This window comes from Aeromonas sp. 3P (genome assembly GCF_051919745.1).
Lineage (GTDB): Bacteria > Pseudomonadota > Gammaproteobacteria > Enterobacterales > Aeromonadaceae > Aeromonas > Aeromonas veronii.
Genome location: NZ_JBQBED010000001.1, coordinates 748,760 through 864,102 on the forward strand (window position 1 = coordinate 748,760; position 115,343 = coordinate 864,102).

General features: G+C 56.8%; 101 protein-coding genes, 2 tRNA genes, 9 pseudogenes and 1 riboswitch (2 of these 113 running past the window's edge). Of the genes and pseudogenes, 46 read left to right on the top strand and 66 right to left on the bottom strand.

The window, feature by feature from the left end:
• On the bottom strand, positions 1–832 hold the 5' portion of the coding sequence (locus tag ACTG19_RS03315) for a glycoside hydrolase family 1 protein (protein ID WP_439988734.1). It extends 602 nt beyond the left edge of the window; the window shows 832 of its 1,434 coding nt (coding positions 1–832); its start codon is at positions 830–832; its stop codon lies off the left edge, out of view.
• A 166-nt stretch (positions 833–998) separates the two neighbouring features.
• Between ACTG19_RS03315 and ACTG19_RS03320 the strand changes: the two genes are divergently transcribed.
• Entirely contained in the window at positions 999–1,862 is an 864-nt protein-coding gene (locus ACTG19_RS03320; protein WP_021231364.1) for a LysR family transcriptional regulator, read from the top strand.
• 36 nt (positions 1,863–1,898) lie between these two features.
• Here ACTG19_RS03320 and ACTG19_RS03325 read toward each other — a convergent pair whose 3' ends face one another.
• Both ACTG19_RS03325 and metE read right to left on the bottom strand, forming a co-directional pair.
• Positions 1,899–2,648, bottom strand: coding sequence for a substrate-binding periplasmic protein (locus ACTG19_RS03325; RefSeq protein ID WP_151286826.1), 750 nt, complete (start codon positions 2,646–2,648; stop codon positions 1,899–1,901).
• Positions 2,649–2,831: 183 nt separating this feature from the next.
• Positions 2,832–5,096 (bottom strand): 5-methyltetrahydropteroyltriglutamate--homocysteine S-methyltransferase, encoded by a 2,265-nt coding sequence (gene metE / locus ACTG19_RS03330; protein WP_439988735.1) that lies wholly within the window; start codon positions 5,094–5,096, stop codon positions 2,832–2,834.
• A gap of 292 nt (positions 5,097–5,388) precedes the next feature.
• On the opposite strand from metE, the gene ACTG19_RS03335 reads away from it, so the two are divergent.
• Positions 5,389–6,297, top strand: a complete 909-nt coding sequence (locus tag ACTG19_RS03335; RefSeq protein ID WP_113739934.1) for a LysR substrate-binding domain-containing protein — start codon at positions 5,389–5,391, stop codon at positions 6,295–6,297.
• Between the two features lie 6 nt (positions 6,298–6,303).
• Here ACTG19_RS03335 and ACTG19_RS03340 read toward each other — a convergent pair whose 3' ends face one another.
• Positions 6,304–7,239: a LysR substrate-binding domain-containing protein gene (locus tag ACTG19_RS03340; RefSeq protein WP_113739933.1), complete on the bottom strand. Its 936-nt coding sequence runs from the start codon at positions 7,237–7,239 to the stop codon at positions 6,304–6,306.
• Between the two features lie 192 nt (positions 7,240–7,431).
• Between ACTG19_RS03340 and ACTG19_RS03345 the strand changes: the two genes are divergently transcribed.
• The 4 genes and pseudogenes from ACTG19_RS03345 (at position 7,432) to ACTG19_RS03360 (ending at position 10,350) form a co-directional block, all read left to right on the top strand.
• Complete coding sequence (locus tag ACTG19_RS03345; RefSeq protein ID WP_041210334.1) at positions 7,432–8,169, top strand: isochorismatase family protein; 738 nt, start codon at positions 7,432–7,434, stop codon at positions 8,167–8,169.
• A gap of 253 nt (positions 8,170–8,422) precedes the next feature.
• Positions 8,423–8,527: pseudogene (locus ACTG19_RS03350) on the top strand (pirin family protein); the annotation flags it as partial.
• An 81-nt stretch (positions 8,528–8,608) separates the two neighbouring features.
• Positions 8,609–9,127, top strand: a complete 519-nt coding sequence (locus ACTG19_RS03355) for a pirin-like C-terminal cupin domain-containing protein (RefSeq protein ID WP_439988736.1) — start codon at positions 8,609–8,611, stop codon at positions 9,125–9,127.
• The gene (locus ACTG19_RS03360) at positions 9,124–10,350 is read left to right on the top strand and encodes an MFS transporter (RefSeq protein WP_439988737.1); all 1,227 of its coding nucleotides are present in this window, start codon (positions 9,124–9,126) and stop codon (positions 10,348–10,350) included. Before ACTG19_RS03355 ends, ACTG19_RS03360 begins: the two co-directional genes overlap by 4 nt.
• A 28-nt stretch (positions 10,351–10,378) precedes the next feature.
• On the opposite strand, the gene ACTG19_RS03365 is transcribed toward ACTG19_RS03360, so the two are convergent.
• Positions 10,379–11,263: a LysR family transcriptional regulator gene (locus tag ACTG19_RS03365; protein ID WP_113739931.1), complete on the bottom strand. Its 885-nt coding sequence runs from the start codon at positions 11,261–11,263 to the stop codon at positions 10,379–10,381.
• Between the two features lie 101 nt (positions 11,264–11,364).
• On the opposite strand from ACTG19_RS03365, the pseudogene ACTG19_RS03370 reads away from it, so the two are divergent.
• The 3 genes and pseudogenes from ACTG19_RS03370 (at position 11,365) to ACTG19_RS03380 (ending at position 14,705) form a co-directional block, all read left to right on the top strand.
• A pseudogene (locus ACTG19_RS03370) lies at positions 11,365–12,002 on the top strand (NAD(P)-dependent oxidoreductase).
• Between the two features lie 354 nt (positions 12,003–12,356).
• Positions 12,357–13,400: an isopenicillin N synthase family dioxygenase gene (locus tag ACTG19_RS03375; RefSeq protein WP_069528370.1), complete on the top strand. Its 1,044-nt coding sequence runs from the start codon at positions 12,357–12,359 to the stop codon at positions 13,398–13,400.
• 141 nt (positions 13,401–13,541) lie between these two features.
• A complete protein-coding gene (locus ACTG19_RS03380; RefSeq protein WP_439988738.1) occupies positions 13,542–14,705 on the top strand; it encodes a trans-sulfuration enzyme family protein in 1,164 nt (387 codons plus the stop codon).
• A gap of 110 nt (positions 14,706–14,815) precedes the next feature.
• On the opposite strand, the gene ACTG19_RS03385 is transcribed toward ACTG19_RS03380, so the two are convergent.
• The 3 genes from ACTG19_RS03385 to ACTG19_RS03395 form a co-directional block, all read right to left on the bottom strand.
• Positions 14,816–16,477: an AMP-binding protein gene (locus ACTG19_RS03385; protein WP_439988739.1), complete on the bottom strand. Its 1,662-nt coding sequence runs from the start codon at positions 16,475–16,477 to the stop codon at positions 14,816–14,818.
• A gap of 98 nt (positions 16,478–16,575) precedes the next feature.
• A complete protein-coding gene (locus tag ACTG19_RS03390) occupies positions 16,576–16,854 on the bottom strand; it encodes a YfcL family protein (RefSeq protein ID WP_005333639.1) in 279 nt (92 codons plus the stop codon).
• Between the two features lie 99 nt (positions 16,855–16,953).
• Complete coding sequence (locus ACTG19_RS03395; protein WP_257687624.1) at positions 16,954–18,069, bottom strand: ATP-NAD kinase family protein; 1,116 nt, start codon at positions 18,067–18,069, stop codon at positions 16,954–16,956.
• Between the two features lie 120 nt (positions 18,070–18,189).
• Between ACTG19_RS03395 and ACTG19_RS03400 the strand changes: the two genes are divergently transcribed.
• On the top strand, positions 18,190–18,927 hold the full coding sequence (locus ACTG19_RS03400) for a TerC family protein (protein ID WP_005333641.1): 738 nt from the start codon (positions 18,190–18,192) through the stop codon (positions 18,925–18,927).
• A 95-nt stretch (positions 18,928–19,022) separates the two neighbouring features.
• On the opposite strand, the gene ACTG19_RS03405 is transcribed toward ACTG19_RS03400, so the two are convergent.
• From ACTG19_RS03405 to pspA, 18 genes and pseudogenes are all read right to left on the bottom strand, one after another.
• Positions 19,023–19,511, bottom strand: coding sequence for an OmpA family protein (locus ACTG19_RS03405; RefSeq protein ID WP_113739925.1), 489 nt, complete (start codon positions 19,509–19,511; stop codon positions 19,023–19,025).
• 35 nt (positions 19,512–19,546) lie between these two features.
• Positions 19,547–20,776 (bottom strand): diguanylate cyclase domain-containing protein, encoded by a 1,230-nt coding sequence (locus ACTG19_RS03410; RefSeq protein WP_058056947.1) that lies wholly within the window; start codon positions 20,774–20,776, stop codon positions 19,547–19,549.
• A pseudogene (locus tag ACTG19_RS03415) lies at positions 20,773–21,329 on the bottom strand (YfiR family protein). The gene ACTG19_RS03410 and the pseudogene ACTG19_RS03415 overlap by 4 nt, the downstream one beginning before the upstream one ends.
• A 189-nt stretch (positions 21,330–21,518) precedes the next feature.
• Complete coding sequence (tyrR, locus tag ACTG19_RS03420; protein WP_005333656.1) at positions 21,519–23,066, bottom strand: transcriptional regulator TyrR; 1,548 nt, start codon at positions 23,064–23,066, stop codon at positions 21,519–21,521.
• Between the two features lie 148 nt (positions 23,067–23,214).
• Positions 23,215–23,358: pseudogene (locus tag ACTG19_RS03425) on the bottom strand (4a-hydroxytetrahydrobiopterin dehydratase); the annotation flags it as partial.
• 5 nt (positions 23,359–23,363) lie between these two features.
• On the bottom strand, positions 23,364–23,702 hold the full coding sequence (locus ACTG19_RS03430; protein WP_216978931.1) for a 4a-hydroxytetrahydrobiopterin dehydratase: 339 nt from the start codon (positions 23,700–23,702) through the stop codon (positions 23,364–23,366).
• Positions 23,703–23,765: 63 nt separating this feature from the next.
• A complete protein-coding gene (phhA, locus tag ACTG19_RS03435) occupies positions 23,766–24,560 on the bottom strand; it encodes a phenylalanine 4-monooxygenase (RefSeq protein WP_439988740.1) in 795 nt (264 codons plus the stop codon).
• Between the two features lie 153 nt (positions 24,561–24,713).
• Positions 24,714–26,144 (bottom strand): gamma-aminobutyraldehyde dehydrogenase, encoded by a 1,431-nt coding sequence (locus ACTG19_RS03440; RefSeq protein ID WP_439988741.1) that lies wholly within the window; start codon positions 26,142–26,144, stop codon positions 24,714–24,716.
• Between the two features lie 29 nt (positions 26,145–26,173).
• Entirely contained in the window at positions 26,174–27,001 is an 828-nt protein-coding gene (locus ACTG19_RS03445) for an ABC transporter permease (protein WP_047436690.1), read from the bottom strand.
• 35 nt (positions 27,002–27,036) lie between these two features.
• Positions 27,037–28,004, bottom strand: a pseudogene (locus tag ACTG19_RS03450) (ABC transporter permease).
• Entirely contained in the window at positions 28,001–29,014 is a 1,014-nt protein-coding gene (locus tag ACTG19_RS03455) for an ABC transporter ATP-binding protein (RefSeq protein WP_047436685.1), read from the bottom strand. The pseudogene ACTG19_RS03450 and the gene ACTG19_RS03455 overlap by 4 nt, the downstream one beginning before the upstream one ends.
• Before the next feature lie 143 nt (positions 29,015–29,157).
• A complete protein-coding gene (locus ACTG19_RS03460) occupies positions 29,158–30,303 on the bottom strand; it encodes an ABC transporter substrate-binding protein (protein ID WP_227342656.1) in 1,146 nt (381 codons plus the stop codon).
• A gap of 197 nt (positions 30,304–30,500) precedes the next feature.
• A complete protein-coding gene (locus ACTG19_RS03465) occupies positions 30,501–31,424 on the bottom strand; it encodes a LysR family transcriptional regulator (RefSeq protein ID WP_005346246.1) in 924 nt (307 codons plus the stop codon).
• Positions 31,425–31,616: 192 nt separating this feature from the next.
• Positions 31,617–32,648: a YcjF family protein gene (locus ACTG19_RS03470; protein ID WP_201990194.1), complete on the bottom strand. Its 1,032-nt coding sequence runs from the start codon at positions 32,646–32,648 to the stop codon at positions 31,617–31,619.
• 53 nt (positions 32,649–32,701) lie between these two features.
• Positions 32,702–34,108: a YcjX family protein gene (locus ACTG19_RS03475; protein WP_439988742.1), complete on the bottom strand. Its 1,407-nt coding sequence runs from the start codon at positions 34,106–34,108 to the stop codon at positions 32,702–32,704.
• A gap of 101 nt (positions 34,109–34,209) precedes the next feature.
• A complete protein-coding gene (gene pspC / locus ACTG19_RS03480; RefSeq protein ID WP_005333670.1) occupies positions 34,210–34,614 on the bottom strand; it encodes an envelope stress response membrane protein PspC in 405 nt (134 codons plus the stop codon).
• Complete coding sequence (pspB, locus tag ACTG19_RS03485; protein ID WP_005333672.1) at positions 34,611–34,847, bottom strand: envelope stress response membrane protein PspB; 237 nt, start codon at positions 34,845–34,847, stop codon at positions 34,611–34,613. Before pspB ends, pspC begins: the two co-directional genes overlap by 4 nt.
• A 3-nt stretch (positions 34,848–34,850) precedes the next feature.
• On the bottom strand, positions 34,851–35,537 hold the full coding sequence (pspA, locus tag ACTG19_RS03490) for a phage shock protein PspA (RefSeq protein ID WP_201990198.1): 687 nt from the start codon (positions 35,535–35,537) through the stop codon (positions 34,851–34,853).
• 196 nt (positions 35,538–35,733) lie between these two features.
• On the opposite strand from pspA, the gene pspF reads away from it, so the two are divergent.
• The 6 genes from pspF to ACTG19_RS03520 all read left to right on the top strand — a co-directional run bounded on the left by pspF (position 35,734) and on the right by ACTG19_RS03520 (position 42,175).
• A complete protein-coding gene (gene pspF / locus ACTG19_RS03495; RefSeq protein ID WP_201990200.1) occupies positions 35,734–36,762 on the top strand; it encodes a phage shock protein operon transcriptional activator in 1,029 nt (342 codons plus the stop codon).
• Positions 36,763–36,870: 108 nt separating this feature from the next.
• Positions 36,871–38,466: an ABC transporter substrate-binding protein SapA gene (gene sapA / locus ACTG19_RS03500; RefSeq protein WP_162628426.1), complete on the top strand. Its 1,596-nt coding sequence runs from the start codon at positions 36,871–36,873 to the stop codon at positions 38,464–38,466.
• A gap of 2 nt (positions 38,467–38,468) precedes the next feature.
• On the top strand, positions 38,469–39,428 hold the full coding sequence (locus ACTG19_RS03505) for an ABC transporter permease (protein ID WP_005333676.1): 960 nt from the start codon (positions 38,469–38,471) through the stop codon (positions 39,426–39,428).
• A 35-nt stretch (positions 39,429–39,463) separates the two neighbouring features.
• Entirely contained in the window at positions 39,464–40,357 is an 894-nt protein-coding gene (locus ACTG19_RS03510; RefSeq protein ID WP_005333677.1) for an ABC transporter permease subunit, read from the top strand.
• Positions 40,357–41,355, top strand: a complete 999-nt coding sequence (locus ACTG19_RS03515) for a peptide ABC transporter ATP-binding protein (protein ID WP_005346272.1) — start codon at positions 40,357–40,359, stop codon at positions 41,353–41,355. The genes ACTG19_RS03510 and ACTG19_RS03515 overlap by 1 nt, the downstream gene beginning before the upstream one ends.
• A 34-nt stretch (positions 41,356–41,389) precedes the next feature.
• A complete protein-coding gene (locus tag ACTG19_RS03520; protein WP_005333681.1) occupies positions 41,390–42,175 on the top strand; it encodes a peptide ABC transporter ATP-binding protein in 786 nt (261 codons plus the stop codon).
• A 104-nt stretch (positions 42,176–42,279) separates the two neighbouring features.
• Here the strand turns inward: ACTG19_RS03520 and htpG are convergent, their stop codons facing one another.
• The 4 genes from htpG to ACTG19_RS03540 all read right to left on the bottom strand — a co-directional run bounded on the left by htpG (position 42,280) and on the right by ACTG19_RS03540 (position 45,834).
• Entirely contained in the window at positions 42,280–44,193 is a 1,914-nt protein-coding gene (htpG, locus tag ACTG19_RS03525; protein WP_113739918.1) for a molecular chaperone HtpG, read from the bottom strand.
• A gap of 176 nt (positions 44,194–44,369) precedes the next feature.
• Positions 44,370–44,972: a recombination mediator RecR gene (recR, locus tag ACTG19_RS03530; RefSeq protein WP_113739917.1), complete on the bottom strand. Its 603-nt coding sequence runs from the start codon at positions 44,970–44,972 to the stop codon at positions 44,370–44,372.
• Positions 44,973–45,156: 184 nt separating this feature from the next.
• A tRNA-Ser gene (locus ACTG19_RS03535) sits at positions 45,157–45,244 on the bottom strand.
• Positions 45,245–45,378: 134 nt separating this feature from the next.
• On the bottom strand, positions 45,379–45,834 hold the full coding sequence (locus ACTG19_RS03540; protein ID WP_005337119.1) for a YbjN domain-containing protein: 456 nt from the start codon (positions 45,832–45,834) through the stop codon (positions 45,379–45,381).
• A 158-nt stretch (positions 45,835–45,992) separates the two neighbouring features.
• Between ACTG19_RS03540 and ACTG19_RS03545 the strand changes: the two genes are divergently transcribed.
• Entirely contained in the window at positions 45,993–47,330 is a 1,338-nt protein-coding gene (locus ACTG19_RS03545) for a flavohemoglobin expression-modulating QEGLA motif protein (protein ID WP_158110736.1), read from the top strand.
• Positions 47,331–47,410: 80 nt separating this feature from the next.
• On the opposite strand, the gene ACTG19_RS03550 is transcribed toward ACTG19_RS03545, so the two are convergent.
• Together ACTG19_RS03550 and ACTG19_RS03555 are read right to left on the bottom strand one after the other, a co-directional pair.
• Positions 47,411–47,992: a thymidine kinase gene (locus tag ACTG19_RS03550; RefSeq protein ID WP_005337121.1), complete on the bottom strand. Its 582-nt coding sequence runs from the start codon at positions 47,990–47,992 to the stop codon at positions 47,411–47,413.
• A gap of 91 nt (positions 47,993–48,083) precedes the next feature.
• A pseudogene (locus tag ACTG19_RS03555) lies at positions 48,084–49,662 on the bottom strand (Na+/H+ antiporter NhaC family protein).
• Between the two features lie 88 nt (positions 49,663–49,750).
• A riboswitch (Lysine riboswitch) is annotated at positions 49,751–49,922 on the bottom strand.
• A gap of 302 nt (positions 49,923–50,224) precedes the next feature.
• Between ACTG19_RS03555 and ACTG19_RS03560 the strand changes: the two are divergent.
• Positions 50,225–50,629, top strand: coding sequence for an H-NS family histone-like protein (locus tag ACTG19_RS03560; protein ID WP_075115902.1), 405 nt, complete (start codon positions 50,225–50,227; stop codon positions 50,627–50,629).
• 69 nt (positions 50,630–50,698) lie between these two features.
• Here the strand turns inward: ACTG19_RS03560 and ACTG19_RS03565 are convergent, their stop codons facing one another.
• The 5 genes from ACTG19_RS03565 to ACTG19_RS03585 form a co-directional block, all read right to left on the bottom strand.
• Positions 50,699–51,274, bottom strand: a complete 576-nt coding sequence (locus ACTG19_RS03565; RefSeq protein WP_100646101.1) for a cob(I)yrinic acid a,c-diamide adenosyltransferase — start codon at positions 51,272–51,274, stop codon at positions 50,699–50,701.
• Positions 51,271–51,501: a DUF3820 family protein gene (locus tag ACTG19_RS03570; RefSeq protein WP_005337126.1), complete on the bottom strand. Its 231-nt coding sequence runs from the start codon at positions 51,499–51,501 to the stop codon at positions 51,271–51,273. Before ACTG19_RS03570 ends, ACTG19_RS03565 begins: the two co-directional genes overlap by 4 nt.
• Before the next feature lies 1 nt (position 51,502).
• Positions 51,503–52,174, bottom strand: coding sequence for a 7-carboxy-7-deazaguanine synthase QueE (gene queE / locus ACTG19_RS03575; RefSeq protein ID WP_162628475.1), 672 nt, complete (start codon positions 52,172–52,174; stop codon positions 51,503–51,505).
• Between the two features lie 61 nt (positions 52,175–52,235).
• A complete protein-coding gene (gene queC, locus ACTG19_RS03580) occupies positions 52,236–52,943 on the bottom strand; it encodes a 7-cyano-7-deazaguanine synthase QueC (protein WP_113740692.1) in 708 nt (235 codons plus the stop codon).
• A gap of 20 nt (positions 52,944–52,963) precedes the next feature.
• Entirely contained in the window at positions 52,964–53,587 is a 624-nt protein-coding gene (locus ACTG19_RS03585) for a tRNA-uridine aminocarboxypropyltransferase (RefSeq protein WP_259587375.1), read from the bottom strand.
• Here ACTG19_RS03585 and rrtA point away from each other — a divergent pair.
• Positions 53,586–54,179: a rhombosortase gene (gene rrtA / locus ACTG19_RS03590; RefSeq protein ID WP_074042643.1), complete on the top strand. Its 594-nt coding sequence runs from the start codon at positions 53,586–53,588 to the stop codon at positions 54,177–54,179. The two genes, ACTG19_RS03585 and rrtA, sit on opposite strands and share 2 nt — an antisense overlap.
• Here rrtA and pyrF read toward each other — a convergent pair.
• From pyrF to cmk, 6 genes are all read right to left on the bottom strand, one after another.
• Positions 54,154–54,855: an orotidine-5'-phosphate decarboxylase gene (gene pyrF / locus ACTG19_RS03595; RefSeq protein WP_429034815.1), complete on the bottom strand. Its 702-nt coding sequence runs from the start codon at positions 54,853–54,855 to the stop codon at positions 54,154–54,156. The two genes, rrtA and pyrF, sit on opposite strands and share 26 nt — an antisense overlap.
• Positions 54,856–54,873: 18 nt before the next feature.
• Positions 54,874–56,040 carry a lipopolysaccharide assembly protein LapB gene (gene lapB / locus ACTG19_RS03600; RefSeq protein ID WP_005337141.1) on the bottom strand — a complete coding sequence of 389 codons (1,167 nt, stop codon included), beginning with the start codon at positions 56,038–56,040 and terminating at the stop codon, positions 54,874–54,876.
• 9 nt (positions 56,041–56,049) lie between these two features.
• Entirely contained in the window at positions 56,050–56,334 is a 285-nt protein-coding gene (locus ACTG19_RS03605; protein ID WP_005337143.1) for a LapA family protein, read from the bottom strand.
• A 158-nt stretch (positions 56,335–56,492) separates the two neighbouring features.
• A complete protein-coding gene (ihfB, locus tag ACTG19_RS03610) occupies positions 56,493–56,777 on the bottom strand; it encodes an integration host factor subunit beta (protein ID WP_005299934.1) in 285 nt (94 codons plus the stop codon).
• A gap of 92 nt (positions 56,778–56,869) precedes the next feature.
• Positions 56,870–58,540 carry a 30S ribosomal protein S1 gene (rpsA, locus tag ACTG19_RS03615; protein ID WP_005337148.1) on the bottom strand — a complete coding sequence of 557 codons (1,671 nt, stop codon included), beginning with the start codon at positions 58,538–58,540 and terminating at the stop codon, positions 56,870–56,872.
• 94 nt (positions 58,541–58,634) lie between these two features.
• Positions 58,635–59,327 carry a (d)CMP kinase gene (cmk, locus tag ACTG19_RS03620; protein WP_439988743.1) on the bottom strand — a complete coding sequence of 231 codons (693 nt, stop codon included), beginning with the start codon at positions 59,325–59,327 and terminating at the stop codon, positions 58,635–58,637.
• A 248-nt stretch (positions 59,328–59,575) separates the two neighbouring features.
• Between cmk and ribA the strand changes: the two genes are divergently transcribed.
• Positions 59,576–60,169, top strand: a complete 594-nt coding sequence (ribA, locus tag ACTG19_RS03625; RefSeq protein ID WP_005337152.1) for a GTP cyclohydrolase II — start codon at positions 59,576–59,578, stop codon at positions 60,167–60,169.
• An 81-nt stretch (positions 60,170–60,250) separates the two neighbouring features.
• Here the strand turns inward: ribA and ACTG19_RS03630 are convergent, their stop codons facing one another.
• Complete coding sequence (locus tag ACTG19_RS03630) at positions 60,251–61,207, bottom strand: LysR substrate-binding domain-containing protein (RefSeq protein WP_439988744.1); 957 nt, start codon at positions 61,205–61,207, stop codon at positions 60,251–60,253.
• Between the two features lie 63 nt (positions 61,208–61,270).
• Positions 61,271–62,145: pseudogene (locus ACTG19_RS03635) on the bottom strand (LysR family transcriptional regulator).
• Between the two features lie 95 nt (positions 62,146–62,240).
• Here ACTG19_RS03635 and ACTG19_RS03640 point away from each other — a divergent pair.
• Positions 62,241–63,464 carry an MFS transporter gene (locus tag ACTG19_RS03640; RefSeq protein WP_113740689.1) on the top strand — a complete coding sequence of 408 codons (1,224 nt, stop codon included), beginning with the start codon at positions 62,241–62,243 and terminating at the stop codon, positions 63,462–63,464.
• Positions 63,465–63,609: 145 nt separating this feature from the next.
• Here ACTG19_RS03640 and ACTG19_RS03645 read toward each other — a convergent pair whose 3' ends face one another.
• From ACTG19_RS03645 to ACTG19_RS03665, 5 genes are all read right to left on the bottom strand, one after another.
• Positions 63,610–64,164 carry a VOC family protein gene (locus ACTG19_RS03645; protein WP_162628474.1) on the bottom strand — a complete coding sequence of 185 codons (555 nt, stop codon included), beginning with the start codon at positions 64,162–64,164 and terminating at the stop codon, positions 63,610–63,612.
• Positions 64,158–64,922 (bottom strand): hypothetical protein, encoded by a 765-nt coding sequence (locus tag ACTG19_RS03650; protein ID WP_005337161.1) that lies wholly within the window; start codon positions 64,920–64,922, stop codon positions 64,158–64,160. Before ACTG19_RS03650 ends, ACTG19_RS03645 begins: the two co-directional genes overlap by 7 nt.
• 191 nt (positions 64,923–65,113) lie before the next feature.
• Positions 65,114–65,839: an oxygen-insensitive NADPH nitroreductase gene (gene nfsA, locus ACTG19_RS03655; RefSeq protein WP_043823586.1), complete on the bottom strand. Its 726-nt coding sequence runs from the start codon at positions 65,837–65,839 to the stop codon at positions 65,114–65,116.
• Between the two features lie 70 nt (positions 65,840–65,909).
• The gene (locus ACTG19_RS03660) at positions 65,910–67,475 is read right to left on the bottom strand and encodes an AbgT family transporter (protein ID WP_005351146.1); all 1,566 of its coding nucleotides are present in this window, start codon (positions 67,473–67,475) and stop codon (positions 65,910–65,912) included.
• A gap of 143 nt (positions 67,476–67,618) precedes the next feature.
• Positions 67,619–69,571, bottom strand: a complete 1,953-nt coding sequence (locus ACTG19_RS03665) for a putative bifunctional diguanylate cyclase/phosphodiesterase (RefSeq protein WP_439989589.1) — start codon at positions 69,569–69,571, stop codon at positions 67,619–67,621.
• A gap of 861 nt (positions 69,572–70,432) precedes the next feature.
• On the opposite strand from ACTG19_RS03665, the gene ACTG19_RS03670 reads away from it, so the two are divergent.
• The 3 genes from ACTG19_RS03670 to ACTG19_RS03680 are packed head-to-tail and all read left to right on the top strand — an operon-like array spanning position 70,433 to position 72,888.
• Positions 70,433–71,371, top strand: coding sequence for a LysR family transcriptional regulator (locus ACTG19_RS03670; RefSeq protein ID WP_005337171.1), 939 nt, complete (start codon positions 70,433–70,435; stop codon positions 71,369–71,371).
• A 54-nt stretch (positions 71,372–71,425) separates the two neighbouring features.
• On the top strand, positions 71,426–72,448 hold the full coding sequence (locus tag ACTG19_RS03675; RefSeq protein ID WP_439988745.1) for a response regulator: 1,023 nt from the start codon (positions 71,426–71,428) through the stop codon (positions 72,446–72,448).
• A gap of 8 nt (positions 72,449–72,456) precedes the next feature.
• Complete coding sequence (locus ACTG19_RS03680) at positions 72,457–72,888, top strand: PAS domain-containing protein (protein ID WP_005337175.1); 432 nt, start codon at positions 72,457–72,459, stop codon at positions 72,886–72,888.
• Positions 72,889–72,977: 89 nt separating this feature from the next.
• Here ACTG19_RS03680 and ltaE read toward each other — a convergent pair whose 3' ends face one another.
• The 3 genes from ltaE to ACTG19_RS03695 all read right to left on the bottom strand — a co-directional run bounded on the left by ltaE (position 72,978) and on the right by ACTG19_RS03695 (position 75,306).
• Complete coding sequence (gene ltaE, locus ACTG19_RS03685) at positions 72,978–73,997, bottom strand: low-specificity L-threonine aldolase (RefSeq protein WP_439988746.1); 1,020 nt, start codon at positions 73,995–73,997, stop codon at positions 72,978–72,980.
• A 112-nt stretch (positions 73,998–74,109) separates the two neighbouring features.
• On the bottom strand, positions 74,110–74,811 hold the full coding sequence (locus tag ACTG19_RS03690; RefSeq protein ID WP_439988747.1) for a short-chain dehydrogenase: 702 nt from the start codon (positions 74,809–74,811) through the stop codon (positions 74,110–74,112).
• An 87-nt stretch (positions 74,812–74,898) separates the two neighbouring features.
• Positions 74,899–75,306: a helix-turn-helix domain-containing protein gene (locus tag ACTG19_RS03695; protein ID WP_439988748.1), complete on the bottom strand. Its 408-nt coding sequence runs from the start codon at positions 75,304–75,306 to the stop codon at positions 74,899–74,901.
• A gap of 147 nt (positions 75,307–75,453) precedes the next feature.
• On the opposite strand from ACTG19_RS03695, the gene ACTG19_RS03700 reads away from it, so the two are divergent.
• The gene (locus ACTG19_RS03700; protein ID WP_421341531.1) at positions 75,454–76,353 is read left to right on the top strand and encodes an aldo/keto reductase; all 900 of its coding nucleotides are present in this window, start codon (positions 75,454–75,456) and stop codon (positions 76,351–76,353) included.
• A 71-nt stretch (positions 76,354–76,424) separates the two neighbouring features.
• Here the strand turns inward: ACTG19_RS03700 and ACTG19_RS03705 are convergent, their stop codons facing one another.
• Together ACTG19_RS03705 and ACTG19_RS03710 are read right to left on the bottom strand one after the other, a co-directional pair.
• Positions 76,425–76,706, bottom strand: a complete 282-nt coding sequence (locus ACTG19_RS03705) for an RNA recognition motif domain-containing protein (RefSeq protein WP_005337180.1) — start codon at positions 76,704–76,706, stop codon at positions 76,425–76,427.
• 216 nt (positions 76,707–76,922) lie between these two features.
• Positions 76,923–77,465, bottom strand: a complete 543-nt coding sequence (locus ACTG19_RS03710) for a hypothetical protein (RefSeq protein WP_058057416.1) — start codon at positions 77,463–77,465, stop codon at positions 76,923–76,925.
• 106 nt (positions 77,466–77,571) lie between these two features.
• Here ACTG19_RS03710 and ACTG19_RS03715 point away from each other — a divergent pair, with 106 nt between their 5' ends.
• From ACTG19_RS03715 to ACTG19_RS03760, 10 genes are all read left to right on the top strand, one after another.
• Complete coding sequence (locus tag ACTG19_RS03715; protein ID WP_421322759.1) at positions 77,572–78,342, top strand: amino acid ABC transporter ATP-binding protein; 771 nt, start codon at positions 77,572–77,574, stop codon at positions 78,340–78,342.
• Positions 78,335–79,132: an amino acid ABC transporter permease gene (locus tag ACTG19_RS03720; protein ID WP_323929972.1), complete on the top strand. Its 798-nt coding sequence runs from the start codon at positions 78,335–78,337 to the stop codon at positions 79,130–79,132. The genes ACTG19_RS03715 and ACTG19_RS03720 overlap by 8 nt, the downstream gene beginning before the upstream one ends.
• A gap of 2 nt (positions 79,133–79,134) precedes the next feature.
• Complete coding sequence (locus ACTG19_RS03725; protein WP_439988749.1) at positions 79,135–79,956, top strand: transporter substrate-binding domain-containing protein; 822 nt, start codon at positions 79,135–79,137, stop codon at positions 79,954–79,956.
• On the top strand, positions 79,956–80,861 hold the full coding sequence (locus tag ACTG19_RS03730) for an amino acid ABC transporter permease (protein WP_107685015.1): 906 nt from the start codon (positions 79,956–79,958) through the stop codon (positions 80,859–80,861). Before ACTG19_RS03725 ends, ACTG19_RS03730 begins: the two co-directional genes overlap by 1 nt.
• Entirely contained in the window at positions 80,855–81,592 is a 738-nt protein-coding gene (gene mepA / locus ACTG19_RS03735; protein WP_005359850.1) for a penicillin-insensitive murein endopeptidase, read from the top strand. Before ACTG19_RS03730 ends, mepA begins: the two co-directional genes overlap by 7 nt.
• A gap of 85 nt (positions 81,593–81,677) precedes the next feature.
• Positions 81,678–82,268, top strand: coding sequence for a LemA family protein (locus ACTG19_RS03740; RefSeq protein WP_113740678.1), 591 nt, complete (start codon positions 81,678–81,680; stop codon positions 82,266–82,268).
• Complete coding sequence (locus ACTG19_RS03745) at positions 82,265–82,990, top strand: TPM domain-containing protein (protein ID WP_058058421.1); 726 nt, start codon at positions 82,265–82,267, stop codon at positions 82,988–82,990. Before ACTG19_RS03740 ends, ACTG19_RS03745 begins: the two co-directional genes overlap by 4 nt.
• A gap of 20 nt (positions 82,991–83,010) precedes the next feature.
• A complete protein-coding gene (locus ACTG19_RS03750; protein ID WP_005337196.1) occupies positions 83,011–83,628 on the top strand; it encodes a TPM domain-containing protein in 618 nt (205 codons plus the stop codon).
• 145 nt (positions 83,629–83,773) lie between these two features.
• Positions 83,774–83,861: transfer RNA gene (locus ACTG19_RS03755), tRNA-Ser, on the top strand.
• Positions 83,862–83,944: 83 nt separating this feature from the next.
• Positions 83,945–85,225, top strand: a complete 1,281-nt coding sequence (locus ACTG19_RS03760) for a tyrosine-type recombinase/integrase (RefSeq protein WP_231563062.1) — start codon at positions 83,945–83,947, stop codon at positions 85,223–85,225.
• Between the two features lie 57 nt (positions 85,226–85,282).
• Here ACTG19_RS03760 and ACTG19_RS03765 read toward each other — a convergent pair whose 3' ends face one another.
• Together ACTG19_RS03765 and ACTG19_RS03770 are read right to left on the bottom strand one after the other, a co-directional pair.
• A complete protein-coding gene (locus ACTG19_RS03765; protein ID WP_081999275.1) occupies positions 85,283–86,596 on the bottom strand; it encodes an McrC family protein in 1,314 nt (437 codons plus the stop codon).
• Between the two features lie 11 nt (positions 86,597–86,607).
• Positions 86,608–89,118 carry an McrB family protein gene (locus ACTG19_RS03770; RefSeq protein ID WP_042877945.1) on the bottom strand — a complete coding sequence of 837 codons (2,511 nt, stop codon included), beginning with the start codon at positions 89,116–89,118 and terminating at the stop codon, positions 86,608–86,610.
• A gap of 357 nt (positions 89,119–89,475) precedes the next feature.
• On the opposite strand from ACTG19_RS03770, the gene ACTG19_RS03775 reads away from it, so the two are divergent.
• The 7 genes from ACTG19_RS03775 (at position 89,476) to ACTG19_RS03805 (ending at position 97,640) form a co-directional block, all read left to right on the top strand.
• Positions 89,476–90,894 (top strand): IS66-like element ISAs21 family transposase, encoded by a 1,419-nt coding sequence (locus ACTG19_RS03775; protein WP_004576012.1) that lies wholly within the window; start codon positions 89,476–89,478, stop codon positions 90,892–90,894.
• Positions 90,895–91,229: 335 nt separating this feature from the next.
• Positions 91,230–92,366 carry a tyrosine-type recombinase/integrase gene (locus ACTG19_RS03780; RefSeq protein WP_042877944.1) on the top strand — a complete coding sequence of 379 codons (1,137 nt, stop codon included), beginning with the start codon at positions 91,230–91,232 and terminating at the stop codon, positions 92,364–92,366.
• A gap of 282 nt (positions 92,367–92,648) precedes the next feature.
• On the top strand, positions 92,649–93,347 hold the full coding sequence (locus ACTG19_RS03785) for a plasmid mobilization protein (protein WP_231563061.1): 699 nt from the start codon (positions 92,649–92,651) through the stop codon (positions 93,345–93,347).
• Complete coding sequence (locus ACTG19_RS03790; RefSeq protein ID WP_081999273.1) at positions 93,338–95,047, top strand: relaxase/mobilization nuclease domain-containing protein; 1,710 nt, start codon at positions 93,338–93,340, stop codon at positions 95,045–95,047. Before ACTG19_RS03785 ends, ACTG19_RS03790 begins: the two co-directional genes overlap by 10 nt.
• A gap of 160 nt (positions 95,048–95,207) precedes the next feature.
• A complete protein-coding gene (locus ACTG19_RS03795; protein ID WP_042877937.1) occupies positions 95,208–96,200 on the top strand; it encodes an AAA family ATPase in 993 nt (330 codons plus the stop codon).
• A gap of 202 nt (positions 96,201–96,402) precedes the next feature.
• Positions 96,403–96,825, top strand: a complete 423-nt coding sequence (locus ACTG19_RS03800) for a hypothetical protein (RefSeq protein WP_139739411.1) — start codon at positions 96,403–96,405, stop codon at positions 96,823–96,825.
• A 176-nt stretch (positions 96,826–97,001) separates the two neighbouring features.
• Positions 97,002–97,640, top strand: a complete 639-nt coding sequence (locus tag ACTG19_RS03805; protein WP_042877935.1) for a hypothetical protein — start codon at positions 97,002–97,004, stop codon at positions 97,638–97,640.
• Positions 97,641–97,780: 140 nt separating this feature from the next.
• On the opposite strand, the pseudogene ACTG19_RS03810 reads toward ACTG19_RS03805, so the two are convergent.
• A pseudogene (locus tag ACTG19_RS03810) lies at positions 97,781–98,329 on the bottom strand (IS5 family transposase); the annotation flags it as partial.
• A gap of 532 nt (positions 98,330–98,861) precedes the next feature.
• On the opposite strand from ACTG19_RS03810, the gene ACTG19_RS03815 reads away from it, so the two are divergent.
• Positions 98,862–99,338 carry a hypothetical protein gene (locus tag ACTG19_RS03815; RefSeq protein ID WP_139739412.1) on the top strand — a complete coding sequence of 159 codons (477 nt, stop codon included), beginning with the start codon at positions 98,862–98,864 and terminating at the stop codon, positions 99,336–99,338.
• 404 nt (positions 99,339–99,742) lie between these two features.
• On the opposite strand, the gene ACTG19_RS03820 is transcribed toward ACTG19_RS03815, so the two are convergent.
• The 8 genes from ACTG19_RS03820 to ACTG19_RS03855 all read right to left on the bottom strand — a co-directional run bounded on the left by ACTG19_RS03820 (position 99,743) and on the right by ACTG19_RS03855 (position 111,013).
• Complete coding sequence (locus ACTG19_RS03820) at positions 99,743–102,166, bottom strand: hypothetical protein (RefSeq protein WP_042877930.1); 2,424 nt, start codon at positions 102,164–102,166, stop codon at positions 99,743–99,745.
• Positions 102,166–105,651, bottom strand: a complete 3,486-nt coding sequence (locus ACTG19_RS03825; protein ID WP_439988750.1) for a hypothetical protein — start codon at positions 105,649–105,651, stop codon at positions 102,166–102,168. Before ACTG19_RS03825 ends, ACTG19_RS03820 begins: the two co-directional genes overlap by 1 nt.
• A gap of 142 nt (positions 105,652–105,793) precedes the next feature.
• A complete protein-coding gene (locus tag ACTG19_RS03830; RefSeq protein WP_439988751.1) occupies positions 105,794–106,045 on the bottom strand; it encodes a hypothetical protein in 252 nt (83 codons plus the stop codon).
• Positions 106,046–106,117: 72 nt separating this feature from the next.
• Positions 106,118–107,536 (bottom strand): IS66-like element ISAs21 family transposase, encoded by a 1,419-nt coding sequence (locus ACTG19_RS03835; protein ID WP_004576012.1) that lies wholly within the window; start codon positions 107,534–107,536, stop codon positions 106,118–106,120.
• Positions 107,537–107,613: 77 nt separating this feature from the next.
• Positions 107,614–108,330 carry a site-specific DNA-methyltransferase gene (locus tag ACTG19_RS03840; protein WP_439988752.1) on the bottom strand — a complete coding sequence of 239 codons (717 nt, stop codon included), beginning with the start codon at positions 108,328–108,330 and terminating at the stop codon, positions 107,614–107,616.
• The gene (locus ACTG19_RS03845; protein WP_439988606.1) at positions 108,299–109,396 is read right to left on the bottom strand and encodes an ISAs1 family transposase; all 1,098 of its coding nucleotides are present in this window, start codon (positions 109,394–109,396) and stop codon (positions 108,299–108,301) included. The genes ACTG19_RS03840 and ACTG19_RS03845 overlap by 32 nt, the downstream gene beginning before the upstream one ends.
• A 535-nt stretch (positions 109,397–109,931) precedes the next feature.
• Positions 109,932–110,231, bottom strand: a complete 300-nt coding sequence (locus tag ACTG19_RS03850; RefSeq protein ID WP_113740631.1) for a cyclic-phosphate processing receiver domain-containing protein — start codon at positions 110,229–110,231, stop codon at positions 109,932–109,934.
• A complete protein-coding gene (locus ACTG19_RS03855; RefSeq protein ID WP_113740630.1) occupies positions 110,228–111,013 on the bottom strand; it encodes an SIR2 family NAD-dependent protein deacylase in 786 nt (261 codons plus the stop codon). Before ACTG19_RS03855 ends, ACTG19_RS03850 begins: the two co-directional genes overlap by 4 nt.
• A 937-nt stretch (positions 111,014–111,950) precedes the next feature.
• Between ACTG19_RS03855 and ACTG19_RS03860 the strand changes: the two genes are divergently transcribed.
• From ACTG19_RS03860 to ACTG19_RS03870, 3 genes and pseudogenes are all read left to right on the top strand, one after another.
• Entirely contained in the window at positions 111,951–112,709 is a 759-nt protein-coding gene (locus ACTG19_RS03860) for a flagellar motor protein (RefSeq protein WP_042056089.1), read from the top strand.
• A pseudogene (locus ACTG19_RS03865) lies at positions 112,687–113,561 on the top strand (flagellar motor protein MotB). The gene ACTG19_RS03860 and the pseudogene ACTG19_RS03865 overlap by 23 nt, the downstream one beginning before the upstream one ends.
• 162 nt (positions 113,562–113,723) lie before the next feature.
• A protein-coding gene (locus ACTG19_RS03870; protein WP_439988753.1) for a TonB-dependent hemoglobin/transferrin/lactoferrin family receptor crosses the window boundary here: on the top strand, positions 113,724–115,343 show its 5' portion. It continues 519 nt past the right edge of the window; 1,620 of the gene's 2,139 nt are visible here — the first part of the coding sequence; the start codon lies at positions 113,724–113,726; its stop codon lies beyond the right edge, outside the window.

Sequence of the window (115,343 nt, forward strand, 5' to 3'; positions counted from 1 at the left end):
GCGCCTCGCCGTTTTCTCGCAAGTAAGCGAGCGCCGCCTGCGGATAGCGGCCAAAGCAGTAGGCATCCAGCCACCAGAGGTTGTTGAACTCCTCGGCGTTCTCGTAGGCCAGCATATCTTTCGGATCGCACGACGCCGGATAGGCAGGGGAGTAGGCAAAGCTCGGGCCGATGAGGCCATTTGGCACATGCTGGCGAAACGCCTTGATCACCCGGGCGTTGGCCAGAAACGCGATATGGTTGGCGGCAAAGAAGCGCTTGCGATCCTGCACGGCCGGCGGATGGGTGCCGAGCTGATAGGCGTTGGTCAGGTTGTAGTTCTGCTCGTTAAGCGACACCCAGTACTTCACCTTGCCGGCAAAACGCTGATAGAGGGTCACGCAGTAGCGCTCGAAATCCTCGATAATGCGTCGATCTTCCCAGCCGCCGTACTCATCCTGCAGCGCCTGCGGCAGATCCCAGTGATAAAGGGTCAGTACCGGTTCGATCTTGTGGGCCAAGAGGGTGTCGATCAGCTTCTCGTAGAAGGCCAGCCCCGCCTCGTTCACCTCCCCCCGACCGGTGGGATAGATGCGTGGCCAGCTCACCGAGAAGCGGTAAGCCTTGAGCCCCATCTCGGCCATCAGCGCCACGTCCTCTTCCATGCGGTGGTAGTGATCCACCGCCACATCGCCGTTGCTCCCCTCAAAGGTCTTGCCCGGCAGCTTGGTGAAGAGATCCCACACCGAGGGCCCCTTGCCATCGGCATTCCAGCCCCCCTCCACCTGATAGGCAGCGGAGGCGGCGCCCCACAGAAAATCGCTCGGGAAGTCGTTGAACTTGTGGTGATGCATCTGGTATTGCTCCTTCTGCGCTGATGGTGTCAGCCATCTCTGATAACTCGGCGCCCCCTGTCTGGGCACCCGAAATGAATTGGCATAAGCATCTATCACTTCTAAAATTCCGTCCAATGACAAATATGACCACTCAACATTCCCAACAGGAATGAAAGGAGCTCTGATGGAGCTACGGGATCTGAAAGCCTTCGTCACTCTGGGGGAGGTGCTGCACTTCGGCCAGGCGGCGGTACGTCAGCATGTTACCCAGTCTGCCCTGAGCAAACAGATAAGGCGGTTAGAGGAGGAGCTGGGCGGTGAACTGTTCGAGCGCAACGCCAGCACCACTCGCCTCACCGGACTGGGCAGGGCGCTGTATGAGGATGCCCGCGCTGTGGTCATCCAGAGCGAGCAGCTCTCGCGCACCGCCCGCGACGTGCTGGCGGGCAATGTCGGCACCCTGCGCATCGGCTTTGGTGTCGCCACCAAGATCCTGGTGCCCGCCGCCATCGCCCGTTTTCGCGCCGAGCGGCCGCAGGTGACCATCGAGCTCAACGATCTCTCCACCCACCACCAGCTACTGGCGCTCAGTGAAGGCAAGCTGGATCTCGGTTTTTGCCGCCTGCCCGCCCCCAAGGGGTGGCACGCCCTGCCAGTGGTCGAAGCCCACTTTGTCGCCGTGCTGCCCGCCAGCTACCGCGATGTGAGGGAGTTGGCGGATCTGGTGGACAAGCCGCTGGCGATCCTGCGTCGGGACAAGGCGCCGTCGTTTTACGATCACCTGATGAACTATCTGGCCCAGAGCGGGCTGCGTTTTCGCGATATCCAGTATGTCAACGACTTTGCAGCGGGCGTAGCCACCGCCGCAGCCGAGATCGCCTGGACTCTGGTTCCCTCCTCCACCACCATAGAGCACCCGGATGTGCTCACCCTCCCCCTCAGAGATGGGGAAGCCTGCTGGACCATTGGCCTTATCCGTCCGCCCCACAGCAAGGGGCCCTTGATCGATGCCTTCTGGGCAACCATCGCCGATATGACGCCAAGATAGACACGCCGTTGGCAAACCGCAGATGGCGGCCGCGCATCAACGATATCGTTCGACGATACGCGCCAACTCGCCGCTTTGTCGCAGCTGTTGCAGGGCACTGTTGAACTCGGTTATCCGGGTATTGAAGCGGGAGTGCTTGCCGATGCAGAGATTGAACGGGGTAGCGTCAAGCTGCAGCGGCACCTCGACCACCAACCCGGAGAGACCCAGCTGGTTGAGTTTGAAGCGTGCCACCAGTGGGTCGGTCACCATCAGGTCCCCCCGACCCGCCGCCAGCATTTTGAAAACGTTATCAACATTGATGGTGTGATGAACGGTGAAGCCCGCCAGGTTCTCCTTGCCCCAGCCGTTACCGAAATAGTCGAGAAAGGTAAGCGATTTGAAGTCGCTCAAGCGGCTGGCACGCTGAAATTCCGCCATGCGGGGATGGGCACGCTGGGTAAAAATGGTTAGCACAGTGGTAGTGACCGGCTCTTCCACAACCAGGGTATAGCTGCGCCGCTCCCGGGTTGCGATGGTGACAAAACCATCGGCCTGCGCCATCCGCACCAGTTTTTGCGCCCGTTGCCACGGATAGCCTTCGTGGCGCACCCGCAGCCCCATCTGCGCAACCACCCGATCCATCACGTCGATCATCAGCCCGCGCATCTTGCCCTGTTCGTCACGCCACGAATATGGGGCAAAGTCGTCAAAGTAGACCATCTTCAACTCGGCCGCTGGCGCTGCCCATGCACTCTGCCACATCAGCAATCCCCACAGGATTGCGCTCCCCAGACTGACTCTCATGGCCGCGACTCCATCCACTTCTGCCAACTCTGAGCCTAGTGCAAAGCGGGCTGCGGCAAGGTTCAGGATCAAGTGGAAAAGTGGAAAAGTGGCCAACGAAAAAAGAGAGAGGAAGCAATGGCTTCCCCTCTCTCGTTCGTTTGTCAGCACGCCACCTTACCGATGGCAGTCACGGCTTGCCGGTTACGCCAGCTCGGCCCGCAGCGCCCTGGTGGCATCGACCATCACCTTGAGGGCGGCCTCTGTCTCTTCCCAGCCGCGGGTCTTGAGGCCGCAATCCGGGTTGACCCAGAGCCGCTCGGCCGGGATCTGTTTGGCGGCCTTGCGCAGCAGGCCTTCAATCCAGCTCTGGCTTGGCACGTTCGGCGAGTGGATGTCGTAGACACCCGGGCCAATCTCGTTGGGGTAGTTGAAGCGCTCGAACGCTTCGAGCAGCTGCATCTGGCTGCGGCTGGTCTCGATGGTGATCACGTCCGCATCCAGCGCCGCCACCGCCTCGATGATGAGGTTGAAATCGCTGTAACACATGTGAGTGTGGATCTGGGTGCGGTCCGCCACCGGGCTTGCGCTCAGACGGAAGGCCCGCACTGCCCAATCGAGATAAGCCTGATGATCCTGCTTGCGCAGGGGCAAGCCTTCGCGGATCGCCGGTTCGTCGATCTGGATGATCTTGATGCCAGCGGCTTCCAAATCTGCCACCTCGTCGCGGATGGCCAGCCCGATTTGCAGGGCGGATTGCTCGCGGCTCACATCTTCTCGCGGGAAGGACCAGCAGAGGATGGTCACAGGGCCAGTCAGCATCCCCTTCACCGGCTTGTCGGTCAGGCTCTGGGCAAACTTTGTCCACGCCAGGGTCATGGGGGTCGGGCGGTCGATGTCACGGGTGATCACCGGCGGCTTGACGCAGCGGGAGCCATAGCTCTGTACCCAGCCGAAGCGGGTGATGGCAAAGCCATCCAGCAGTTCACCGAAATACTCCACCATGTCGTTGCGCTCGGCCTCACCATGAACCAGCACGTCCAACCCGATCGCCTCCTGACGCGCGATGGCATCGCGGATCTCGGCCTTTATGCCCGCCTCGTAGGCGCTGTCATCGATGCGACCAGCGCGCCAATCCTGCCGCAATACCCGGATCTGCGAGGTCTGCGGGAAGGAGCCGATGGTGGTGGTGGGCAGCAGCGGCAGTTTGAGATCCGAGCGCTGCAGCTCGGCCCTGACCGGATAGGGGCTGTGGCGATCAAAATCACTGTTGGTGAGGCTGGCGAGCCGTGACTGCACCGCTTTTTTGTGCACTCGGCTGTCGGACTCCCGATCGACGATGGGCTGGCTGTAGGCGTTGATTTTGTCGAGCGCCCCCCCATCCAGATACTCTCTGAGCAGCCCCAACTCGAAGCATTTTTGCAGGGCGAAGGCGAACCAGCTGCGGGTCTGGGGATCCAGCTCCTGCTCCAGGGTCAAATCCACCGGGCTGTGCAGCAATGAGCAGGATGAAGCCACCCAGAGCCGCTCGCCGAGTCTGGCTTTCAGTGCCTTCAGGGTCGGCGCCAGCTTGGCCAGATTGGCACGCCAGACGTTGCGACCGTTGATCACCCCGGCGGAGATGACCCACTGGGCGGGCAGATGCGGCACCAGGGTCTCCAGCTGCTCGGGGGCGGCTACCAGATCCAGATGCAGGCCATCCACCTTCAGGCTGGTGATGATGTCGCGCTGATGAGCGACCGAACCGAAATAGGTGGTGAGCAGCAGCTTGCAGGGGCCACTCAGGCGCTCGTAAGCGTTGAGGTAGGCCAGACGCCACTCGTCTGGCAGGTCCAGCGTCAGCGCCGGTTCGTCGATCTGTACCCACTCCACCCCTTGCGCGGCCAACTTGGCCAGGATCTCCTGATAGACAATCAGCAGGCGATCGAGCAGTTCAAGGCGGGAGAAGCCGCTCTCTTTCTCCTTGCCGAGCCACAGATAAGAGATCGGCCCCAGCAGCACCGCCTTGACCGGCAGCCCCAGCGCCTTGGCCTCTTCCACCTCGTCAAACAGCTGGCTCCAGCCCAGCTTGAAGCGCTGGTCACGGCTGAATTCGGGTACCAGATAGTGGTAGTTGGTGTTGAACCATTTGGTCATCTCGGCTGCGGCCGCCGCCGGGCCGGTCGGCGCACGGCCACGGGCCACCCGGAACAGGGTGTCGAGGTCGGTCTCGCCATGACGGTGACGGGCAGGCACCGCATCCACCAGCAAGCTGGTGCCGAGCACTTGGTCGTACCAGGCAAAATCTCCCACCGGCAGCAGATTGACTCCGGCGGCATGTTGGGCCTGCCAGTGGCGCTCACGCAGCGCCTTGCCAACGGCCACGAGTTCAGCCTGAGTGGTCTCGCCACGCCAGTAGGATTCGAGGGCAAATTTCAGCTCGCGCTTGGCGCCGATGCGGGGGAAACCCAGGGTGTGTGCTCGTGTCATAGGTTCATTTCCTTATGCTCATTCATCTGATGGGAAACTGGATGATTTAGCCATCCAGATGTTTACACATCCAAAATGACAAGATAAGGTGACTCTGGCTATTGAATCCTCTTCAACTGGCTCTCAAATAATCCTCAACTGACCGCCGAACAGGTTCACCGCGAGGATACAGAGGCCCGTTCTTGCATGTGTTAAGAAGCGCAGCAGCAAGACGGCAGGAGGCCGAGGCTAAAGGTCAGGCCGCGCCGACAGCATTATCAGTGCCATACGCAATCTCACAAGGAGCCATCTTATGGCAGTGCCAAGCAATGCAGGGATAGAGATCAAACACTTGAAAACATTGACCGCGCTGGCTGAGCAGGGCTCGCTGGCCGGTGCGGCGCTGACCCTCAACCTCACCCAGTCCGCCCTCTCCCACCAGCTCAAAGAGCTGGAGACCCGCCTCAATCTGGAGCTCTACCTGCGCAAAAGCCGCCCGCTGGTGCTGACCGCGGCAGGCGGCCAGCTGCTCGCCCTCGCCCGTCAGGTACTGCCCGCTCTGGCCCAGACCGAGAAACAGTTGCAAGCCCTGCAGAGCGGCGATGCGGGCAGGCTGCATCTGGCGCTCGATTGCCACAGCTGCATCCAGTGGCTGCTGCCGCTGTTGCCCGATTTTCGCCGCCAGTGGCCTGGGGTGGATCTGGAGGTGGAGTCAGTGCCGGGCTTTGATGCCATCAATGCCCTGCTAGGCGGCCAGCTCGACCTGCTGCTCACCTCGGACGTGCAGGCCCGGGGCGATCTCCACTTCGAGCCGCTGTTTGCCTTCGATCTCACTCTGGTGATGGCGCCGGATCACCCCCTCTGCCACCAGAGCCGCATCGAGCCGGGCGATCTGGTGCCGGAGGTGCTGCTGGTCTACCCGGTGGAGCGGGCACGGATGGACGTGTTCAGCCGCTTCCTGCAACCAGCCAGCATCGAGCCCGCCCGCTGCAAACCGGTGGACAACACCTCGGTAATGCTGCAGATGGCCGCCGCCGGACTTGGCGTCGCCGCCCTGCCGCGCTGGGCCTGCGAGGATTTTGTCAGACAGGGGATGCTCTGCGCCCGCCCCCTCGGTAGCGGTATCCGTCGCCATATGTACGGCGCGGTGCGGGCCGCCGATCGGGATCAAGCCTGCCTGCAGAGCCTGTTCGAGCGCATTCGCACCAAGATGGAGGGATAGCCCTCCTCAGCGTGGCTGACCGACCTCTGCCAGCAGTGCAGGCAACTGCACCTTGATAAAGTCGATGAGGGCCCTGACCGCCGGTGACAGACCGCGCCGCGCGGGATAGAGCATCACCAGCTTGCCATCTTTGGGGCGCCACTCGGGCAGCAGTTGTTGCAGCCGCCCATCCGCCAGCTCATTCACGCAGGCGTAAAGTGGCAAGCCCACCATTCCTAGCCCCGCCAGCGCCGCCTGTTTGAGGGTTTGCACATTGTCGCTGCGCAGCAGCACATTGACCGCCACCTCCTCACTCTCCCCACTGTCGTGTCGCAGCCGCAACAGATCGGCCTGACGCTCCAGCGAGCTGAAGAGCAGGGCATCCTCTCCTTCCAGCTGGCGTGGATGCGCCAGCGCATTGTGGCGCGAGAGCCACGCCGGGGTCGCCAGCACGCCCCACTGCACCGTACAGAGCGACACCTGCACCAAGCTGGAGGGGGGCTGCTCAAAGGCCACCCCGCGGATCACCACATCCAGCCCCTCCTCCAACAGATCCACCTGCCGATTGTTGGCTTGCACGGCGAGTCTCACCTTGGGGTATTGCGCCATAAACACGGGCAGCAAGCGGGCGAGCAGAGCATCGGCCATGGTAATGGGCACGCTGATCCGCACCAGACCGCTCGGCTCCTGCTGCCGTTGCCGCACTGCCGCCTCTCCGGCCTGCGCCTCGGCTAGCATCGCCTGACAGTGGCGATAGAGCACCTCACCGGCATCGGTCAGGCTGAGCTGGCGTGAGGTACGTTGCAGCAGCCGGGTATCCAACCGCTCCTCCAGCAGCCGGATCCGGCGCGAGATCCGCGACTTGGGCACGCCAAGCGCCCGCGCGGCGGCAGTGAATCCCTGTCGCTGCACCACATGGGTGAAGAGATAGAGATCATTCAAATCAAGTTCCAGTGGTGTCATCGGGCAGCCTTGGTCAGGGTGAGGTGCATTCACATCGTTCCATTGATGGAACGATAAGAACCTATTTCACCAGATTGTCGCCATTTTTGCAGCCATCATAATGGCCCTGTCCCCATCAGACGGTTGCTGCGCGGGCAATCCGCCCCACCAGCAAGGGCCGTTTGACTGTTCCGATATCACAAGGAGTTCACCATGAAACTGCGACAAATCTGCTCTGCCACCCTGCTCGGTCTGGCGACCCTGACCGCCACGCTGGCCACCACAGCGACACCGGCCATGGCCGCCGAGGCTGCCAGCCATCCGACCGTATCACCCAACCGCTATCTGGAGATGCTCTCCCGAGACAATGCGGTACTACTGCTGGTCGACCATCAGGTCGGCTTGTTGAGCGGCGTGCGCGACACCACGGTGGGCGAGCTCAAGCACAACGTGGTGGCGCTGGCCAACGCCGCCCGCGCCCTCGGCGTGCCGGTGATCGTGACCGCTACCATGCCCGATGGCATGTGGGGCCCCACCATGCCCGAACTGACCAGTGCCCTGCCGGATGTGAAAGTGATCAACCGCACCGTCATCAACGCCTGGGACGATCCCGCCGTGCGCGCCGCCATTGAGAAGACCGGCCGCAAACAGCTGATCATCGCCGGGGTATCCCTCGAGATCTGCGCCAGCTTCCCGGCCCTCTCTGCCAAGGCTGCCGGCTATGATGCCCGGGTGGTGCTCGATGCCTCCGGCACCTTCAACGAAGCCAAGCGCACCACTGGGCTGCAACGCTTGCTGGGGGCCGGTATCCCGGTCACCGACTACGCCTCCGCTGCGGTCGAGATGCTGCGCAGCAACGTCGACCCCAAGGCGCACGATGTCTACAGCGCCCTCGACATGCCTTTCGCCACCCTGGTGTGGCAGATGCAAGAGGGTGCCAAGAAGTCGTAACTCGCCCCGCCTTCGGTCAGATGACCGAAGGCATCTTTTGTCTTCAAGAGGTTATATCGATGACCAGACGCCTGACTCTCTCCACCCCCGTCAAGGGCCAACCGCTGCGCATTGGCAGCGGCTTTGAAGCCAGCCATTTTGGCGAACACTTTTTCAACGGTCTGATAGACCCCGTGGTGATGGTGGATCACTTCCAGATGACCGCCCCACCTTCGAGCCCCATCCCCACGCCGGGATCTCTGCCGTCACCTATCTGTTCGAGGATTCGACGAGCCCCCACGTCAACTACGACTCTCTCGGCAATCAGGGCCCCATCGAACCGGGCGCGCTCCACTGGCTGGCGGCCGGGCGCGGGGCCGTACATACCGAGCAGCCGGAAGGGGCATCCCCCTATGTCCACGCCCTGCAGATCTTCGTCAACCTGCCTGCCCGTCAAAAGATGATGTCGCCTTTTGCCGTCCACGCAGCCGCTGCCACCATCCCCGAGTTTCATGGCGAAGGGGTGCGAGTACGGGTGGTCGCAGGCCACAGCAACGGGATAACGGCACCACACTCGGGAGCACTGCCCCAACCCTTTACCCTGCTCGATGGCCATTGCGCGCCCGGCAGCCGCTTCACCCATCTGCTGACGGCAGGCTGGAATGCGATGATCTATCCCCTGACCGGATCGCTGACCCTGCAGGCGGAGGGAGAGCGGCACCTCATCCCGGCAGGTCACGGGATGGGTGTCTGCCTCCCTGCCGATGGCGGCGAGGCGGAGGCTCTGCAGCTTGAGGCCACCGAGCCCTGCCACTTCGTGCTGCTCTCAGGCCAGGCGCTCAATGAACCCCTGGTCAAACATGGCCCCTTCGTCATGAACAGCCACGACGCCATTGCGGATCGGCTGCATGCCTATCAGCGCGGCGAATTTGGTCAGCTCAACGATGAGTGGCTGCGCAACGGCCAATATCGGCCATGAGCACGCTCATTAGCCACCAGCCACAAAGCACGCGCTGGCCTCTGGTCTTCCTCGCCATTTTTGCCGGTGCCAGCGGCGCCCTCTGCCTTGGCAAAGTGCCCGCCGTACTCGGCATACTGCGCAGCGAGCTGGGGTTGACTCTGGTCGAAGCCAGCTATCTCGCCTCAGCTTTCAATACGCTGGCGATCCTCTGCAGCCTCTTTCTCGGCCTGTTGCTGACCCGCTGGAGTGGGCGGCAAACCGGGGTTGTCGGGCTGCTGGTTATCGTCACAGGCGGGGCGTTGGCACTACCCGCCACCGGGCTGGCCATGATGCTGCTGTCGCGCATTGTCGAGGGGATTGGCTTTTTGCTGGTCTCGGTGGCTATGCCCGCCTTTATCGTGGCGGTGAGCCGGGAGGAGGATAAGCGACTGGCCTTGAGCCTGTGGGCGGTCAACCTGCCTCTCGGGGCGGCGGCGGGTATGCTGCTCACCCCCTGGCTCACGGCGCAAGGTGGCTGGCGACTGGCCTGGCTGATCCTGATGTTCCCGCAACTCTCTGCCCTGCTGCTTCTGCTCGCCAGTCGCTCGGCAGATAAACTGCGGGTCTGGGCACCCCAAAACTCGATCAACTCGGGCCACCCGCTGCGCCAGCTCACGGTGCTCCGGCAGAAGGCACTCTGGCGCTACGGGTTGGCGTTCACGCTCTACAGCCTGATGCTCTGGGCGCTCTTTGTCTGGCTGCCAACCATGTTGCAAGGCAGCCCCGGGATTGGCCAAAGCCAGATCGCCCTGCTTTCGGCGCTGGCGGTGGTCGCCAATATTCCCGGCAACCTGATGGGGGCATGGCTGCTGCGCCGGGGCGTAGCGCGAGACCGGCTCATCAGCTGGGCACTGGGTCTGATGGCGCTGTGCGGCATGCTCGCCTTCTGGCCCGGCCTGTCGCCGTGGTGGGCCTATGGATTGTGCCTCGTCCTCTCCCTTTCGGGTGGCATGGCGCCGCCAGCGATCCTCTCGTCTGCGCAGGGAGTGAGTCAGGGGCCGGTGCAACTGGCCATCGTGCAGGGCTTTTTTGTCCAGCTCGCCAACCTCGGTCAGCTGCTGGGGCCCTTGCTGCTGGCGGCCCTGATGACGGACAGCGGCCATTGGGGAAGCGCTCGCTGGCTCTTTCTGGGCGGCTTGCTGCTGACAATCGGGCTCTATCTGTGGCGCCGCCCGCTCGTTGGCGGGCAAGAGCCCAGCTGACAGCTAGGCCAAGCCGTATTGATATATGTCAGGAGGTGCCAGCAAAGTAGCTGCGCAGCGCCTCCACCACCCGCCGCACCTTCTCCGGGATCTCCCGCTGCGGCGTGATGGCGTGGATCTCCATCGGTGCCACCCGAAAACCGGGCAGCAGTTCGAGCAGACGCCCCTGCGCCAGATCCTCGCCAATTTCTCCCTCCGGTTGCAGCGAGATCCCCTGCCCCGCCAGCGCAAACTGGCGCAAGGGCAACACGTTATTGCAGAGCACCTTGGCCTTGAACCTCACCCTGTGTTCGCCCCCCTTTTCATCCTGCAGCAGCAAACCGTTGCCCAGCATGTCGCCACAGAGCCAGTCGTGGGTGGCCAGATCGGCGGGCATGCGCGGCGTCCCCTTGCGCGCCAGATAGGCGGGGGCGGCGCAGAGCAGCATCCGGGTTTGCCCCAGTTTGCGGGCCACCAGAGTCGAGTCGGGCAAGGTGCCGACCCGCAATGCCACGTCGATCCGCTCGGCAATCAGATCCCGTTTCTCGTCGTCGGCGATGATCTGGATGGTGAGGCCGGGGTGGGCCTGCAGCAGCGGCGAGAGGGCCAGTGCCAACGGCTGGCCCGCCATCCCCACCGGGGCGGTGATCCGCACTTCACCGAGCAGGGCGTCGCGCACCTCCGAGAGGCGCAACTCGGTCTCGCTCAGGGTCTGCTGCAACGCCCGGCACCCTTGCCACACCACCTCTCCCGCCTCGGTCAGACTGAGGCGACGGGTGGAGCGATGGAGCAGGGGCAGCCCGAGCAGGCTCTCCAGCTGGCTGATATGCTGACTGACGGCGGAGGGGGTCATGCCAAGGGATTTGGCCGCCCCTGTCATGCTGCCCGCTTCCACCACTGCGGCGAAGATGGCGTAACGTCTGAGCTGTTCCATTATTAAACCCAACTTATAAGTGAATGCATTTTTGAGGTGATTATTAAATCATAAATGGCGGCGTAGGATAGCCCCATTCCAACAGTGAAGGAGAGTTCCCCATGAAGATTGCCCTGATCGGTGCCAGCGGTTTTGTCGGTTCAGCCATCCTGAACGAGGCCATCAGCCGCGGCCATCACGTCACCGCCATCGTCCGCGATGTCAGCAAGGTGGCCGCCCATCCGCAGGTCACCGCCGTGGCGGTGGATGCCCAAAACCCGCAGGCATTGGCCGAAGTGCTCAAGGGGCACGATCGGGTGATCAGCGCCTACAACCCGGGCTGGACCACACCGGATATCTACGACCAGTACCTCAAGGGCGCCAACGCGATCGTCGCAGCAGCCAAAGCGGCCAACAGCTGGCTGCTGGTAGTAGGTGGCGCCGGCAGTCTGGAGGTTGCCCCCGGCGTGCAACTGGTGGATACCCCGGAGTTCCCGGCCGAGTGGAAACAGGGGGCACTGGCGGCCCGCGACGGTCTCACCGCCCTGCGCCGTGAAACCACCTCGACTGGCGCTTTGTCTCTCCCCCGGTGTTCCTCGAACCGGGCGAGAAGCGCGGCGGCTATCGGATTGGTGGCGATCAGGTGCTGTTCAGCGGCGAACAGCCTGCCGGGATCACCGCCGGAGATCTGGCCGATGGCGTGCTGAACGAGGTGGAAAAACCAGCTCACCAGCGCCAGCGCTTTACTCTGGGTTACTGAGAGCCAGCAGGCGGTTAAGGCCAGAATACGCGGTCACTCGCCTGTGCTTTCGGTCAGGTGAAAAACCGCTCAACCAGAAGGGAGGCATCCGCCTCCCTTCTGTTTTGGCCATTTTCTGTTTTGGTCATTTTTGCCACTGGCAGCTTGCCTCTGGTTATCACTCTCCCCCTCACCATTGCCCCTTTACCCCACAATGGCTGCGCAAAAAACCTTCAGCCCATCAGTTGCCGAATTCCATTTCGAATTTTGTATATAACTAAGAATAATTTGTTGTTTCCGTCTTCTAACACCGAACAGTAGCATCCCCCTTATTCCAGATGGCGCCAGAGATAACGAAAGAGTGAGGAGGTGCACATGGAACATTCACCACTGCCGATCATCAATCTGGCTGCCCTCAACGGGGCGCCCGAGGTGCGTCGCCCTATGCTGGCTAGGCTGGCCGCGACCGCCCGCGATGTGGGCTTTTTCTATCTGGTCGGCCACGGCTTGAGCAAGGTTGAGATGCTAGAGACCCTGGCGCTGGCAGAGCGATTCTTTGCTCTGCCGGAGCAGGAGAAGTTGGCAGTGCAGATGGTCAACAGCCCCCACTTTCGCGGCTACAACCGGGTCGGTGCCGAGCTGACCCGCCAGCGGCCGGATCTGCGAGAGCAGTTCGATATCATGAATGAGGCGCAAGCCCTGCCTGCGGTCTTGATCCGTGAACCCTGGCAGCGGCTGATCGGCCCCAACCAGTGGCCGACCGCCCTGCCCGAGATGAAAGGCCATCTGCTGGCATGGCAGGAGCGGCTGAGCGATATCACCCTCACCCTGCTCGCGGCCTTCGCCGAGGTGCTGGAGCAACCGGCCAACGTGTTTGACGACAGTATTCGCGGCGCCCCCTACCAGCACATGAAGCTGATTCACTACCCGGGGCAAGAGGCGGGTGGCAGCAGTCAGGGGGTCGGCGCCCACAAGGATCCCGGCTACCTGACGCTGGTGATGCAGGACAATCACTCTGGGCTTGAGGTCGAGACGGCCGACGGCTGGATCTCCGCGCCACCCCTGCCGGGAGCGCTGGTGGTCAATATCGGCGAGCTGCTGGAGCTGGCCTCCAACGGCTATCTCAAGGCGACCCTGCATCGGGTGGTGAGCCCGCCGCCCGGCGTCTCGCGCCTCTCCTGCGCCTTCTTTATGGCGGCGCGGCTCGATGCCACCGTGCCACTGCTCAGCCTCTCCCCCAAGCTGGCAGCGCAGGCGCAAGGGCCAGAGAGTGACCCGACCAACCCGCTCTTTAATCAGGTGGGGGAGAACGTGCTGAAAGGGCGGCTGCGCTCCCACCCGGATGTGGCGGCCCGTCACTATGGGCCGTTGGAGCCCGCTCGCCTCCCGCGCACTGAAAGCGAAGCGATACCGGCCTGAGCAGCGCAGAGATCCGCCGGCGGGTATATGCATAAGCCACAAGCAGCATGGATATACCCGCCCTGACAACGAACAACAAGCAACAAGCAACAAGCAACAAAACAAGTCATGGCCAGAGCCTGGCCATCACGGAGCAACACGATGAAATTCAAGACCATGAGCGTACACAGTGGCCAGCGGATCGACCCCCAGACCGGAGCCCTCACCACCCCGCTCTACCAGAGCAGCACCTTCAGCTACTTCAACGCTCAAGCGGGCAAGGAGCGCTTTGCAGGTCAAGCCCCCGGCTTTATCTACAGCCGCTTTGGCAACCCCACCACCGCCGAGCTGGAGCAGAAACTGGCGGCGCTGGAAGGGGCTGACGAAGCGCTGGTGGTGGCGAGCGGCATGGCGGCGGTGAGCGCCATCATGTATGCCCTGGCCGACAGCGGCGATGAGGTGGCCTATATCGGCCCGCTCTACGGCGGCACCGATGCCTTCTTGAAGCAGACCTTCAGCCGCGCCGGTATCAAGGTCACCGCCTACGAGAGTGACCGGGATCTGCTGGCCAACATCCGCCCCGCCACCAAGGTGGTACTGTTCGAAACCCTGACCAACCCCACCCTCAAGGTGGTGGATCCGCGACTGGTGGTGGAAGCGGCCCGCAAGGTGGGCGCCATCACGGTGTGTGACAACACCTTCCTTACCCCCTACCTGCTGCGCCCGCTGGAGCTCGGGGTCGATGTAGTGATGCACAGCGGCACCAAATATCTGGGCGGCCACGGCGACATCATCGCCGGGGTGGTGGCAGGCTCCCACGCCCTGATGAAGTCGATCCGCACCGTGGCCCTCAAGCATATCGGCTCCCCCATCGGCCCGCAGGAGGCCTACCTGCTGCAGCGCGGGGTCAAGACCCTGCCGCTGCGGATGGATGCCCACCTGCACAATGCCCAGAAAGTGGCCGAGTTTCTGGCGGCACATCCGGCGGTGAAGAAGGTGATCTACCCGGGGCTTGCCAATCATCCGGGCCACGATGCTCTCAGCGCCTTCGCCAGCGGCTTTGGCGGCATGGTGAGTATTGAACTTGAAGGCGGGTTTGAGCGCTGCGCCACCCTGCTCGATAACCTGCAACTGTTCGTGCAGGCGGTGAGTCTGGGGGATCTCGAGAGTCTCGCTTGCCATCCGGCCAGTACCACCCACGCCGCCATGGACGAGGGGAGCCGCCTCGCCGCCGGGGTCAACGACGACCTCATCCGCTTCAGCATCGGGGTGGAAGATGCGGACGATCTGATCGCCGATCTGGCTGCCGCGCTGGCGCAGATCTAACCGGGCGCGCTTTTACTCGCCGACAAAACAGCGGCGAGTGAAATGCCTCAAACACAACAACGGCCCATCAAGGGCCGTTGTTGTTTGTCGCGATGTGGAAAATGCGGGATTTACTCCTCCCACACCACCACTTGCGATGAGGGCCAGCGCTCCCCGACATGGGCGTACTTTTGCTCCAGCAGGTGACGCTTGATCTTCATGGTGGGGGTCAGCACGCCGTTCTCGATATTCCAGGGAGTCTTCACCACCAGAATGCCGCGAATTTTGGCATGAGATTCCAGCTGATCGTTGACCCGTACCCGCGCCGCTTCCAGTCTGGCGTTGACCTCCTCCCGATTGCCCTTCATGGCACTCTCGGCCAGTTGCACCAGCGCAATGGGCTGGGGCATACCGTAACCAATCACGCAGAGCTGTTCGATGATGGGCTCCTGCCCCAGCAGTCCCTCGATGGGCACCGGCGCCACATACTTGCCCTTGGCGGTCTTGAACACATCCTTCATCCGGCCGGTGATGGTGAGATAACCCTCCTTGTCCAGCTTGCCCATGTCGCCGGTGTGGAGCCACCCCTCGGCATCGATGGCCTCGGCGCTGTGCTCGGGATCCTTGTAGTAACCCAGCATCATCCCTTCGCAGCGGCAGAGGATCTCCCCCTCGTCGGAGATCTTGATGGTCACTCCGATCCCCGCCTTGCCGACGGTGCCGATCTTGTCGGCGCGGAACGGGTAGTTGATGGTGGAGTAGGCGTGGTTCTCGGTCATACCCCAGGCTTCAGTCACCTTGAGGCCGATGCTCAGATACCACTCAAGCAGCGCAGGGGAGACAGGCGCAGAACCGCAGCCCAACACCCGGGCCTGATCCAGTCCCAACCCCTTTTGCAGCTTGCGTTTGATAAGGCCGGAGATAAGCGGGATCTTGAGCAGCAGTTCGAGTTTCTTCTGGGGCAGCTTCTCGTGGATCTTGATGCGGAACATGGCCCACAGCCGTGGTACCGAGATAAAGACGGTGGGACGGCAGCGTTTGACATCTTCGATAAAGGTATCGAGGGATTCGGGGAAGGCGATGGTTGCGCCGCCATAGAGACTGCCGCCGTAGATGTAGACCCGCTCGGTAATGTGGGCCAGCGGCAGGTAGGAGAAGCCCCGATCGGCCTGGCTCAGGCTCACCGTCTCCACCAGCTTCTCGCACGACCAGGCGTAACGCTCGACGCTCAGCATCGCCCCTTTCGGCTTGCCGGTGCTGCCGGAGGTGTAGACCAGACTCAGCAGGGAGTCAGGGGCCTGCACCGGGCTGTCAGGGATCGGCTCATGCGCCTCCAGCAGATCGTCCCACTGGTGGCTGGCCGGCATGGTGTCATAGGGGAAGGCGATGCGCAGCAGATCGGCGGGTACGCCCGCCTCCTGACTCTTCCAGTCATCCAGCTTGCCGACGAAGATCGCCTTGGCTTCGCTGTGGCGCAGCACATATTCGATGGTGTCGACGTTGGCTGTCGGGTAGATGGGCACGCTCACATACTGCCCCATCTGCATCGCCAGATCGGCGATAAACCACTGGGCGCAATTCTTGGAGAGCAGCGCCACCTTGTCACCCGCCACCAGACCAAGGTGACGCAAGGCCGTCACCATCCGCCGCGCTTCATCGGCCACTTCACCCCAGGTGAAATCGACATATTCGCGGTTGATGGTTTGACGCAGGTAGGTTCGATCAGGACACTGCCGCTCCCAGTGATAGAGCATCTCGAGCGGCAGTTTATTGGCAATACTTGAGGAGGCCATAGTTTAATCCCTGAAACAAAAGGCGAAACTTATTATTAACCTTTCACTAACTTCAGGGGAAGGATAAACTCAAACTTCAGTTTGAATTGTGTATCCGATCAAGCTTCTGCGTCTTGTTGCAAACGACTCCACATCGCCTGCACCAGTTTTTCATCCTCTTCAGAAAGCTCACCTTGCAAGATCGCCTCGTTGAGGCTGCGCAGCACATAGCTCTTGACGTCCCGCACCAGGGTCTTGCCTTCCAGCTCTGCCCGGGCAACGGCCAATGAGATATGACCTCGCAGGTAACCCCCCGCAAACAGCTCATCGTCGGTCGCGGTAGCAACCATGCTGTCGATCAGTCCCAACAACTTGTGCTCAAAATCGTGAATCGTCATGTAACGCAGCCTCATTTGCGGCAAAAAATTCGGGGGTATGGAACCGCAATCCGGTTGATTGCAGCTCTCTGGCGCCAGGCCAGCAGCGTCCTTGGCGTCCTATTCCGGGTTGGCCACCGGGTAGATGACCTGATCCTTGTATCCCGTGGTTATTCGCAGATAACCACGCAACGCCCGGTTTAATTCGGGATCATCGGTGTCCACCAGCAGCGGCCTGCCCGCAAGGGCGGCAAGCTTGGCTTTGGTTGCCAGCACCTGGATATTGTCCAGCCCGACACACCGAATCACCTCAGGACTCAATTGCTGATTTCCGCGCCCGAACAGATGTCCCTGTCCGCCTATCAGGGTAATGATCAGTCGGCAGCGACGGCCGCGGATCCGGGTCAGGATCTCGTCGGCGCTGAGATCCTGCCCGATAAGTCGGCCATTTTCCACCAGATCCACACCGAGCAAAGTATTTTCCAGACCGAGCTCAGCCATACAGGCTGCCACCGTGCTGCCGGAGCCCATCAGATAGAGGGTATCGGGCTCCATCTGCTCCACCACACCGGCGGCGAGATCCGCCAGCACCAGCTCTTCGGACTCCTTGCCCCCCTGCTTGACCGCCTGCACATAACGCAGATCACCGGGCACCTTCAGCTGGCCGTAGTGGCGGGCCCGCACCTTGCCCGCGCGAAACGCCTCCTCGTCGATGTCGCGCACCTCGGCATCGATCAGGCTGAGCAGTTCCCCTGCGATCATCCGCGCCACCACCCGCCCGCTGGCAGCGGGCGTCACCCCGTAGACGCCGGAGTGGATCTTGCACCCCGCGGGAATGCCGAGCACATGGCAGGACTCCCCCACCGCGGCGCAGATATCCCGCGCCGTGCCATCACCACCGGCAAACAGCAGCAGATCGACCCCGGCTTCGCGCATCAACTCGGCGGCGTGGCGGGTATCATCGGCCGAGGTGCTCTCCCCGGCCGGTTGATAGATGACCCGACAGGGCAACCCCAGCTCGCGGGCTACCGTCTCCCCCATCTCTCCCGCCACCGTCAGCAGTTCGAACGGGACATTCAGCTCGCACAGTGGCAACAGAGCTTGCAGCGCCCGCTCCTGCGCTTTGGGCACAGCGCCTCGGGCCAGCGCCTCGGCAACTACACCGTCACTGCCCTTGAGCCCCACTGCACCGCCAATCCCGGCGACCGGATTAATAATGAACCCTAATCGAAACATGCCTGCCTCCCTTGCGATGGCCACCATTTTTATCTTTTCCCCCCTCTGGGACAAGCAGTGGCGCCCCTGCTAGAATGCGCTGCTTCAATTTTCCAACCAATTTTCAACCAAGGTTCAATCATGCTGGAATGGGTTCTTGATCCCTCTGCCTGGGTCGCACTCGCCACCCTTACCCTGCTCGAGATCGTGCTGGGCATCGACAACATCATCTTTATCTCCATCCTGGTCGGTCGCCTGCCGGAGGCGCAGCGTCAAAAAGCGCGCATTCTGGGTCTGGGGCTCGCCATGGGTACCCGGATCCTGCTGCTGCTCTCGCTGGCCTGGGTGATGCGTCTCACCGACCCGCTCTTCACCGTGCTGGGTGAAGCCATCTCCGGCCGCGATCTGATCCTGCTGCTGGGGGGCCTGTTCCTCATCGGCAAGAGTGCCCACGAGATCCACGTCACCCTGGAAGGGGCGGCCGAGCCGGAAAGCGTCAGCAAAGCGGCCTCGGGCTTTATCAGCACCCTGATCCAGATCGCCATCCTCGATATCGTGTTCAGCCTCGACTCGGTGATCACCGCGGTCGGCATGGCCGATCACGTGCCGGTGATGGTGCTGGCCATCATGATTGCCGTCTTCATCATGATGTTTGCCGCCAAATCCATCGGTGATTTCGTCGACAGCCACCCCACCATCAAGATGCTGGCCCTCTCCTTCCTCACCCTGGTGGGTTTCGCCCTGATGGCCGAGGGGATGGATCTGCATATTCCGAAGGGCTACATCTACTTCGCCATGGCCTTCTCGCTGGTGGTGGAGATGATCAACATCCGCCTGCGCAGCCATCACGACAATAACGGGCAAAATAGCGCGCAGTAATCCTGCCCCACATGCCCCCGCGACCCCAGCTGTCGCGATCAAAAAGAGCGCCGATCGGGCGCTCTTTTTTTATGGGTAACGAAACGATGAAAGGGTTATTGATCGCTGATGACGATGGCAACCCGGCGGTTGGCGGCCCGGCCCTCTCTGGTCTTGTTATCTGCCAGCGGCATGGTCTCGCCACGGCCATGGATCTCCAGATTGGCCGGCTTCATGCCGACCGAGACCAGCACATCGGCCACTGACTGGGCCCGCTTCAGGGAGAGCTGCTGGTTGTAGCTGCTCTCGCCGGTATTATCGGTGTGGCCATCCACCCGCGCCTTGTCCAACCCTACGCCAAGCAGTGTTTTACCCAGTTTTTCAACGGATTGGCGAGTCTGGGGATTGAGCGCCCCCACGTTGTTGGCAAACAGCACCCGGTTGGCCAGATCCAGCGTCCACCCCTCATCGGTCAGATAAAAGCCCTGCTCCTTGAGCACGGCGATCTGCTCCGGGGTCAACCCCTTGGGGGCACTCTGGCAACCGGCCAGCAGTGACAACACCAACCCCAGCAGGGTCACTTTCAACAGGTGGGTGATCTTCATGGTTTGCTCCTTGTTTATGTTGTTATTCTTGCCCGTCAGGCGATGGTTTGCTGTTCGCTGCGGCGCGCCCGTTTCGCCAGATACATGGCTGCATCGGCCTGATCACACAGCACGCTGGCACTCATGCCCGCCTGATAGACGGCGAAGCCGACACTCACCTCTGCCACCAGCTGACGACCGTCACGCAGCGCCACCGGTTCGCTCATCGCCTGCTGGATGCGGCCAATCACCTCTTCCACCTCATGCTGTCGCTGGAGTGGGCCAACCAGCACCGCAAACTCGTCACCACCGAGGCGAAACACCAGATCATCCGGACGCAGCTGATGCTGCACCCGTCTTGAGAGCGCGATCAGCACATCGTCACCGGCGTTGTGCCCCAGCGTGTCATTAATTTGCTTGAAGCGATCGCAGTCGAGATAGAGCAGCGCAAACCCCTCTTGCTCGCCGAGGGAGATGGCCTGCGCGAGCCGCGCTTCAAACAGGGCGCGATTGGGCAGTCCGGTGAGGGCATCGTGAGTCGCCTGATGGAGCAGGCTGGCATTTTCGCGGGCCTGCTGGGCCTGCCAGGCTTGCAGCTCGTCCAGCAGGGAGTTGAAGTCATCCCCCAGCTCGTTAATCTCGACGATATCGGCCGGTGGTGCCCGCATCCCCAGGGTGCGCTGTCGGCGTACCGAGTGGGCGACAAGTGCCAGTTTGCGCAGCGGTGCGGTGATGGAGACCTGCATCCGGTCAGCCACATAGAGTGCCACCATGGCGCTCAGCATCAGGCAAACCACCATCACCAGCAGCGCCGAGAGCAAAAACAGCAGCAGGTATTCACCGTGGCCGCGCAGTTCGATGGTGGCGATCTGCTCACCACCCCGCAGCATGGGGAGTTTGACTGGCCCCGGCATCAGCAGTTGGGCCAGATAGTCTTCGAGCGTCACCAGCGGGTTGCTTCTGGGGCGCTCCCAACTGGCAAGCAGCTGACCATTGGTCAGCACGATAGTGGCTTCGGCCACCTCTTCCTTGGCAACGATGCCACTGAGCGCCTCGCTCGCCGCCTCCTCATCGTGGAACACCACCGCCGCCTCGGCGCTGTAGCTGATGGCGCGGGCTACCAGCTCCAGATTGTGGTCGGCGTAAAAACGCACTACCAGCAGGGCCACCAGAGTAAAAAAGAGTCCTGCCACGCTGACGGCTGTAATGGCGGCCACCAGATGGGTTCGCCCCAGGCTCTGACGCAGGGTCAGACGGCGGGGAGCCGCGCTCACCTGTCGTCTCATGGGACCCCCTTGTCGGCATGGGCCAGTTGAGCACGGCGGGATGCACCCGCACGCCGCTCAGGGCCAAGGCATCGAGGTTCACTTTAAACCGCACTCGCACGCTGTCCGGCGAGGTCTGCAGGCAGAACACCGAGCTGGTGGAACAGTCGTGGTTGTATTCGCTGATGCTGAGCACTGGGTGTCCCTGCAGGCGGGCAAACAGCGCAATCCGGGTCGGCTCGTCGAGCACTCCCAGATAGAGCACATCGCAGTGATCGCTGATGGCCGGATCGCTCGCCTCGTAACGATGGACCTGCACGGTACGGCCATTGGCCTGACGATCGATGGTAAAGAGGGCACCGGCATATTCGGTCGGTGCCGCCACGCACATACGCAGCACCGCAGGCTCGGTGGGCCAGCGGGTGTAACTCATGATATCGAGCACCAGCTCCCTGACCGCCGTCGCCCGGCTCTCTGCGGCCGTTTCCGCCAGCGCGCGGGGCAACAGCAGGCCAAACGCAACCAACAGGATCGCCAGACGGGCAGTTAAACGAGGGGAAAAGAGTAACAGCATGATCGGGAGGTGGTCGCCTTGACAATACCGCTGCTATGGCATTGCGGTTCGGGTAGATGAACCCAGATAGTAAGTTGGCTGACACAGGCCTGACAAGTCTCACCCCGCCATCATCTACCGAGTTCGTGTAAAGAAAACGGAGAGCCCGTCTGGTAACGGGCTCTCTGGTAGCAGGCAGCAAGGTGGAAATCACTTCTTGCTGATGCCGTATTCCCGCAGCTTGTTGGCGATGGCGGTATGCGACACGCCCAGGCGTTTGGCCAGCTGGCGCGTCGACGGGAAGGCGGGATAGAGCCGGGCCAGCAGCTGGCTCTCGAAGCGCTTCACCGCATCGTCGAGGTTTCCCTCAAACCACTCGTCGATCAGCGGCATGGTATCGGCCGCCACCGGCAGGTCGATCTGCTCGGGCCCCAGTTCATCACCTTCCAGCAGGGTCATGGCACGGTAGAGACAGTTGCGCAGCTGACGCACGTTGCCCGGCCAGCGATAGGCGGTCAGGTAGTCTGCCATGTTGCGGGTAAAGCGCGGACGGGGTCGCTGCAACTCGCTGGCAAAGCGGGAGACAAACTGCTGGGCCAGCACCATGATGTCCGCCTTGCGCTCGCGCAGGGGGGGCAGCGCCAGACTGAGCACGTTGAGGCGATAGTAGAGATCCTCGCGGAAGGTTCCTTCGTGCACCAGATCCAGCAACTGCTTCTGGGTAGTGCAGATGAAACGCACGTTGACCTTCACCTCCTGCTCGTCACCGACCCGGCGGAACACCCCATCCTGCAGCACCCGTAAAAACTTGGTCTGCAGATGGGGAGACATGTCGCCGATCTCGTCCAGCATCAGGGTGCCGCCGCTCGCCAGCTCCAGCACGCCGCGCTTGCCCTCGGTGTTGTTGCCAAATGCGCCGGGGGCATAACCAAACAGCTCGCTCTCGGCCACGTTATCGGGCATGGCGGCGCAGTTGAGGGCCATAAAGGGGTGGCTGGAGCGCAGGCTGGCCCCGTGACAGGCACGGGCCAGCAGCTCCTTGCCGGTGCCGGTCTCGCCGACGATCAGCAGCGGCGCGTCCTGCATCGCCAGTTTGCGCGCTTGCGACAGCACCTCTTTCATCTTGGGACTCTCGGCCTGCAGATGCTCGAAGCCCCCCACTTCCACCGCATGAAGCGCGCTGAAGTGCAGACCGACCCGACGGGCAGATTTGAGCACCACCACGGCCCCGGCCAGCGCCTGCTTGCCGCGGGCTTCTGCCACGAACAGCGGCATCAGATCTGCCAGATACTCTTCGCCATTGAAACTGAGCTTGCAGGTCTGCGGCTTGATCTCGCTCGCCTCCAGCCAGCGGGTGAAGGAGAAACCCTTGACCAGCGAACCGAGCGCCACCCCGCGCACCTCCTCCACCGGCAAGCCGAGGGTGGTGAGGGCAGACTGGTTGGCCTGGGTCACCTTGCCCTTGCTGTCGAGGGAGAAGACCAGATCCGGCAGCGCCTTGAGCAGCGCCTCGATCTCGTGATGCTCTCGCTCGGAAGGCATGTAGGGGATGGTCTTGACGTCGTAGACGCCGGGAATGCGGCGGATCTCCGGCATCAGGTGCTGAAAATCACTGAACTCCAGCTCGGGAAAGTTGAGATAGATGATGCCTGAGGTATCGATTTCGATGCCGCGCAGATCGATATTGTGCTCCACCAGGCGGTCGAGCAGTTCCCGGGTCAGGCCCAGGCGGTCTTCACAGCTGACTTCAAGACGCATTCGGGACACACTTCCTAGCTAACTCTATGAATGAGCGGATAATACAGTCTCGATCCCCCCAGTGCGAGCGCCAGCCCATAAAAATGCGGGCCCGCCCCGCTTTCGCAGGCAGGCCCGGGTCAACCGATGACGCTGGTGTGGGGTGCGATTACCGGAGCAACTGATCGGTGCGCGCCGCCATGATGAAGTCGTTGCGATGCAAGCCGCCGATCTTATGCATCCACCAGCTGACGGTCACCTCCCCCATTCGGTCAGAAATGCAGGAAGGGGGATACTCCGCCTCAACCTGTTCTCAGATTATCTGGGCAATTGGTCTGTACGCGCAGCCATGATGAAGTCGTTGCGATGCAAACCGCCGATCTTGTGGGTCCACCAGCTGACGGTCACCTTGCCCCACTCGGTCAGGATGGCCGGATGATGGAACTCTGCCTCCGCCAGCTCGCCCAGGCGGTTGGTAAACGCCAGCGCCTCCTTGAAGTTGCGAAACGTAAATTCCCGCCGCAGTTGCAGCGCCCCCCCCTCCACCAGCGGCTGCCAGTCGGGAATAAGCTGCATCAGCTCACGCAGCTCCTCATCGCTCACCTTGGGGGCATCGGCGCGACACGCTTCACACTGTTGGCTGGCCAGTTCGGACATGGGTTACTCCTGCTTGAATTAATGAAAAATTAATGAAAATGAAATAGGGTTGTTTGCTTTTGGTCAGCTCGCCTGTTTGCCAGCGGGAACCTCAAAACGTGGCGGATAGAGGCCAAGCCGACTGGCCTCGGCCAGAGCAGCCATGATCTCCTCCCCAGTTAGTTGGTAGAGATGCTCGAGACTCGGCAGCACAAAATAGGTGGGCTGCATGATGTCGATGCGATACGGGGTGCGCAGCACGGTCAACAGATCGAAAGGTTGCAGCAGCGGCTGGCCGGAGAGGGCATAGGCGGTCTCACCGATGGAGGAGAGAATGCCGCCACCGTAGATACGCAGCCCGTCGGGCGTTGCCAAGAGGCCAAACTCCACGGTGAACCAGTAGAGCCGCGCCAGAAAAACCCGCTGCTCCTTGCTCGCCTGCTGCCCCAACTGACCGTATAGGTGGGTGAAGTGGGCAAAGGCCGGATTAGTCAGCATGGCGCAGTGGCCAAAGATCTCGTGAAAGATATCGGGCTCTTGCAGGTAGTCGAGCTCGTCCCGGCGCCGGATAAAGGTCGCTACCGGAAACTGGCGGTTGGCCAGCAGGGCGAAGAAGCGATCGAACGAGATAAGCGCAGGCACCGCCGCCACCGACCAGCCGGTAGCGGGCTGCAAGACAGCGTTGATCTCGGCCAGCTGGGGGATGCGATCACGGGGCAGCCCAAGCCTGTCGAGACCGGCCAGATACTCATCACACCCCTTGCCATCGAGAGCGGCGAACTGACGTTCGATCAGGATCTGCCAGGTGCCGTGCTCTTCGGCCGAGTAGTGGATCACCCCGTCAGCATCCGGCTGGTGGGCGGTGTAGAAGGTTGCCATAGCGGTTCCATCCTCTGGCGCCACATCAAGGCGCCTTGCCGTTTCATCACGATTTCACTGTAACGAAATGGCAACAAAAAAAGCAGCCGACCCATGAGTCGGCTGCCTGAAACAGTTGTAAATAAATTGTGACAACCCGCTAACCAATCCCCACTACAGCTTGACCATGATATGGCGCGGCACCGTGTAATCCTCCAGCGCATAGAGGGAGAGATCCTTGCCGTAGCCCGACATCTTCATGCCGCCGTGGGGCATCTCGGAGGTGAGCATGAAGTGGGTGTTGATCCAGGTGCAGCCATATTGCAGGTGGCTGGCCACCTTGCTGGCGAGGCTCAGATCCTTGGTCCAGACCGACGAGGCGAGGCCATAGTCCGAGTCGTTGGCCCACTGCACCACCTGCTCGGCATCGTTGAAACGGGTCACCGACACCACGGGGCCAAACACCTCGCGGCGCACGATCTCATCCTCCTGCCGGGCCCCGACAATCAGGGTCGGCTCGAAGAAGAAGCCGTTGCCTGGGCGGATCTTGCCCCCCGCCGTCACCTCCACATGACCGCTGCTCTGGGCCCGCTCGACAAAGCTGGCAACCCGGTTGCGCTGTCTGTCCGAGATAAGCGGCCCCATCTCCACCCCCTCCTCGTACTGGCTTCCCACCTTGATGGAGGCCACCGCATCGGTCATGGCGGCGACGAACTTGTCGTAGATCTTGCCCTGGGCATAGATACGGCAGGCGGCGGTGCAATCTTGCCCTGCATTGTAAAAACCGAAGGTGCGAATGCCTGCCACCACCGCCTCCAGATCCGCATCGTCGAAGATGATCACCGGCGCCTTGCCCCCCAGCTCAAGGTGGGTGCGCTTCATGGTGCGGGCGGCACTCTGCAGGATCTTCTGGCCGGTGGCGATATCGCCGGTGAGCGATACCATCCGCACCAGCGGGTGCTCCACCAGCGGCGCCCCCACACTCTCGCCCCGCCCGCAGATGACGTTGATAACGCCGCGGGGAAAGATCTCGCTGGCCAGCTCCGCCAAACGCAGCGCGGTGAGCGGGGTCTGTTCGGAGGGTTTGAGCACCACCGTATTGCCCGCCGCCAGCACCGGCGCCATCTTCCAGGCCGCCATCATCAGCGGGTAGTTCCAGGGGGCGATACTGCCCACAACACCTATGGGGTCGCGGCGGATCATGCTGGTGTGCCCCTCGAGATACTCCCCCGCCAGCGGCCCTTGCAGGCAGCGGGCCGCCCCGGCAAAGAAGCGGAAGCAGTCCACCACCGCGGGCAGCTCGTCGTTGAGCACTGCCAGATAGGGTTTGCCGCAGTTGAGGGATTCGAGCGCCGCAAACTCCTCGGCGTGGCGCTCGACGAGATCCGCCAGACGCAGCAGCATGTTGCTGCGGCTTGCCGGGGTGGTGCGGCTCCACTGGGCGAAGGCGCGCTGGGCACCGTTCACCGCCCGGTTCACCTGTTCGAACGAGGCTTCGGGTACGGCGGCGATCTGCTCGCCGTTGGCCGGGTTGAGAATGGGTTCGGCCTGCCCATCGCCGGTCACAAACTGGCCATCAATCAAGAGTTGGGTAGAGAGTTTCATGGTTGCATCCTTGCGCACGCGTTGAGTCATCATTTGCCACTGCCAGCGACATCATGGGTGTCGCGAGTGAGGTAGTAGGCAAGCAAAATAGGGATAGTGGTGAAGGCCACTATGATGAGGGCCACCACGTTGGTGACCGGCCTGTCTCGGGGACGGATCAGCTCCTGATACATCCAGATGGGCAGCGTGGTCTGCTGGCCCGCCGTGAAGGTAGTGACAATCACTTCGTCAAAGCTCAGGGCAAAGGCCAGCATGCCCCCCGCCAGCAGCGCCGTGGCCAGATTGGGCAGGATCACGTAGCGCAGGGTCTGGAAGCCGTCGGCCCCGAGATCCATCGACGCCTCGATGAGGCTCTGGTTGGTGCGGCGAAAACGGGCCAGCGCATTGTTGTAGACCACCACCACACAGAAGGTGGCGTGGCCGATAACGATGGTCCAGAAGCTGAACGGGATCTCCATCAGGCCGTAGGCCGAGCGCAGCGCGATACCGGTGACGATACCGGGCAGCGCGATGGGCAGCACCAGCAAGAGCGACACCACCTCCTGACCGAAGAAGCGGCTGCGGGCAATGGCCCCTGCTGCCAAGGTGCCGAGGATCATGGCCGCCAGTGTCGCCAGCCCTGCGACCTCCAGTGACAGCTGGATGGCACGCCACACATCGGGGCGATTGAGGGTTACCTCGAACCATTTGAGAGTGAGTCCGGGGGGCGGAAACTGGTAACTCTTGCTCTCGCTGGTGAAGGCGTAGAGGAAGATAAACAGAATGGGAAAGTGCAGGAACAAGAGCCCGCCGATGGCGGCGTACTTGAGCAGGCCCGAAGGGCGCTGTCCCTGACTGCTCACTGAGCTAGCTGACATGACGGCCTCCTTGCTGCCGGTTCAGAGCGAGATGGTCAAAGCGCATCAAAAGCCCCCAGTCGTTTCGCAATCGCCAGATAGATGGCGATGATAAGGATCGGCACCAGCGAGAAGGCGGCGGCAAAGGGCAAGTTGCCCGCCGTCCCCTGCTGCATGTAGACCACCTGACCGATATACATGGTCGAGTTGCCAATGATGCCGGGGATGATGTAATCACCGAGGGTCAGCGAGAAGGTGAAGATGGAGCCCGCCACCACACCGGGCAACGCCAGCGGCAGGATCAGGTTGCGAAAGGTCTGGCGGGTGTCGCCCCCAGATCGCTGCTCGCCTCCAAGAGGGATCGCGGTATACGCTCCACCGCCGCCTGAATGGGCAGGATCATGAAGGGCAGCCAGACATAGACGAACACGATAAAGGTGCCGAGCCGCGAGAAGGAGAGCGACGGGCCACCGATCACCGGCAGGGAGAGGATGGCATCGAGCAGCCACTCCAACCCCATGCTGTCCGCCAGCCAGCTCACTACCCCCTCCTTGGCCAAGATCAGCTTCCAGGCGTAGACCCGCACCAGATAGCTGGACCAGAGCGGCAGCATGATCCCCACATAGAACAGCGCCCGGGTCTTGCCACTGGTGTAGCGTGCCATGTAGTAGGCAACCGGAAAACCGAGCAGGGCGCAGGCCAGAGTCACCAGCAGCGACATGCCGACGGTGCGGCCGATCACATCCAGATTCTCCGGTCGCAGCAGGGCGACGAAGTTTTGCAGCCCCAGCTCGTGGCGCACCTGACCGCTGAACTCGTCCAGCCCGAACAGGGAGTTGGAAAGCAGCATCAGCAAGGAGCCGACATAGATGATGCCGAGCCACAGCAGCGGCGGCCCCAGCAGGATCGCCAGCAGCAGGCCGGGCCGACCATAGAGCAGGGTCGAGAGGCGCCGCAGCGGCCTGAAACGGGCAGGTTCGGGCTGATGGTTCATGGCAAGACTCGCACTGTGAGGGGCACTCATGGCTGCGCCCCCTGATGGGCGCCGCTCAGGCGATGGATGGCCTGCTCCGGCCAGCTGAGGCTGACCCTGCTGCCACGGGCCAGACGGGCCTGCCCCTCATTGGGGTGGTTGACGATGATCTCGAGCTGCTCCCCGAGATCAACCCGATAACGGACGAAGGGACCCAGATACTCCACCTCGCGGATCTCTCCCGACCAGCCCGGCACACCCGCCTCAGCGAGCCGGATCCGCTCCGGGCGCACCATCATCTGGCTGCCGTCGCCGCACAGCCGTCTGGCCTGCTCCCCTTCGAACAGATTGACGGTGCCAACGAAGCGGGCCACAAACGGCGTCGCCGGAGCGTCGTAGATGGTATCGGGGGCGGCAATCTGCTCGATCTTGCCCTGACTGAAGATGCAGATCCGGTCGCTCATTGAGAGCGCCTCCTGCTGATCGTGGGTGACGAAGATAAAGGTGATGCCCAACTGGCGTTGCAACGCCTTGAGCTCAAGCTGCATCTGCTCGCGCAACTTGAGATCGAGGGCCCCCAGCGGCTCGTCCAGCAGCAGGATGCGTGGCTGGTTGATAAGCGCCCGGGCGATGGCGATGCGCTGGCGCTGGCCGCCGGAGAGCTGGCTTGGGCGGCGCTTGCCGACCCCAGGCAGTCGCACCAGCTCCAGCATCTCGTCCACCTTGCGGTAACGCTGTGCCTTGGCGACCCCCTTGAGCATCAGGCCATAGCCGATGTTGTCGCGCACATCCATGTTGGGAAACAGGGCATAGTCCTGAAACACGGTGTTGAGGTTGCGATCATAGGGGGGCACGGTGGAGCAGGGTTCGCCAAACAGGCGGATCTCCCCATCGCTCGGGTACTCGAAGCCCGCGATCATCCGCAGGCAAGTGGTCTTGCCGGAACCGCTCGGCCCCAGCAGGGTAAAGAATTCCCCGGAGGGGATCTGGAAAGAGATGTCATCGACCGCCTTCACCTCGCCATAATGGCGACTGACCCGGTCAAATTGTACGGCGTTCATGGGGCGTCCTTGTCTGTACTGGGATGGGCCGGACTCCTGTCCGGCCCGCTTGATTATCCGGTTTTGGCAGTCATGCAGAGGAGGCGCAGCTCCCCTGCCGTTGGCAAGGTGGCAGTGGTTCCGACCACCTTGCTCACGCCGCCTCAGCGACCGCCCAGAATGGCGATATAGTCGGAAACCCAGCGGTAATAGGGCACGCAAGTTCCCTGGCTCTTGCACTGGGAGACCGGAGTGCGCCAGAAGCGAACCCGATCGAAGTTGTCGATACCGTTGGTTTTGCACCCGGTCGGGCCCAGCAGGGCATTGCCCTCACAGGCGGCAGGCACCACAGGCACCGAGCCAAACCAGGCGGCGAGATCCCCCTGCAGCTTGTTGCTCAGGGAGTGTTCCAGCCACTTGTAAGCGCAGGTGAGGTTCCTGGCATCGCTGTGCACCATGCTGGTATCGGCCCAACCGGTGACGCCCTCCTTAGGCACAGTGGTGGCGATGGGTTGCTTGTCGGCAATCAGGGCATTGGCCTGGAACGGCCAGGAGCCTGACGCGACCACCCCTTCGTTCTTGAAGTCATCGATTTGAACGAAAGCATCATGCCAGTAGCGTCCCACCAGCTGGCGCTGCTTGCGCAGCAGATCGAGGGAGGCCTTGTACTGATCCTCGTTCAGCTCGTAAGGATCCTTGATGCCCAGGGCAGGCTGATGGGTCATTAGATAGAGGGCGGCATCGGCGATGTGGATCGGGCCGTCAAAGGCCTGCACTCGCCCCTTGTTGGACTTGCCATCCGCCAGGGTCTGTTCCTCGAATACCACGTTCCAGGAGTCCGGTGCCTTGGGGAACACCTTGGTGTTGTACATCAGGATATTGCCGCCCCACTGGTAGGGCACGCCGTAGTGCTTGCCATCCACAGTGTGCCAGGGGGCATTTTGCAGCCGGGGATCAATCTTGCTGTAGCTCGGGATGAGTGCCAGATTGAGCGCCTGCACCTTGCCACCGGCAATCAGACGCAGACTGGCATCGCCGGAGGCGGTCACCAGATCGAATCCCCCCTCGTTCATCAAGGCCACCATCTCGTCCGAGGTGGCCGCCGTCTTGACGCTCACCTTGCAGCCGGTCTCTTTCTCGAATCCGGTCACCCAGTCGTAGTTCTTGTCGGTCTCGCCACGTTCGACGTAGCCAGCCCAGGCCACGATATTGAGCTGGCCTTCACCCTTGCCGAGCTCGGTCGGGGCAGCCTGGGTCTGGCCTGCCAGCAGCGCCGGCACAAGAGCCAGCATCAGAGGGGTCAATTTCATCATGCACTCCTTGCATTGTGTTGACTTGCATCAGGTGAAGGAACGCCACCATCGGCGTTAACATCCTGTTAACCAGCAATGAGCTTAGGGGAGTGGCAATACGATGAATATTTCAATTTTTGGTGGCTCAGGTATCAGCTAAATCGATATCGAGTGCAGATGAATCTGATTTTTGGTGGCTCCCCCGCAAGAGATGGCTAGCGAGGGAGCGCCTGACGGGCACGCAACCGGCTCTGATCCCGCGCAATATCGATAAATTCCCGCGCCGTCCAATCCAGCCGAGAACCACGGCGCCACACTAGCCCGATATCGATGGCGGGAATGGGCTCCTTGATGGGGCGCGCCTCGACCCGCTCCTGCTCCAGCGACCAGGGGCGATAGGCAAAATCGGGCAACAGGGCGACCCCGAGCTGGCTCGCCACCAGACTGCGCACCGCCTCCACCGATGCGGTGCGCAGCACGATACGGGGGGAGATGCCGTAGCGACGCAGGCCGCCACCGATGATCTGATCGAGCTGATCGGCGGTCAGCGAGATCATCGGCTCCTCCCCCAGTGCGGTGAGCGAGAGGGTCGACTCGGCGCAGAGCGGGTGGTTGGCGGCCAGCCAGAGCCGCAGCGGCGAACGGGTCAGCAACTCGGTATCAAACGCCTCTTGCCGAATGGTGCGGTTGGTCATCAGGATCCCCACATCCACCTCGCCGTTGACGATCTGGTGCTCCAGAAAAGGCTGTTCATCCTCCTTCACCTCGATCTGTACCGCCGGAAAGGCGCGGCGAAAACGGCCGAGCGCCTCTGAGAGGTAGTAACCCGCCACCAAGGTAGTCACACCGATAGTGAGCCGTCCCTGATCCTGCTGGGCTACTGCTTTGAGGGAGTGGCTCGCCTCGGTCATGGCGCCGAGAATACGGCGGGCGTGGAGCAAAAACTGGTGGCCCTGAGTGGTGAGGGTGACGCCGCGCGGATTGCGCTCGAATAGCGGGGCGCCGAGCTCGGTCTCCAGCTCGCGAATGGCGCTGGTGACCGCCGACTGGGAGATATGAAGCTCGGCGGCGGCACGACTCACTGAGAAGCTGTCGGCCACGGCCACAAAATAACGGATCTGGCGAAAGGTAAAGTTCATCGGGCATCCTTGCCGATTGGTACGATGGATGTGATTGGTAAGATTGACTGCCAGCTTAACCGTAAACGGGCGCCTCGCCAAAGCCGGGCACCAGGCAGCCAACTCAATGATCTGCCGATTAAAACCATGCCCCTGTGGCTTGGCGAGCACGACAGGGGCAAGGGTCATATCAGCAAGGTGCAGATAGGGCTATCAGGATTTGTTGAGATACCCCGCCAGCTGGCCGATCAGCCGCTTGCGCAGCTCGCCGAGTTTCGGTTTCTCGTCCGCACACCAAGGCAGCGGGCGGCACGCTTCGATGGTGCGCAGGCCAAGGCGAGCGGTGAGCAGCCCGGCCCCCACCCCTTGTGCGGCGCGGGCAGAGAGCTTGGCGGCAAACTCGGCGCCCAGCAAGTCCATCCCCACCTCGGTCACCAGCTCGGTGGCACCGGCGTAGAGCATGTTGCGAAACACCTGACGGATGAGGCGTATGCGGCTCCAGTAGCCAAGCTCGATGGCGTAGACATCGGCGATATCCTCGATCATCCGCAGGTTGCGCCACAGCATCAGCATCATGTCGATGGTGGCAAGCGGGCTTAGCGCCACCAGCACAGCGGCCTCCCCCGACCATTTTGCCACCCGCGCCTGCGCCAGTTTGTCGCGTTCGCTCAATACCAGCTGACTGTAAAGGGTCAGCACCTCCCGATCGCTGTGGCTCTCGTCGAGCTGGGCCAGCCAGGTTTGATACCCCTCGCGCCCCTTGTCGCCACTTTTGACCGCCAACCCTTCGCAAAAGGCCTGCCCCTGCCCGACACCCTGATGGGCCAGCAGATCTTCTGCTCGCGAGCGCACATCCTGACGCCGCTTGAGAGTGTGCAGCCGCAGCCACTCGCGCCCCACCACGCTGGCGGTGCCCGCCGCCACCAGCGCCGAGGCCGCCAGCCAGGCGCTGCCCCAGAGCGGGGTGGTGAGGAATTGATCGTAAAGAAAGGCGCCATACTGGCCCAACGAGAGCAGACCGACTGCCCCCAGCCCCCACGCCAGCAGCCGATGGCGGCGGCGCGGTTTGCTGACGAGGGCGCTCTCCACCTCGGTGAACTCGTCCAGCTCGTCGAGGCGCTCGAAACTTGCCTCCTCCAGCCGCTGAGCCGGTGCGGGCGGTCGCTCGTCACTGGCCACCGTCAAGGCAGGCTCAAGGATCACCTTGCCCTGCAACGGTGGCCGCTCTTTTATCTGATCGTTCATCGCATTGTTCTCCTGTGCGCAGCCTTCGGCTCAGGTGCCAAGACCGCACACCGTTATTCGAGGTGATCCCCGAGCAGAAATTCCAGCGCTGCATCGAGCCGGATATGGGGCAGCGCCTGATGGGCGCTCATGGGCATGGGACGAAACGCCTGAAAATCAAAGCCTTGACTGTTCCACCACTGCGCTGGCGGAATATGGGGCGGCACCTCCCCGGGGAACAGCAGCAGCGGCTCACCGCTCAGGCTGGTGCCGCGGATGGCGGGGAACTCGCGGCCATTGGCCATCCCCTTGCCCACCTCGGTCGCCTTGATGGCGGCGAGCGCCAGACACTCGGTGGTGATCCCCTCAAAACGGGCCTGACCGCGACCGCTGCGTACCAGATGCTGGAGCAGGGAGACCATGGGCGCATGCTGTTCGGGGGTGACGTGATCGGCCTTGCTCGCCACAAACAGCAGCTTGTCGATACGGGGCGAGAAGAGTCGCCGCCACCAGTTGCTCTTGCCGTAGGCAAAGCTCTCCATGATGCGGGCGATGGCCTGCTGCATGTCGCCAAAGCTGGCCGCCCCGGCGTTAAGCGGCTGCAGGCAATCCACCAGCACGATCTGGCGATCAAAGCCGGCAAAGTGCTGCTCATAAAAACCCTGCACCAGATGCTGCTTGTACTGCTCGAAGCGCTGCTTGAGAGTGGCGTAAAGAGTGCCATCGGCGGGCTCGCCGACAGGCATCTCCCACACCCAGGGGACAAATTGCAGCATGGGGGCACCGGCATACTCGCCCGGCAAGACGAAGCGGCCGGGCTGGATCAGGTGCAGCCCCAGCTCCTGTTTGCAAGCATGCAAGTAGGCGGTGTAACGCTCGGCTAGCTCAGCCACCGGCCGCTCTTCGAAGCGCTGATCGACCTGCCACCCGGGGGTCAGCCAGCTGGCGGCAAGTGCCTGCAGCTCTGGGCGACGAAGCTGCTCGCGCACCTGTTCGCTCCACTGCTCGTAGCTCATCTCAAGGAGCGGCAAATCGAGCAGCCACTCCCCGGGGTAGTCCACCAGATCCACGTAGAGGGTGGAGATCTCCCCCAGATGCTTGCGCAGAGGGTGACGGGTGCGATAGCGGATTTCGAGGCGCACTTCGGCCACCCCGCGGGTGGGCTCGGGCCAGGCTGGTGGAACGCCAAACAGGGAGTCGAGGCCACGCTCGTAGGCAAAGGTGGGGATGTGGGCATTGAGCTGCGGCACCCGGCGGGCGCCGAGGATGCGCCCTTGACGCAGGGCATCCCACAACGGCAAACGGCCATCGATGGCCGCGTGTTCCAGCTGGTTGACCAGCGCCGTGATAAAGGCGGTTTTGCCGCTGCGAGAGAGGCCGGTCACCGCCAGCCGGATATGGCGATCCCGCACCCGGTTCACCACGTCGTTCGCCTTGTGTTGCAGGCGAGTCAACTTCTGTTCCAGTTTATTGAGTATCAAGGCTTGACCCGTTCTCCCTTGGTGGTTGCATCTGGATAGCTGGTGTCGATGGTGGCGCATCACGGGAGGCGCCGCCATCGACATGGGGGCTTCAGCAAGAACTACAGCTTGCGAAACTCCCGCTGCAGGGTGAACTCCCTAGAGGTCACCAGCTTCTCGATCCGCTGAACTCTGGGCTCCAGCGCGTCAAGTTCCTGCGCGATGCGGCCCAGCGCCTGATGAGGGGTGATCCCCGCCTGCCAGCTGCGCGCCTTCATCCGCACCTCGGCAAAGTCGGCATCCTCTTGCGAATAGAGGGTGACCGGCTTTTTGTCGAGCAAGAACCAGGCGGCGATATAGGCGGTGAAGGTAATGAAACCGGCAAAGATAAGGCCACTGATGGCAAGCAGCCGCACGATCCAGGTCTCCACCCCGAAATACTCAGCCAAACCGGCACAGATCCCGGCTATCTTGCCACGCTGGGGATCACGATAGAGGTTACGCCCTTCACGACTGACACTGCTCATACCTTGTTCCTCCAACCGGGTACTTCCGCATCCAGAATTGATTCCAGCGCGCCCACTCGCTCCTGCATCTTCTCGGTGCGAGCCAGCAGCCCTTGCAGCTGTTCCCGCTCGCTATCGGCAAGACCGGCGCCAATCCGCCCCTTGGCACGATAGTGCAGCACCAGCCAGATGGGGGCTACCACCACCATGAAGACCACCATGGGAACCATCAATACGCCCAGCAGATCTTCCATCTGTTACTCCCCCTGTTTGCCTTCGCTTTTGCTGTCGCCCTGGCTCAGCTTCTGGCGCATCGCTTCCAGCTCGCGGCTTATCTGATCGTCCACTTCCAGCTCGGCAAACTGCTGCGCCAGCGCCTTGTCAGACTGACCCAGATCGGCGCGGGCCTCCATCTCGTCGATGCGACGCTCCATCCGCTCGAACTTGCTCACCACCGCCTGACTGTCACCACGGGCAACCTGGCTCTGCACGTTGAGACGGCTGCTGGCCGCTTCGGTGCGAATGGCCATCGCCTTTTGACGGGCGCGGGCATCTTCCAGCTTGGCTTCGAGCTGACGGATCTCTTCACCCAGCTTCTCGATGCCGCTGTCGACCGCCTGCTGCTCGCGGTAGAGGGTCTCTGACAACTCGGTCTGTTTCTTCTTCTCGATAAGGGCGGCGCGGGCCAGATCTTCACGTCCCTTGGTCAGGGCCAGCTCGGCCTTGGCTTGCCACTCGTCGACCCGCTCCTGATGACGGGCGACCTGACGGCCAATCTCTTTCTGGCTGGCGAGGAAGCGGGCCAGATTGGAACGTTCCTTGACCAGCTCGTCCTCCATCTCCTGGATGATCAGGCGCACCATCTTCTGGGGATCTTCTGCCTTGTCGAGCAGGGCCGTCAGGTTGGAATTGATGATGTCGGCCAGACGGGAAAAAATACTCATGATTGCACTCCTGTTATTGGCATGGCGTTGTTTCTCCATTGACAATAGCAACTTGTGTGCCAATCTGGAACAAAATTTAACTTGTTGATTTATATGGGGCAGAATAGCCGGATTGCAAGATGCCTCGCGCAAGTGATGATTAAAATCACCAACTTTTGGTAAGATTGACCAGCTTTTACAACTGACAGGGATCACTATGACCACGGCCACGGAAAGCCTGCTGGGGGAATCCAACGCATTTCTCGAGATCATTGAGCAGGCCTCACGGCTCGCCCCGCTGCGCAAACCCGTGCTGATCATCGGTGAGCGGGGGACGGGCAAGGAGCTGATCGCCCACCGCCTACATTATCTCTCGGCGCGCTGGGATCAAAGCTTTGTCACCATCAACTGCGCCACCCTGAGTGAGAGCCTGCTGGAGACCGAGCTGTTCGGTCACGAAGCGGGGTCGTTTACCGGTGCAGCCAAGCGCCATCAGGGCCGCTTCGAGCGGGCCGATGGCGGCACCCTCTTCCTCGACGAGCTGGCCACCACCAGCGCCCGGGTGCAGGAGAAGCTGCTGCGGGTCATCGAGTATGGCGAGTTCGAGCGGGTGGGTGGGGCCAAGCCCCTCAAGGTGGATGTACGACTGGTCTGCGCCACCAACGAGGATCTCCCTGCGCTGGCCGACAAGGGGCAGTTTCGCCACGATCTGCTCGACCGGCTCGCGTTTGATGTGATCACCCTCCCCCCCTTGCGGGAGCGGCGGGAAGATATCCTGATGCTGGCGGAGCACTTCGCCCACAGCATGACCCGGGAGCTGGGCTATCCGCTGTTTGCCGGTTTCTCGCGCAAGGTGACCCAGCTGCTGCTGGATTACCACTGGCCGGGCAACGTGCGGGAGCTGAAGAACGTGGTGGAGCGCAGCATCTATCGTCAGGGCAATCCCCAGCTGCCGCTCTCGACCCTGGTGCTTAACCCGTTTGATTCGCCCTGGCGACCACAGGTCACGCAACCTGCGCAAGAGGCCCGAAGCGAGGTACAATCTGCATCCCCCCTCGCCCTGCCACTCGATCTCAAGCAGGCGGTGGCGGAGTACGAGATTAATTTACTCAAGCAAGCGATGCAGCAATCCCAGTATAATCAGCGCAAAGCCGCTCAACTGCTGGCCTTAAGCTATCACCAGTTCCGTGGCATGCTACGCAAATATCAGCTGCTGGATGGCGATAACGATGCAGAACAAGAGTGAAGGAGTGCGGTTGATGCCGACTCCAGCAACACGCCAGCCTTCGCGCTGGCACATTTGTATCAAAACGTGCGTACAAAACCCCTATAAGAACATGGTTCAACAATGAGAATGCTCACACCCTTGCTGCTGGGTATGCTGGTGCTGGTCACCGGCTGCCAGAAGCAACCCGAGGCCTCCAAAACCGGACTCATCTATTGTGCTGAGGGATCCCCCCTCTCCTTCAATCCCCATGTTTCCAACTCCGGGGTGACACTGGATGCCAGTGCCCGTCCGCTCTACGACCGCCTGCTGGAGGTGAACCCCAACACCCTGGCGTTGGAGCCGGCGCTCGCCACCAACTGGCATGTCAGCGAGGATGGCCTCACCTATACCCTGACCCTGCGCAAGGGGGTGACGTTTCACCATACCCCCTGGTTCAAGCCCACCCGCACTTTCAATGCCGATGACGTGGTCTTTACCTATGCTCGCCAGCTGGACGAGCAGCACCCCTATCACAATGTCTCCGGCGGCGATTACCCCTACTTCTACAGCCTGGGGCAAGATCTACTGATCAAGCGGGTGAGCAAGAAGGGGCCGCAGACGGTAGTGTTCGAGCTGAACCAGCCAAACGCCTCCTTCCTCGCCACCCTGGCCAGCGACTATGCGGTGATCCTCTCCGCCGAATACGCCGAGCAAATGTTGCAGGCGGGCACGCCAGCCCTGCTGGATAGCCGCCCCATCGGCACCGGGCCGTTCAGCTTCAAGGAGTATCGCCACAACGAGTTCATCCGCTATCTGCGCCACCCTGGCTACTGGGGCGGCGATGCCAAGATTGAACAGCTGGTCTACGACATTACCCCCAAATCCGCCAAACGGCTGGCCAAGCTGCTGACCGGCGAGTGCGACGTGATGAGCACCCCTTCCGCCAGCCAGCTCTCGGTGATCAAGCAAAATCCGGCGCTCAGTCTCTCGGTCCAGTCGGGGATGAACGTCGCCTTTTTGGCCCTCAATACCCGCAAGCCGCCGTTCAACAACGTCAAGGTGCGTCAGGCCATTGCCAGCGCCATCAATATCGACAACCTGCTGCAGGCGGTCTATTTCGATACCGGTCTGCCCGCCAACAGCCTGCTGCCGACCCTCTCATGGGGGTACAACCCCAGCCTGCCCGAGCGCAAACCCGACCTGAAACGGGCGCGCCAGCTGCTCAAGGAGGCGGGGCTGGAGAAAGGGTTCGAGATGCAGGTGCTGGTACAACCGGACGCCCGCCCCTACAACCCGGATGCGGTCAAGACCGCTCAGCTGATCCGCAGCGATCTGGCCAAGGTCGGGATCAAGCTCAAGATCGTGCAACGGGAGTGGCCGGTGATCGAAGGCCGCCTCACCAAGGGGCTGTACGACAGCCTGCTCTCCGGCTGGATTGCCGACAACGCCGACCCGGACAACTTCTTCCGCCAGCTGCTGAGCTGCTCGGCAGTGGAGCGCGGCAACAACTACAGCCGCTGGTGTAGCCCGGCCTTCGATCAGCTGCTGGATGATGCGGTCACCACGCCCCAGCTCTCGTTCCGGCTGCGTAACTACTACTATGCCCAGACACTGCTCAACGAACAGCTGCCGCTGATCCCGCTGGCACACGCCTTGCGTACCCAAGTCAGCCGCAGCGACATCGAGGGGCTGACGCTGATGCCCTTTGGCGGCACCTCCTTCAACCAGGCTCACAGGGAGTAAGCATGCTTCTATACACCTTGCGCCGCATCAACCTGCTGCTCATCACCCTGCTGGCGCTGACCTTTGTCGCCTATCTGCTGGACTATCGGCTGATCGGCCATCAGCTCAGCTTCTGGAGCGGCTACCCCGATTTCCTGCGCCGCATTTTCGCAGGTGACCTAGGGCTCTCCAGCGTCTCCGGGCTGCCGGTGCTGGACGAGATCCGCCACTACTTCCCGGCGACCCTGATCCTTTGTCTGGCGGCGTTCGCCATCTCGCTGCTGGTGGGCATTCCCCTCGGCACCCTGGCGGCCCTGTCCCAGGGAAAGACGCTGGATCTCTCCATCATGACAGCCGGTCTTATCGGCTATGCGGTGCCGGTATTCTGGCTGGCGCTGCTGGTGGTAATGCTCTTTTCGCTGGATCTCGGCTGGTTGCCAGCCTCCGGGCAGATCAGCCTGCTCTACGACGTCCCCCCCATTACCGGCATCGCGGTGATCGATGTGCTGCTCAGCAACGAGCCCTGGCGGCAAGCGGCGCTGCACGATGCCCTGCGCCACCTGATCCTTCCGTCACTGGTGTTGGCGGTGGTGCCCACTACCGAGGTGATCCGCCATGTGCGCAGTTCCCTCATCGACGTGATGAAGCAGAACTACATCAAGGCGGCAGCGAGCCGGGGCCTTTCCAAGGCGCAGATCGTCTGGCGCCATGGTCTGAAGAACGCCCTGCCGCCGGTACTGCCGCTGCTGGGTCTGCAGCTAGGCAGCGTACTCACCTCCGCCATGATCACCGAGGTGGTGTTCGAGTGGCACGGGATCGGCCGCTGGCTCATCAGCAGCATCGCCCTGCAGGATTACGCCGCCATTCGCGGCGCAACCCTGGTAGTGGCCAGTTTCGTGATCCTGACCAGCGTCAGCACCGAGTTGCTGACCACCCTTATCTATCCGGCACGGCGCAAAGAGTTGTATGCCAAACAAGATTGAACGCGCTCATGGCGTGACCAGGAGCCAGGTATCCTATGCAAGATAAATCGAACATCTATCCCGAGCTCAAGATCCTCTCGCCCCTTGAGCAGACGTGGGCCTCCTACAGCCGCAATCCGCTGGCGATGGCAGGGCTCTGGTGCTTTTTGCTGTTGCTGCTCATCACGCTGGTGGGGCCGCTGGTCGTCCCCTACGGCATCGATGAACAGCACACCGACAAGCTGCTGCTGGCCCCCTCGTGGGCGGCGACCGGCAACATCGACTATTTTCTCGGCACCGACGATCTGGGGCGCGACATGCTCTCCCGGCTGGTGGTAGGGGCGCGTCTCACCTTCGGCTATGCGCTGGTCGTGGTGGTGATCGCCATGGTGGTGGGCTCCGCCATCGGTATCCTCGGCGGCATGAGCAAGGGGCTTAAATCGAGCGTGCTGCACCACCTGCTCGATACCCTGCTCTCCATCCCCTCCCTGCTGATGGCCATCATCATGGTCGCCATCATGGGGCCGGGTTTTGGCAATACCCTGATAGCCATTACTCTCGCCTTGATCCCGCCCTTTATCCGGGCCACCTACAACGCAGTACATGCCGAGATGCAGAAGGAGTACATCACCGCCAGCCGCCTCGATGGCTCGCCTCCCTTCCGGATCATGCGGCTGGCTATTTTGCCCAACATTGTCGAAACCCTGGTGGCCCAGACCACCCGCACCTTGTCTGCAGCCATTCTCGATATCTCGGCGGTCGGGTTTCTTGGCCTCGGCGCCCAATCTCCCCAACCGGAGTGGGGCACCATGCTGGCCGATTCGAGCGACCTTATCTATCTCGCCCCCTGGACCGTCACCCTGCCAGGCATCGCCATCCTGTTCAGCGTGCTGGTGACCAATTTAGTTGGTGAAGGCATTCGCGAAGCACTCAAAGAGGGGAACGACTGATGCCGCTGCTCGACATACGCAATCTCACCATCGAGATCGACACCCCGCAAGGCAAGGTCAAGGCGGTGGACAAGGTGAGCCTGACCCTGACCGAGGGGGAGATCCGCGGTCTGGTGGGTGAATCCGGCTCCGGAAAAAGTCTGATCGCCAAGGTGATCGTCGGCATCGAGAAGGACAACTGGACGGTTCGTGCCGACCGGATGCGCTTCAACGACATGGATCTGCTGACCATGGCTCCCAAGGAGCGCCGTCGCATCATGGGTCGCGAGATCGCCATGATCTTCCAGGACCCCATCAGCTGTCTCGACCCCTCCGAGGAGATCGGCACCCAGCTGGAAGAGGCGATCCCGACCGATTCGTTCGAGGGACAATTCTGGCAGCGCTTCCAGTGGCGCAAGAAGAAGGCCATCGCCCTGCTGCACCGGGTCGGCGTCAAGGATCACCGCAAGGTGATGCGCGCCTATCCCCACGAGCTGTCGGATGGCATGTGCCAGAAGGTGATGATCGCCATGGCCATTGCCAACCAGCCGCGTCTGCTGGTAGCCGACGAGCCCACCAGCGCCATGGAGTCCACCACCCACTCCCAGATCCTGCGACTGCTGGACAAGATGAACAAGCTGGGCAATACCACCATCCTGATCATCAGTAACGATATCGCCGCCATCGCCAACCTGACCGACACCATCAACGTGATGTACTGCGGCCAGATGGTGGAAGTGGGCACCCGGGAGCAGATCCTCGAGACCCCGCATCACCCCTATACCGATGCCCTGCTCAAATCGATCCCCGACTTTGACAAGCTGGTGCGCCACAAGTCGCGCCTCGAGACCCTGCCCGGCGTCATCCCGCCGCTGCAACACCTGCCCATCGGTTGCCGTCTGGGGCCGCGCTGCCCCTACGCCCAGAAGCAGTGCGTGCAAACCCCGCTGATGAACAAGGTGAAAGGACATCAGTTCAGCTGTCACTTCCCGCTGAACATGGAGGAGCCGAAAAAATGATGACCGTTAATGCCCCCATGAAGGAGCCCCGCTTGTGATCGAGCCATCCCTGTTGCAGGTCAGAGGCCTTAGCAAAACCTACCAGAACCGCACCGGTCTGTTCCGTCGTCAGGCGGTGGAAGCAATCAAGCCCCTCTCGTTCGACCTCGAAGTGGGCCAGACCCTCGCCATCGTCGGCGAGGCAGGCTCCGGCAAGAGTACCCTCGCCCGCATTCTGGCTGGCATGATCGAACCCACCAGCGGCGACATCGCCATCGACGGCCAGCTGATGGTGCATGGCGATTACCAGACCCGCTGCAAACTGCTGCGGATGATTTTTCAGGATCCCAACACCTCGCTGAACCGCAAGATCCGGGTCGGCCAGATCCTGGAAACCCCACTGCGCCTCAACACCGAGATGACCGAGGAGGAGCGCCGCGAGAAGGTGGTGCAGACCCTGCGTATGGTGGGGATGCTGCCGGATCACGCCCTGTTCTATCCGCAGATGCTCTCCTCCGGTCAGCAGCAGCGGGTGGCGCTGGCGCGCGCGCTGATCCTCAACCCCAAGATAGTGGTGGCCGATGAGGCGCTCTCCACCCTGGATATCTCGGTACGCTCCCAGATCATCAATCTGCTGCTGGAGATGCAGGAGACCATGGGGCTGAGTTATGTGCTGGTAGCCAACGATCTGGGTATCGTCAGCCATATCAGCGACGAAGTGCTGGTAATGCACGAAGGTCGGGTGGTGGAGCGCGGCAAAACCCTCAAGGTATTTGCCGATCCCCAGCATGAGGTGACTCGCCGTCTCATCCAGAACTACAACAACGAATACCGCAAATAGAGAGGCACTGGCCGCCGCCCTTGCCGCTGTTGTCGCCGCGCTCACACGGCGAGATCAAAAAAGCCCACTGCATGCAGTGGGCTTTCTGTTACCGGCGTTGCAGCTTAGGCTTGCAGCAACAGGCGGTTGATGCGGGAGACGAAGCTCGCCGGATCGTTCAGCCCGCCCTGCTCGGCCAGCTGGGCCTGTTCATGCAGCAGGGTGACCCACTCACCGAACAGTGCCTCGTCTTCAATGGTGTCGAGTTTCTTCACCAGCGCATGGTCAGGGTTGAGCTCCAGAATGTACTTCTGCTCCGGTACCGGCTGGCCGGCCGCACGCATGAGCTTGATCATCTGGGTGCTCATACCGTAGGCGTCGGTGACGATGCAAGAGGGGGAGTCGGTCAGACGGTGGGTGACACGCACCTCTTTCACTGCATCGCCCAGGCTCTTCTTGACCCGCTCAACCAGACCGGCGTTGGCTTTTTCGGCATCGATCTGCGCCTGCTTGGAGGCTTCGTCTTCCAGATCGCCGAGATCCAATTCGCCACGGGTGACGGAGATAAGCTGCTTGCCGTCGAACTCGGTCAGATGGCTCATCAGCCACTCGTCCACGCGCTCCCACATCAGCAGCACTTCGACACCCTTCTTGCGGAAGATCTCGAGGTGCGGGCTGTTCTTGGCAGCGGCATAGGAGTCAGCAGTGATGTAGTAGATCTTCTGCTGGCCTTCCTTCATGCGGCCAACGTAATCCTCCAGCGACACGGTCTGGGCTTCGCCCTCACCGGCGGTGCTGGCAAAGCGCAGGAGCTTGGCGATCTCTTCGCGATTGGCGTAATCCTCGGCCGGGCCCTCTTTCAGCACATTGCCGAACTCTTTCCAGAATTTGGCGTACTTCTCGGCATCGTCTTTCGCCAGCTTGGAGAGCATGGTCAGCACGCGCTTGGAGCAAGCCTTGCGCAGGGAGGAGGTCACCTTGTTGTCCTGCAGGATTTCACGGCTGACGTTGAGCGGCAGATCGTTGGAGTCCAGCACCCCTTTGACGAAGCGCAGGTAGGTCGGCATAAACTGCTCGGCGTCATCCATGATGAAGACGCGCTGTACGTAGAGCTTCAGACCGTGCTTCTGCTCGCGGTTGTAGAGGTCGAACGGTGCGCGGGCCGGTACGTAGAGCAGGCTGGTGTACTCCTGCGCCCCTTCCACCCGGTTGTGACCCCACAGCAGCGGATCTTCAAAGTCGTGGGCGACGTGCTTGTAGAACTCCTGATACTCCTCGTCCTTGATATCTTTCGGGTTGCGGGTCCACAGTGCCGTGGCGCGGTTGACCTGCTCCCACTCGCCCGGGGTGCCGACGATGGTCTCACCATCCTCTTCGCGATCCGGGGTGCCCTCTTTGAACATCTCCACCGGCACGCTGATGTGATCGGAATACTTGCCCACCACGGAGCGCAGGCGCCAGTCGTCGAGGAACTCGTCCTCTTCGGCACGCAGGTGCAGGATGACGTCGGTACCGCGACCCTCTTTGGTCACGTCAGCGACGGTGAAGGAGCCTTCCCCTTCAGATTCCCACTGTACGCCCTGCTCCGGAGCAGTACCGGCGGCGCGGGAGACCACGGTCACCTTGTCGGCCACGATAAAGGCGGAGTAGAAGCCGACCCCGAACTGACCGATCAGCTGGGAGTCACGTCCCTGATCGCCGGAGAGGTTTTTGAAGAATTCTGCGGTGCCGGACTTGGCGATGGTACCCAGGTGCTCAATCACCTGATCGCGGGTCATACCGATCCCGTTATCGGAGATGGTCAGGGTACGCTTCTCTTTGTCCACCACCAGACGCACACGCAACTGGCCGTCGTTTTCGAACAAAGAGGCATCGGAAAGCGCCTTGAAGCGCAGCTTGTCCGCCGCATCGGATGCGTTGGAGATCAGCTCGCGCAGGAATACTTCTTTGTTGGAGTAGAGGCTGTGAGCCATCAGGCTCAGCAGTTGTTTGACTTCAGTCTGAAAGCCGTGGGTTTCGGCATGAACACTTTGGGTCATGGACCAATCCTCAGAAACATCGGGTTGAACATATGCCCAACCTAGATGGGGACGGCCAATCAAATATCAAGGGGCGAGTGTGCAATCCCGCTCACTCGCCCCTTTAAATCCGCTCAAACGGCTATTTCTTACCCAGCTCGACCGCTATTAATGCGGGGAAACTGGCTGGCACCTTGCTATTTCAAGCGTTGGCGCCCCATCAGGGAGTGGGAGAGCGTGGTGCCATCCACCAGCTCCAGCTCGCCCCCTACCGGCACCCCGTGGGCAATGCGGCTCACCTCTACCCCGGCGGTGCGGGCCATATCGGCGATATACCAGGCGGTGGCATCCCCTTCAATGGTGGGGTTGGTGGCGAGGATCAGTTCGCTGATCGCCTCATCTTTCAAGCGGCGCTCCAGAATATCGAGCCCCAGCTCCTCCGGGCCGATGCCGTCCAGCGGCGACAAATGGCCCATCAGCACAAAGTAGCGACCGGAAAACTGACCGGTCTGTTCGATGGCGGCCACGTCCGCCGGGCTCTCCACCACGCAGAGCAGGCCATTCTCTTCCCGCTTGGGATTGACGCAGATATCGCAGCGATCGTTCTCGGTAAAGGTGCGACAGTGGCTGCAGTGGCCAATCTCGGTCAGGGCGCGAGAGAGCAACTGGGCCAACCGCAAACCGCCGCTGCGCTCACGCTCGAGCAGGGTAAAGGCCATCCGCTGGGCAGACTTGGGCCCCACCCCCGGCAATACCTGCAGGGCTTTCATCATCTCATCGAGCAGGGGACTGAACTTCATAACACTCCTTACACGGGCCTGCCCCTCGCCACCACCAGGGCCACGACGGGTCAGCAAAACAGGATAACGCCATTGGCGCAGGACTATACCCGAGCCCGCCGCCCATCGCCATCGGCTTGCCCACAGCGCTCGCAAAAACGCGGATAGCAAAAAGCCCTGACGTTTCCATCAGGGCTTTGCAATGTGGCGGTGAGGGAGGGATTCGAACCCTCGATACGTTGCCGTATACACACTTTCCAGGCGTGCTCCTTCAGCCACTCGGACACCTCACCAAATTTTGGTCTGTGGTTTAACGTGTTCAGCCAACACGGTGTTCGCTACGCTGTTGCGCTGGAACGGGGCGTAATTTAGGGGAAAGCCCCGCCCGCGTCAACGGCTTTTTTCACCTGGCGAACCGTTCGAACACTTAATGCACAGATTCCGGTGCGACCTGGATTTCCGGCAGGTTGAGGAAGCCGGAACGTTCGCATTCGGCAACCAGTTCGTGGGTTGCGGCGATGGTGCTTTGCACGAACAACAGGAACTGCTCGACGCTGAGTCCGGCCTTGGTAAAGACGGTGTGGCCGACCACCAGCCGCGGCAGATTGTCATCGATGATATCGAGGAACACCTTGAGGGAGGGGTACTGCATATTGAGTCGGCCCAGTTCGGCAACCAGCGGCAGCATTGCGGAGGGGCGCACTTCCAGCTCGGAGGAGAACAGCAGGCCTTCCTCTTCCACGAAGATCCGGCTCTCCTGAATACCATCGACCGACTGCAAAGAGACAATGTGGATACCGTGACACTGGTCGCAGACATAGTGCTCGATACGAGCCTGTTGCAACCAACGCATTATCATTTCGGAGCTGGGGATATTCATCATTTCCACGACAAGATTGGGATCAAGGGGCGCAGTCTAAACCAATTTGCTATCAACAAAAAGCACGCCAACCCGATAACCCTGCGGCTCGCTTCTTTTTGGCAAGCGCTATGCATATACTCAGCCAAATCCACGATGACGCTTGCCCCACAGGGGGCCCGATGACTATCCAAGAAAAGTATCGCCTTCATCTGAAATCACTCTCGGATGAGCTGCTCACCCTGCAAAAACCCATCCGCATTCTGGATGCCATCAAATGGCCACGCCATCTGCAGGATCGCTTTCTGGCAAGCGGTGGCAGGGAGCTGCCCGCTATCGACAGGCACTTCTATGATGCCCTCCCCCTCGGCTTCGATCCGCGCAACAAGTATCTGGAGCTCAAGGAGCTGCGGGACCGGATCCGCAGAAAGCTGGGGCCGCAGGACGATCTTGGCCGGATCCTGCAAGAGACGGTCGATCAGTACATGGTGGTGATCGAGATGCTGCGCCAGCGCGGCCAACCCGATTTTCAGCGTTATAGCCAGTTGCTTTATGGCTCCGCCAGCGATCACCTGCGCGGGGATCGCAAGACCCTCAAGGAGCTGGGCTCTCGGCTGTGCGATATCTTCTCCCTGCCCGGCGCCCGCCATCTGGTACGCCCCTACCCCAAGGAGTTCGAAGGCGAAGCGGCGGTAGCCAAACTACAGGGCAAGCTGTCGAGCTACTTCAGTGACGGCACGGTGCAGGTGAAGCTGAGCGATGGCATCGTCTCCGACGCCGCGGCCGGTGGCGACTACATCAAGCTCAACTCCCACGCCCGTTTCTCCGAGCTGGACTTGCAGGTACTGGAGGTGCACGAGGGGTGGGTTCATGTCGGCACCACCCTCAACGGTCGCCAGCAGCCCTATGCCACCTGGCTGAGCGCAGGTTCGCCGCGGATCACTGCGTGCCAGGAGGGGCTGGCGGTCTTGATTGAGACGCTCACCTTCAGCTCCTTTCCGGATCGGGCCAAGCGCATCTCCGATCGGGTAATGGCCATCGACATGGCCGAGCGCGGCGCCGATTTTATCGAGGTGTTTCAGCACTTCGTACAGCAGGGCACCAGCGAGCACGACGCCTACAAGATCACCCAGCGGGTCTTTCGTGGCGGTATGGTGGGCGGCGGCGCCTGCTTTACCAAGGATCTCTCCTACGTGCGTGGCTATGTGGAGACGGTCAACTTTATCCGCAGCGCCGTGCTGGAAGGGGTGCCCGAGATCCTGCCGATGCTGTTTGTCGGCAAGGTGACCCTGGATGACATCCCCGTGCTCTATCAGCACTACCTAGAGGGGCTGATTGCCGCCCCCCGTTACCTACCGCCGATGTTTCGCGATCTCACCGGGCTCTACGTCTGGTTCGGTTTTGCCTCCGGCATGTCACTGGTGGATATCGGCCGGGTACAGCACCATTTTCGCCAGCTGTTTCAACGCCTGCCGGTGGCCGACCCCATCATTGCGCCGGTGGATATCGAGATCGACTGAACCACAGCGATAGAAGTTGGGGAAAATAAAAAGGGCGCCAGATTGGCGCCCTGCTCGACGATTCAAATATCGCAGCCGAATTATTTGTAAGCCCGACCTTCGAGATAGTGTTTGCGACAGAGTGACACATAGCGATCGTTGCCACCGATCTCCACCTGTTCGCCATCACGCATAACCTGCCCCGCTTCATTGACCCGGGAGTTCATGTGAGCCTTGTTGCCACACCAGCAGATACTCTTCAGCTCTTCAAACTTGTCGGCCAGACAGAGCAGATGGTAGGAACCGGGGAACAGCTCGCCGCGAAAATCGGTCTTGAGGCCATAGGCCATCACCGGAATATCCTGCTCATCGACGATGCGGGCCAGCTGGTAGACCTGCTCACGGGTCAGGAACTGGGCCTCGTCCACGATAAAGACATCGATATGTTTCTTTGCATGGCGCTCTTTCACCATTTCAAACAGATCACAGCTGTCGCTGAACACGTCCACCTTCAGTTCAAGACCAACCCGGGCACTGATCACCCCAACCCCGAAACGGTCATCGATGGCTGGCGTCATCGCCAGAGGATGCATGCCCCGCTCCAGATAGTTGAAGTGCGCCTGAATGAGCTGGGTGGATTTGCCTGAATTCATGGTGGCAAATTTGTAGTGCAGTGAAGCCATGATACTGTTCCGAAACTGAATTTATGGGGCGCATGCTAACCAAAGCCCCTGACAAAACCAAGGGGCCCGCGGGCCCCTTGCTCTATAAATGTTACGCGGTGGCCAGCACTGGCCGCGCTTTGGCCTTTTTCAGGTGATAGCCGGTAAAAAGCACGAACCAGAGGGCGCTGATACTGAAACCGGCCAGGCTGGAGTGCATCAAGCCCATCGCCAGGTAACCGATGGCCGCGCCGAAGGCGATGGCCAGTGCATAAGGCAGCTGGGTCATCACGTGATCGATGTGATGGCAGCCGGCACCGGTGGCAGAGAGGATGCTGGTGCTGGAGATGGGTGAGCTGTGATCCCCGAACACCGAGCCAGCCAGTACCGCCGCCAGCATCGGCAGCATCAGGCTGATGTCGCTGGCGGCGGCCATGTCACCGGCCAGCGGCAGCATGATGCCGAAGGTACCCCAGCTGGTACCGGTAGCAAACGCCATGGCACAGGAGAGGATAAAGACCACGGCAGGTAGCACTTCGATCGGCAGGTTACCGTTAGCCAGCGAAGCCAGGTACTTGCCGGTCTCCACGTCGCGTACCACTGCACCTATGGTCCAGGCAAACAGCAGGATGTTGATGGCTGGCAGCATGGCCATGACACCTTGCGGAGCGGCCTTGATCCAGTTCTTGGCACCCAGCTTCAGGCGCATCGCCAGACCGATGGAGACCACCAGACTGCACAGGGCACCGTAGACCAGCGAAGAGCCGACGTTGGTATTTTCGAACGAGCCGAGCACGCTGAAAGGCAGCCCTTTCTCGCTCAGCACCGCAGCACCGGAATCGATCATGAAATAGATGGTGGCGGCGGTCAGGGTCAGGATCGGCAGTACCATGTCGATCATGCCGCCGTTGCTCTCCTCCGGGCTTTCCATATCCAGACCGATGGGGCGGCCCTTGGACTCATCCCACAGCTTGCCTTCCAGCGCCCACGCTTCGTGTTGACGCATCGGGCCGATATCGAGTTGGAATGCAATCACCACCAGCACCATGATCAGGGTGAAGACGGCGTAGAGGTTCATCGGGATCATCTCGACAAATGCCGCGATGGGGCTCTGTTCAGTCAGACCGTGGGCCGCCATGATGCCGCCAACCAGAGCGATGATATAGGCCCCCCAAGAGGAGATGGGCATCAGCACGCAGACCGGCGCCGCGGTGGAGTCCAGCAGATAGGCCAGTTTGGCACGGGAGATCTGGAAGCGGTCGGTCACCGGACGGCAGATGGCCCCCACCGACAGGCTGTGGAAGAAGTCATCGATAAAGAAGGCAAACACCATCATGCCAGTCAGGGCTTTGGCGCCCTTGCGGGTCTTGGCACGACGCTCGGCCCACTCGGCAAAGGCACGGGTCGCCCCGGAGACGCTCATCAGGCTGATGAGGCCACCCAGCAGCAGCATAAACAGGATCATGTTGACGTTGTCACGATTGAGCGCGCCATCGACCCAGAAGATCTTGAGCACGGTATTCAACATGTAATGCAGGGATTCGAGGGGCGAAAACTGATTGAGCAGCAAACTGCCGGTGACGATGCCCACACCAAGGGACAGCAGCACGCGGCGGGTCAGGATCGCCAGCGCGACAGCCAACAGGGGGAAGAACGGACCAACCGGAGTCGGCGAAATGACTAATGTCCATGATCTCTTTGCACCTAAAGATTACAGGTGGAGATCTACCGAGAGGATCTAAAGAAACAAAACCTATGGGGAGGTCATACTCCTCAGCCCCTTCAGGTAGCGCTCCATAGTGGATGACTATGGCAGTCCTGCACCTATTAGATGCAGAACCAGCAGCCCGGTATGATGGCCTGGCCACTTCGGCGCTGACTCCTTTCCTTGTGCATCACAGGCATCACCCTCCGCACAAATACTCATAGGCAGCGCGCCTCTACTTAAAGGTATTCGCCGCACATTTTATCGAGATGGCAGCTTATAGCAAGTTTTTTGATTAAATAGTCACGATAAACATATCAAGGTCGAATAATGGTAGTCAAATGATGCAACAACGCCTGTTTTGACGCTATTTTCACCTACTACGGCTTCATTGGCATCCAATCACCAAGCCTATTGCTGGCCATATTAAATATCCATATTGATGTTCCCCACGGATATTATATTTAACCCGGCTTGACTTATTTAAATCACCAAGCAAGAATCAGCTGGAACATAATATTTTTCTCTGACTCGACGTGGTAACTCATATGAATGAATTTTTAAAGGTACTGCTTAATATCCGCAGTCTGCGTGCGACCTGCCGCGAGCTTTCTCTGGAACAACTGGAAGAGGCACTGGAAAAACTCTCTACTATCGTTGCTGAACGTCAGCAGGATGAAGCTGCCGAGCGTCAGGCCCGTGAAGAGCATCTGCGGAAAATTAACGAATATAGCGAAATGCTGAAAGCCGCCGGTATTGACCCGGCAGAATTGGTAAGCGCTGTCGCTACCAACCCCGGCAAATCAGAAAAAGCCAAGCGGGCGCCACGTCCTGCCAAATATCGCTATCAGGATAATGGCGTAGAGAAAACCTGGACCGGCCAGGGCCGTATGCCTTCAGTCATTGCCAGCGCAGTGGCAGCAGGCAAATCACTGGAAGATTTTGCTATCTGACAGCGCTTGCGTTGCTAATAAAAAACCTCGCCAAGGCGAGGTTTTTTATTGCCGCTTAAACGTGAAATATCAGATAGCCGATTGCGGACGATCTGCTGCCTTGACCCACAGCACTTCACGATCCCCTGCCACGCAGATGAGATAGCGGGCAACGGTAAAGAACCAGTCACTCATCCGGTTCAGATAGGGCAGCACCTCGGGATTGACCCGCTCTTCCCGGCTCAAGGTCAGCAGCAAGCGCTCGCAATGACGCACCAGAGTACGCACCACATGCGCTTGCGCCGCGGCACGGGAACCACCCGGCAATATAAATTGGCGCAGCGGTGGCAATGGCTCGCTATAACGATCTATCTGCTGTTCAAGGCGAGTGGTCCAGGCAGCATTAACTTGCCAAATTGATTCATTCTGGGCGTCGCTGGAGAATGCCAACTCGCCCCCCAGATCAAACAACTCCTGTTGCAACAGCTGTAAATCAGCCAATAAGCCGACCTCTTGCGATGGCACGTCACAAATCAGCAAGCCAATATGGGAGTTGAGCTCATCGATATAACCGTAGGTCTCGACCCGCAAATGATCCTTGGGCAATGGGATACCATCGGCCAGCCGGGTCATGCCCTTGTCGCCCTGCCTCGTATATATTCTCATACCGACATCCTGTTAATAATGGGAATAATCATGGACTCGAGTCCATTGAGTTTGATTTCGTAAGCCAACGCCAGCGTCTGGCCCAATTTACCCGCCGGAAAACCGCTGCGCGCCATCCACACCAGATAGGGCTCGGGAATATCGATGATACGCCGCCCCTGATATTTACCGTAAGGCATCTTGTTAGTCAGAGTCAGCAGTACCTGTTCGTCGGATAGCCAATCCATATTAATCAATATCCAGATATTTATGAGTCTGGATTGAGAGTCGCCAGTTACGCGCGATACAGGTATCCATCGCCAATTGGGTGGCCCGTGGTTTCTGGCTGATCGGCTGCAAGGCAATGACCACGTCCGGGCGCAGAGTTGCGGTCGCCAGCAGCACATCCAGCTCTTCAATATGGTGCTCGGTGGCCACCGGATGCTTGATCTCGTTGGCCCGCTCCAGCGCCGAGACCAGCACAGGCAGCCCCCCTTTCATACCGATCTTGGGGGAGACTGTTACCCAGGTCTGCTCATGAGTCTTGATCTCGCTGGTGCCACTGGTTTCAATTTGCACCTGATAACCCGCCGCCAGTAATGCTGACGAGAGTTCGTGCAGATCGTAGAGGCAGGGCTCGCCACCGGTGATCACCACATGGCGCGCCTGATAACCCAGATCGCCAAAGCTCTTGATAATCTGCGCTGTGCTGAGTTGGCTCCAGCAATCGGATTCGTTGGAACGATCCAGTACCGCCGCCTTACCCACTTCACGAGCCGGATCAACAACCCAGGTATGACGGGTATCGCACCAGGGGCAGCCCACCGGGCAACCCTGCAGGCGAACAAAGATGGCGGGCAGGCCGGTAAAGATGCCCTCCCCCTGGATGGTCTGGAAAATCTCGTTGATTGGGTAGTACATCTCGATCACGGCTTGTTGCAAAAGTCGCGGATTATACCCCAAGCCACGGCAAGACGCAGGCTCACTCTGCGCTTTTCTCACCCAGCCCGGTTTTCTCAAACAGTCTGGCCATGATGCCCGCCTTGTCGGCCAGATAGTTGTTCAGGCCGCGACGGCGCAGTTCACACGCAGGACACGTGCCGCAACCGTCACCGGCAATGCCGTTGTAGCAGGTCAGGGTCTGCTGGCGCACCGTGTCGAGGTGACCATAGTGATCCGCCAGTGCCCAGGTTTCGGCCTTGTCGAGCCACATCAAGGGAGTTTCAAAACGGATGCCGCGATCCAGCCCCAGCGACACCGCCTGATTGAGGGCCTTGACGAACTCGTCACGGCAATCGGGATAGCCGGAGAAGTCAGTCTCGCAGACACCGGTGATCACCGCTTCGGCGCCCACCTGATAGGCATAGATGGAGGCCAGCGTCAGGAACAGGATATTGCGGCCCGGCACGAAGGTGTTGGGCAGCCCGTTATCCTGCAGCTCGCAGCTGACCGGAATGTCATCACGGGTCAGGGCAGAGACCGCCAGCTCATTGAGCAGCGTCACATCCATCACCTTGTGGGCGGCGATCCCCAGTGCACTGCCCAGGCGGCGCGCAGTGTCGATCTCTTCCCGATGGCGCTGGCCATAGTCGAAGGTGATGGCGTGCACTTCATCGTACTGCGCCAATGCCTGCACCAGACAAGTAGTGCTGTCCTGACCGCCGCTGAAAACCACGACTGCTTTTTTCATCTTGATAACTCCTTGAATTGTCACGCGCGGCGGCCTTCGGCAAAGTCCTGCCACTGGGTATTCAACCGATTGAACAGGGTCAGCAAGGGCGCATAGCGCTCCGGCCTCCCCTCCCACCGGGACAAGAGGTGATAGCCCGCCTCTATGGTAGAGAGGGCATCGGGAAAGGGTTTCTTTCGAATAGCATATTGACCGGCAATGGCACCAATGCCGATGCGGGGCAAGCGGGCCAGTGCCGGGTTGCTCTGCAACATGCGATAGGCTTTGCGCCAGGTGCCGTCAAGCAAGATAAAGGCGACGGATGCGGAGCCAGAGGATTCACTCTCCCACTGTTGGCGAAGATCGGTCAGCGAAATGGCATCCTCATCCGGCCAGAGTAGATAGCAGCGACGGGAAGGATCTGCAAGCAACCCATTGAGCCACTCATCGCGGGAAAAGTCCTCCCCCACATGGATCTCGCACTGTTGCAAAGAGGCCGCCAGCAGCGCCGCAGTCCCCTTGGGATGTGCCACCTCGTTGGGGTGCTGCAAGATGTAGAGGGGCGTGTGATTGTCAACCGGCACAATATAATCGCACAAGCAGGCTTTGAGGGCTCGGGTGCAACGTGTACAGTATCGACTGTTCTTGTCGTTGGACTGTTTCATGTTGTCAGACAAATCTGGATTGCTCTGGGTTATCACGCTCTCTCTCACCAGCTTGCTACTCTTCTTTACCGTTCCCAATCTTCAGCTCTCCTTCGATCGGCCCTTGATCGCCGGGGGCGAAGGGTGGCGGATCATAACAGGCAATCTGGCTCATACCAATCTGTGGCACCTGCTGCTCAATCTGGGCGGCCTCGCCATCCTCTATAGCCTATTTCGCGACTATCTGGGTGGGGCTCGCCTGCCGCTGCTGATGTTGCTGCTCTGGTTGGCAGTGGGCTTGGGGATCTGGTGGTGGTGCCCGCAGACCCAGTGGTACATGGGGCTATCTGGCTCGCTGCATGGCCTGTTTGTCTGGGGGGCAATGCAGGATATTCGCCACGGACGCCGCACATCGGGCTGGCTACTGTTGGCAGGGATGGGGCTCAAGCTGGCGATGGACTTCTACAACGCAGGAGAGAGCCCGATATCCACCCTGATCAATGCCAGGGTACACATCGGCTCTCATCTTATCGGGGCCGGTGCAGGCCTGTTGCTCGGCCTGCACCGCGTATCACTGAGTGAGCCTGTTACGCACCAGCCAGCTCGGCATTGATGCTGGCCAGCATGACGGCCGGATCGGCAGCCTGCGTAATGGGGCGACCGATAACCAGATAATCGGACCCCGCCTCGACCGCCGCTTTCGGTGTCATCACCCGGCGCTGATCCCCGGCCGCTGAACCGGTCGGGCGAATACCCGGGGTCACCAGCTTGAAATCTTCGCCCAGCAAGGCTTTCAACTCATGGGCCTCGTTGGCAGAGCAGACCACCCCATCCAGACCGGATGTTTTGGTCAAGGTAGCCAGCCGGATCACCTGCTCGGCGGGGCTTACATCCAGACCAAGAGGGATCATGTCGGACTGCTCCATGCTGGTCAGCACGGTCACGCCGATAAGCAGGGGGGCCTTGTCGCCATAAGGCAGCAGCGCCTCTTTGGCGGCACGCATCATCCGCTCACCACCACTGGCATGCACGTTGACCATCCAGACACCGAGCTCGGCACTGGCTGCCACGGCTTTGGCAACGGTATTGGGAATATCGTGAAACTTCAGATCCAGAAAGACATCGAATCCCTTGGCCACCAGCTGGCGTACAAACTGCGGGCCAAACAGGGTAAACATCTCCTTGCCTACCTTGAGACGGCACTGGGCCGGAGAGATACGTTCAACGAACGCTAAGGCATCTGCCTCATGCTGATAATCCAGCGCTACCAGTACTTTGGGATCTTGCATCTCACATCCTATTGCTTGTTATTCACCGTCCAGACCACGGATCGGCTTGATGGAACCCCACTGGCGACAAGACGGGCACTGCCAGAACAGCGAGTGAGTGGCAAAGCCACACTGCCGACACTTGTGGGTTGACTTGATTTTGATCTGCTCGCCGACCAGCTGTTGCAGCAGTTCGAGGCTCTCCTTGGCAGGCCCCTCTTCCGCACTGGCCAACTGAAAGCCGACCAGCTGGTAAAAACCTTTCATCGACGGATGACGACGCAGCTGACGCAACACCAGCGAACGGGCCTGGCTCAGGCCATCACGCTCTTCAACCAGCTTGGCAAGGGCCAAGGTCACGCTGACACCGGCGTGATCTTCCACTGCCTTCTCAAGCAGCGGGATCAACGCAGGCGTGCGGCCCAACTGCTGATAGCACTCGAGCAATTTGGGCATTGCCTCGGAGGCAAAGTCGATATCCTGCTCGAACACCCGCAGCAGCTCCTTGCTGGCCTGCTCATACTCTCCATCTGCCATGGCGAGCTCAGCGAGGCGCAAACTGGCCCGGGCACATGCCGGATTGATACTGAGCGCCCGTTTGAGCTTGGCCAGCCCCTCCCCTTTATTGCCCTCACGCAGCGCGATTTCGGCCTGTTCGCAATAGAAATGGGAGATGGGGTCGGCCAGCTTCTTGCCCTGGAATTTTTGCAGACGAACCGCCACATCGATGGCCTTGTCCCAATCCCGCAGTTGCTGATGGATAATCAACAACTGTGCCAGCGCCGTCTCTTCATAGTCGCTGTCGTCACACAGCTCGTTCCAGAGCGCTTCCGCCCGATCGAGCAGACCAGCAGCAAGAAAGTCGCGCGCCAGCTCCTGCAACGCCAGCTGGCGCTGTTCCCGGGTCAGTTGGCGGGTTACCAGGTTCTGGTGGATCTTGATGGCACGATCGACCTCCCCACGCTGGCGAAACAGGTTGCCGAGGGAGAGGTGTGTTTCGATGGTTTCACTGTCCACCTCAAGCAGCTGGATAAAGAGATCCACCGCCTTGTCGGATTCATCGGACAGCAAATAGTTGAGGCCCGCCACATACTGGCGGGAAAACTGGTTACTCTGTTTTTGGGTGTCCTGGCGAACACTCCTGCGACCCATGTACCAACCATAACCGGCGGCGATGGGCAACAGCAGGAAAAGCAGTTCAAGCATTGAGGAACATTATTCCTTACCCGGTGACCGGGCCAGCTCCAACTCGCGGGATTGACGACGCATGGTGCGGTTGAGGGTGCGGTTTTGCATTTTCAGGCGCAGGAACAGCAGGCCGAATACCAGCCAGCCCAGCAAAAAACCGCCAGCGAAGAAGAAGCCCAACAGCATGGCAAGCGAAAACTCACCCTGAGCGATCAAGTAATTGAACTGAACCAGCTGGCCATTTTGTGAGCCCAGCGCCAGGGTCAGAACAAACACCAGCACCAGCGGAATGAGGGCCAAAATACGCTTCATAAGAGCTCCCTGTCAGTATCTAATGAGAGGCTGATTATCCTTAAAATCGCAGGCAGACTCTAGAGTGAATGGGAAAAGAGTTTAAGAAACAAGACGATTGGCACAGGAATCGGTGCCAAAAAGAAAAAAGGCATACCCGAGGTATGCCCATTTCTGCATTATTCAATGATGTTGACGCGCTCGCGCAACTCTTTGCCAGGTTTGAAGTGCGGGACATATTTCCCGGTCAGTTCAACCTTGTCCCCAGTCTTGGGGTTGCGGCCCACACGGGGCGCACGATAGTGCAGTGAAAAACTGCCAAATCCGCGGATTTCAATCCGGTCGCCGTTTTGCAAGGTCGACGCCATCTGCTCAAGGATCTCCTTGATGGCGGCTTCGACATCCTTGGCCGGCATATGCATGCGGCTGGCTGCCAGTTGTTCGATGAGATCTGATTTGGTCATAACGTTAAATCTCCTTCCCCGATCACATGCAATATTCATTTTGCCAGGATAAAAAAGGGCGGCGCAATGCCGCCCTTTTCTTGCATCAAGGATTACTCACCCTTGGCGGCTTTGAACGCTTCCATCATAGCATTGCTGAACACAACTTCTTCTTGCTGGTTCAGGTTATCGATAGCAACACGCTCATCAGCCTCGTCCTTAGCACGGACAGACAGGCTTACGGTGCGGTTCTTACGATCAACGCCCATGAATTTAGCTTCAACTTCGTCACCAACAGACAGCACCAGAGTGGCGTCTTCTACACGGTCACGAGCAGCGTCGGAGGCACGCAGGTAGCCTTCTACGCCATCAGCCAGTTCGATAACGGCACCTTTGGCATCAACCTCGGTAACCTTACCCTTCACGATAGCACCTTTCTTGTTGTCAGCCAGGTACTTGTTGAACGGGTCTTCTTCGATCTGCTTGACACCCAGGGAGATGCGCTCACGCTCCGGATCCACTTGCAGAACAACGGCTTCGATCTCGTCGCCTTTCTTGAATTCACGAACTGCTTCTTCGCCCTGGTTGTTCCAGGAGATGTCAGACAGGTGAACCAGGCCGTCGATGCCGCCATCCAGACCGATGAAGATACCGAAGTCAGTGATGGACTTGATCTTGCCGGAAACACGGTCGCCTTTGGCGTGAGTTTCGGCAAACAGCTGCCACGGGTTGGATTTGCACTGCTTCAGACCCAGGGAGATACGACGACGCTCTTCGTCGATGTCCAGAACCATCACGTCAACCACGTCGCCAACGTTAACAACTTTGGACGGGTGGATGTTCTTGTTGGTCCAATCCATCTCGGATACGTGTACCAGGCCTTCAACGCCTTCTTCGATTTCAACGAAGCAGCCGTAGTCGGTCAGGTTGGTCACGCGGCCAGACAGACGGGTGGTCTCCGGGTAACGCTTGGCGATAGCAACCCAGGGATCTTCGCCCAGCTGCTTCAGACCCAGGGATACACGGGTACGCTCGCGGTCGAACTTCAGAACCTTGACAGCGATCTCGTCGCCAACGTTGACGATTTCGGAAGGATGCTTAACGCGCTTCCACGCCATGTCGGTGATGTGCAGCAGGCCGTCAACACCGCCCAGATCTACGAATGCACCGTAGTCGGTCAGGTTCTTGACGATACCCTTAACTTCTTGACCTTCTTGCAGGTTAGCCAGCAGGCTTTCGCGCTCGGAGGTGTTCTCGGTCTCGATCACGGCACGACGGGAAACAACAACGTTGTTGCGCTTCTGGTCCAGCTTGATGACTTTGAACTCGAGTTCTTTGTTTTCCAGGTGAGCGGTGTCACGGATCGGACGCACGTCAACCAGAGAACCCGGCAGGAAGGCACGGATGCCGTTCAGTTCAACGGTGAAACCACCCTTGACCTTGCCGTTGATGATACCGATAACGGTAGCTTGCTCTTCGTAAGCCTTCTCAAGCTGCAGCCAGGCTTCGTGGCGCTTGGCTTTTTCGCGGGACAGCTTGGTTTCGCCGAAACCATCTTCGATAGAGTCCAGAGCCACGTCAACGGTGTCGCCGACGTTGATTTCCAGCTCGCCCATGGCGTTCTTGAATTCTTCAGCCGGGATAGCGGACTCGGATTTCAGACCGGCGTCAACCAGTACGAAACCGTTCTCGATAGCAACGACAGTACCCTTGACGATGGAACCTTGACGGGTTTCAACGGCGTTCAGGGACTCTTCAAAGAGTTGAGCAAAAGATTCGATCATTGTTTATGTCACAAATGAAACATCCACTTGCAATCCGGCACAAGCGGGGCTGTTTTAAATAATCTGCGCCATCCTTGGTGCAGACGACCGGATGTCAGCTTGCGCTGGCATCACCAAGTTGTTGCTCTGCATAGGCGAGTACTGTTGCCAGCACTTCATCTATGGTCATGGCGGTAGAGTCTACCACCAGAGCATCTTCTGCCGGTTTCAGGGGGGCAACGGCGCGATTTCTGTCGCGATCGTCACGTTCCCGAATCTCGGTTAAAAGACGCTCAAAGTTAACATCAAAGCCCTTATCTTGCAACTGCTTATAGCGACGCTGGGCCCGTTCTTCGGCACTGGCGTCGAGGAAAATCTTTACCTCGGCCTCGGGGAAAACAACTGTACCCATGTCACGACCATCGGCAATCAGACCCGGGGCCTGACGAAATGCCCGCTGACGGCGCAGCAAGGCTTCGCGCACCCGGGGGAAGGCGGCGATTTTACTGGCAGCATTACCCACTTCTTCGGTGCGAATGGTGCGGGAGACATCTTCCCCTTCCAGGATCACCTTGACCAGATCGCCCTCAACCTGAAATTGCACATCCAGATTGGCGGCCAGCGGCACCAGTGAGGCTTCACTGTCCAGCTCTACATCGTGATGCAGGGCGGCCAGGGACAACACCCGATAGATGGCGCCCGAGTCCAGCAAGTGCCAACCCAGCTTCTCAGCAAGCAGCTGACACAAGGTGCCTTTACCTGCACCACTGGGGCCATCAATTGTCATTACGGGGGCCATCTGAGGCATAACTTCTCTCCTGCACTGTGTTGCTCCCATCCCGAAGGGGTGGGTTAATGGGCGCCGATTATACCCGAATGTGGTGAGCCTGGCAGTCATCAATCCGCACAAAGGGCCAAAACCCCGACGGACAGCTGTGCTTGTATCTCATTTGGAGATTTCATTAAGCAATGCAGGGACTTGTTCTTATGGTCGTTCCTGACAAGGCGCGCTAAACTGGCCCCCTTTTTTGAGCCGTTAGTAGTAAGGAGCAACCTATGAGCAGCGTTACCCTCGTGGCCAAATCAAAATTGCCAACCCCCTGGGGCACCTTCACGCTGGTAGGTTTTCAGGAAACCGGCACAGGCAAAGATCACGCCGCACTGGTGATGGGCGACATTACCGGTGAAGAGCCCGTGCTGGGCCGGATCCACTCAGAGTGCCTGACCGGCGACGCCCTGTTCAGCCTGCGTTGTGACTGCGGTTTCCAGTTGCAGGCGGCCATGGAGAATATCGCCAAAGCCGGTCGTGGCGTGTTGCTGTATGTGCGTCAAGAGGGCCGTGGCATCGGCTTGCTCAACAAGATCCGCGCCTATCACCTGCAGGATCAGGGGGCCGATACCGTGGAGGCCAACGTAGCCCTTGGTTTCGCCGCCGATATGCGCGACTACACCATCTGCGCCGATATGCTCAAGCAGCTTGAGGTCAAGTCTCTCAAACTGATGACCAACAACCCGCGCAAGATGAAAGCGATGGAATCCTTCGGTATTCCGGTGGCCGAACGGGTACCGTTACAGGAAGGGCGCAATCCCCACAACGAGTTCTATCTGTCGACCAAGGCCAACAAGCTGGATCACATGCTCAAAAAATGAGCCTGCATTGACGAATGCCAGATAGTCAAACGCCTCCCGAACGGAGGCGTTTTTCTTGGGACGACCACACATCAACCCAAGCTATCTAAGTGGCACGGTCAGATTGGCCAGCAGAGCTTCAAGCTCTTCGCCAGTGCGGGCAGCACAGTATTGTTCGACCCGCTCGCGGGTCAATTGCGGCGCGAGACGTTCAATCAGGTCATACAGATAGCCGCATAAAAACGCCCCTCTGCGCAACCCGATAGCGGCCACACCGCCTGGTAGCCAGGGCGCCGTTTTGAGCACCAGATCGCCATCGCGCTGGGGCTCCCAGGCAAAAGTTGCCATCACCCCGATGCCCATCCCTTGTCTGACATAGGTCTTGAGCACATCGCTGTCGCTCGCACAGCAGGCGATCCGGCTCTCGGCATGAGCGCAATCAGTGCCATGTGCAGCAGAGAGCGCCCTTCCATCGGTCACCAGCGCAAACCCCACCAGTTCGGCCGGGGTCAGCGAGTTTGCTTTGGCCAACGGATGATCCTTGGGCAGCACCAAGCCCCGTTGCCACTGAAAAGAGGAGAGCATGAGCAGATCGCTCCCCTCCTCCGGTTCATCCGCCAGCAGCAGATCGGCGGCGCCATCATGCACGGCTACGCGGCACTGCGCCGCACTCCCCTGCATCACAGTTACGGCAACTTTGGGAAAGCGGGCCATAAAACCCTTGAGGATGGCGGGCAGAATATAACGGGCTTGCAGATGAGTAGCGGCAATGGTGAGGGTTCCCTGCTCCGGATGCACATGCTGCCTGGCCATTACCTTGATCGTGGCGACCTTGTCCAGCACCTCCGCGGCCACTTTGATCACATCCCGACCGATGGGAGTGATTTGGGTCAAGTGTTTGCCGCTGCGCTCGAAGATCTGGATCCCCAGCTCATCCTCCAGCATCCGCACCTGTTTGCTGATCCCGGGCTGGGAGGTAAAGAGGCTCTCGGCGGTGGCCGACAGATTCAGCCTGTGGTTCGCCACCTCGACGATATAGCGCAATTGCTGCAATTTCATGGTGTAGCCCTCAAGCGAACTCACCGTTAATAGTAACAAACTTTCAGCAATGGCCCGCCGCCATCAGGCCGGGCGCTCCTTGAGTAGGAAATCACGCAAGGCACGGTTGGCCATGGAGAGTGGATCGCCACGCCGCCACGCCACGCAGAGATCGAGATAGATAGGCGGGGCGAAGGGCACGCCACTCAGATCCGGCTCCTCTTCCAGCACCATCCGCAAGAAGGTGGTCACCGCAAAACCTTGCCGCACCACCGCCTTGAGCAGAGGGATAAGATTGCTCTCGAAGGCGATATCGGGTTCAACACCCAGGCTCTGGGCCAGCGCCTCCATATGCTCCCGGTGGTAAAAACCACGGCGAAACAGCGCCAACTCCTGAGCAAAGAACTGCGAGAGGGTGACGGCCGATGCGCCACGCAAGGGGTGATCGTCCCCCACCACCATCAACATCTCTTCGCTCAGCAGATGCGCTCCCTCGATGGCGGGGGGAGATCACTGGTGATGAGAATGGCCAGATCGAGGGAGCCATCAACCATCCGGCTGAGCAGCTCACGGGTGCCGGCCTCTTCGACCCGGATCTTGAGGCCGGGATAGCGATGCTTGAAGGCCATCAGACGAGGGGGAAAATAGTAGGAGCCCATCATGTAGGGGATCCCGATCCGCACTTCCCCCCGCTCCAGCCCCTTGAGCTCGGCCATCTCGGCCTCGGCCTGATGCATCTGCAGCAACAGACGCTCGGCATGGCGACAGAGCACCTCTCCCTCCGGGGTGAGCCGTACCGCCCGGTCCTGTCGATCAAACAGCCGCAATTCGAGCTGCTGCTCCAGCTTGGCGATGGCCATGCTGATGGCCGGTTGTGCCACATGCAGACTGTTGGCTGCCTTGGTAAATGAGCCGGCATCCCTGACCGCCAGCAGATAGGTGAGCTGTTTCAGATCCATGTATCAATTCATCTTATGAGATGGATAACTTAAATATATTATATTTATAACCGCAAGGACTCTACCCTGACCAAAAGTAGTCAGGACAATACGCAATGATTGAAGTTGGAAGTCGCGAGTGGATACGTGCAACCCTGGCCCTCAGCCTGGGCTCTTTTCTGGTGTTTCTGAACCTCTACCAGACCCATCCCCTGTTACCCCTGATCGCCGAGGTCTTCTCGGTCAACTCCCTCTCGGCCAGCTGGACCCTGGCAGGATGCACTGCTGGCCTCGCCGCCTCCCTGCTGATCTGCGCCAGACTGGCGGATCGCCATGGCCGTCGGCAGGTCATGCTGGGTACCCTCACCCTGGCGATCCTGCTCTCACTGTTAATCCCGCTGGTTGAGCAGTTTGGCACCCTGCTGTTGCTGCGCATCCTGCAGGGCGCGCTGCTGGCAGGACTGCCCGCGACCGCGATTGCCTATATGGGGGAAGAGTTCAGCAAACGGGCGCTGCTCTCGGCGGTGGGGGTCTATATTGCCGCCAACTCCCTCGGTGGCATTGCCGGTCGGGTGGTCGGCGGCCTGCTGGCGGGCTTGTTTGGCGACTGGCAGCATACCTTTCTGGGGATCGGTGTGATCAGCCTGTCACTGCTGCCGCTGGTCTTCTGGCTGCTGCCCCATCAGACCCGCTTTGTGGCGAGCGCCCCCGTTCGCGGCCAATTTGCTCGCGCCTTGCAGCAACACCTGACCAATCCCTTGCTGGTAGGGGCTTACCTTATAGGCGGGCTCAACTTTATGGTGTTTTTGAACCAGTTCAGCTACCTCACTTTCCTGCTGGCCAAGCCCCCCTTCTCCCTGCCCACCCAGTGGCTCGGCATGCTGTTTCTCACCTATCTCTCGGGGACGGTGGCCTCCTCACTGAGCGGCCGCTTTGCCAACCGCTGGGGGGCACAACGCATGCTGCTGGTCGGGATCGCGCTGATGGCCCTCGGCAGTCTGTGGCTGCTGCAAGCTAGCCTGCCCGGGATCCTGAGTGGCTTGCTGATCTCCAGCTTCGGCTTTTTCCTGGCACACGCCTGCGCCAGCGCCTGGGTCGGTCATCATGTCGAACACAACCGCGCCCTCGCCTCCTCCCTCTATCTGGTGGCCTACTATCTGGGAGCCAGTCTGGGTGGGCTTTACCTGCACCCGTTCTGGGAGCAAGGCGAGTTGGTCGGTCTGGTCATGGGAATTGAACTGGTCCTCATCCTGACGGCGGGCTTGAGCCTCTGGCTCGGCCGTCTCAAGCAGCGAAGCCAGTCGCCACTGCCCGCCCAGCAACCCCACCGACACGGGTAATTGGTTCAGCGCAAACAGGGTCACTCACGAGCAGATGGCGATCTCGCAACCCTGCACCGCCAGATAACAAAAGGGGTCACACCGGTGACCCCTTTTGCTGTGTTATTCAAGAGCCTGTCAGGCTCGCACCGCATTTAGAGCAGGATCACTCCTGATCGAAATAATCCGCAGGCACCGCGACCACTGCACCGGTCGCCACCTCTTCGGCGATCACCTCAGCCAGCGAGCGCAGATGAAACTTGATCTGGCCGGAGGGCAACATCAGGCCAATATCGGGGTTGCGGGTATCCTGCATGTTGCCGGTTTTGAATGGCTGCTCGGGATAGCGCACTACCAGATCTTGCAGTGAAGCGACCACCAGCTCGATATGTTCCAGCCCAGCCTGATGGACGCGACCCGGTTTCGGTGCAGCCAGCTCGATACAGGGTACCTGTACCTCACCAGCCAACAGCGGCTGATGCAACTGATAAGTCGCAATCGGGCGCCCGCCAATCATACCCTCCACCAGCAAGGTGCCCGCCTCAGCCAGCACAGCACATAGCACGCGGTACTCCTGCAGGGTAGCCGCCCGATAACAGAGGTGATCGACCGTTGGCCGGGAAATTGTGACGCCAGTGGCGGCCAGTTCGGCCAACAGCTGAGAAACAAATGGGGCCATTGGCCCCAGTGTGGAATCGAGAGGGTGGGACATGCTTACCATTTCTTCTTGGGTTGAAACAGGACATCGAGCTCGTCGGCTTCCTTGTCCTTGATGTTTTGCAGATCCTGCGCGCTGTTTTGCTGCTGCAGCTCTTCAAGCTCCTTGAGCCCCTGACGCATATCCTCTTCACGGGCCAGCAGATAGGGATCCTTGTCGCCCACGCTCGCCATGGCCGACAGACCCTTGGTATAGAGCTGGCGGCAAGTACCATATTGGCCCTGAATGCGGGCATCCATCGCCCGCTTGACCAGATTGGAGATGTTGATCTTGAGCTGCATCAGCTCAAGGCGGCGCTCTTCCTGGGCAAACCCCTGAGGGTCAATCTTGCCCTTGTTGTGCTCTACCCGCAGCACGGCCCGCATCTTCTTGACCAGCTGCAGCATCTGGATCGCCTGACGATCGGACTCCGGGGTCTTGAACTGCCCCTCATCCTGCACGCTGTAGTTCTCCTGCACATTCTTGATCTGGGTCTGCACATCAACGATGCGCTGCTTGATTTGATTGTTCGGCATCACCTGGGCGATAGCGCGATAGGCATCGAGGATCCGGTGCTGCAACAGCAACACCATGTTCTTGGAGAAAGGCACCAGATTGACGTTCAGCAACACCTCTTCGGTCTCGTCGGCCACCGTCTTGTGTCTGGCAACGGCGTGACGCTTGTCCGCTTCTGCCTTCTGCTTATATTGCTGCACCACGTTATAGGCGATAACCAAAAACAGGAGTGCGCCAATAGACAGCAATACCAAAGTTAAAATCATAGGATGTCCAAACCCCTGTTCCTATCCAATTGCGTGATCCTACAACAGCTTACCCACTTAAGGTAGCCTGCAGATCCCCCCTTGCCCACGATTTGTCACCAAGCTGTGCCCCCGGTCTCAGGGAGAGATTGCAGGATCAGGGGATGATGACCATGACGGTCACCTCCCCATAGTATCGCCCATCAGCGCTATTACTTGAGGTTAAAGCCCCGCGATTGCAGGAATCCCAGCATGAAAGGGCGGGACTCCTTGCCCAGAATGGCGCGGATCTGACCGCTCCAGGTCTGCTGTTTGTTGTTGCTGCTGCGGGCCTGATAGTAGTCCGCGATTTGCTGATCGTACCGGGCCAGCAGGTCGCGATCCAGCTCGTGCTGGTAGCGCTCCTGATGCACCACCAATCCCCTGGGCAGACGGGGTTTCTGCTCCGGCTGCTGGGCAGGATGACCAAGGCAGAGGCCAAACAGCGGGATCACCTGATGGGGTAAGCCGAGCAGTTCGCTCACCTCGGCCGGATGGTTGCGAATGCCGCCGATATAGACCCCGCCCAGCCCCAGCGACTGCGCCGCCAGCAAGGCGTTTTGCGCCATCAGGGCACCGTCGATGGCTCCGATCAGCAACTGCTCCGCATAGCCGGTCTGGGCCTCGGGCACGATCTGGATGTGGCGGTGGTAATCGGCGCAGAACACCAGAAACTCGGCCGCCTGCACCACATAGGGTTGATTGCCCGCCAGCATGGCCAACTGCTGACGCGCCTCGGGCTCGCAGACTCGCACAATACTGGTCACCTGCAAAAAGCTCGAGGTTGAGGCGGACTGGGCGGCGGCGAGTATGGCATCCAGCTGCTGCGGGGCGATCGGCTCGGCAGTAAACTGACGAATGGAGCGATGGGAAAGGATAAGATCGATGGTCTGATTCATGGCACCTCCAAAATGAGGTAACACCATAGCGAAAAAAACGAGGGAGCCCAGGCTCCCTCGCACACCCAGCTTAAGGGGCCGGATAGACGTAAGGGGCTTGCAACCCGAGCGGGAAGCCGAGCGCCCAGTAGAGCAGCAGGAAAATCGTCCAGCTCACCAGGAAGGCAAGCGAGTAGGGCAACATCATGGAGACCAGAGTACCGATCCCGGTGCTCTTCACATACTGCTGGCAATAGACCACCACCAGCGGGAAGAAGACCATCAGCGGGGTAATGATGTTGGAAGCGGAATCCCCGACCCGATAGGCCGCCTGGGTCAGCTCGGGGGAGATCCCCACCGCCATCAACATGGGTACCAGGATCGGGCTGATCAGCGCCCACTTGGCGGAGGCCGAGCCGACTACCAGATTGACGCTGGCGGTGAGCAGGATCATCCCGACGATAGTCACCTCACCTGGCAGCGCCAGCGCATGGAGCACTTCGGCACCGGAGAGGGCCAGCAGGGTGCCCAGATTGGAGTCACCAAACGCCTTGATAAAGAGCGCGCAGAAGAAGGCCATCACCATGTAGGAGCCCATCTTGTTCATGGTGGCCGACATGGCATCGATCACATCCTTGCCACTCTTGAAGCTGCCTGCGACAAAGCCGTAGACAATCCCGGGCAGGATAAAGAGCAGGAAGATGAGCGGCACAATGGACTTCATCACCGGCGCGGCGAAGGTAGTCAGGGAGCCATCGGCAGCACGCAGCGGTGAGTCGCTCGGGGAGAGCGCCAGCGCCAGCAGCACGATAGCCGCCAGCATGGCAAACCCGGCCCAGTTGAAGGCCCGGCTCTCTTGCGCGCTGTAGCGCCCCATCTCGTCGGCACTCTCCAGATCCTCGTTGAGCGCCACGTGCTTGAGGCGCGGCTCCACCACCTTTTCGGTGATGAACCAGCCGACGCAGATGATCAGCAACGAAGAGGCACCGGTAAAGATGATGTTGCACAGGGTGTTGACCATGTAGTCAGGATCGAGCAACTGAGCGGCGGACTGGGTAAAACCCTGCAGCAGCGCATCCCCGCCGGAGGGCAGGAAGTTGGCGGCAAAACCGCCGGAAACGCCGGCAAAGGCAGCGGCGATCCCCGCCAGCGGATGGCGTCCGGCAGCGTGGAAGATGATGCCACCGATGGGGATCACCAGCACATAACCCGCATCTGCGGCGGTGTGGCTGACGATCGCTACCAGGATCAGCATGGGAGTGAGAAAACGGGCAGGCGTCACTTTCAGCAACTTTTTCAGACCGGTATTGATAAAACCGGACTGCTCGGCCACCCCGACCCCGAGCATGGCCACCAGCACGATCCCCAGCGGGGCAAAGCCGGTAAAGGTCGTGACCATGGTAGAGAGGAACTCGGCCAGACCGGCACCGGTCAGCAGGTTGTTGACCACTACCGCCTCCCCGGTACGGGGGTTGACCAGATCAAACTGGAATTGTGACAACACCCAGGAGCCGACCCAGACGATCAGCAAGGCGTAGAGGAACAGCATGGCGGGGTCGGGTAATTTGTTCCCGGCTTTCTCGACGCCATTGAGGAAACGGTTCAACCAACCTTTGGGAGGGCTGGCCGGACGGTCATTGACAGCAGCATGACTCATTATTGCGATACTCCTTTCCCTAGAAACGAGGGCGCATGCTAGCAATTCCAGCCAATCTGTCTCATGACCGATCGCAAAAGAATGATTAATTTTGATTAAATATTGCGGAATAAAACCCCAAGTTGTGGCCTAACGCACACTTGTTACTCTGCCATCACAGCATCTAGCAGTGGATAACGCCCGACCTGGCACTCCACCACAAAACCGCTCGCCTCGACTTGCGCCACCGTCAGCGGCTTGCTGAACAGATATCCCTGGAACACATGGCATCCCTGGGTCTGCAGGGCGGCCAGCTCGTGAGGCTCCTCCACCCCTTCCGCCATGATCCCCAACCCCAGATTGGTGGCCATGGCCGCAGTCGCCCGGATCACCGGCAAGTTGAGGCCGACCACGAAGGAGCGATCCAGCTTGATGTTGTTGATCGGCAACCGGTTGAGATAGGCCAGCGAGGAGTAGCCGGTACCGAAATCGTCGATGGCAATCTTGATCCCCTGCTCGCTCAAATCATCGAGAATGCCGAGACACCCCTTCATATCGAGCATCAGCACGGTTTCGGTCAGCTCCAGCGTCAACAGGGAGGCATCCACCCCGTGCAGCTCCAGCTGCTGGCGAACTTGCCCGGGCAACGCCGACGAGAGCTGGAAACCGGAGAGGTTGACGGAGACCGGCACCCGCTGATGGAAGCGCTTCTGCCAGCTGGCGACCTGTGCCAGCGCGGTGGAGAGCACCCAGCTGCCGATCTCGCGGATCAGCCCCATCTCTTCGGCCAGCGGGATAAATTCCACCGGCGACACATGGCCGAGCACCGGGTTGTACCAGCGCAGCAGCGCCTCGTAACCGATCAGACGCCGTTTGGCGGCATCGACCTGCGGCTGGTAACAGAGGCTCAGCTCCTGGCGGCCGATGGCCTTGGCCAGAAACTGTTTGAGATTGAGCTTGCGCTGCAGGGTCTGCTGCATGCTGGGGGTGAAACGCTGCCAGCGCAGCCGCCCCATCTGCTTGGCCTGATACATGGCCATGTCGGCACGGGTGATGAGGTTGTCCCCGTCATCCGCATCATCGGGATAGATGGCGATACCGATACTGCCGCCGATGGTCACCTCCGGCAGCCCGCTCAGTTGCAGCGGCTTGGTCATCTGGGAGAGCATCTGATCGGCCACCTCTTGCGCCCGATCCCCCTGATTGCCCAGCGGCACCAGTGCTGTGAATTCATCGCCACCGAGGCGAGCCAGCTCCACATCCCGCGGGCAAATCTGTTTGAGGCGACCGGCGACCCGCTCCAGCAGGCGATCTCCCGCCTTGTGGCCGTAGTTGTCGTTGACCAGCTTGAAGTTGTCCAGATCCATGAACACCAGCGCGAAACGCTCCCCCAGCCCGCAATAGGCCTCGAGAGATTTCATCAAGCCATACCGATTGAGCAGGCCGGTCAGGGAGTCGTGCCAGGCGAGGTGGCGATGCTCCAGCTCTTCGAGTTTGCGATCGGTAATATCGCGCATGGTGAGCAGAATGCGGGCCCCCTGCTGGATATAGCGGAACTGATACTGGAACCAGCGCATCCCCTTGAGGGTACGGCACTCCCCCTCGGTCACCACTTCATCGAGACGGGAGAGCTTCTGGTAGAAGCTGTCATCATTGCCGGAGAAAACCTGGGAGAGCTTGGCGATCTGGTGGCCGAAACACATTTCGAAGTGATAGTTGCCACTCTCGAAAACGCCCCGGCTATCGAACAGGCAGGCAAGGGTATCGCCGGTTGCCAGTGAGGACTCCTGATAGAGGGTATCGGAGTCGAGCACCGCTTCGGTCATCATCATCAGCCGGCCAGCCAGCTGAATGCCAGAGAGGCGTAGATAGATCTGCTTCTTGACCCCCTTTGGGGAGAGGGTCCACCACTCGTTGTAACTGCGCCCCTGCTGAAAATCACCCAGATAGCGCTGCAGCAGCAGATCAATGGCGGTTGCCATATCGGCAGAGAAGTCGCGGGAGCAGAGTTCGTCGAGAGACGTCGCCTCCCACACGGAGAGCGCGGCGCTGTTTGCCCAGAAAATATGGTGATGCTCGATGTCATAAACCCAGATCGGGGTATGCAGAACATCCATCGTCTTCAGTAACCGTTCGTCAAGCGTATTCATCTGGTCAAGGTCATTCATGCTGGATGGTCACTGGTTAACCGGAAAACAGATCTGGCAAACCGCTAGCTGCAGAATGCAAGGTGCAAATACCTCTCGGCCATTATCCCTTTTCACATAGCCAAGAGCGGACAAAACTATTTCAGATATCAACAACAGGGCAGCCTGTACGGCAATACTACAAAGGACTCAGCCAAGGACCCTGTTAACCCAAGCAAATCAGATAGTCGATTTTTAACTTTTTTCCCCAGTAAAAACAAGCACTAAGAGCTATCCACTCGAGACCTTGAAAGAGCAATTGCATATTTGCTGCGATAAATTTGTTATTAACATTTAAATCAATGGTGGAAATAGTCATCACTCTCTGTCACAAAGCTTCCATTAATTAACCAAGCGGATGGATAAACAGCCAAAAAAACGCCAAAACGGACAAAAATAGTTCACTAAGGCGGAATTGATATACCCCAAATTCATTTTTCAACAGGCAATGAGCAAAACCCGAATATATGATCTGCATCACATTGGCAGTGGATGGCAAACCACCTCGGCTGAGTACGCAGAGCAACCCGGCGCCCTTCCATCAGGTTGCAATATCGGCCTTCGCCTGCGGTTATAGCGGAACAAATCAGGGTATATGGCAAACATCACTGTCGCAGTACCATTTGGCATCGTGCCGAAATAATCACCAGCTCGGGGAAACTGAGATGACGGGCGGGTGGATAACTGGTATCAACAGAAATCGAATCCAGATCAATTAAACGCTGAATTACCCTTGCCAACGCGGAACGCTCTTTTTATGGTTGCCCCCTTGTTACACCCAGAACAGCGTTTATGAAGCACATCGAAGAGTTCTACCTGTTCGTCAAGGTGGTGCAAGAGGGAGGATTCTCCCACGCTGCAGCCGCACTGGGCATGCCAACAGGCACCATCAGTCGACGCATTTCCCAGCTGGAAGAGCAACTGGGTTGCTCCCTGCTACATCGCTCTACCCGCAAGCTCCGCCTTACCGATGATGGCCTCAGATACTACGAACGTCTCTGCACGCCACTCGCGCAAATCGAGCAGGCCACCAGCGAGATCCAGGGTCAAGAGGCCGATATCACCGGGCTTATCCGGATAGCTGCGCCCATCGCACTCTCCAACACCATCCTCATCGATATGCTGGCCGAATTCGGGCTGCACTATCCCGAGGTACAGTTCGATATCACCCAGACTAATGATCACCAGCACCTGTTCGACAATGATCGGGATCTGGTGTTCTTTAACGGTGAGCTGCCCCAGTCGCTGCCCAATGCGATCTGTCTCGGTCATATCGAGTACGGCCTGTTTGCCTCACCACTCTATTTGACCAAGAAGGGCACCCCCTCCCACCCCAACCAGCTGGAAGAGCACGATCTCATCTACTGCTGGCCTCACCAGCACTGGCAGCTGACCGACAAGGATGGCCAGAGCGTCTGCATCAAACGCAGCGCCAAACTGACCGTCAACCAGACCCAGGCCGCGGTACGCGCAGCCCGGCGTCATCTGGGGATCGTCAACGCCCCGCTGCACTATCTGAGCAGCTTCCTCCATGACGAGCAGCTGGTGCCGGTACTGACCGACTGGCAAACCGGCAATCGCCCCTTCTACATGTTGTGTTGCCAGCACCAGTTCGCTCCGTTGCGTGTTAAGATGTTCGTTGAATTTGTTGAAAAATACTCAGCACGCTATCGCAATCGGCAGTGGGACAACCAATTTTCACAAGGTGATAGCCTCACCCATTGCATCTGACCGTTAGCGGGCCACACTTATAGCATCCCTTGCCAACAGAGCCTGCCTAACGCCATGAATGTATTGATATGTGATGACTCCGGGTTCGCCCGCAAACAGCTGGCGCGGGCGCTCCCGGCCGACTGGAAAGTTGATTTGCACTACGCAGCCAATGGTCTCGAAGGGATCGAACAGGTGCTGATGGGTCATGGCGATCTCATCTTCCTCGATCTGACCATGCCGGAAATGGACGGTTACGGCGTGCTGGAGACCCTCCAACGGGAGGGTCTACGCAGTAAGGTGATCGTGGTCTCCGGGGATATCCAACCAGAGGCCTATCAACGGGTCATGGGGCTGGGAGCGCTCGATTTCATCAAGAAACCCGCCGCCCCAGAAACCCTGCTCGCCCTGCTCAAAAAGCATGATTTCTGGAGTGCCGCCCCGAGCAGTCAAGCAAGCGTCCCCGAACTGCAGCCAAACGGCGTTGTAGCCGATGCAGGCGTCAAGATCACCCCCGAAATCCGCGATGTCTATCAGGAGCTGGCCAACGTCTCCATGGGTCAGGCCGCCGACTTGCTGGCTCGTCTGCTCAACGCCTTCGTGGTACTGCCTATCCCCAACGTCAACGTGCTGGAAGTATCAGAGTTGCATATGGCCCTCTCGGCCGCTGCGGATTCAGATACCCTCTCCGCCGTCTGTCAGGGGTTTATCGGAGCGGGGATCGCCGGTGAAGCGCTGATCCTGTTTCATGACTCCAGCTTCAAAGATTTGGCCAAGCTGATGAACCATCAGGGGACGCTGGATCGCACCGCCGAACTGGAGCTGCTGATGGATACCGCCAACGTGCTGATCGGCGCCTTCCTGCGCGGCTACGCCAACCAGCTCGACACCCCCTTTAGTCAGGGGCACCCGGTGGTGCTCGGCCAGCACAGACCCATCAACGAGCTGATCAACACCAACAAGAGTCGCTGGCGCCGCACGCTCGCCATCGAGATCAACTACCGGATCCAGGATTACGCGGTGCAGTGTGATCTGCTGCTGCTGTTTACCGAAGATTCCATCGCCACCATGAACAACAAAATCATGCACATGCTCTAGGAGTGACTATGGAAATCCGTGAATTTCATTGGCTGATGAACATAGTCCAGAACCTGGACGTAGGCCTGGTAGTGCTCGACAAGGAGTACAAGGTACAGGTGTGGAACGGCTTTATGGAGAGCCACAGCGGCCGACTGGCCAGTGACGTGCGCGATGGCGTACTGTTCGAGCTCTTCCCCGATGTGGACAGAGCCTGGTTCGAACGCAAGGCCAACATGGTCTTCAAGCTCAACAACCGCGCCTTCAGCACCTGGGAGCAGAAGCCCTATCTGCTGCGTTTCTCCAACTATCGTCCCATTACCGGCTCGGCCCCCCATATGTTCCAGAACCTGACGCTGGTGCCACTGGCCGATTTCGGCGGTCAGGTGACCCACATCGCGGTGATGATCTACGACGCTACCGATGAGGCCATGCTGATGAGCGGCCAGCGGCAGGCTTGAGCTTTCAGCAAATAACAGAGGGCGCCGCGGCGCCCTCTGTTATTTCGGTATGAACAGGTCTTGGTATAACCTCTACCTGACCAGCCGTCTCAACGCACTCCGAGATACTCGGTGAAGGCGTCGATCACCTCTTCAATATCGTCATCGTTGATCTGCAGATGAGTCACCAGCCGCAGCTCGCCGTAACCGGAGAAGAGGATCCCCCGCTCCTTCATAAAAGCGAGCAGAGGGGCCGATTCCCCCTCACGCAGCCGCAGGAACACCATATTGCTCTGCACCAGCGAGAGGTCGAGCTCGATGCCAGGCAGTGCAGCCAACCCTTCGGCCAGCCGTTTGGCACGGCGGTGATCATCGGCCAGGCGGGTCACATGCTGCTCGAGGGCAAACAGACCGGCTTGCGCCAGAATCCCCGCCTGACGCATGCCACCTCCCAGCATCTTGCGTAGGCGGCGCGCACGGGCGATGAAATCGTGGCTGCCCACCAGCAGCGAGCCCACCGGTGCGCCCAACCCCTTGGAGAGACAAATCGAGATGCTATCAAATGGAGCTGCGATCACCTCGACCGGGGTCTCGCTGGCCACGGCGGCGTTAAAAAGCCGTGCGCCATCGAGATGGAGCTTCAAGCCACGTTCAGCAACAAATGCCCCCATCTCCTGCAGATAGGAGAGCGGCAGCACCTTGCCGTTGTGGGTGTTCTCAAGGCAGATCAGGCGAGTCTGGACGAAGTGGGCATCATCAGGGGCCAGCGCAGCCTTGATATCATCGAATGCCAGCGTGCCATCGCGCTGCATCGGCAAGGGTTGCAGGGCTACGGAGCCCAGCACGGCACTCCCCTGCGCTTCATAGCGATAGATGTGAGCGGCGTTGCCGAGGATGGCCCCCTCACCGCGCTGACAGTGGCTCATCACCGCCAACAGATTGGACATGGTGCCGGACGGCACAAACAGCGCCGCCTGTTTGCCCAGCAATCTGGCCCCAAAGGCCTCCAGCGCGTTGACGCCCGGATCTTCACCATAGACATCGTCACCGACTTCGGCGTGGAGCATGGCTTGACGCATGGCGCCAGTAGGCTGGGTGACGGTGTCACTTCGTAAATCGATATAGCGCATGAGATCCCTCCTGAAACAGGAGAGTGACGTTAGCCATGCGCCCCTCGCTTGGCAAGGGGCGCATGAGCAGAATGTGAAGCTAATAGACGTCCGCAGAACCCGCAGGCGGGATTTACCAGGGCAGCGGCTGACCGTTGAGATCCAGTAGCTGACCCGATTGGGTCAACGATAACCCCTTGATGAGATTGAGCAGTTTCACCGCCACCTCGCCAGGCTCCTGCAATTGCTCCGCAGGCAACTCGCTCAGAAAGGGAGCATTCATCGGGGAGTCCATCAAGCCGGGCGCCACCGCCACCACCCCCGCTTGCGGGAAACGCTGCGCCCACTCGAGGGCCAGAGTTTTCACCCCCATGTCGAGGGCCGCCTTGCTCATCCGGTAGCTGTAACGCCCCCCCTCCAGATTGGAGGTGATGGAGCCCGCCAGATCAGAGATGGCACAGAGCCACAGCGGATGGTCATTGCCCATCAACCGACTGAAACGGGCAGCCAGCGCCAGTGTTGGCCAGGCATTGGACAGCAGGCTGTCGCACAGCCACTTGGGATGCACCTCTTCGACCCACCGCTCTGGCATAAAGCTGACATCGTGCAACAGGCCGATTGTGTTGATCACCACAGTGGGGAGCGGATCGGTGTCGTAGAGGGTAAACAGGGCGTCGAACGAGATGGCGTCCACCTCTTGCAGCGGGAAGAAGGCCCCCATCTCGATCCCTTTTGGATAGGTGCGCCCGGCCAGAAGGAAGGACTCCCCCCTTGCCATCAGCTCTCTTGCCAGCGCCGAGCCCAGCGCACCGCTTCCGAGGATCAAGTAGCTCATCGCCCATTCCATGGAGAGTTATCTTGCTTAGAGCGTATCAGAATAATCAACCGGCCGTGACACGACCAAAGGGTAATATGCCCCTCATCACGCTTCCCCCAGATGGCGACCAAACTCCCGTGCCAGCGCCAAGTCGAGAAAAGCGTCCGCTTTCTTGTGGGTGCGCAAAAACTGGTAATAGGCGAGCAGGGTGACCAGTGCCTCCTCATCGGGCAGCCCCACCCCGGGTTGCTGCTCGCCCAGCAGTAGCTGCGCCGCTGCCAGCGCCTCCCTGTCTACCACTTCCGCCTGACGGTAGAGATAACCGCAGCCGGTTGCCAGCCACTCCAGCGAGCAGTTGGCCCCCATGGCGATCTGGTTGGCCCGCGCCAGGCCAGGCTCGGCTCCCTTTAAATATTTGCGGATCAGCGCTTCACTGAGCCCCACCTTGCGGGCAAACGCGCTCACGCTCATCTCCCCGATCAGGCTCTGCAAGCGCTCGGCAAATCCTTCCATCCAACTCTCTCTCCTACTCTGCGATCAGAACCAAAGTTCGAATCATGCCACTGCCCATTATTGCTTTGCCAGCCACATGAGGCCAAGATGCCCGCAGTCATCTATGTTGCACATCGTTTTCGCATCGTGTTTTTCAAGGAGTCAACCATGTCTGTATCCCGTGTCGCCCTGCATCCGCAAGGCCCCACCTTCTCTCGCCTCATCATGGGTTACTGGCGCCTGATGGAGTGGCAGCTCTCTCCGGCCGCTCTGCTAGATCTGATGAAATATCATCTGGATCTGGGGGTCACCACCATAGATCACGCCGATATCTATGGTGGTTACCAGTGCGAAGAGGCCTTTGGTCACGCCCTGCGCCTCGAGCCTTCCCTGCGCAGCCGGATGGAGATCGTCACCAAGTGCGGTATCGCCCTCACCGCCAAGCCGGAGCATGCTCTCAACCACTACAACACCGGCAAGGACCATATCATCGCCAGCACCGAGGCCTCGCTGCGCAAGCTCGGCACCGACCATCTGGACCTGCTGCTGATCCACCGCCCGGATCCCCTGATGAACGCAGATGAAGTGGCCGACGCCTTTATCACCCTGAAACAGGCGGGCAAGATCAAGCACGCCGGGGTATCCAACTTCACCGCCCGTCAGTTCGAGCTGCTGCAATCACGCCTCCCCTTCCCGCTGGTCACCAACCAGCTGGAGATCTCGCCGCTTCATCAGGAAGGGACCCTCGATGGTACCCTGGATCAGTGCCAGCAGCTTGGCATCAAGCCGATGGCCTGGTCATGTCTCGGCGGCGGCCGACTGTTCAGCGATGACGCCTATGCCCCGCTGCGTGCCGAACTGGAGCAGATCCGTCAGGAAGTGGGCGCCCAGACTATCGAGCAGGTGGTCTACGCCTGGGTAATGATGCTGCCAAGCCAGCCGCTGCCATTGATTGGCTCCGGCAAACGGGAGCGGATTGCTGCCGCCGTAGCCGCCGAATCTGTCGAGCTGAACCGCCAGCAGTGGTTCCGCATCCGCAAGGCGGCGCTCGGTTACGACGTCCCCTGATAACAGCAAAACGTCCAGAAACAAAAACGGCATGGGGGAAACCCATGCCGTTTTTTTATTGCCGAGGCACCTTAGCGGTGGCGCTGTTGCGGGCGACCACGGGGAGCATCTGTCTTCGGTTTGGCCTGGTTGACGGTGATGGTACGGCCACCGACTTCAGTGCCATGCAGACCAGCGATGGCCTTTTCGGCATCACCATTGACCGGCATTTCAATAAAACCAAACCCCTTTGACTGGCCGGTATCGCGGTCGATGATGATATCAACCTTGTCGACCTGTCCAAACTGGCTGAACAGGGTTTTCAGTTCGTCGGCCGTCATCCGGTACGACAGATTTCCTACGTAAATCTTCATGCCATCCACTCTCGATTCAAGGTGCCTTCTCTATGCAATTCCCAGCATAACGGTAAGGGCACAACCCCTATGCCGGACCTGCCATGGCTTCATGCCGTGGCCTTCTCCACACTGTCGTCAAGTGATTGATCTCTTGGGTTAACAGTGCAGACAAGATCAATTCGAGTCACTGGCAGTATCTGAGCTTTGCCGGGAATTGTCGAGAAAATAGTCGACTCAGGCCGATTGCAGATCTGACAACCGTTGCGCCAGCATCCGGCGACCGTGCCAGGCCCGTTTAAAGCCGAAGCGATAGACAGACGGGCTCACCAGATGCAGCTCCCCCGCCTTGAGATCCAGCAAGGCCATGGCCGCCGCCAGCTCCTCTTCACTCAGTTGCAGATCGAGGCTGAAGTCGAGCCACTGGCCGTCGTGGCCCACTCGCCGCTCCCGTTCAAGCGCCACCAGCTGGTTGCGGGGCAGCGCCAGCGCCTCATCCTTGTTGCCATTGAGCAGATAGATATGCTGTTCGTCCCACCCCAGCTCCGCCAGGCGCCAAGGCTGCCAGCTGCGGGGCAGCGACACCATGATCCCGGTGATGCCACCAAAGACCACGCCCACCCAGTTGAGCAGCGCCATGGCGCCCCAGCCATCCCACAAGGAGGCCGCCACCACGCCCCAACTCACCAGCAACAGCAGAAAAATGACGCAGCGATAGCGAACCGCTGGCGGCATCAACAGCTGCACCTGCGAACCGGCAAGCAAGGATGTAATACGCATGAAAAGCTCCTGTCATCACGAAATGGCGCCATTGTGAATAGCCATCAGGATGCTGACAAGGGGGTTTTCTTTGTCATCCCCCTATAAAATCAATACCATGGCGTAAATGATTCTCAGTGGAACCCGCTTCTTGACCAGCTCGCAACCCTGTGTGCGCTTTTGTGGCGTCGACAAATTCTATGGCGATTTTCAGGCTCTTCATCACATCGATCTCACCATTGAACGGGGAGAGAAGTGGGTTATCTGTGGCCCGTCAGGCTCGGGAAAATCGACCCTGATCCGCACCATCAACGGGCTGGAGGGGATCGACGGCGGCCAGCTGTTCCTGTTTGGCGAGCCGGTGACCCCTTCCTACCTGCGCCGCCTGCAAGGTCGGGTTGGCATGGTGTTTCAGCAGTTCAACCTCTTCCCCCATATGACGGTGCTGGAAAACCTGATGGTGGCGCCGGTGCATACCCTGGGGTTGCGCCCTGAGGAGGCCAAAGCCCGGGCGCTCGGGCTGCTCGAGCGGGTGCGCATTCAGGCACAGGCCGACAAGTACCCCCACCAGCTCTCCGGCGGCCAGCAGCAGCGGGTCGCCATCGCCCGCTCCCTCTGCATGCAACCCGAGCTGATGCTGTTTGACGAGCCCACCTCCGCCCTCGACCCCGAGATGATCCGCGAAGTGCTCGATGTGATCCGCGAGCTGGCTGACGAGGGGATGACCCTGATCTGCGTTACCCACGAGATGGGCTTTGCCCGTCAAGTGGCGGATCGGGTGATCTTTATGGACGAGGGGAAGATCATCGAGTCGGCCCCGCCCGCCCAGCTGTTCAACGCCCCTCGTCACCCGCGCACCCGGGCCTTTCTCGAACAGGTGCTCAGCTATCATGGCTAGGCTCAATCGTTCCCGTCTGCTTGGCTGGCTGTCAGGCATTGTGATGCTCTCTGCGCTACTGGGCTGGGCGCTCTATAGCGGCGCTCGCCAGATGGGCTATGAGTGGCAGTGGCCGCGGGTGTTGCCCTTTCTCGGCGAATGGGATGAGGGAACCTTTTATGCCGGCCCCTTGCTAAACGGCCTGCTGGTCACTTTGCAGGTGGCGCTGCTCAGCCTGTTGGGCACTCTGGCGGTCGGGGTGTGCGTGGTCAGCCTGCGGCTGCTCCCCTCCCGGCTCGGCCCCTGGCTCGCCATCGCCTATCTGGCGCTGGTGCGCACCACGCCCCAGTTGGTGCAGCTCTATATTCTCTATTTCTTGCTGGGCCCCATGCTGGGATTGGCCCCCCTTGCCTGCGCCGTGTTGAGCCTCTCCCTCTATCAGGGGGCCTTCACCGCCGAGGTGTTGCGTGCAGGCGTACAGGCCATTCCCAAAGGACAGTGGGAAGCAGCCCACTCCCTTGGCTTGTCGCGAACCATCACCCTGCGCACCGTGATCCTGCCCCAGCTGGTGCGCATCACCTTGCCGCCGCTCACCAACGAGCTGGTCTCCCTTATCAAACATTCGGCGCTGGTGAGTGTGATCGCCATCTTCGATCTGACCAACGAAGGGCGTACTCTGGTTGCCGATACGTTTCTGACCTTTGAGGTGTGGTTTACCGTAGCTGCCCTCTATTTGCTGTTAACCCTGACGCTGTCAGCCTGTTCGCGGGCGCTGGCCCGTCACCTGAATCCGGATCAACAAGGACGCTAACCATGAATCTGTCATTCAAGACCACCCTGTCGGGCGCTGCCCTGCTACTGACAAGCCTGCTCACTCCGGCACTGGCACAAACTGCCCCCTCCGACACCCAGGCACAGATCGAGCAGAGCGGTACCCTGCGGGTCGGCATGTCCACCTTCGCCCCCTGGGCGATGCGCGACAAGCAGGGGGCCCTGATCGGTTTCGAGATTGACGTGGCCCGTCGCCTCGCCACAGATAACGGCTGGCAGGTAGAGTTCGTGCCTACCGCCTGGGATGGCATCATCCCCTCCCTGTTGGCGAAAAAATATGACGTCATCATCGGCGGCCTCACCATCACCCCCGAGCGGGGGAAGAGCGTGCGCTTCACCCAGGCCTACTCCCATTCGGGGGTGCAGCTGGCCGCCTCCAGCACCATGGCCAAAGAGAAGAAAACCGTGGCGGACTTCAACCAGCGCGGGGTGATCCTGGCGGTACGTCGTGGCGCCTCACCGGTACAGGTGGCAAAAGAACACTTCCCCAAGGCCACCCTGCGCCAGTTTGATGACGAGTCACAGGTATTTCAGGAGGTGCTGAACGGCCGCGCCCACGGCGCCCTCTCCTCTTCCCCGAAACCCGAGCAAGAGGCGCTGCGCCACCCGGATGCCCTCTTTATGCCGTTTGCCGAGCCGTTGGCACAAGGCGATGAAGGCTTTGCCCTGCGCAAGGGGGATGATGCCCTGGCTGAACAGTTCAACGAGTGGATCGCCGCCCGTCAGGCCGATGGCTGGCTCAAGGCGCGCCATGACTACTGGTTCAAGTCGCTGGCCTGGGAAGCGCAGGTCGCCAACCCCTGATGCTGATTGCTCTAAAAGAGACCATCCGGCGCATCGTCCGTGGGGCATGTCGGAACATCAACTGGCTGGATGGGGCGATCGCCCTGATCCTGCTGCTGGCTGGCCTCTGGCTGGCCAGCCGCTTGCACATCGGGGTGGCCTATCAGTGGCGCTGGCATGAGGCCTTCGATCTGCTGTTCACCCCTGGCCCTCACGGCGAGTTGCCCTACTTTTTCAGCGGTCTGCTCACCACCTTGCGCATCGCCCTGCTCGGCATGGTGCTGGCGCTGCTGCTCGGCACTGCGCTGGGGGTAGCCGCCTTCAGCCGCCGCCCCTGGCTGGTGATGCCCGCGACCCTGTTTATCCAGCTGATCCGCAATCTGCCGCCGCTGGTCTTTATCTTCATCTTCTACTTCTTTATCGCCAACCAGCTGCTGCCTGCGAGCGGCCTCTCCCGCTGGCTCGGCACCGTATCACTCTCCCCGTGGCAAGAGGCGCTGTTTGGCCCACCTGCCCGCTGGGAAAACCTCATCTCAGGCACCCTCTGCGTTGGCATGATCAGCGCAGCCTTCGTCGCCGAGATCGTCCGTGCCGGGCTTGCCGCCATCCCCCGTGGCCAGTGGGAGGCGGCGCAGAGCCTCGGACTCTCCCCCAGGGTGCGGCTGCGCCATGTGATCCTGCCGCAGGCCATGCTGCTGATGTTGCCCCCCCTCACCGGTCAGCTCATCGCGCTGGTGAAGGATACCGCCATTGTTTCCCTTATCTCGGTGCAGGAGCTCACCTTCGTCGGTACCGAGATGGCCAACTCCAGCGGACTGGTCTACGAGATCTGGCTGCTGGTAGCCGCGGCCTATTTATTTATATGTTTGAGTCTGTTCGTATTGCTGAGCCGACTCGAAGCAAGACAAGGAGCACGCACATGCTGACGTCCCTGTTGCTGGCGACTGTATTGCAAGCGGAAGCCATCGGTGGTTATGCCGCCGGTTGCCTGAAAAACGGCGTATCCCTGCCCCTCGAAGGGCCGGGTTATCAGGTGATCCGCACCAAACGGCTGCGCTACTACGGCCACCCCGACCTTATCCACTACCTGCAAGCGCTGGCCAACCAGACCCGCATGGCCGGGCTGCCGGATCTCTATATCGCCGATCTGGCGATGGCCCGTGGCGGCCCCTTTACCTCCGGCCATCGCAGCCACCAGACTGGCCTTGATGCCGATATCTGGTTTCGCATGGCCAACCGCCCCATCAGCAAATGGGAGCAGGATGCCCCCAAGGAGTGGGCACTGATCGACGAACCCAGCTACAAGATGTTACCGGGTCGCTTTGGCCCCCAGCAGCTAACCCTGCTGCGGCTGGCGGCCAGCAAACCCGAGGTGGCCCGCATCTTCGTCAATCCGGTGATCAAATCCGCGGTCTGCCAACAGGCAGGCAACGAACCCTGGGTCGCCAAGCTGCGCCCCTGGGTGGGCCACTTCAGTCACTTCCACGTGCGGCTGCGCTGCCCGGTGGGCAGCCCCGATTGCGAACCACAGGCTCCCATTCCGCCCGGCAATGGCTGCGGGGAAGAGCTGGCCTCCTGGCTCAAAGACAAGCCCCAGCTGCCCAAGGTATCCGGCATCAACAAGCGACCTGAGCTACCTGCGCGTTGTGGCAACTGACCCCAAGCTGGTATGGTGATGCACTCTTGGTCGTACACCATCCATGGCGCACTATCGACTCGAAATACCAAAGGAGAACAACAAGATGGCCACATCACTCTGGCGCAGAACCACGCAGAGCCTGTTGACCCTGACACTGCTGCTCGGCCTGACCGGCTGCGGCATGAACAACATTCCGACCCTGGATGAGCAGGTCAAGGCGAGCTGGGGGCAGGTGGAGAACCAGTATCAGCGCCGTGCCGATCTCATTCCCAATCTGGTGGCAACCGTCAAGGGCTACGCCAGCCATGAGCAGGAGACCCTAAAGGCGGTCACCGATGCCCGTGCCCGGGTCGGCAGCGTACAGGTGAGCGATCCTGCCCAGCTCAAGGAGTTTGAAGCGGCGCAGAACCAGCTCTCAAGCGCCCTCTCCCGCCTGATGGTGGTGGTAGAACGCTACCCCGAGCTGAAAGCGGATCAGCAGTTCCTTGCCCTGCAGGCACAGCTGGAAGGAACCGAGAACCGCATCTCGGTGGCTCGTCGCGACTATATCGAGGCGGTACGCCAGTTCAATACCGAGATCCGCACTTTCCCCGGCATCATCTGGGCCAAGCTGCTCTACTCGGATCTGGAGGCCAAACCCAGTTTTAGTGCCAAACCCGGTGCCGATGAGGCGCCCAAGGTCAGCTTCCAATGAAGATGATGCTGCGCTGGTTTCTTCCCTGTCTGCTGCTCTGGGCCACTGCCCTGCAAGCGGCACCGGACTTCCCGACGCTGAGCGGACGGGTAGTGGATGAAGCCAGTCTGATGTCCCGCAAACAGGCCCATCAACTGACCCAACAGCTGGCCGCTTTTGAAAAGCGCAGTGGTATCCAGCTGGTGGTGGTCTCTGTCGATAGCCTCGATGGGGAGACTATCGAGGAGTACGGCTACCAGCTCGGTCGCCACTGGGGGATCGGCCAGAAAGGCAAAAACAATGGCGTGTTGTTGCTGATCGCCCAGGATGAGCGCAAGGTGCGGATAGAGGTGGGATATGGGCTGGAAGGTGCCCTGCCCGACGCCATCGCCGCCAACATCATCCATGGCCGCATCCTGCCCGCCTTCAAGCGCGGCGATATGGTGGCCGGGATCATGGCGGGCAGCCAGAGCATCATGAAGGCACTCGCCGGGGAATATCAGCCGGTCGAGCAGCCAAAGAGTGACAACGGTGGCGGCCCCTGGCTGTTTATTCTGGTGGTGATTGCAATGATCGTGCTCCACAACCTGCGCGGGGGTGGTGGCGGTGGGCCGGGAGGACGACGTCGGTCGACCTACATGGCTGGTGGATTGGGTGCCGGCTCCTTTGGTGGTCGCTCCGGCGGCGGATTCAGCGGTGGCGGCGGCAGTTTTGGCGGCGGCGGAGCCTCCGGTGGCTGGTAACAGGAGTAAAGAGACAAATCATGATTTCTAAACAGTTCTTCCACACGCTTCAGGCCAAGGTGCGCGAAGCGGAGCTAGAGACTGATGCTGAACTGGTCACCGTGCTGGCCCCGGCCAGCGATGGCTATCGCTACATTCCCACCCTCTGGGCGGCGCTGCTGGCGATGCTCACCCCGCTGCTGGTGTTCCAGCTCGGCTTCTGGCTAGGCTGGTACGAAATCCTGCTGGTGCAGTGGTCGGTCTGGCTGCTTCTGAGCCTGCTGTTCCACTGGACCCCCATCAAGATGCGGCTCATCCCGAAAAAGGTTCGCCAGCACCGGGCTGCGCTGATGGCTCGCCTGCAATTTGTCGAGCAGGGGCTGCACCGCACCCGCGACCGGCTCGGGGTGCTGATCTTCGTCTCGGCCGCCGAGCACTATGTAGAAATACTGGTGGATGACGGCATCGCCCAGCATATCGACAATGGCCAGTGGCAGGAGATCATCGACGACTTCGTGGCGCGAGTGCGCAACAAGGAGATCGAACAGGGTTTTCTGGAGTGCGTAGAGCGCGTTAGCGCCATTCTGACCGACGCCTTCCCGGCCACCCGGGATCAAAACGAGTTGCCGGACAGTCTGATCATCCTCGACAAGCCCTGATCCGGTTTAAAAAACCGGCATTCTGCACAAGGGTTAAGCATTCGGAAAAGATTATGAAAAATAAGGGGAAAAGAGGTTGACCCACACAGCCCTTTCCCCTAAATTACGCCCCGTTCCAGCGCAACAGCGCAGCGAACGAAAATTTGGTGAGGTGTCCGAGTGGCTGAAGGAGCACGCCTGGAAAGTGTGTATACGGCAACGTATCGAGGGTTCGAATCCCTCCCTCACCGCCAAATATAACCCGTTGAATTTCAACGGGTTTTTTCATTTCTAGACTTACGTGATTTTTTTCCTGGATCAACTAGGTGGAACAATCATGTATCTGAGTAAAAATGCCTCCGGCACCTACTACACCCGCCTCCCACTCCCCAAGGTTTTGCGTGACAGAGGCCTTCCATTTGCCATTCGCACCTCCCTGTGTACCAAAGATCGTCAGCTCGCAGTAGACCGAAACCTGGCTGTGGCAGCTCGTACTCGCGCACTTATCGCGGCTACCCCTGCTGATACTTCCCCTCGCAGTTTCTATCGCTGGATCCGCGCCGATCTAGACGCGTTCAAAGCTGCGGGGTTCATCCCTCCTCAAACACCTTCCACACCTCGTGAACCTTCTGTTAATGCCTCAGCTTGCCCTAGCAGTGGGATCACGCTCAGCCATGCACTGGCGAGATTCATCGAGACTAAAGCCAGTGAGGGGATCCAGCACAAGACGATGGGCCAGCTCCAACTTCGGATCAACGCCTTCGTCACCTGGGCCAAAGGGGTTAAAGTCGATGAGGTGACGCCCGCGCTGGCACAGGAGTATCGCAACATCTTGCTGCGCAAGAGCGACATCAGTTTCAAAACTAAGACCGATTATCTGGCTGCTCTGAAACAGTTCTTTCGTTGGTGCGTGGCACTGGACTATTGCAGTCGTAACCCATTCGATGGGCTGACGGCAGGTAAAAAACCGAACAAACGGGCGGATGAGGAGCGAGTGCGTTGGTATCGCCCTCAACTGGCTCAGCTGTTTGCCAGCCTGCGCAGCAAACAATCCCAGAAAGGTAAAAAATTGAAAATTCAGGACTGGTGGGTGCCCCTGCTGTGCCTGTACGCAGGGTTGCGGCCTTCCGAGGCCTGCCAGCTCAAAACTCAGAACATCAAACAGGTTGAGGGGATTTGGTGTTTGATGGTCGATGCGGGAGAGGCGGATCAACAGCTCAAAACTGCCAATGCGTACCGTACCGTGCCACTGCACAGTGCGTTGATCGGACATCAATTCCTGGACTATGTGGAGAGTCGTCGCAGTCAAGGGAAGGTATTTTTGTTCGATGACCAACCATCAGGCAAAGACGACGACTGGGCGCATAACATCACCTGTCGCTTCCAACGCCACCTCAATGATGCTGGCATCGTAGGTCAGGGCCGCCCCACCATTTACGGGATGAGACACACGTTTATCGATGAGCTGCAACAGGCGGACGTTGCTGAGCATATTGTGGCTGAGTTGGCGGGACATAGTAAAACAGGGATCACTTTTGGCCGCTATGGAAAACGGGTAAGTGTTTCCCTTTTGAAAGAAAAGATTGAGTTGATCCCCAGCGACTTAGTCGACAAGTGAGAACTAGAACCAATAGACCTATACAGGGTCAGTCGTAGCTACCAACCCATTTAGCAATTAACATGAGTTGGTAAAAAATGCTTGAAGAGCACCACATGGTGGTAGCAGCAGGCGACGATCTTGCAGGCAAAATGGTAATACCCATAGTCGCAAACCATTAGGAAATGTGAAAACCGGTAGGGGTTTTTCGAAACTTCCAGTTTTCGGGTAAATCAGTACCACATCGCCTTTGCCATCGAGATAGGACTGGCCGTAAGCATGTAACTGATAGAAATCATGCTGATCCAGCCCGTACTTTTCGCTGCCGTTGGCTTTTTTACCATCAAGCAACTTCCATTTTGTGTCCAGCACTAGTCGTCTGACTTTAGCTTCTTGTACCAGCAGGTCGGGTTTGAGGCGAAACCAGCTCTGTTTGTTGTGTGTGACCAGCGAAAAACTGCTGGTTTGTGTTCGTAAGGAGTAGCCATTGTTGAGTTGTCGAGCTAGATGTTTGGCGACGAAAGACTCAAAAATCGCCTCCATTGGAAATAGTAAGGATGGGGCATGATGAGCACCACTGCCGGTGAGGGGCGATTCACCTTGCAGAATCAAACGGGCCCAAGCTAGTGCCCCGTCATAATGCGCCATCCCACGATCCAGGCGAATCCGGGCAAAATCCGCGTCATGTTGGGCGGATGCAGGAATATCGCCGAATACAAAACACAGTTCTCGAGCCAATTGCTGGTGTACCTGTGAGGATGTCCACGCAAGAGCACATCGTAACGCAGCATGTAAAAGGCGGTTCTCTGGCCGATTAGGTGAATACTCATCAAACTCAGCAAAAAAGCGATCACGCCGACACAAGTTGTGGCGCAAATGCCCAGCTATTTGCAGCTTACCGCGTAGGGCAAAGAGGTTGTCTTTCTGGCTATGATAGTCACTTCGAAGGCCTCGCTTGACAACGTGCTCTACCGCTCGTAGGAACTCACCGATAAATACCTCCAACAGGGGTATGCGCCTAGCCTGCAATTGGGCGCTATCGGTCTGAATGTGGCGAAATCCTCCCAAACAGCACAGCATTTCGATCAATAGCCGCCGAGCGTCAGCCTTGCCGCTGGCTTTGCCGAGTTTGGGTAGCACTTCGATCTGATAGCCATCTGGACAGCGGATTACTCCGACAAAGCTCGTCACCTGCACGACTTTACGTCCACACCGCTGGGTCAGCCGCAGCCAAGCCGCTTCACCAGCATCAGCGGCACGCAAAGCACGGCTCTCCAGCCAAGAAAAAATAGGGGTAGGTACCTCATGTAAACCCACTTTATCGAGTAAACGATGTCCATCAACCGGTAAAGCTGCCAGAGTGTCGAACTCAAAGATTGTGATTCCTGTCATATTGGATCCCGTCAAACCAAGGCCTGATAAATGCCGATATAGGCATCAGGTTCAACGAGAACTGGTTGCTGCACTTGGTAGCGGCGTTTGGTTGAATAACTGTCAAGGCCGTGATCGCTGCCGAACAAGTCATTCAAATCTTGCTCATGGGCGTCACTCTCGGTGATAAATTGGGCCCTCAGCGGTTTTTGGTTGTCACCCAGCACAAGTCGGATTTTGTGCCAGTCCTCGAAAAAATACTCCTCTAGCAACGGGATGAGGCGTTTGCGAAAAACGTCGACCAACTTATCAAAACGCATGGGACCATCTACCACTTCACGAATTGAGGTGAAATAAGCATGGCCAATGCAGTGATCCCGGTCGTACAGTGCCTCAATGCGCTCGTTGATGCGTTCCAGCATTAGACGAACATCAATTTCCCCCCGCGCTGTCGTCACTAGCAAGCCCGCCAGTGGGGCGCTGTGTGGGTCATCCACAGATTTTGCTGCTCGGGTGTCGGGCATTAGTGGTACGAAATCGAAACGGCGACGCAATGCGGTATCGAGCAGCGCGAGCGAACGGTCTGCCGTGTTCATTGTGCCAATAATGTCCACGTTTACGGGCACCGAAAACGCTTCACCCGAATAGGCTAACGTCAGCTCTAAAGGTGGGGGATTACCATTAAGGGGATCGCGCTTGTCTGCTTCGATCAGAGTGATCAACTCACCGAAAATTTTACTGATATTGCCCCGGTTAATTTCGTCGATCACCATTGCAAAGCGTTGGTCGGGGAACTGACGTGCTTTACGGCAGAGTTGTTTGAAGGCACCAGAGTGGATCTTGTACCCGACTTCGCTAACTTCACCATCCTCACTATTCAGTATGGGACGCAGGCCCTCAACAAACTCTTCGTAGCCGTAGGACTGATGGAAAGTGACAAAGCTGTAACGTTGAATGGTGCTGGTTTTCTCTGGTCCCCGTTTGAATTGCTCGACCAGAGCAACCAAGTCCTCGCAGGACTCTTGCCACTCTCCCGACAATTCCCATGCAGAATTCTTGTCTTTATCGAAGATGAATGGGCTTTGCATTGCCTTTTGCTTTACAGTTGTTGATTCTTCGACAGTGTGCCTTTGCAGGGTGGATCTGACTCTGGCGGTTTTATGTATCCCGGACTTGAATGTGTGGATCGCCTCAATAAAAGGATGTTCATACAATGCCTGTAGACTGCCTTTGCCACCCAGCTCATATAAGGCTGCTGCGAGCCCCTCCCACCATGTTAGTCCTGCAATCTTGTCGGTGATAAACTGGCGACGCCATTCTTGCTGCGACATTGATGTAACCTGTGTCTCGTAATCACGTTTCAGCAGTTGCATCAGAGTGTAGGTTTTTCCAGTTCCAGGCGGGCCGTAATAAATACGGTTCAAACAGTTGGCTACAGGCTGTTTGGTTACAGGGATTTCAGTGGCCACTGACTCGGGCATCTTGACATTAGTTGCATTGACGTCATCAACTGACTCGTTTGCGAGTGCAGCTAATTCGGCCAAGCCAGTACCAAAAAATGGCTTGAGCAACGTTGCTTCAAACTCTGGTAAGTCAGCAGCTGGCACACGCTTGAAAGTGGAATTGTAGTTCGGAGTCCAGCCTTTCTTGCTACCTTGATACCCCCCCTGCTTTATTCCCTGCTTCAATACTCGGTAACGACGTTGCATCCAACCATCCCCCGCAGAACATGGTTCTGGTGCAGAGATAAACTGACCAACAAGTGACAGGCTTTCGTTGCCATGGCAGAGATAAAAAAGTGTACCGAGAGGAACTTCCAAAAACTCTTTTCCCTGGCCCTTTGCAGTTGCACCGTGCATCACTGCCAGTTCAGCGTCTAGGTATTGTTGCCATTCATCTGTAGAAAAGTCCTCTGTACCGTGCGATAGCTTCCAGATCGCAAGATTTTTCTGGCTCCATGCATCCCATACATGGTGCCCAAACTCTAAGATACCAATGTCATTCGGTCGCTTGGCTGATACCTCCCGCTGTAACGCGGCCATTCCTTGATTAGCAGAACTGCCTAGGTAAGAGGCAAGACACACAGGCTTGAAAATTGGGACAATTACAGGGTCTTGTCGATTTTGGTAGTGAAAAGCGATCTTCCACTTGAAGGCCTCTCCTAGTTGGTCAAAGGCATCTATGGCTTCTAGATCTCCTTTGGCAGCAAAATGTGCAACTTGCACGACGAAGTGACGGATTTTTTCGAAAGCTTCCCCGGCAGTTGAACCTAACGAGGAATACCAACCATGTGTATCTGAGTAGCTCAGTTTTGTATCCGAATCTTTATCCTCAGTACTTTTTCGCGAAAATACGCCAAACTTGAAGGCAGACCCTCCCCAAATGCTACCAAGTTCATCTAGACCTGATTCGAGCCAGTAGGTGAGGGTCTGCTTGGAACCTGCTTTGCTGTATTCATCTAATGTCATCGTGGCCAGCCTCGAAGCAGGCCAAACTTTCAAAAATTCATCCCAACGTGCGTACTGTTGCTGGAAATCATTCATGTAGTCATTCCTTAGTTGAGGAGCTCGGTGCAGACCATAGAATGCGGCGATTGCATCGCCTACTGCCGCTGTTAGCTCTTAATTGGATGAGTGAGCTGAGATTGAAAGCATCTTCTACCTTTGACAGCGCTTCACCGCAATATAAGAGGTGTGATTTTCAGATGTTTATCCCACTGGCTTGCTCATTTCGATGCTTTTTTGTCCGCCGATGTTGCTTACATGGATTTACGAATGTCTCTATGAGTAAGAAAAAGGTAACTGTTCACCCAGATGGCATTGACAGGAAAAAGTGAGACGATCATCCCTTGATCCACTGTTGCCCCTTGCCTGATCCCGCCAGCTTGGCACCATCACGTCATGAGCAAACCCATTACGCCACCACCCGGCCTGCCGCTGACCCTCGAGCAAGCCAACGAGCTGATTTACAAGCTGATGGCGCGCATCGCCGAGCTTGAAGACCGCCTCAACCAAAACAGCAATAACTCCTCCAAGCCCCCCTCCACTGATGGCTCGGGGACCCCGCCTGCGCGCAAGCGCCCCGCTTCCGGCAAGGCTCGTGGTGCCCAGCCTGGCCACAAGGGGCAGCGGCGTGAACGTCATCCTGAGGACGACCGACTGACGGCAATACCACACTATCCTGCCCGGCAGTGCGCCTGCTGTGGTGAGCAGGTGGTGTCCCATGACAAGCCCTACCGGGTTCATCAGGTGTTTGACCTGCCCGAGGTCAGCTATGTGGTGACAGAGCATCAGCTGTATCGGGGCACCTGCCGTGGGTGCGTCACCACCAGTGAAGCAGCCCTGCCCGATACGGTGAGCCACAGCCAGATGGGGGCTAATCTGCTGAGCTATATCGCTTTGCAGAGTGGTCAGTTCCACCAGAGCATCAGCAAGATACAGCAGCAGCTCAAGCAGCACTTCGGTTTGAGCTTTAGCCGAGGCGCCATCAGTGAAGCGCAAGGCCGGGTCAGCGCCATGCTCACCCCGACCCACCAAGCCATCAAACAGCAAGTGCAGTCTGCCGCCATCATCCATGCCGATGAAACCCGGCACCAGCGGGGCGGTGAGCGACGCTGGATGTGGCTGGCCCTGAGCAAGGTCGCGGTCTGCTTCATGACGGCGTTTGGCCGCGGTCAGGAGGCAGCGAAGCGGTTGCTGGGCAGTGAGCTTGATGGGGTGCTGGTGACCGACCAGTATGCGGGATACCGCTTCATCGACAGCGCCCAGCGCCAACTGTGCTGGGCGCATGTGCTGCGCAACGTGGCGGCGATTGCCGAGAGTAGCGACGCCGTCAACCAGCCTATCGGAGCCCGGCTGGTACTGCTGGCTGACACGGTGTTCAGAACCCGGCATGGCTATGAACAAGGCTGCTTAAGCCGGGAGCAGTACCAGCGAAGGTTGCAGCGATGTCGGCAAAGCTGGCGAAGGCAGCTGGAGCGGGGCAGTGTACTGTGTTCCAAGCGCTACCGTGGGCGCTGCCAGTTACTGCTCAAGGACGATGAGATGCTATGGCGTTTTATGGAAAACGACGAGATAGCGCTGACCAACAATGAAGCGGAGCGGGCGCTGCGTGGCTATGTGCTGTGGCGCAAGGGAAGCTATGGCGTCTGGTCGCATCGAGGCGAGCAGTTCAGGCAGCGTATCCTATCGTTGGTGGAGACGGCCAAGCGATTGGGCCGCTGCCCGCAGGAGTGGCTGAGGGCAGTTGTCAGGTCCTGCATCGAGAAAACCGACTACCCGTTCCCGGAGGAGTTGGTGCTGTCAACACCGTCCCGGTGAACGGTTACAGAAAAAGAAAGAGTGCGGGTTGTATAAAAAGCCTTGTGGCTTGCAGGAATTGCATTTATCGATTCCAATATTACCTGAACGGAGCTGGTATAAAGGGTTGAAATTGCTCACCACTGACGGATTTTAACAATTTCATCACATGACCGGTAAAAGGGAAATATCAACCAGAAATCGTGCCCTCTGTGGCTCAGATGTTGTGGTGGAACGATATTATTTAAAAAGCCAAATAATTTTCTTGACTTGCAATTTCGTTTGTGCATCAAAAATCTGTTGACTTATTTTTTTAATGCTCATAACCTATGCGCAAATCAACTGGATTAGAGCCGATGAACAATGATAAAAACTCACAGGCCAAAGATTTAAATAAGACTCTTGGACTGGCAATAAATGAAAATCTGAAATTTAAAGAAGCCCGCTATGCTGAATCAACCATTGGACCATATCGCCGCAAGAGCAAGCAGCTTGTAACTTGGTTCGGTAAGAAAAAGTTGATCGACTTTAGCTCTACAGACATAGAGATGATGGTCGTAAAACTTTTGAAGAAATATAATGGCTGTACAGTTAATCACTACCTGGAAATTCTGCGCAGTGTATTTGTTAGGGCGAAACTCGACGGTTTAATTCCATCTAATCCGATGGAAAACATAAAGAAATGTAAATTTACCAGAAAGAAGCCGAAACCATTCTTGCAGTCTGAGATTGCACTTTTGCTACAACAGAATAAGCAGGAAAACTATCAAATTGAAACTGCATTGATACAGGTAGGGATAGCAACTGGTTTACGAATTAGTGAACTGCTCGCCTTAAGTGCTGAAGTTGTTGATCTCGAAAAAAAGATGCTAACCATAGATCTGGCTTTGGTAAATGGTGTGTATAAAACCCCTAAAAATGAGGGGTCTAGACGAACAATAGAATTGACAGCGCAGGCAATAGAACCGCTAACTCTACTGCTAGAACAAGCCAAGAATAGAAAGGCAAAAAATATAAAAGTCACGCAGAATGATAATCGAACTAAATTAATCGAATCTCGGACATTGTTAGCCTATTTTTGTGCAAAGCGGCGCCCTTACGCCTCAGTTGATGAATACAGAGAAAAATTCTTTAAACCGTACTGTATCTCTCTTGGCGTTGATTATCGCGGGCCATCGCAATTCCGTCATACATTTGCCAGTCAACTATTGTCTGCCGGAATAAATGTACCATGGATTGCACGGCAGATGGGGCATGCTGGTACTGAAATGATTCAGCGCTGTTATGGCCAATGGTTAGTCGAGGATGCAGTCGATTTTGGAGCCCAGGCAGGAGCGGTTTTGCAACGGTGCTTACATTCGAATGCTGTAGATACGGTAGAGCAGTCTGCTGCGCCATCTGCCACATTGTACAGAAATTGGAATGAGTTGATGACCATGCCAGAGATGCAATCGATAATACCATTAATCGAAATGCTCCTTAAAAAGAAGTGAATTACGATAGCATAAATTAAAGAGAGTTATCGGGTTAATATGATCTAAGAGTGTACGGTATCGTTGCAGCTAAAAACTATCGTTGACGCTACTATCTAATCAGGCAGTTTATTGCTTTTAATAAAAAGAGCAAGGTCACTCCTACACCGTACAAATTGCGTTCCGCAATGTACGGTGTACGGAGCCTTGCCATGGCTGTCGCCCTGGACCTACCTGTGCTGCCGCCCAGACCCGCTAAATAAATATATAAATTAGAGCTGTTCAGCAGCCAGGAGACAATACGTGGGAAAAGAAAATAAAAAATTAAGGAATAGCAAAAATAACACTTTACGTGAGGAGCTGATAAGAGATCCTGATCTCATGCTGCTCATTGAAAGGGCCGTTATCAGGTGCATCAATGACGATGTCGCTGTCACTATTAACGGTATAGCTAGAGATGTAAATATGGATACAGACATCGTTCGACAAATGTTGCCGAGTTTTACAGAGATCCGGGATCATCGAATCGAGCTACGCTGCACATATGAGGAAAAACGTCGTTGGGAGAAAAAGGCTAAAAATGCAAAAGTCACTGTATCGAGGTTAGCATCTCAATCTCTCTCAAAATTGAAAATCGTCATTTCTCCAGCAGAAACATTACGCGACACAATAAATAATCTTATTGCGCAACAGACCGGGTTTTATAACAATTTCAATCAGCTGGTAAAATGGTGTAACTCCCATAAGGGCGATGTAAATCTACTTTTTATTTTATGCGAACTCAGGGAACTAGAAAAACAACATAGAGAGCAGGTTGATAAAGTTAACGAGATGTTATCACCACAATTAACACAGCCATCTCGGGTTATACGCTATGGCAAACGCGATACTGCGACCCCAGACACTACATGGTCACACTCAGGTGAGGATGACGAGGATGCAGTGGAGGTAAATCCAGCATTAATCGAGAGTGAGTATGAGGAGCATGAGCTATGGCGGTGATTAGATTTTTTGCAACCAATGGGCATCGCCAAACTAAATCCAGCGCCCCAATAGATTACCTACTGGGTATCTACAGCGCTCTGACGCCGCAACAAAAAAATGAGCGTAGTACAATCGCTGATGCGATTAGGGTTGCTCGTGATAAAAATGACGCTCCATTGGTTCATCGGTTGAACCAACAACTGAGACTGATCCATGGTGTACAACGGACTCCACCACCTGAGCTGTTGGCTGGAAATCCACGAGACATCGCTTATGCAATCGAGATATCGCCACATAAATATAAATACACCAGCGGTGTCATTGCACATGCAATTGAGGACAACCAGACGCTGAGCTCCAATCCAGATATTGCTCAAGAATTTCGTGCATTGATGGAGGAGCTGGTTTTTGCGGGATTACCCATAGAGGACAGGATGATCTTGTGGGTACAACATACGCATGAACAAAATCTGGAGAATCATTTCTTAATCCCACGGATTAATCTTCGCACTGGAAAATATTTCAACCCTCACCCACCAGGTGCGGAAGGAGATTTTAATGCGATCCGTGATTACCTCAACCTGAAACATAACCTTGCACGTCCAGATGATCCGCAACGCCAGAGGCTGACAGGAACAATACCACGGTACAGTAAAAATGCGGACTTAATTGCAGCGTTATCTGATGCGGTGCAGTTACGGGTAACTCAGGGTCAGTTATGTAACCGACAAGCTGTGATTGATTGGCTGGAGCAACCTCAGACTCGACAAATGTATGGTATTAGCGAAGTCGAGGCTAAAAAGGGTTACATCCGGATTGTGCCAGAGGGAAAGATCAAGGCTTTTCGGCTGAAAGGAGCTTTATTTAGCCGTTCGTTTACCAGTATTGATGCGGTGAGACCGACGTTGACGATAACAACGCCTCCACAACCGTCGTTGGATGCACTCTGGCAGCAGATTGAGGAGCGGATAGCCAAACGCCGGGCCTTCAATCAGAGCCGCTATAACGTCACTGAGACGCTGCACCCAATGCCCTCTCCGAGGCCTGTGAGACGACCGACAGGTATGGCCGCAGTGATAACCCAGAGACATCGCAAACAGCCAACAAATGCGCTTTTTTGGCAACAGCAGATGCAGCTATATGCAGGTTACACACTGACCCCAATTAACCCTGAGGGAACCCTAACAGTAGACACCGAAAAGGCATTAATTCAACTGCTGATGAAAATTTTGAGCGCTATTTTAGCATTACTAGGAGTTAATCATGAATTTAGAGAAACAATTATTAGAGTTGCTCAGTTTTATCAACACCGAGCAGATGAGCTCGATAGCAACACTCAGGGAGCAGGTTCAATCGCAGCATGTCACACAGCAGCAGATAATGAACGACCATCAGGTCTTGCTGACCATGTTGCAGCATTTGAACACGCATACCAGCGACAGCAACGTCTCTGCCGAGAACTCCATTCATCAGATGAGCGTTTCGCTCGAACTGTTGCAGGAGCAGGTTCAGACCTTGAGCGGCTCCGTAGAGAGTACGCAGAGGTCGGTGAGATTGCTACTCGAGGTCTTAGAATCATAATGGATAACCCTATATTAGCAGCCAAAAGAATTGCACGTTTCAGGATGAGGCCTGGAGCGTATGCATTAACATATCAGCACGAGCACTCTGGTCAGAGGACTGCACGTCATGAAATGGATTCAGATCTTTCTTTGTAAAATATTCTGAATGGCGTTTTTTTTTTATATTTCCTGAACATCATCAACAATAGATTATTTGCAATGTTTATTTTTATAAATAGCAATAATGAATATCTACCATTGATATATAAAAACAAAAAATAATAATAACCTTTTTTTTTGGGGGGGGGGAGTATGTATGCTCCAGAATAAAATGTTAGCTTGGGGGGTTAGTAAGGGGCGGATTGCCAGTGAGCAAAAACCGATTTGGTTGTTGGACGAACTTATTGAGCAGGGTGATCAGTGGATCATCAATGGCGCCCCAAAATCTGGTAAATCGCTGCTCGCAACGCAACTCGCATTGGCCATCGCCAGTGGAGGACAGTTCCTCAACTGGAAGAATCAAGCTCCAGCACGAGTGTTGTATATGGATTTTGAGCTAAAAGACCGGTTGTTCTGGAAACGCTTTTTAACCATGACAACACATAATAATGTGACTGACCAAACAATTGAGCGGAACTTTTTCCGGTGTGGTGATTTCCAGACAACGGATGTATTGGATCCTGTAGAGGCGAAAAAAATGATCTCCATCGTGAATGAGATCCAGCCTGACCTGATTATTTGGGATGTATTAGCTAGGATGCATACAACGGCGGAAAATGATAACGGTTTGATGGGGCAGGTAATGCGGTCCATAAGAAAGGTTAGTGGATCCGCCGCACACATCGTTGTGCATCATGCCAGAAAATCTTCACCAGGAGCTGAGAACTATAATGCTGGCGCTGCTGGTATCAGGGGGGCATCATCCATTCATGGTGAGGCTGATGGGGTTATGTCACTAGCATTGCGGGATGGGCAGGGGGCTAGATTCAGTCTCAGATTTAGTTCGAGAGCGGTTGAAACTCCTGATGAAATTTTATTAAACAGAACAGAACATCTGATATTCGTCAGCGCGAATGATAGTGATAAAAACACATTATTAACTTCCCTGAAAAAAGCTCTGAGTGGGCATACCTCAGTATCAGCAGCCGAGTTAGTGAACTCCTTTTGTGCGGAATTTTCCATACAGGAACGGCAGGCAAAAAACTATATCAGAAAATGCGTCGCAAATGCTTGGGTTCGGCGGGAGAGGAGGCCGGATAAAACGTATGAGTATATCGCAACAGATTTACTCACTGATGTGTCAGCCTAAACACACAATATTTACCACCTGGATGCAAGGGTGCAATGAACCTCTATCTATAAATAGATTGCATCCAGAATTACCCCCTTACATATCCCCCCTTTCATGCACAAGAGCGCCTAGTGCTTATTTTAGACATTGCATTTTAAATGCATTATGATTCTGAAATAAACAATTGAGCCTTTGTTTTCAAAATAAAATATGAATCACATTGAAAACAACTAGAACATTTCATTCAAGCATTGATGTCCTGCTTTATGCAGGAATTCGTCTGTTTATGCTCTATATAAGCCTCATGTCCTTTAAATCGAGTGGCAAGAATGTTTTTATTTATATTGCTCTGCGAGCATATTATCCACATGTAATGACTACTGCATTAGCGATATTTACCATCCCAACCACGTCCATTCTGTTTATGGACATGTTATATGTCAAATATAGTGCAGCCAATACTCAAAAAGAGCAAAAAATAACCAAGAGCAAAATTTGTACAATTATTTTTTCAATAAAAAACCCCTTAAAAATCAATGGTATGATCCATTTATCTCGCTTGACAGATGGCAATCTCTCGGTTTACCGTGGCGTTACTCTTAGAAACTCAATGGCGACTCATGATGGATCAACTATGCGATAGGAGTTTGAAAAGGAGGGAGAAATTTAAAAATTTCAATATCTCTATTTATACTAATTTTTCGTGGGGCTGGTGATCGGGTTCTGCTCCAAGAGTATTCAAATAGGATGATTGTTATATCATCACCACAGCAACCGTTTGCCGATTGCCGATTGCCGATTGCCCCCACTGGACTAATCATGATAATTTTAACTAAAAAGCCTTTCATCGGCCCATTCATCTACCACCTAAACGGCTATGTCACCAAGCCCGGATATGAAATTCCATTTTCCGACAAAAAATCCTATAACCAACCCATTATGCTGGCTAAACATTTCAACCAACTGCGACGTGACAGCGTCGAGGCTGGTTTTAATGCTGGCAGTGGCAGTGCAGACGTTCGACACTGCCTGATCACCCAACTGATCCTATTGGGTCATCCCGATCTGCCGAATTTCGAGTTCATCCCGCAGCCACCCAGGGAGCAGTGCTATAAGCAGCCGGAGGATGGCCATAGATACCTGGAAAACAGACTACTACGGGCTCGTACCTACACCTATCAGGTCAGCGGCTATATCATCGACCCGTCTAGCCATCCACAATCGTTTATGGAGCTGATTCGATTGGACACACCCCTGTTATCGGGCACTGATTTTTTCCAGATGACCCAGTATCTGCGTAACCACCTGCTGGGTGCAATCCCACACCATCTACTGGTGACTGAATTAAATTTGCTCCACGATCCGATTTACGACCTCCACGATATGTTTCTCTCCACTGTCGCGCGGTGTTCGGATGGAATGTTGCGAGATAACGGGATGTGTGTCGCGAGCAGTTAGTCTAGGGAAGGTGCGAACAAGTGGATCGCACCTTCACCACGAACTCTTTGTCCGCATTTGAAATGCCCATCACTCCAAAAACCTGACTTTTTGCAGCAAGTTTTCGGCTATTAAGCGCCATTTAGCCTTATTTTCGAGGCTTATCTCGATTTTTGGGCACAGCTATCCCATGCCCGTATCATCTGGTCCACGCGAAACAGACTCGCCAGCGTAAACAACATCGCCAGTTGGTTGTCGTTCTTGCGCAGCCCCTTGAACCGCGCCTTCACAAAGCCAAACTGACGTTTGATGATCCGAAACGGGTGCTCCACTTTGGCGTGGATGCTGGATTTGAGCCTCTCAAAGGCAATCAGAGCCTTGTTTTTTCGCGGATGCTTGTTGAGCTCCTTGAGCCTGCCAGGTCGCATCGCAATCGCCCATTGTGCCTTTACATCCGCCAGCTCTTCACGATTTTCCGCACCCTGATATCCTGCGTCAGAGAACACAAATGCCTCCTCGCCATGGAGCAGATTTCCCACTTGATTGAGGTCATGCTCATTGGCTGCCGTGGTCTCCAGACTGTGCGTCAGGCCACTCTTGGCATCGACACCGATATGAGCCTTCATGCCGAAGTACCATTGATTGCCTTTCTTGGTCTGGTGCATCTCACCGTCACGCTCGCCACACTTGTTCTTGGTCGAGCAAGGGGCAGTCTGTTAGTAATCGATTTTTTGCTCATGTAGGTTCATAGAAATCTCAGTTTACACACGTAAAAAAGCCACGGTTTTTTTCCAGAACATCTAAGCTTTTTTTTCATGAACTCATGATTTTTTGGCGAGATTTTTATACTGTTTTTTTACTTTTTATGTTGGAAATAATTATGTGAAACCCCATTATTTTTTCCACGAAAAAGACTTTTCTCCGTGTGGTTTTTTTTGATTTTCATTGTTTTAAACTTCTCACTATAGACAGTGAAAAGAGAGCGAAAAATCAGTTGAAATTTAATGGGAAAAATATTTTAGATATTTTTGATAATTGCTATTGCCATTTGCATGAAATCAACCTAAATTAACTGCAACTAGGCGCGCGCTATACATTTACACCTACAAATAGTGAATGTGTTTTGCGTTAACCTATAAGTTTTTATTTGGCAATAAACTCATTGCTTTGGGGTAGGTCTTCAACCTACCAATAGATAAACACAAGTGCTGGAAAATCTTCGTTAATATATGAGGTTGTATTATGATTGAAAAAGTTAATGATGACGTCTGTGCGATTGAATCTGAGGTTATTAATAATGCACTCGTCCTTTTGATGGGGGCCTATAACCTGAATGAAAACACCTGTGCCCTTGATAAGCATGTGGTGCTCAAAAATAGTAACTATATGTATGAACTTCATGATTTTCCCCCGTTTGTCCTTGTAAATAAGGACATTGCAACGCATGTTGCAAGAGCATTAGATGATGTGTCAATTAAGACATATTATGATGATCTCGCTGATGCATTTTACAATGATGAGAATGGTAGTACTGTTACTTATGATCAAGTACATTCTGATTGGGCCCGTAGCAACATGCCTAGTTACTATATGCCAGGTGGAGACTACCAATCTGCTGAGCATTTCCTTGCAGAGATGGGGGCTGACAATGTGAATGAATCTACTATTATAGAAAATCACAAAATGGCGATAAATGTACTCTCAAGAGTAAAAGTATAGCCATTATTGATGTTGGTTCAGTCGCAAAACTAACTATTGAAAGTTAGTCTGGCTTGCTCCATCAATCTTATTGATGTGTAAGAAGTTTGAACATGATATGTATGAGGTTCAAACACCTTCACCAATAACGTGAAATGCACATCTGATGAAAGTAGCAATCTTAAAATAAGCGGGACTGAAAGCGCAGCGCGTTTGCAGTCCCTTTTTATTTGTTAGATTTGGTATAACGCCTCGATTGTTTTTACGAGGCCAAACATTGTCTATCTAGCATCGATTTTCAGTTAATTTGGCTTGATGCATTAGCCAAATTATTGTCTGCCGTTGCCATCAAGAAAAGGCATTGCCCACCACTGGTTTTCTCCCATTGTGCTCCACTTTGTTCGCACCTTCCCAACGTCGATTGCTCAACTGAGCAAAATCGCATCTCTAGAGTCGGGATTTATCTCTTTCCATCGCTTGATTAGTGTTGTCACGCAGGGGTTACCCGCAAGCTGATTCATACGAACCCAATCAACATCTAGCAAATCAGCAAGTAATCCGATGTCCAGTTCACCTTGCAAGGTGTGCCATTGTCGGATGCTTGGCTGTCTCATTAACTGAGCTTTTGGAGAGGTTAATCCACCGACAACAAAATAACCCTTTTCTTTGTCGTACCATATGCGTTGAATACCCGGTATGTTACTCATCCAGCGTTTGATGTCGTTTAAAGGCTTATCAAAGTATCGAGATAACAAGGTATCTAAACTACCGCTGATTGATGTGTCCTTTTTCTTACCTCGCCTATCTAACCAACGCTGAATAACCTCTTTTTTTACCTGATAGTAAGTCACCTTCGTTTCATTTTGTTGATGAAGCGAAACTAATTGTTCTTGCCATAATTCAACTAATTCTGGCAGTTCACTTTCAAAGCGCATTGCTGCTTTTTGGCTGGACAGAACGCCATCATCACTCAACTCTTTGACAATATTGATTAATACTTCACTATCTGGCAGCATCCAATCCATCAACGGATAAGGCCTCTGTTTCTTGGTTAAATCCGTAAGCGCATCTTCCATACCCAGTGGCAATACATTCGTTTGGTCGTAAGATGGATCTTGCATCATGATTGATACTTGTGCGTCCTTATCCTTACTCAAAACAAGCGTAATTCTTGCCGCAAAGCGTCGTTGTTTATCAACTTCCGTACCGTAGTAATCCATTACAACATTCTGACGATAACTATAGGGCCAATTCTCATTCATCAAAGTGAGCAAATCATCTACAGATGTTTCGAAATTGGCCAAGTACTCATTTGTTTTCAAAGTCATACCAGAATCAGTGGGATCGAAGGGGATCAAAACCGGTCTGTCATTTGAAACCGTAAACAAATAACCATCAGTAATGACAATGGTTGATTCGTTTAAACAGGCGTGTTGCAATGGTAAGACTTGAGAAATAGACTTATTAGAATCAATCAGTAAACGTTTGATCTCTAACTCTTTAAGAACCACTTCAAGCTTTCTAATTATAGCTTCTTTGTATGCCTTGGTGTCTAATAAGTCGTAGTTGTAGGTGTAATATCCGCCTTCAGACGCAACGTATAGCTTTATCGGATCATCGTCTCTTTTTGACTCGATTAACAACCCTTTTTCGACTGGGTCTCCCGTTACATCATGAGGATTAACGTTGATATGTTGAACTGCACACCGTCCAACTAACGACTTCGTTAGTGGATAACGATCATCTTCAATACCTTTTTCCTGATCTAGCAGAATCAAAACGCGGTCAGAACGTTCAAGCTTTATCCGTTCAAAGTCATTTGCCGCAGTTCCATCTAGTAAATTCCACGAAACATCGACGCCTTTCTGTGCAATTATAGATTTAAATAAGTCTAATATTTCTTCACAAGCAACAACGGCATTAACTCTTAGGTCTATAATCTTGATTTCACCGGATATCTCGATGCTTGGGAAAGATGACTTGGCCTTATTGGCCTTATGCTTTGTTTTCAACGTCAGTGGTTGGAGATTTAACGTTTTAGCTGAAAGTTCAAAACCATAGTCACGCGCAAAAAGGATAAACGCATCTTGCACTGGTTTTAACACCATAGGCCAACTTTGCTCAAACCTGGTTGGTGTAGAAAGATCCAGAAACGGACGCTGCTTCCGTGAATTTTTACTCTTTCCAATTTCTTTAAACAGCGTAGCTCTCGGTTTTCTTTCATGGCCAGGATACCACCTGACGAGTACCTTATTTTTGTCATAGACCCATAGAGGCTTTTTAATGCGATCTATATCATCGTCATTAGATAACGGTCTTAATGGAACATTGGTATAGAACAGAGCAATTTCAGTGGTATTACCATCATTTAACTGCTGAGTTCTACAATCTAGACTAATCGCATTTACACCGCCAGCCCAGCTATCTACTTTCAATAACGGACAACCTAAACTGTAAGCGCCTTTACAATGACCGCCAAAAGCCCGTAATGATCGCATCATCAGTCGAATCCACACAGGATTTAACACCGGTGAATATTCAACTCGAACTGGATTAATAGGTTGCAACTCAGCGTCTACAATAGATGGAGGACTATCACTTGAACTTTGTAAAGCGACATAGAGACCAAACTGATTACCATTTTTTTTCATTAAATAGGCAAACTGCCGGCTGTCTAGTTCAGCATCAATACGTTCTTCCCAGGCTTTCTTCTCTTTCCACTGATAGTTGTTATTGAGAAGTGGATAGTGATAAACCACAAATTTGTTGGCTTTATCTGCATCAACCTCGCTATTTAAATAAACTAAATGAGACAGCGGCAACTTCCTCAAATCTTTATTATTATCCATTAACTTTGCTCCCTTATACGCTGCCAAACTATTTTAGAAAACCACTTAAAGCCAGACGTCATTTGATACCCATCGCTCACTAGACAGCCTGGTAAAAACAGGATTGAGGCATTCTCAACTTTTACTGGCTCCAACATTTCAGAGAAGCCAGATAAAGAACAATCTTCACCAGTTAATAGATTCGCGATAACCAAAATGGCATTTTCACCACGGATCTGGCGTATCTTTTCCAACTTTTTAATTAACCCAAAAGGAGAAAAATCAGGATGTTTGCCAGAAGCACACCATTGATCAAAGCCTTCATCAGACTGTTCTAGAGCGGCTATAGACCAAAATTTAGCATCAACAAAAACATCCGCGTTTGCTATCTCAAAATCATATAATTCAAACAGCTCATGGTTATAAACATCTTGTTTAGTAAAAAGCTGCTTATCACTAAGCAATGCGCGAATGCCTTCTTCTCCAATACGTCCTTGTAAAATTCGCTGAATAACGACTGGATGAAATGCAAATTGCTCTTCAATGTCATTAGCAGAAGGATGAAATGAAGTTCGAAAACCTTTGCGATTAAACCAATTCGAGATGGCCGGTTGTCGCTTAACTACTTCATAGAGCGCCTGGGGATTATATTTAATCAATCCGGCTGCTCGCTTCGCAAAGAACTGCCAACTTTTCGGGTCATACCATATTTCACCAGTAGCCTTTGACTCTTCCGGTCTTTCAAAACATGCCCAACGACACAAAGGCTCATTTATGCCGAAAGTATTTTTCTGAGGTTTCCATTGAAGATCATGCTGTAATACAGCTCGGCCTAGTTCATACCAAAGCCCTGAAATTTCTTCAATACAACCCTTACCTTGTCGTGCATCTCGGATAGCAGAAACCAACTTGTTATCAATAATATCTACTGCACCAGAGCCATCCTGGGATCGCGTTCTCAACAGCTCAAGAAAGTTAGAAACCGAAGCGTTTTCTGAGTAAACAAGATCATCAATAAGCTGATTGTTAAGGTTTGAAACCCAATTTCGGTTGTTAGTAAAAACTGTTAGTTGGCCGTAATTACGAAGATGACCTGCTACATCATCGCTCAAATGAATCGCTACATGAGGCACATATGCCCAAGCACGTTCAATACGACCAACTTGCTGCTGAACATCAGCGGCAAGATTCTTAACGTAGTCATTTGTCCCTTTATAAAGCTTGTTTAGCTCCTGGATTTTAGAGACTGAGTTATTCATCAATGGCATAATGAATTGCCGTTGCTGTTTACGTGAAAACTCTGAGCGCCTGACTAATTTTTCTAAGTTTCTGAGTTGAAAGCCAGCATGAGACATTTCATCATCAGCATCATTACTATCCCATGGTGAAAAGTAAAAGTGCTTACTTTCAATAATAAAAAGCGACGTCAGATCCATCCTTCCTTGAGAGTTAGGCAAGGAGTAATCCAAATTAATACCATTGGTTGCGGATGCGGTTTGTGTCATTACAACGACAATACGACCAGAGTCGAACGCCGCTTGATATGCGTGCTCAAATCCCTCTTTCTTTTGTGCCTCTGCATTTAGTAAGCAAATCATCATAGGCTTACCGTTGACAGTTAAAGGAATAAATACATCGTCAAAAGAAGACAATACTCCGGCCGTTGGTCGCTCCATTTCAAGCCAATCAGCGCTAATTCTGCTGTTTTCTGCGGTATCACTAATCAACCACTTCCTCAGGTATTTAACTGAGTTAACAAAGGCCAAATGCCCTTTATGTTGTGGCTCATTCGATGCTAAACGTAGAACATGTAGTAATTTAAACAGCACAGACTGCCGGTATGCATACTTGTAGTCTGAGTTCTCAGCCTCAAAAAATACTGCATTTAAATGCAGTTTTGCCTCCTGAAAAACTGGAGAATTGATTGCATCATCAAAGTCGTGGATCGCGGTTTTCAGTGCCGAGCGACGCTTTTCCGATTTGTCTTTAACCAATGAGCGGATCACAGCCATTTGTAGCTGCCTATCCTCGCCAGTTTGTAAATATGGAATCGGCTTCTTAAACCAATCTTCGGGGCGCGGCTCAAAACTATCACCCAAAAAACTCTCGTTACATTGTGGATTGCGGGCCTGTGCAACGTAACGCAAAGCGCTTTCAATCCAGCGTATATCAAAATGGCCAATTGCCCTCTCGATATAAGAGGTTGCGGATAACGCAAAAACGAGATTCCGACTAGATAGCGAAACCATTAACCCTTCAGGTGTTGTCGGCAATAGTGCTCGTTTAATCTTGATCCTCAGTGGGTCAATATCTGCTTCGGCTTCATCAGTGGTTAACAGCCAGGTTGTCAGGCCAAACATATTCGTTTGAGTATTTGGCAATAGGTTTGATTTACTCAGCGCCTCTAACTCAGCTAAGCTTGTACGGGGTAAGGAGAATAGTGATAAACTAGGTAAAGCTGTGCTGTAGTATGATGGTCGATAGTCATTAGCGGGGTCGAAAAGTAATCGGTTTAACCTAACAAGATACTCATAGGCTTCGGACTCATCGGTCGCAAACTGTGACAACAATAAACTGAAGCGTCTGATATATTTCTCCATCACCCGCAAAAAATCACCGACATCAACCGATACATCATCGCTTTCACCATGACTTTTCACTTCAAAGCCATAGGGTTTTTGCTGTAACTGCAAAGGTTCACTGGTCACTAAGTGATCTGAGCGAAACAAATATTTCTTTTCGAACGGAGCACCTGATTCATACTGCTTTAAAGGGATTACCAGCGCCCTAGACTGATTGAGATCGACACCTTTACTCGTTAGATCCTCCTCTAAGTCGGCAATAAGCTGTTTAAGCTCACTGTAAAGCTCAGGTATAGGTTCGGCAGTAACAAACTGCATTCGCGCTAATAAGCGCTTACCCCCTTCAAGTAATTGACCAATACACTCTGGCGGTTCTTGCACCATTTGAGACTGTGCGAGTAATGTTTGTAAAATGTCAGCTTGGTAATCAAATTCATCAACAAATACCACCTTACCGGCCAGTTGCCCGCTCGACATCCTGACTTTCTGTTTACCGTCGTAAAATGAAGCAAACATTTTTTGTGTCGTTAACACCAGCAAATGTTGCTTATCATCGTGCCAGGCAATAGCAGGAAAAATTCTGCGCACCCATTTATTTTCTCTGAATAAGCGAAGCTTTTCTTTTGCTTGCCTCGTGAGTTCATGCGTCTTGCCATAGTGCTTACTGGAATATTTCACTGCCTTCTCTAAGGATGACATACCACCAAGTAGCGAGCGCTCGACAAACCCACACAGTTTTCTTAGTTCCTGCTCTTCTCGTTCGAGTAAGACGCCCATCGAATCAGGACTTTTCTTTTTGTACTCAACATTACGGGCAATGGCTGAAACGTTGTGGCAAGCACGGACGAGAGCCTCTTTATCAGCATTAGAACGAAACACTCCTAAACCATGGATATCCTCAATAGCCTTATAAGGATCGGGCAAGTCAGATTTTTGAACACCTTGTTCATGTGGCAGTGCCCGTTGAGAAACGGCACTGACAACAGTTTCATCCTGAGCATAAAGAATACTAACGAGTAGTGGGTTACCTGAGCTATCTTTTGCACTCGTTGCACTTTCATAAATGTCATGCAGGATTCCAGCGATGGGTGACCAATATGGCCTGCAACCCTTTTGATTTTATAAATTCAAGGCTCGCTGGAATTTTCCCGCCTGGGCTACGATAAAGAGAACTACTTTTGCCACCGCCTGTTGGACCTTGTAACTGGCAAAAGCCAGCAATAGCATTTTCGTTCTTTGCATTAACCGATAGAGCAAGTGCCTGTTCAATCGTATGCGCAATGATTTGATTATAAGAAGTCGGTATTGGCTGACTCATCTAAATCCTCGTTAACTTGATAATCCTTTGGAGTTTCGCCCCTTTTTTAGAAGGAGCGACAAGGGTAACCGTTCACCGGGACGGTGTTGACAGCACCAACTCCTCCGGGAACGGGTAGTCGGTTTTCTCGATGCAGGACCTGACAACTGCCCTCAGCCACTCCTGCGGGCAGCGGCCCAATCGCTTGGCCGTCTCCACCAACGATAGGATACGCTGCCTGAACTGCTCGCCTCGATGCGACCAGACGCCATAGCTTCCCTTGCGCCACAGCACATAGCCACGCAGCGCCCGCTCCGCTTCATTGTTGGTCAGCGCTATCTCGTCGTTTTCCATAAAACGCCATAGCATCTCATCGTCCTTGAGCAGTAACTGGCAGCGCCCACGGTAGCGCTTGGAACACAGTACACTGCCCCGCTCCAGCTGCCTTCGCCAGCTTTGCCGACATCGCTGCAACCTTCGCTGGTACTGCTCCCGGCTTAAGCAGCCTTGTTCATAGCCATGCCGGGTTCTGAACACCGTGTCAGCCAGCAGTACCAGCCGGGCTCCGATAGGCTGGTTGACGGCGTCGCTACTCTCGGCAATCGCCGCCACGTTGCGCAGCACATGCGCCCAGCACAGTTGGCGCTGGGCGCTGTCGATGAAGCGGTATCCCGCATACTGGTCGGTCACCAGCACCCCATCAAGCTCACTGCCCAGCAACCGCTTCGCTGCCTCCTGACCGCGGCCAAACGCCGTCATGAAGCAGACCGCGACCTTGCTCAGGGCCAGCCACATCCAGCGTCGCTCACCGCCCCGCTGGTGCCGGGTTTCATCGGCATGGATGATGGCGGCAGACTGCACTTGCTGTTTGATGGCTTGGTGGGTCGGGGTGAGCATGGCGCTGACCCGGCCTTGCGCTTCACTGATGGCGCCTCGGCTAAAGCTCAAACCGAAGTGCTGCTTGAGCTGCTGCTGTATCTTGCTGATGCTCTGGTGGAACTGACCACTCTGCAAAGCGATATAGCTCAGCAGATTAGCCCCCATCTGGCTGTGGCTCACCGTATCGGGCAGGGCTGCTTCACTGGTGGTGACGCACCCACGGCAGGTGCCCCGATACAGCTGATGCTCTGTCACCACATAGCTGACCTCGGGCAGGTCAAACACCTGATGAACCCGGTAGGGCTTGTCATGGGACACCACCTGCTCACCACAGCAGGCGCACTGCCGGGCAGGATAGTGTGGTATTGCCGTCAGTCGGTCGTCCTCAGGATGACGTTCACGCCGCTGCCCCTTGTGGCCAGGCTGGGCACCACGAGCCTTGCCGGAAGCGGGGCGCTTGCGCGCAGGCGGGGTCCCCGAGCCATCAGTGGAGGGGGGCTTGGAGGAGTTATTGCTGTTTTGGTTGAGGCGGTCTTCAAGCTCGGCGATGCGCGCCATCAGCTTGTAAATCAGCTCGTTGGCTTGCTCGAGGGTCAGCGGCAGGCCGGGTGGTGGCGTAATGGGTTTGCTCATGACGTGATGGTGCCAAGCTGGCGGGATCAGGCAAGGGGCAACAGTGGATCAAGGGATGATCGTCTCACTTTTTCCTGTCAATGCCATCTGGGTGAACAGTTACTCACGACCCTCCCAGAAGGAAGAACAACTTCATATCGGTATTTTTCCCGACGTTCACTATCCTCAGTTCGAACATCTAATGGGTATGTTCTCCAAGGACCATTGGGATCATTGTCAGAATTTGTGTAGCGCCCAACCTGCTCTTCATTTTTAGCAAGATAATTCCAGCCATGCTCGGTAAAAGATGAAGTCTTTGAATAGATCAGCACATAATCATGATCGGTACTTATGACTCTCCCATTACTTTTAGGTGTATAGGTTTTTTCCCAAGCACAACAAGCAACAAAATTTTCCTCACCAAATATTTCATCAAAAAGCATCCTTGCTCGATGTATCTCGTTATCATCAAGAGTCATCCAGATACTTCCTTCATCTGCCAATAACTCTCTCAAAAGAGTTAATCTAGGCCACATCATACATAACCACTTGTCATGACGCTCCATGTCCTCTTTATCTACAGGGTTAGCAGATTTTTTAAGCCACTCTTGCATTAGTGGTGAACGCACATTGTCGTTATAACACCAGCCTTCATTACCGGTGTTGTAAGGAGGGTCGATAAAAATGCAGTCTACTTTACCGGCATGAGTCGGCAGTAACGCCTTGAGGGCTTCGAGGTTATCGCCATGGATGATCAGGGCGGGAGCGCACTTTGCTTGATTTTCAACCAAAGAATAACTGTGCCCGATAATCATCGTCCCAGCCCGCTCTTTTCAACTTGTTTCGCTGGCTTGGCGCGCCACATTGACTCTGAGTGAGAATGTTCATCACGAATCGTCGAAACAGGGCCATATTCTCCACGGCATCCTCCATGGCTATCCGGGACGCATCCTCACCAAACACCACGTCCAGAATGTAGTGCTGACTGTTTTCTATCCGCCAATGCTGCCGGATATAGTGACCCAGCAGCTTATGTTTGTGAGACAGTGAACTGACATAGTAGGACGTATCCACCGTGCCTTTCCCGTTGATAGTCCGGTGCCGTTCAACGGCGATAATGCTGCGAATCGTCGGCCATTTTGCGGCCAGCTCAGGCGGTAACTTGGCCTTCAACTGAAACACATAGCGCGCTTCTTCCCGGCCATGGCCGCACTCTTTGTGCTCGACCACGACCTTCTCTTTTCCCGCATCGAACAGCGCCTGAAATTGGGACTGCACCGCCTGACGCAGCAAGGGCTGATTGTGTTTCACCTGCACCACCACATGGGCATTTTTCTCACTGATTTTCTCCAGTGTCTCGCGCTGGCAATGCAGTGCATCCAGGGTGACTACCGCCCCTTTCAAGTTGAGGACATCCAGCATCGCCTTGACGGTGCCGAGTTCGCCACGCTTGGAGGGGGTGACTTTTTGGCTAAGCACCAGCCCATTTTCGGTGTCATAAGCGGTGACGAGTTGCAGCGCCTGCTTGGCATCATTGCGATAGGCCCCGCGCAACACTTTGCCATCGAATGCGATGAGGGGCTTGCCGCTGTGGGTGCGGCGCTCATTGACCCAACCGAGTAAGGCTTCGAGCAAGGACTCGACGACGATGGTCCGTAGGATGCGAGCGATGGTATGACGACGCGGAATGCCATGAGTAAAGGGGCGATATAAGCGCAACCAATCGACTTTCGACTCGCCGAAGGTCTGGATATCACGCCAGCCCTCAGCTCCGGCCATGATGGCGCTGATGACGAGGAACATCACGTCCACCAAATCATGCTTGCGGTTGATATCTGAACGGGTTTCTTCAACGAGAGTGAGATGTTCAATGAGTGTCATGGCTTGAGCTCCTCTGGACTAGGGGAGCGATTAGATCACAGACGATCTGCCAGTTCAAAGTTTGTTAACAAAGTGCGATCCCGCCCTGCATGGTCCACCACCTGGATTTATACCAAAGAATGCGACAGGATACTGAGGGGATAGCATGTTCTCATACCTACAGAAAAGCAGGTCCCACCCCATATCATTCTTTAAGTTATCATATTTGTTTTGGATGAACGCAAACAGACTCTCTTTACACAAGAAATTGATATCCGTACTCATACATTGTCCATTACATCGTTAAAGTGGAAGTTGGATTGTCATTCTGAATTAAATAAAAGTCAACAAGATAGCGTTTTTACCATTTATGTCTTAAAAGGAAAATTTCATTACTCGTACTTGTCTACTTTAGAAGCCTTTTTTTTTTTCAGGGGGGTGACGTTTAACTGTTGAAACTTCATTGCAGATATCAATTCTTCCCCAATTTCCAGAGGGCTTTATACATAGTGACATGATTTACTATCTCTGGAGTTTAGTCACAGCCTTGGACTTGTCATGTTGACTTCGCTAAAAAGTCATTTATGGCCATAATGCCCAGTTCCATTTTTATTCTTGCGGAGACATTTGCTGAATGAATATGAATTTTGGGAGGGATGAAGTGATTTGTCATTACCTCATTTTCTATCCAGAGAATCACGTCGTATCCGGTTCCTCTATCATCATCACCGAGGTCATGATCAAGACTAATTTCAGTCACCATCTCTGTTTTTAGCCATGCAATCGCCTCGTCCGGCCAAAAGACACGAATCCACCCTACCGGAGTTTTTCTTTCATCGTCCAGATACAATTTCATACCATTTTTTCCAGGTTCAGTTCCAATACGTGAGCAATCCCGCAATTGGCCCCATCCACAATCAGCTCACCGGGAAACGGTAGTCTGGATGACAAGCCAAGATCGGGATCGATGTAGTAGACACATGCGCCAGGGTTGATGTTTTGTAACAAAGAACTCGCAGGCTCAACAAGTAAACTGGTGCCGACAACTACTACGATATCAGCCTCGCAGAGCCAGCGACGAGCTTGTTGATACTCATAAATCTTTTCACCAAACAGCACGATATCTGGGCGTAATTGTGAGCCAGTGGATGGGCTGCGATCACCGACCTTCACATCTTCATGCCAGGGCTGGCGATATTTTTTGCTACGGAAACCGATGGGGACCAAAAACTGGATTGAACCATGCAGATGAAGGACTTCACGGCTACCTGCTCTCTCATGTAAGTCATCAATATTTTGGGTGATGACCCTAACAGTACATTTTTGTTGTAGCAGGGCTATCAGATAATGCACCTGTGAGGGGGCGGCTTCTAACATGGTTTGACGCCGTTTATTGTGAAAGGCCAAGAAGCCAGCCAAATCCGTACTCATGCTACTAGCGTGGGAATAGCGCCAGTTCTCATGATTACGCCAAATACCTTCACTTCTAAACGTGGGCACACCGCTTTCCGCTGATAAGCCCGCCCCGGTAAAGAAGAGGATTGTGGGATGGTAGTGTTGGCCATTTACCGAGGCTTGTGCTCTTTTTTCTCTGTGACGGCGCTGATGTCTTCGTGCTCGGGAAGAGATTGGTTGCATACGACCACCTTTTGTTAAGGTGTGACCGGCCCACCCGATTGATTTGTTACTGAACCAGGGGGTTGGGATCACACCTCATGACTATGTTCCTACTCACCTCGTTGAGGTAAGAATGAGGGGGAGTGGCAGTTACCAGCTGAGCTCAAACAAGCTGCGACTAATGGATGTTATTGCACTGGCAGACCTGGCACTTTGTTTACTGAAGGGTTCGCTATGCATGAAAAACCAGTAGCGATACTCCTGAGCAAAATGATCACATGCCTGCAAGAGTGGCTCTCGGTAATCGCGTCTTATGCGCTCCGTTATGGCCTGCTGTTCATCCAGATACAGAGCTTTGAGGCCAAAGCAATGTTGTCGGACACACCAGTCGACAGCACACAATGCGGTTAACTGGTTGTATCGCCTAAACGGTCGGATTGAACTAATCAGATATAACAGTTCAGCCCCTCTGGCAAAGATACAGGGATAGGCCTCCTCCCTTATTTGATTTTGCTGGACCCGCATGATGGTCCAGTCCAGGATTTGCAACATACCCTGGGTGGTTATAGTGGGTTTTTGATCAATGGCACGACTGACGAAACGATGGATTTGCAGGACTGTTCTTGTTGAAATCATGGTTGCTTACTCACACAGTATTTAGCGCAAAGCACACTCGTGTAAGGAAGATTTAGAAGCCTTGAGTTAATGCTGGGGACGATTCTGTGGCGAGGTGAAGCAACTTACCCATGATACAGATTTGAAGAGGATGGCGGAGATCAGATCACCGCCCCCTTGGTTATTTCCCTTCAAGCTTCATCGATTTGCTCCTCTTCAACATACCTCCCTTTGCGGACGTTACCCAGCGCCCATTAATTGCTCAGCGATTGGATATCATTTTGAAAAACTGATACTTAAGTAGCTACACTAGCGATTATCAACATGCAGGGATGTGTAAAAAATGAGCTTGATTGGCTTGGTACTGGCGTTGATCGCCATCCTTGGCGGCAACATGATCGAGGGTGGTCATCCCAGCGCACTGCTCGATCTGCCCGCATTTCTTATCGTGATCGGCGGTACCATAGGTGCTGCGCTGACCCAGTTCCCCTTCTCCGTCGTCGGCAGCACCATGAAGCGTTTCAAATGGCTGCTCTCCCCCCTCAAGCTCGACATGCATGAACAGGCCCAGTTACTGGAGACCCTGGCAGGCAACGCCCGCCGCAGCGGCATGCTGGCGCTGGAAGGGATGATCGACGAGATCAAGGATCCCTTCCTGAAGAAAGGGGTGCAGATGATGGTTGATGGTTACGAGAAAACCAAGATACACGAGGTGCTGGAGAACGAGATCGAATTTGAACAGGAAGATCTCGAACAGACGGTCAAATTCTATGAAGCCATGGGCGGCTACTGCCCGACCATGGGGATCGTCGGGGCGGTATTTGGCCTGATCCACGCCATGGGTCTGCTAGATGCCCCCGACAAGCTGGGCGGCGCCATCGCGGTGGCCTTTATCGCTACCATCTACGGGGTATCCGCCGCCAACCTGATCTTCTTGCCGTTCGGCAACCGCTACAAGGGGTTTGCCCACCAGATCCGCCACTACAAGGAGATGACCCTGACCGGCATTCTCTGCATCGTTGATGGCGAATCCCAAGCGCGCCTGCAAGTTACCCTCGAACCTTATCTGGGAGGTCACGGTGGCCAAAAAGAAAAAGGCTGAAGCACCGGAGAACCATGAACGCTGGCTGGTCTCCTATGCCGACTTCATGACCCTGCTGTTCGCCCTGTTTGTGGTGCTCTACTCCTTTGCCATGGCCAAGCAGTCCGAAACCCGGGTGCTTATCCAGGGCTTTATCGAGTCGCTGGGTAAAATCGGCCTCATCTCCCCGCCTGCTGGCTCACCCTTGATGCAGGGGGAACAGGGATTCTCGAGCCGGAATCGAAGACCACGCCGAGCAGCCCGAAAGAAGAGACTGTACTGGAAAAAGATGCCCCCATGGCGGCATCGGACCCCTTCAACGAGACCATAGGTGCCTCGGAAAAACCGAGCGCCACCGAAGCCTGGCCCCACAAGACCCGGGAGCAGGAGTGGGTGCAGGTGACCAAGCAGAAGCTTGAGCAGCAACTCAAGGCCCAGATTGAATCGAAGGATCTCGAGGTCGAGCAACTCGGCAGTCAACTGGTGATCCGCATCGGCGAGAAGGCGCTGTTTCCCGCCGATTCGGCGTTCCTGCAGCCCCAGTTCATCCCGCTGGTCAACAAGATCGCCGGCATTTTGGCCAACATCCCGGGGCAGGTAGTGGTCACCGGTCATACCGACAACTCCCAAGCACCGGTGGAGCTCTATCGCAACAACTGGGAGCTCTCGGTGCTGCGGGCCTCTTCCATAGTGCAGACCATGCTGACCAACCCCCAGCTGGATGCCAGACGAGTCATCGCTCAGGGTGTTGCCGACACCCAACCCCGCTTTGCCAATGACACCCCCGAACATCGCCAGGCGAACCGCCGGGTCGATATCACCCTCTCCCAAGGCAAGGCCGCAGAAGAGTCGCTGCAACTGCTCAAGCCCTGATCCCCCCGCTCCCGCCTCGCGCGGGAGCCTCTTTTTAAAAACAAATAACTCAACAATATCAACACCATAAGATCTTAATGATAATGATTGCCATTTATTGTCAAGTGGTCAGGCCTCTGCAATAATGCCGCCCTTCAGGCTTAAATAAAAACAATTATCATTATGAACAAACTGCTTCAGGCATGGCCGGCACTCCTGTGTGCCTCCGCTGGCGCGGCCTATCTTCCCCCTGTGGAGAAGGCGCGCAGCGACGACACCATCATTGTCACCGGGCAACGGGTACAACAGAAACTCTCCGATGTTTCCGGCTCCATCACCGTCATCACCCAGGAAGAGCTGGACCGTCAGGTCGCCAGCGAGCTGACCCATGTGTTTCGCAAGATCCCCGGTGTCTCGGTCACCGGCTCTGCCGGGCGACCGCAAAACATCAGCGTGCGCGGCATCGGTGGCAACCGTATCCTGCTGATCAAGGATGGAGTGCGCGTCAGCGACGGCTTTGGCGCCGACAACATCAATGACAAGGTGGGTCGCTTCAACTTCGACCTTGATGACATCAAGCAGATTGAGGTGGCCAAGGGGGCCGGCTCCTCCCTGCATGGCTCCGATGCCATCGGCGGCACAGTGGTGATGAATACCAAGCAGCCGGAAGATTATCTGCAACAGCAAGATAGCTATCTGGCGGCCAAAACCCTCTACGGTGGCGACAGCAACAAGAAGAAGCTCAGCATGACCGGCGCGGTGCGGGCACTGGAGAGCGAACATCTGTTGCGCCTCTCCGGCTGGCGTGGCAACGAAACCGCCAACTTTGAGGAGAACCGCATTCCGGCTGATTTGGATGGCATGAGTGCCTCCACCAGCAGCCGCCTCCCCCTCAATGCCCATCACGCTCTGCGGCTGGAGCTGGACTACTACGAGGATCACGCCAAACGCCAGATGGGGCCCAAAGCGGTGCCCCAACCCGATGGCAGCTGGGACGTGGTCGGTTTTCAGGAAGATGGCGATCAGCGCACCCAGGGCGGCAAGTTCAGCTGGGAAGCCAGCGATCTGGGCATGGTCGATACCCTCAACTGGAGCCTGTTTGGCAACCAGTCACGCAACGAAGCCAACCAGCGCCAGCTGCTGCGCAACGATGCCCTGAGCGGCTATCCCAGATATCGCAGCCAGCGCACCCTCTCCACGTTCGAGGAGCTGCGCCTTGGCAGTGAGCTGGAGTTGCAGAGCAAGCTGAGCACCGGCTCGCTGGATCACACCTTCAGCTACGGTGTGGAGCTGGAACAGGCCAACCACGAGCGGCCGGTCAGCAATCTGACCCTGGAAGATGGCATCACCACCCAGGGACAGAAAGCCCCCTTCAGCAAGGCCGAAACCCGCCGCGATGGCATCTGGCTGAGCGATGTGATCGATCTGGGCAACTGGCAGTTTACCCCGACCCTGCGCTTTGACCGCCAGCGCCTGCGCGCACCGGACAGTAATCTGGCCGAGAACCACAGCGACCACATCTCCCCCAGTGTGGCGGCCAGTTACCGCTTCAACGAAACATGGCGCAGCTGGCTCAGCTATGCCAACGGCTTCCGCGCCCCCGCTTACGATCAGGTTTACGGCAACATTCCTCACTACTTTGCCATGCCGCCGTTCGAGATCATTGCCAACCCCAACCTCAAGGAGGAGACCAGCCACAGCCTGGAGTGGGGAGTGAATGGCCAAAGCGACAACTGGAGCGTCAAACCGGCCGTTTTCTACAACCGCTACTACAACTTCATCGACTGGCGCCAGACCGGTTTT

Coding starts and splice junctions, on each gene's coding strand:
- ACTG19_RS03390 (WP_005333639.1), bottom strand. CDS start 16,854: ATGACGATTCACGATTTTGAGCACAAGTTGTTGGGACTGATCGACAGC.
- tyrR (WP_005333656.1), bottom strand. CDS start 23,066: ATGCGTCTTGAAGTCAGCTGTGAAGACCGCCTGGGCCTGACCCGGGAA.
- lapB (WP_005337141.1), bottom strand. CDS start 56,040: ATGCTTGAACTGCTTTTCCTGCTGTTGCCCATCGCCGCCGGTTATGGT.
- pspC (WP_005333670.1), bottom strand. CDS start 34,614: ATGAGCAGTGTCAGTCGTGAAGGGCGTAACCTCTATCGTGATCCCCAG.
- ACTG19_RS03680 (WP_005337175.1), top strand. CDS start 72,457: ATGGAAATCCGTGAATTTCATTGGCTGATGAACATAGTCCAGAACCTG.
- ACTG19_RS03470 (WP_201990194.1), bottom strand. CDS start 32,648: ATGAACGATCAGATAAAAGAGCGGCCACCGTTGCAGGGCAAGGTGATC.
- ACTG19_RS03845 (WP_439988606.1), bottom strand. CDS start 109,396: ATGACACTCATTGAACATCTCACTCTCGTTGAAGAAACCCGTTCAGAT.
- ACTG19_RS03605 (WP_005337143.1), bottom strand. CDS start 56,334: ATGAAGCGTATTTTGGCCCTCATTCCGCTGGTGCTGGTGTTTGTTCTG.
- ACTG19_RS03430 (WP_216978931.1), bottom strand. CDS start 23,702: ATGTCCGAACTGGCCAGCCAACAGTGTGAAGCGTGTCGCGCCGATGCC.
- ACTG19_RS03320 (WP_021231364.1), top strand. CDS start 999: ATGGAGCTACGGGATCTGAAAGCCTTCGTCACTCTGGGGGAGGTGCTG.
- ACTG19_RS03750 (WP_005337196.1), top strand. CDS start 83,011: ATGATTTCTAAACAGTTCTTCCACACGCTTCAGGCCAAGGTGCGCGAA.
- ACTG19_RS03775 (WP_004576012.1), top strand. CDS start 89,476: ATGAGCAAACCCATTACGCCACCACCCGGCCTGCCGCTGACCCTCGAG.
- ACTG19_RS03515 (WP_005346272.1), top strand. CDS start 40,357: ATGCCGCTGCTCGACATACGCAATCTCACCATCGAGATCGACACCCCG.
- ACTG19_RS03860 (WP_042056089.1), top strand. CDS start 111,951: ATGAGCTTGATTGGCTTGGTACTGGCGTTGATCGCCATCCTTGGCGGC.
- ACTG19_RS03440 (WP_439988741.1), bottom strand. CDS start 26,144: ATGAAACTCTCTACCCAACTCTTGATTGATGGCCAGTTTGTGACCGGC.
- ACTG19_RS03650 (WP_005337161.1), bottom strand. CDS start 64,922: ATGATTTTAACTTTGGTATTGCTGTCTATTGGCGCACTCCTGTTTTTG.
- ACTG19_RS03540 (WP_005337119.1), bottom strand. CDS start 45,834: ATGATGAATATCCCCAGCTCCGAAATGATAATGCGTTGGTTGCAACAG.
- metE (WP_439988735.1), bottom strand. CDS start 5,096: ATGACACGAGCACACACCCTGGGTTTCCCCCGCATCGGCGCCAAGCGC.
- ACTG19_RS03365 (WP_113739931.1), bottom strand. CDS start 11,263: ATGGAACAGCTCAGACGTTACGCCATCTTCGCCGCAGTGGTGGAAGCG.
- ltaE (WP_439988746.1), bottom strand. CDS start 73,997: ATGCGCTATATCGATTTACGAAGTGACACCGTCACCCAGCCTACTGGC.
- ACTG19_RS03770 (WP_042877945.1), bottom strand. CDS start 89,118: ATGAATGATTTCCAGCAACAGTACGCACGTTGGGATGAATTTTTGAAA.
- ACTG19_RS03385 (WP_439988739.1), bottom strand. CDS start 16,477: ATGGCCTCCTCAAGTATTGCCAATAAACTGCCGCTCGAGATGCTCTAT.
- pspB (WP_005333672.1), bottom strand. CDS start 34,847: ATGGAAGATCTGCTGGGCGTATTGATGGTTCCCATGGTGGTCTTCATG.
- ACTG19_RS03710 (WP_058057416.1), bottom strand. CDS start 77,465: ATGCGTATTACATCCTTGCTTGCCGGTTCGCAGGTGCAGCTGTTGATG.
- ACTG19_RS03400 (WP_005333641.1), top strand. CDS start 18,190: ATGCTGGAATGGGTTCTTGATCCCTCTGCCTGGGTCGCACTCGCCACC.
- pspF (WP_201990200.1), top strand. CDS start 35,734: ATGACCACGGCCACGGAAAGCCTGCTGGGGGAATCCAACGCATTTCTC.
- ACTG19_RS03840 (WP_439988752.1), bottom strand. CDS start 108,330: ATGATTATCGGGCACAGTTATTCTTTGGTTGAAAATCAAGCAAAGTGC.
- ACTG19_RS03820 (WP_042877930.1), bottom strand. CDS start 102,166: ATGGATAATAATAAAGATTTGAGGAAGTTGCCGCTGTCTCATTTAGTT.
- ACTG19_RS03505 (WP_005333676.1), top strand. CDS start 38,469: ATGCTTCTATACACCTTGCGCCGCATCAACCTGCTGCTCATCACCCTG.
- ACTG19_RS03640 (WP_113740689.1), top strand. CDS start 62,241: ATGATTGAAGTTGGAAGTCGCGAGTGGATACGTGCAACCCTGGCCCTC.
- ACTG19_RS03560 (WP_075115902.1), top strand. CDS start 50,225: ATGAATGAATTTTTAAAGGTACTGCTTAATATCCGCAGTCTGCGTGCG.
- ACTG19_RS03780 (WP_042877944.1), top strand. CDS start 91,230: ATGAACAATGATAAAAACTCACAGGCCAAAGATTTAAATAAGACTCTT.
- sapA (WP_162628426.1), top strand. CDS start 36,871: ATGCTCACACCCTTGCTGCTGGGTATGCTGGTGCTGGTCACCGGCTGC.
- ACTG19_RS03395 (WP_257687624.1), bottom strand. CDS start 18,069: ATGTTTCGATTAGGGTTCATTATTAATCCGGTCGCCGGGATTGGCGGT.
- ACTG19_RS03855 (WP_113740630.1), bottom strand. CDS start 111,013: ATGCAACCAATCTCTTCCCGAGCACGAAGACATCAGCGCCGTCACAGA.
- ACTG19_RS03645 (WP_162628474.1), bottom strand. CDS start 64,164: ATGGTAAGCATGTCCCACCCTCTCGATTCCACACTGGGGCCAATGGCC.
- ribA (WP_005337152.1), top strand. CDS start 59,576: ATGAGCAGCGTTACCCTCGTGGCCAAATCAAAATTGCCAACCCCCTGG.
- ACTG19_RS03815 (WP_139739412.1), top strand. CDS start 98,862: ATGATTGAAAAAGTTAATGATGACGTCTGTGCGATTGAATCTGAGGTT.
- ACTG19_RS03375 (WP_069528370.1), top strand. CDS start 12,357: ATGGAACATTCACCACTGCCGATCATCAATCTGGCTGCCCTCAACGGG.
- ACTG19_RS03795 (WP_042877937.1), top strand. CDS start 95,208: ATGCTCCAGAATAAAATGTTAGCTTGGGGGGTTAGTAAGGGGCGGATT.
- rpsA (WP_005337148.1), bottom strand. CDS start 58,540: ATGATCGAATCTTTTGCTCAACTCTTTGAAGAGTCCCTGAACGCCGTT.
- ACTG19_RS03355 (WP_439988736.1), top strand. CDS start 8,609: ATGATGTCGCCTTTTGCCGTCCACGCAGCCGCTGCCACCATCCCCGAG.
- ACTG19_RS03405 (WP_113739925.1), bottom strand. CDS start 19,511: ATGAAGATCACCCACCTGTTGAAAGTGACCCTGCTGGGGTTGGTGTTG.
- ACTG19_RS03760 (WP_231563062.1), top strand. CDS start 83,945: ATGTATCTGAGTAAAAATGCCTCCGGCACCTACTACACCCGCCTCCCA.
- queE (WP_162628475.1), bottom strand. CDS start 52,174: ATGTACTACCCAATCAACGAGATTTTCCAGACCATCCAGGGGGAGGGC.
- ACTG19_RS03665 (WP_439989589.1), bottom strand. CDS start 69,571: ATGGATGTTCTGCATACCCCGATCTGGGTTTATGACATCGAGCATCAC.
- ACTG19_RS03335 (WP_113739934.1), top strand. CDS start 5,389: ATGGCAGTGCCAAGCAATGCAGGGATAGAGATCAAACACTTGAAAACA.
- ACTG19_RS03445 (WP_047436690.1), bottom strand. CDS start 27,001: ATGTCAGCTAGCTCAGTGAGCAGTCAGGGACAGCGCCCTTCGGGCCTG.
- ACTG19_RS03345 (WP_041210334.1), top strand. CDS start 7,432: ATGAAACTGCGACAAATCTGCTCTGCCACCCTGCTCGGTCTGGCGACC.
- ACTG19_RS03850 (WP_113740631.1), bottom strand. CDS start 110,231: ATGAAATTGTATCTGGACGATGAAAGAAAAACTCCGGTAGGGTGGATT.
- ACTG19_RS03730 (WP_107685015.1), top strand. CDS start 79,956: ATGCTGATTGCTCTAAAAGAGACCATCCGGCGCATCGTCCGTGGGGCA.
- ACTG19_RS03565 (WP_100646101.1), bottom strand. CDS start 51,274: ATGAGAATATATACGAGGCAGGGCGACAAGGGCATGACCCGGCTGGCC.
- recR (WP_113739917.1), bottom strand. CDS start 44,972: ATGAAGTTCAGTCCCCTGCTCGATGAGATGATGAAAGCCCTGCAGGTA.
- ACTG19_RS03805 (WP_042877935.1), top strand. CDS start 97,002: ATGATAATTTTAACTAAAAAGCCTTTCATCGGCCCATTCATCTACCAC.
- ACTG19_RS03410 (WP_058056947.1), bottom strand. CDS start 20,776: ATGAGACGACAGGTGAGCGCGGCTCCCCGCCGTCTGACCCTGCGTCAG.
- ACTG19_RS03570 (WP_005337126.1), bottom strand. CDS start 51,501: ATGGATTGGCTATCCGACGAACAGGTACTGCTGACTCTGACTAACAAG.
- ACTG19_RS03740 (WP_113740678.1), top strand. CDS start 81,678: ATGGCCACATCACTCTGGCGCAGAACCACGCAGAGCCTGTTGACCCTG.
- ACTG19_RS03705 (WP_005337180.1), bottom strand. CDS start 76,706: ATGAAGATTTACGTAGGAAATCTGTCGTACCGGATGACGGCCGACGAA.
- mepA (WP_005359850.1), top strand. CDS start 80,855: ATGCTGACGTCCCTGTTGCTGGCGACTGTATTGCAAGCGGAAGCCATC.
- ACTG19_RS03765 (WP_081999275.1), bottom strand. CDS start 86,596: ATGACAGGAATCACAATCTTTGAGTTCGACACTCTGGCAGCTTTACCG.
- ACTG19_RS03670 (WP_005337171.1), top strand. CDS start 70,433: ATGAAGCACATCGAAGAGTTCTACCTGTTCGTCAAGGTGGTGCAAGAG.
- pyrF (WP_429034815.1), bottom strand. CDS start 54,855: ATGCAAGATCCCAAAGTACTGGTAGCGCTGGATTATCAGCATGAGGCA.
- ACTG19_RS03550 (WP_005337121.1), bottom strand. CDS start 47,992: ATGGCTTCACTGCACTACAAATTTGCCACCATGAATTCAGGCAAATCC.
- rrtA (WP_074042643.1), top strand. CDS start 53,586: ATGTTGTCAGACAAATCTGGATTGCTCTGGGTTATCACGCTCTCTCTC.
- nfsA (WP_043823586.1), bottom strand. CDS start 65,839: ATGAATCAGACCATCGATCTTATCCTTTCCCATCGCTCCATTCGTCAG.
- ACTG19_RS03715 (WP_421322759.1), top strand. CDS start 77,572: ATGATTCTCAGTGGAACCCGCTTCTTGACCAGCTCGCAACCCTGTGTG.
- ACTG19_RS03725 (WP_439988749.1), top strand. CDS start 79,135: ATGAATCTGTCATTCAAGACCACCCTGTCGGGCGCTGCCCTGCTACTG.
- ACTG19_RS03545 (WP_158110736.1), top strand. CDS start 45,993: ATGACTATCCAAGAAAAGTATCGCCTTCATCTGAAATCACTCTCGGAT.
- ACTG19_RS03720 (WP_323929972.1), top strand. CDS start 78,335: ATGGCTAGGCTCAATCGTTCCCGTCTGCTTGGCTGGCTGTCAGGCATT.
- ACTG19_RS03325 (WP_151286826.1), bottom strand. CDS start 2,648: ATGAGAGTCAGTCTGGGGAGCGCAATCCTGTGGGGATTGCTGATGTGG.
- ACTG19_RS03340 (WP_113739933.1), bottom strand. CDS start 7,239: ATGACACCACTGGAACTTGATTTGAATGATCTCTATCTCTTCACCCAT.
- ACTG19_RS03695 (WP_439988748.1), bottom strand. CDS start 75,306: ATGGAAGGATTTGCCGAGCGCTTGCAGAGCCTGATCGGGGAGATGAGC.
- ACTG19_RS03455 (WP_047436685.1), bottom strand. CDS start 29,014: ATGAACGCCGTACAATTTGACCGGGTCAGTCGCCATTATGGCGAGGTG.
- ACTG19_RS03510 (WP_005333677.1), top strand. CDS start 39,464: ATGCAAGATAAATCGAACATCTATCCCGAGCTCAAGATCCTCTCGCCC.
- ACTG19_RS03830 (WP_439988751.1), bottom strand. CDS start 106,045: ATGAGTCAGCCAATACCGACTTCTTATAATCAAATCATTGCGCATACG.
- ihfB (WP_005299934.1), bottom strand. CDS start 56,777: ATGACCAAATCAGATCTCATCGAACAACTGGCAGCCAGCCGCATGCAT.
- ACTG19_RS03380 (WP_439988738.1), top strand. CDS start 13,542: ATGAAATTCAAGACCATGAGCGTACACAGTGGCCAGCGGATCGACCCC.
- ACTG19_RS03585 (WP_259587375.1), bottom strand. CDS start 53,587: ATGAAACAGTCCAACGACAAGAACAGTCGATACTGTACACGTTGCACC.
- ACTG19_RS03630 (WP_439988744.1), bottom strand. CDS start 61,207: ATGAAATTGCAGCAATTGCGCTATATCGTCGAGGTGGCGAACCACAGG.
- ACTG19_RS03790 (WP_081999273.1), top strand. CDS start 93,338: ATGGCGGTGATTAGATTTTTTGCAACCAATGGGCATCGCCAAACTAAA.
- cmk (WP_439988743.1), bottom strand. CDS start 59,327: ATGCCTCAGATGGCCCCCGTAATGACAATTGATGGCCCCAGTGGTGCA.
- ACTG19_RS03460 (WP_227342656.1), bottom strand. CDS start 30,303: ATGAAATTGACCCCTCTGATGCTGGCTCTTGTGCCGGCGCTGCTGGCA.
- pspA (WP_201990198.1), bottom strand. CDS start 35,537: ATGAGTATTTTTTCCCGTCTGGCCGACATCATCAATTCCAACCTGACG.
- ACTG19_RS03700 (WP_421341531.1), top strand. CDS start 75,454: ATGTCTGTATCCCGTGTCGCCCTGCATCCGCAAGGCCCCACCTTCTCT.
- htpG (WP_113739918.1), bottom strand. CDS start 44,193: ATGACCCAAAGTGTTCATGCCGAAACCCACGGCTTTCAGACTGAAGTC.
- ACTG19_RS03835 (WP_004576012.1), bottom strand. CDS start 107,536: ATGAGCAAACCCATTACGCCACCACCCGGCCTGCCGCTGACCCTCGAG.
- ACTG19_RS03745 (WP_058058421.1), top strand. CDS start 82,265: ATGAAGATGATGCTGCGCTGGTTTCTTCCCTGTCTGCTGCTCTGGGCC.
- phhA (WP_439988740.1), bottom strand. CDS start 24,560: ATGGCAACCTTCTACACCGCCCACCAGCCGGATGCTGACGGGGTGATC.
- ACTG19_RS03675 (WP_439988745.1), top strand. CDS start 71,426: ATGAATGTATTGATATGTGATGACTCCGGGTTCGCCCGCAAACAGCTG.
- ACTG19_RS03360 (WP_439988737.1), top strand. CDS start 9,124: ATGAGCACGCTCATTAGCCACCAGCCACAAAGCACGCGCTGGCCTCTG.
- ACTG19_RS03465 (WP_005346246.1), bottom strand. CDS start 31,424: ATGAACTTTACCTTTCGCCAGATCCGTTATTTTGTGGCCGTGGCCGAC.
- ACTG19_RS03690 (WP_439988747.1), bottom strand. CDS start 74,811: ATGAGCTACTTGATCCTCGGAAGCGGTGCGCTGGGCTCGGCGCTGGCA.
- queC (WP_113740692.1), bottom strand. CDS start 52,943: ATGAAAAAAGCAGTCGTGGTTTTCAGCGGCGGTCAGGACAGCACTACT.
- ACTG19_RS03660 (WP_005351146.1), bottom strand. CDS start 67,475: ATGAGTCATGCTGCTGTCAATGACCGTCCGGCCAGCCCTCCCAAAGGT.